Origin of the sequence: Polaribacter sp. 20A6 (assembly GCF_011378915.1) — a bacterium.
Classification (GTDB): Bacteria; Bacteroidota; Bacteroidia; order Flavobacteriales; family Flavobacteriaceae; genus Polaribacter; species Polaribacter sejongensis.
The window spans coordinates 1-115,343 of record NZ_WTPZ01000005.1 but is presented as its reverse complement, the minus strand read 5'-3'; the positions used below and the strand labels follow the sequence as shown (position 1 = coordinate 115,343).

Genomic DNA, 115,343 nt, shown 5'->3' with positions numbered 1-115,343 from the left:
TTTTAGGTGGATTTTTAATTGTTGCTTATGAAATTTGTCTTGCATTATCGATTGGTTATTCCCAAAATTCAAAACAAGCAATTGAAATTGGAATGGTAAACTATTTATGGCCAAGTTTTACAATGGTTGCAACAGTAGTTTTTCATACAAAAAAGGCTAATTGGTTAATCATTCCTGGAATCTTATGTTCTATGGTTGGAATAATGTGGGTTTTGGGTGGTGATGAAGGAATAGATATTTCTCAAATGATTTTAAATATCAAAAGTAATCCATTGAGTTATACTTTAGCATTTGTAGGTGTAATTCTCTGGTCAGCTTATTGTGTTGTAACGATAAAATTAGCAAAAGGAATAAATGGTATTACTTTATTCTTTATGCTTGTTGCAATTGTGCTTTGGGTAAAATTCTTTTTGTTTGGAAATCAAATTTCTAATTTTAATTTCAACTTAGAATCAATAATTTATTTGATTTTGGCAGCTATTTGTATGGGATTTGGTTATGCTGCTTGGAATGTTGGTATTATGAAAGGAAATGTTACAATTTTGACTGGAGCTTCTTATTTTATTCCTGTTTTTTCTTCAGCAGTTTCTTCTATGATATTGTCAACACCTTTAGGTTTATCATTTTGGCAAGGTGCAATACTTGTTTGTGTAGGTTCTATTTTGTGTTGGTTATCTACTAAGAATCTTAAACTTAAAAATAGAAATTAAATCTTAGACATTACTCGGTTTGGTATTTCTGCTAACGTTGTTGTTTAAGCTTTGTTACGTTGTTTAAGCAGTGAATTTAGTAAATAAAGTACGAACGGCGAAATTCCGAAGGAATTTCCCAAGTGAGCTAAAACCAGCAATAAAGTTTATACGGTGTTGGCAAATCGTTACTTTCCATATATTTATTTTTCATTCATTATTCTACTGAATTTTGGATATGAATTTAAATATTCAATTAAAATACTATCTCCAATTTTCATTTTTTCATTTCTCGAATCTTCTCTATATATTTTTCCTTCAACAGTGAATTCGTAAGAGTATGAGAATTTTTTTGAAACAGGACTGTTCCCCCAATAATTTTCTTCATTAACGATAATTGCTTTAGTTATTTCAGAATTATTATTTAAAAGATAATTCTTTAAGTTTCCTCTCAAAATTATTCCAAATAAAAAGTACAATACAATTCCTGAAAACAGAAAAAGTGCCCATCTTTCAGTTATGTATTTGAGAATATTCCTGTTTTTTTTTCTTCTTTTTTTTTACAAATATTACTTTTTCAGTTTTACGTTCAAAACTAATTTTCTCAATTCTTTTTCTTATTCCCTTTGTAAATAACAAATAATCCAAATAAACCTAAAATTGAACCAAAAAAGAAATCATTGTCAGTTTTATATTCATCTAAAAATATAAATCTATCATTATCTTCATTACTTAATAATTCAGTTTCATTTTTTCCAGAGATTTCATTACAGTATAATCCTTTAGTTCTTTTTACGAATGTTTTACCTTTAAATTCAAATTTTAAAAAGTAATTATTATTTCCAGAATCAGAACAGTCAATAACTTTTATCAATACAGTTTTATTCCTTTCTGTTATTTTTTTGTCAAGATATCCGTTTCTTAAAACTATTAAACTAATCAGAATCATAAATACTCCTCCAATTATTAAACTATAATTAGTAAGAAATTTCAATAATTTGTCTTTCAATCTTTTCAGTTTTTAATGTTTGCCAACTTGTTTATATATTTATCTTAATTCCTCATATCATCCTTTATTAGGATAATATGCTCAATTATTTAAGTCTTTTGTTTGAAATTCTTTCATAGCAAATGAGGGAAGAATTTTTCAGGATAAAAGTACAATTTATATGAGGTTTATAGAGATTAATTTATTAACAGTAATTTGTTAATTATCAACCTTAAAAAGGCCTCAGTTTTGTCATTTCGATTTTAAGAGAAATCGCATAAGAGTGAAAGCATGAACCTGAGCAACTTTATGAGATTTCTCCCTTTGATCGAAATGACAAGCAGTGCGTGAGGTATTGCATAAAATGTAAAATAAACTTACTAATTTGTTATCCGATTTTAAGAGAAATCGCACAACAGTGAAAACATAAACCAGAGCAATTTAATGAGATTTCTCCCTCTGGTCGAAAAGACAAGCAGAGTGGTACTTATCAATCTAAAAAAAAAACTCAGTTTTGATATTTCGATTTTAAGAGAAATCGCATAACAGTGACACCATAAACCAAAGTAACTTTATGAGATTTCTCCCTTTGTTCGAAAAGATAAGCAGAATGGTAATCATCAATCTAAAAACACCTCAGTTTTGTCATTTCGATTTTAAGAGAAATCCCATAACAGTGACACCATAAACCAAAGCAACTTTATGAGATTTCTCACTTTGGTCGAAAAGACAAGCAGAGTGGTAATTATCAACCATAATAACACTCTAAATTTATCATCCGACTTTAGGAGGAGACTACAAAACAACATAACTGTCATAAAATAGTCTTAATTTCAAACAAAAACTGACAAAGTTGCGGTTGCAATAATACACAGCTTTTTTTATTTATAAAAAAACAGAAAGCTTGTCGATTGCTACTATAAGAGAGATAGCGCTTTATTTTTTATTTTTAAATGTCGGGAATTAAAAAAAATGGCATTAAAATGTCGGGTTTTGGCTTGGTTATGGCAGCGAATGGTTTGTAAGTTTAAATTAAAATAGTTTTTGTGTAAGAATTATGCAACGGCTGTTTTTTCAAATTAATTATAGTATGAGTCAAGTAAAAGCGAATAACACAGTAAAAGTACATTATACAGGTAAATTATCTGATGGACAAGTTTTTGATACGTCTGAAGGAAAAGAGCCAATAGAATTTGTTTTAGGACAAGGACAGTTAATTCCTGGTTTTGAGCAAGGTTTAATTGACATGAAAGTGAATGAAAAGAAAACCATTACTATCGCTAAAGAAGAAGCGTATGGTGAGGTAAACGATCAATTGATTCAAGAAATTGATAGATCTAATCTTCCACAAGATATGGAGCCAAAAGTTGGTATGGGGTTGGTTTCTAAGTCTCCAGAAGGACAAGAAATGAATTTAATGATTGTAGAGGTAAAAGAAGCAAGCGTTGTTATTGATGGGAATCATCCTTTAGCAGGTAGAGATCTTGTTTTTGATCTTGAAGTAGTAGAAATTAAAGATACTGAAATTACAGCATAACGTAATTTTTTTCAATATTTTAAAACAGCCTTTGTTCATTGAACAAAGGCTGTTTTTGTATCTAAAAGGAATATTCTTTTAAAATTTAAAATTTAAAATTAAAATTAAAAAACCCCAGACGAATCTGAGGTTTAATAAAAAATTGAATGTTGTTTCTTATTTAAAAGAAGCCCATTGGTTTTTTGTCATAAGAGATTAACATGTTTTTTACCACACGATAATGATCTAATGCCATTTTGTGATTTTCACGTCCGAAACCAGATTCTTTAACTCCTCCAAAAGGAGCGTGAGCAGGGTAGGTGTTGTATTGGTTTACCCAAACTCTACCTGCTTGTATAGCACGTGGTACTTGGTATAATTCGTGTGCATCTCTAGACCAAACACCAGCACCTAATCCGTAAGGAGTGTCGTTTGCAATAGCAATAGCTTCTTCTGTAGTTTTAAAGGTTGTTAAGGCTACAACAGGTCCAAAAATTTCTTCTTGGAACACTCTCATTTTGTTATCCCCTTTTAATACAGTTGGTTGTACGTAGTAACCTTCGGCCAATTCACCATCATAGTTACCAGCTTCACCACCTGCTAAAACAGCAGCACCTTCTTCAATACCAATTTTAATATAGTTTAGTATTTTTTCGTATTGTGCTTTAGATACCTGAGAACCAATCATGGTTTCTGGATCTAATGGGTTTCCTGGTTTTACTAATTTTAAACGTTCTTGCATTTTTTCTACAAAACGATCTGCAATATCTTCGTGTACTAAAATACGAGACGGAGATGTACAAATTTCACCTTGGTTTAAAGCGAACATTAAAGCACCTTCTATAGCTTTGCTAAAAAACTCATCGTCTTGAGCTGCTACAGATGGAAAGAAAATATTTGGAGATTTACCACCTAATTCCATAGTTACAGGAATAATGTTTTCTGCTGCATTGTGTAAAACTTTACGACCTGTTTCTGTAGATCCTGTAAAAGATAATTTTGCAATACGATTTGAGGTTGCTAAAGCTGCACCTGCTTCATTACCAAAACCAGTCACAATATTTAAGACACCTGCTGGTAAAATATCTCCAATTAATTCCATTAATGCGATAACACTTGTTGGAGTTTGTTCTGCTGGTTTAACAACCGCTGTACAACCTGCGGCTAAAGCCGGCGCAATTTTCCAAGCTAACATTAACATCGGAAAGTTCCAAGGGATAATTTCCCCAACAACACCAACAGCTTCGTGTAAAACGATACTTACGGTGTCTTTATCGTGTTCTGATATACTTCCTTCATCTGCACGAATTACACCTGCAAAATAACGGAAATGATCTATACAGTAAGGAATATCTGCTGCACGAGATTCACGAATTGGTTTACCGTTATCAATGGTTTCTAAAGTGGCTAAATACTCTAAGTTATCTTCCATAACCTGAGCAATTTTTAATAACGCATTACTACGTTCTGTTGCAGAAGAGTTGCTCCATGCTGGGAAAGCTTCGTGAGCAGCATCTAAAGCAAGATCGATATCTTCTTGTGTAGAACGTGCTGCTTGTGTAAATACTTTTCCGTCTACTGGAGATCTGTTTTCGAAATATTGACCTTTAACTGGTGCTACGAATTTACCGCCAATAAAGTTTCCGTACTTTTCTTTAAATACAGGTTTTGTTACATTTGCCATAATTATATATTTTAATTTATGTTTCATTATTTCTTACAAAATATCTTGTTTGTAAGTATGGTGCAAATGTATGTTGGTATCTAAAGGTTTTATTTATTGATTTGGTTCAGTAGCTTATGAAAAAGGTTCAATCTTGTGTTCTTGCTGAAGTAAATAAGTTGATATTTAGATAACGAACTGTTAGTTAGTTCCTTAGAGTTTGTTTGATTAATTAGAAACATCCGTTGGACTTATTCCGAACTTGTTTTTAAAAGCTATACTAAAGTTAGACAGGTTGTTATAGCCAATATCTAGGTAAATATCAGATGGAGTTAAGGTACCTTCTTGTAAGAGTGTTTTTGCTTTTTGAAGACGTTTGTCTTGAAACCATTTTCCTGGAGGTTCGTTATAAGCGGCTGTAAAATGACGTTTAAAAGTTGATAAACTCATGTTACACAAAAAAGCAATTTCTTCTATTTTTAAATTAGAATTTACATTGCTTTCTATGTTTTTTTTAAATGGAGATATTTCTTTAGAGATTAAAGAATGTAAATAATACTCGAATTTAGTATCATATTTGTCTAATAAATAAAGCATGATTTCATCAAACTTTAAAGAAAGTAGGGCAGTGCTATAGCTGTTTTTGGCAAATGTTTTAGAAGATAAAGAGCTGATAAAGGAAGCTATGTAATCGTCGTTTTCTATTACAAAATAAGCAGATTCTTCTTTGTATGGTTTTACGTTGTTGGTGTATTTGCTTAAAAAATCAGTCAGTTTTTTTTCAGAAAAAAAGAAAAGTTTACAGTAATAAATAGCTTCTGTGTCTAGTAATTCTGTCCAAAGCCAATTTCCTTTTTTTAATAATAAAGACTGTTCTTTGTTTACAGCAATAGCAGTATCTGCAAAATGCACTTGTTTTTTACCAACTTGTAAAAAACTAAACATATTCATCCCTAAATTCACCTTGCTTTTTACGACATCACTAGTCATTTTAAAATCATAAACAAATAAATCTAAACTCTCTTTAGTGTTATCTATGTATATCTCTGGGATGTTTTCAATTGCCATTCAGTCTTGTTTTTTGTGGGTGAAAGATTGTAAAATTAGTATTTTTAAACAAAAAAAAGGGCATAGAAAAATACTTTTGATTATTTTCTAATCAAAAGGAACCTTTAGTTTTCTAAATAAATGATATTTAATCCATTACAAACTTAAATCCTGCGGTAATTATACTAGAGCTAAACGAAGTGTCTCTATCATACTGATAAAACTTTAAATCGATACTTTTTAAACCAAAATTACGAATGTGTGCTTTTGCAAAAATATCGGTGTAAGAAACTCCAAACCCAAATTGATTGGCAGTAAATTTAGAGAGATCATAGTCAGACGTATAATATTCATCTGTAGAAAGTGCCGTTTGACTAGGTTTAAAATAATCTGCAGCCGTTTGGTTGTAATAGCGGTATGACGGATATAAGGTAAATTTATCTGTAATTTTTACAGGTATTTCTATGCTTGCCGTGTTAGAAGAAATTCCCCAATCATCAGAATAATAACGGTAAAAAGTCCTAAGCGTAACAATTTCATTTAAATACCAATTTAAACGACCACCAACAGCTACTTTAAATCTAGAATCTGGCAAACGTTCTATATCATCAGCAAGCTGAAAATTCTCTACAAAAGAATCTGCTACATCACTAAAATAAACTCTTTGAAAAGGGGTGGATAGCAAACCATCTTGTTTTACAAAATCTAAAGCCAAAGAACCTTGTACATTTTTATGCAGTATTTGAGAAAATCCAAAACCTACGGAATACGAGTTTCTAGCGGTACCATCTAAAGGAACAAAAGAAGGCGTGTAATTAGCATTACCAGTAATGGTAGCCTTGTCTAAATTGAAATCATCTTTATCTTCACCGTCTTCTCCGTCTTCTATATTTGCACTTCTTAATTCTATGGGATACAATAATTTCCAAGAATCGATATATACATTACCATGCACGCTTACTTCTGTATTTTTCTGATTGAAAAGTTTTGTATAGCTTCCGCCAACACCTACAGAGAAATAATCATATTCTGAAGAAATAGCTAGTTTGGTAGACCAAATGTCATTTCTATCGTCTGAACTATGTGTATAACTACCCGTTAAATTAAACCAAAGATCACTGTTAGAAGCACCAGAAGAAGCCTGAAAAGGATCTGCGTTATCACCATCAAAAGGATTAATATTACTAGATGATGCAGATGTATATGCAGAAATTCCGGCATCAATAGTTAGTATATCGTCATCGTTTAAAGGCATAGAAACCACAAAAGTTCCGGTTACATCGGTTAACGATTCCGAGCCAATACCACCACTTACAGCAGCGTTATCACCATCTTGAGAGTAGTAACTTGTTAAAAAATCTACTTCGGTAGTTTCTAGCACCCGTTTTTTATAGACTTTGGGTGCATCTTGTTTTGTTTGTGCATTTACTTTTACAAAAGCAAATACACATATAAATAGCATTATATTTTTCAATTGATTTGAGAATAATTTATTATTAAAATCCGCTTTTCAGCGGGATAACTTTTACTTTATTTCTATAAAAGGTTTGCTTTAATTACAGCCACAACCTCCGCCAGTTTTTCCTCCATTGGCACCAACAGCAGCTTCTCTGTATGCTTGTGCTGTGGCAACATTACGGTCTGCTTTTTTATCAGAAAGCACCATATCTGGGTCGTTTATATTTACTTTCTCGTATTCTTTAAGCACCACGCAACTACTAAAACTAATTGTTATCAATGCAGCGCATATACATTTTTTAATCATAATTTATCTATTTCTATATTCTTTGATGTTGTAATTTTTCCGGTATCATCAATAATGATGCATTCTATTTTGGGTAATTGATTAATTCTATCTAAACCTACCTGTTTCCCCATTACAAAAACAGAGGTTGACAGCGCATCTGCCAATTCTGCTTTAGGCGCAAAAACGGTAACACTTATAATTCCGGTAGAAGGATATCCTGTTCTTGGATCTATAATATGTGTGTATCGTTTGCCATTAAAATTTACGTATTTTTCATAATTTCCAGAAGTAACCACTGCGCTATTATTAAGAGGGAATACAGCAAATACTTTATTCTTATTCATAGGGTTTGTAATAGCTACTTTCCAATCTGTTCCATTAGGTTGTTTTCCCCAAGTATTCATATCGCCAGAGGCGTTGATAATACCAGAAGTTGCACCTTTAGAAATAAGGAGCGCTTTTGCTTTATCTGCCGCATATCCTTTACCAATGGCACCAAAACCAATTTTCATTCCTTTCAGTTTTAAAAAAACCGTGCTATTTACTTTATCTAAAACAATGTTTTGAATTCCGACTTTTGTTACAGAAGCTTTTATTGTTTCTTCTGAAGGCATTTTTTTCATGCTGCCATCGAATTTCCATATTTTATCCATAGAGGCGTAGCTAATATCAAAAGCACCATCGGTAAGTTTAGATATTCGGATAGCTCTTTCAATCAAATTAAAAAGTTCAGGAGCTACTTTTACAGGTTTTATCCCTGCATTTTTATTGATTTTGAAAGTTTGTGAATGCGCATCCCAAGAAGAAATAAGTTTTTCAATTCTTGTAATTTCGGCAACCGCCAAATCAATGTATGCATCTCCCTGAATTTCATTGTTGGCTACAACCGTAATTTCAAAACGACTTCCCATTAATTTGAGTACTCGTTTATAAGGTGTTTGTGCAGCACATACGATAGATAATAGTACTAAAAAGGAGGTAAGTAGTGTTTTCACTTTAGTTGGTAAAAGAGTTCAATTCCTTGATATAATCTTCTGGTGTAATTTTTTGATAACCTGTTTCTCCAAGGACTTTGCCTTTGGAATTGAGCACAACCACAAAAGGAAAAATTCCGTTTTTGTTATAAGTCTCTGCTAATTTAGCATTTGCAGCAGTCTGAGCGTCTGATAAGGCATTTTTCTTTCGCTTCGGAAAATCTGCTTGAAGCATTACATAGTTGTCTTTTGCATATTGTTTAAAAGCAGGGGTGCTCCAAATTTGGTGATCTAATTTAATACAAGGTGCACACCAATCTGAACCTTGAAAAACCAATATGATCGGTTTACTTTCTTTTGTAGCAATTTCTTTAGCTACTGTAAAATCTGTTTGCCATTCTTGTGCAATTGTGGTACTTATGCTTATAAGAAAAAAGGCTACAAGGGCTATGTGTTTTTTCATGTTGTTATTTCTTTATTTACTTTGGTATATTGTCAACAATTAGTAGACAACCTTACAACGAATGAATCGTATTTTTTGTTGTATAAAAGGTGTGTTTATTCTATTAAATGTAAAGGGTTTTCTTTTTTTCTTAGGATTGTTTAAAAGAAAAGCCCCTTCAGGTTTCTGAAACCTGAAAGGGCTAAATAAATAGATATAATGCTATTAGAATGGTGTTTTAATTATTTTTTAAACAGCTCTTTTTGTAAGCCATTATTAAATTTAATATCCGTCCAGTTTACTAGTATCCAAGGAGCATCTGTAATTTCTGCATCCCAATTAGACGCTTTGTATTTACGTTGTGTAGGGATTAAAATACCTTCTATATTTTCATATTTCAGTTGCATTAAAAGAGGATCTGATTTTGCAAAATCCATTACAGTAAATAGAAACTGATCTATCATTTTAGTTTCTTTATTGATGTATACTTGGTAAATATCTTTTGGTTTGTTATTACTACCATCAAAGGTAATTTTAACAACATCATAAACTGTTCCTTCAATTGTTTGCTCGTTTATATATTGATATTGTACACTAGGATCTAATAATTTTTGAATCATACAGAACCAGTAAAAATTAGTAGGTCTGTTAAACGCAACTTTTTTTAATGCTGCCGGATCTGTTATGATTTCTCCATTGTTTTTTAACCAATATTCGGTTCCGTCATAGCCTTGTTCTACTTTACCTTTTAAGTCTGTTAACGTTCTTTCATGCTTTGTGTAAGCTCCGTAAGATAGTTCTCCATCAAAAATATATTTTTCTGTAGAAATATCTGTTTTTCCATCTGGAGTTTGGTAAGAGTAGGTGTAGACCACATCTTTTTTAGCTGCAAGTGTTTGGTAATTCCCCGTTTTTTGTACGGTGTTATAGACCAATTCGTGTCCTTTGTTTTTAAAGGTAATTGGAGTTTCTTTTTCTGTACTTATTTCCGTTTTTACTTCGGAATTTGTTTTTTTATTTCCACAAGAAAAGAATAAGAAACTAAAGGCAATTAAGATGATTTTGGTTGTGTGCATAAATGTTTTATTTGGTTATTGATAAACCTCAAAATTAATAAAATACGATTGTAAACGGTACTACAGTTTTGTTAAGCTTTTGAAAATAAATAGCTTTTCACAGATAAAAAAAAATAAGACTTTTGGTCTTATTTTAATTTGCTTAATGCATCTAATATATCAGACGATTCTGCTCTTTCTCTATAATCGGCATCTAAAAATGCATACTGAATTACGCCGTTGGTATCAATAACGTAAGTAGCTGCTAAAGGCAACTCGTTATTTTTATCTCCATTTACATCACTTAAGCCAAAACCTGCTTCATAAATTTCGGCAACTTCATCAGTTAGTTTAAAAACAACACCATATTCTTTACCGATGGTATTACCAACATCACTTAAAACATTAAATTCTAAATTGTTTTTTTCGGATGTGCTTAAAGAATTATCTGGCAACTCAGGAGTTAAAGCCATAAGTGTTGCACCTGCTTGTTGAAATTCTGGTAATTTTTCTTGTAAATAATGTAACGTGATATTACAATACGGACACCAGCCACCTCTGTACCATGTTAAAACTACCGGTCCGTTTTTTAATTCATCGTATAAAGATACAGATTCGTCTAAAGCATTTTTTAAGTTAAAATCAGGAGCTTTATCTCCTACATTTAAAGCTTTTTCAAGTATGCCAGAATCTGCGACACTTGTAATTCCGTCTGCATAAATTTTATTCTTTTCTTTGGTGAATTTAGCTGCACCTTCTTTACGTTTTGCTGCTAATAATGCATCTAATTCTCCTTTATTATTTTTTAATTCCATTGGTATATTTTTAAAAATTATTTTGACTAATTAATTATACTTAATTGCATCGATTAATTTATTCATATAGAAGCAATATATCTTGTTGAGTCTTTCTACTCTGCGCAAGACAAGCTTCAGTCGAAACCTATTCTAGTAATTAAATAGTTCTCGACTGTGCTCGAACTGATAATAGTTCATTTTATAAACTATTCTTGCTCTTTCATTAATTCTGTAAGTACTTGTTTAAAAGTGTCTACAGGTTGTGCACCTGTTACCGCACTTTTTCTATTAAAAACAATAGTTGGTACAGAATTAACGCCTAAATTTTTCCAATAATCTTGCTTGGCTCTTACTTCGCTTCTTGCAGATTCAATATCTAATTTAGCAAGTCCTTCTTCTGCGTTTAAACCAACTTCTAATAAAGCTTGTTTTAAAACATCTCTTTTAGAAACGTCTTTGCGCTCACCAAAAAAGGATGCTGTTAAACGCATTTTTAATTCGGTTTGCTTGTTAAAAACCTTAGCATATTCTAATAAAACATGTGCATCAAAGGTATTTACCATGCGCATTTCATCAAAATAATCGAATTTAAAACCTAATTCTGCACCAGCTTCTGTCATCATTTGCTTCGATTCGTTTTGCTGCTCGGTGGTAGAACCATATTTTTCTGTAATATGTTCGTTTACATTCTGACCTTCAGCAGGCATATTTGGGTTCAACTCAAAAGGTTGCCATTCGATGTCTACTTTATCTTGAATACCAAGTTCTATAATTGCTTTTTCTAAACGTTTATATCCGATAGTACACCACGGACAAACAACATCAGAAACGATGTCTATTTTTAATTTTTGTGTCATTTTATGTTTTTTTTAGGCTCATTTAAATTCAATATTTAAAGCTATAATTACTTGTTTGACTTTTACTTAAAGGACAAAAATAGTTACTATTTACTTATAATATCAGTATTTAAAAAAGCATGTTCTTTTTTCTGGTCTTCAATATTATTATCTATTGACAACATATTAAAAATCATTGAATTTACTATTCTACTTTTATTTAGATCGGGTTTCACAATTTTTGCTTTATGAAATACACCTAAGGTTTCTCTATTTTGTTTTGGATTGCTATTATTAATTAAAACAATCTTATAAGTATGTTTATCAAATGATGCTAGCTTGGTAATATAGGGTGTAAGTATAGCTTCATCTTCTTTAAATACGGGCGTAAAATTTTTAAGATACGCTTCAGAATCCTCCTTATGGTCATTTAGATACTTATAATAATCGGCTATATACAATTCACTTTTTATTGCACTTGGTTCGTAACCTAACATTAGAAAAGATTGATTTTCTGCATTATCTAGATGAAAAGGAGTGCTAACTTGTTGATCGAAACGAACCAACCAATGATAACTTAATTCTTTATTGAATCTCCTTAATGTAAAGGCAGATAATTCATTTTTTAACGCAATCATAATAGCCCTAAGTTCAGATGAAGTTCTATTTTCTCCAAAGTCAAGGTACATAAAACCAGGTGAATTTGTATTTGTTCTAAATACACTTTCTACGCAATGTTCTGCGATCTTTTTTATGTTGACTTCTTTTATCTTCATGTTACCTTAAATCCCTTTTTACTGATAAGTTACTAGAATATCTGCTACTTTTTTTAAGTCGTTTTCTATAATTTCTGTTTTTGGTGCTAACGGAAATATTTGTTGACCAGGTCTTGCTACAAAAGCAGCTCTTAAACCGGCACTCAATGCTCCATATACGTCCCAACCATGTGCTGCAATTAACATGCATTCTTCTGGATGTACACCTATTTTTGATGCTCCCCAAAGGTAAGTCTCTCTAAAAGGTTTAAATTTACCAGTTTCTTCAACACTTAATTGTTCATCAAAAAAATCGGTTAACCCTGCATTTTCAAATTGATTTTTTAAACCTTCGGTGGATGAATTTGTGAACGCAACTAATTTGTAACCCGCTTGTTTTAATTGGAGCAATGCTTCTTTTACTTCTGGGTGAGGAGGTAGGTTTTGCATTGCATTTCCAATTACCTCTCTCGCATTTTCTTCTGATATAGTAATACCATTATTAGCAGCCACCATTTGCAAAGCTGCAGCACCAATGTGTCCAAAAGGTTTATAATCTCCGCTTGCGGATGTTACTAATGAATACTGTAACATTGTTGTAAACCATAAGGGAAGTAATTCGTCTTTTCCACCCAAAGCGTCACCTACCTGTTTTTTCATTTTGGTAAGATCTAATAGAGTTTCGTTTACATCAAAAAAAAGTACTTTCGGTTTTATGTTACGGTTATTTTTCATCTTTATAAATTTATCAATTCACTAATTTGAAGCTCTCCTTGTACGTTGCTATAATTTTTTATGTCGTCTGCAAATACTTTTGCATGCGGACCAAATGATTCTTGAAAAGAAGCAACATCCTCAAATAATAAATGTGCAATTGCTATATAAGGAGCCGGTTCTCCTGGAATTCTACTTCCTATTCCTAAGTCTAGTTCCATTCCTTTTAAAGCATTACCAACTAATTTAGATACCATTGGCAAATGACTATTCTTATAATAATCTACATCAAACTGTACATCTTTAGAGTTTGGATACATTACAGATACTTTTATCATAATTTTATTTTAAATATAGTTATTAATACCGAATAAACCTTCCGAATGATTCGGAAGGTTTATATATAGTACTCAATTTATCTTTTTACAATTATGCTTTGTCTTTGCTCCAAGCAAAAGATTTAAAAGCATCATCTACTGGTGTATTTGCAATGTGATTTGTATAGTTACTAATTACTTTTTGAGAAAGACCTAAAATAATTTCTAAGACTTGTTGCTCACCGTAACCAGCTGCATAAAATGTATCTAAATCAGCTTGTGTAGCATTACCACGGTTTCTAACAATAGTTAATGCCATTGTACGTAAAGCTTCTAATTTAGGGTTTGCTAAAGGAGTTTCGTTACGTAAAGCTTCTGTAATTGTATCGTCTACTTTCATCATTTTTGCAATCCCTGTATGAGCAGGAACACAGTAATGACATGCATGCTCTACGTTAATTGCTTGCCAAACTACCGTTAATTCTTCTTCATTAAAAGAAGTATTTGTAAATAATTCATGTAATGTTTGGTAAGCATCTAAAAGCTGTGGAGAGCTAGCTAAAACACCGTGCAATCCAGGAATCATTCCGTACGCTTTTTGAGATTTTTCTAACAATGCTTTACTTGCTTCTGGTGCTGTTTCTATGTTGTGAATTTTTAATGTTGTCATAATTTCTATTTTTAATTTATTATTATTTATGTTAAATTTAACTAAACTATCGTTTAGTTATTGGTTAAAAAAAATGTTTATATATTTATAAAGGTCATTTCTATGTAATCTTCAATTTCTTTTTTACTATTTACTCTTGCTGCTGCTGCTAAACCATGTTTTGCCAACAGTAAAAAATTGGCTTGTTTTTCTATGGTTTTTAAATCTTTTGATCCGTCCAATTTAAGCTTCTCTATAATTAACTCTTTTAAGTTATTCATAAAAGCAGTCATTTCTGCTTTAATCAATGCATCTTCAGATTCTGAAAATTCATTATAGGTATTTGTTACCAAACATCCCTTTATGTTGTCGTCTTTAAAGTTAGAACTTACAGAGTCGTAGAAAAATTGTTTAATGTCATCAACTCCGTTGGAAGCATTTTTGAATTTATCTAAAACCACATTTACCTGTCCTTTATAGCATTTTAAGCTTTCTAGAAAAAGACCGTGTTTATTACCAAAACTAGAATAGATAGAAAACTTGTTAATGCCCATCTCTTTCTCTAGCATTTGCATAGAAGTGGTTTGATAGCCATTGCGCCAAAAAAGTTTCATCGCTTTTTCAACTACTACATCTTCGTTATATTCTTTTTTTCTTGCCATTATATTCTAACTACGATGCAAAACTAAACAATCGGTTAGTAATAAAAAAACATTTTAATGTTTTCTTTTAAATTTTATGATGGTTTTAACAAATTAAAAATAGGGAAGTCAATAAAATAAGGAGATGAGGGGGTGTTTTAAAAGGTTTGTGTTATAATTAAATATTGTTACGAAAATAATTTACGAGTTGTTTTTCGTAAATAGTTTATTCTAAATACTGAAAATCATGCAATTATATGTATGTTTGCGAAAACAATTAACTAGCAGTTATGAAATATATTAATTTAAAATACTTAAAAAAGAGGGTTTATTCTTTATTTAATAACGTTTTGGTGTGTGTTGGTCAATCTGATGCATTCCTTTTTCGGGTAAATAAAATAATTTTATTGTCTGTTTTTATTTTAATTATGTTTTCGACAACATTTAACGTAGGGGCACAAACAATTTTTGAAAAAGGAAATCATAAGTTTAAAACTTCTGGTTATTTACGGACAGGTGTTGGGCGAAGTGAAAGCGGAGAAACGCAGGCGCATTTTCAGATGCCAGGTGCTCAAAATAAATATAGTTTGGGAAATCAGGCCGATACTTATGGGGAGTTAGAGTTTGACTATTCGTATTATTTTGATGAAGAGAAATCGAAATCTTTAGATGTTATTTGGATGAGTTCTATTTATGAAGATTTTGGAACGGATACTCAAATGAGTTTTAATAAAACGGAACAATTATATGTGCGTGCAAATAATTTTTTGGGAAACGGAGAAGTTATTTGGGCAGGTAAACGATTTTATGATCGTAGAGCGGAACATATGTTAGACAGACAATGGGTAAATCCAGGACAAAGAGGTTGGGGATTTGGTATGGAAAAACTAATTCAGAAAGGAACTGATGAAGATATTAAATTCGGTATTTGGGCTTTTCAAGAGAAAGGTAAGGATGTTTCTTTTGTAAATGGTGTAGAAGATCACTTAAGAGCGTATACGGCAGATGTGCGTTATGTGCATTTACCAATTAGTGAAACGCTTAAAATGAATGTCTCTTTAAATTATAGTTATCGAGCAGAAAATGAAATCATGGAATATGATGCTAAACACGGTTTTGCAGTTATTTCTTGGTTAGACTATGAAAAGAAATATATTACCAATACAACAGCACTTATATTTAGACAAGGGGCTTCAATACCAATACACCACTGGTCTGGAATGTCTGAAAAAGAAAATCCAGGAAATGATAACATCGTTTTAAATGAAATTGCAAGTTCTTACTTTTTAGAAATCAACAATAACTTTTTATATGATGATAAAGAAACTTTTGCTGTAAATGGTATTCTGTCTGCTGTAATGAGAGATTACGGAACAAAGCCTTATGAATACAGTAGTGCTAATCCTACTAATAAAGCCTATTTGCAAGGGAGAGATAAAAAGCTGTATTGGTTAACTGCAGGAGCAAGAGGAATGTATTATATGAGCGATCATTTTAAATTACACTTAGAATTGACGCATGAGTATGTAAAAAACGAACAATTAAATGTTTCTGGTAATCTTGATAAAATAACGTTTACGCCAGAGCTTTCGTTAGAAAAAGGTTTTTACGCGCGCCCAGTATTGCGTCCGTTTGTTACCTACGCTTTTTGGAGCGATGATTTAAAAGGGCTGATTGGTAATACGCCTAACGGAGCTCCTTTTGGGAATAATACTTCCGGATTTACCTATGGATTACAATTTGAAATCTGGTGGTAAATCAACTTAAAAAATAGAATAAACAACAATTAACTTAAAATTTATAATCATGAAAAATACATTTTCAATAATGGCAGCAGCATTATTAATTCTTTTTGGCGCGACAACGATGTCTGCAGCAGATAAAAAAATAATCGTAAAATCTCCTGATGGCAAAACGCAGGCGGAAGTAAGTATAGGTAAATCTATCTATTATACTATTTCACAAGACGGAGTGCAGGTATTAGAGCCTTCTCATCTTTCTATGACCTTGTCTGATGGAACTATCTGGGGACTAGGTTCTAAAATAAAAAATATTAAAACAGCGAAAGTGAATGATGTAATTAATGCCCATTTTTACAAATCTAAAACGGTAAAAGATGAATACAATACTGTAACTATAACGTTTAATGATCATTGGAGTTTAGAGTTTAGAGCTTATAATGATGGTGTTGCGTATCGTTTTGCTTCAACAAAAAAAGGAAGTTATGAAGTGGTGAGTGAGCAGGCACAATATAAGTTTGCGCACGATGTAGAAACTACAGTACCGTATGTGTATTCTCCGGGAACTATGGAACATCAACTTTTTCAATCTTTTGAAAATCAATACACACGTTCTAAAATTTCTGATTTAGATAAAAATAGGTTAATGTTTTTGCCTTTAAGTATCGAATCTAAAAATCAAAAACGTATTACCATTACAGAAAGTGATTTAAGAAATTATCCAGGAATGTACTTAACCACAAGTATTGGTAAAAATACAATGAATGCTTTTTTTGCGCCTTTAAGAGATGATGTAGAAGAACACGCAGGGTATAATAATCTGCAGGTAATTGTAAAAAGTAGACATCCTTTTATTGCGAAAGTAAATGCACCACGTAGTTTTCCTTGGAGAGCGGCAATTGTAACAAGAAACGATGTTGAGTTGGCGAATACAACGATGTCTTACAAATTAGCTGCTAAAAATGTTATTGGTGATACAAGTTGGATTAAACCAGGAAAAGTTGCTTGGGATTGGTGGAATAACTGGAATTTAGAAGGTGTAGATTTTAAAGCGGGTATAGATAATAGAACGTATAAATATTATATCGATTTTGCTTCAAAAAATGGCATTGAATATGTAATTTTAGATGAAGGTTGGTCGGTTAATAAAGTATACGATTTAATGCAGGTTGTTCCTGAAATTGATATCAAAGAACTAGTTGAATATGGAAAAGAACGTAATGTAGATATTATTCTTTGGGCTGGTTATTATGCTTTTGACAAAGATATGGAAGAGGTTTGTAAGCATTATAGTGAAATGGGCGTAAAAGGTTTTAAGGTCGATTTTATGAATGGTGATGATCAAGAATTGGTGTATTTTAACGAGCGTTCTGCGCAAATGTGTGCAAAATATAAATTAATTGTAGATCTTCATGGAACTTATAAACCAGCAGGTTTACAACGTACCTATCCAAATATTTTAAATTTTGAAGGAGTGCATGGTTTAGAGCAAATGAAATGGCAACCAAAAGAATGTGATCAAGTTACCTATGATGTTACGTTTCCGTTTATCAGAATGATTTCTGGACCTGTAGATTATACGCAAGGTGCTATGAATAATGCAGTAAAGGCTTTAAATACTATTACCAATGAAGTAGAAACTCAATATGCTCCTAACTTCTCAAAACCAATGAGTCAAGGTACACGTACGCATCAATTTGCAGAGTATGTAATATTCTTTTCTCCTTTAAACATGCTTTGTGATACCCCAACGAATTATGAAAAAAATCCGGTTAGTACAGAATTTATTGCCTCTATTCCAACTACGTGGGATGAAACCATTACTGTTGATGGAAAAATAGGAGAGTACATTATTACGGCTCGTAGAAAAGGAAATGACTGGTATATTGGTGGTTTAAATAACTGGGATGCTCGTGAAATAACGATCAATGTAAAAGAAATTACAGGGAAGTCAGGAAACGCTACTGTGTTTAAAGATGGACCGAATGCAGATATGAATGGAGTTGATTTTGTGAAAAAAATAGAAAATATAAAAGATACGTTTACAGTACGTATGGCTCCAGGAGGAGGTTTTGTAGTGAAGATTTAATAAGTTTAATTTTTTTAATCCCCCGATAGTTGTAAAATCTATACTTGTTGTAATTTCATACAGGTATAGATTTTTCTATGAATAAGATATTGTAATTTTTAAACAATTATATTTGTTGTAATTAAGGTTTGATTATGAATAAAAAGGTAACATTTAAGGAAGTTGCAGAATTAGCAGGGGTTTCTACACAAACAGTCTCTAGAGTTACTAACGGAGGAAAAGGAGTGAATTTAGAAACCTTAAAAAAAGTTCAGGAAGCAATTGATCAATTAGGGTATGTGCCAAATAAAGGAGCGCAACTTTTGGTGCGTAAAAAAGCTAAAATTTTCGGTATTATAACACTAGAAATGACCATGGAAGGTGCTTCTAGTATTGTAAATGGAATTCGCTTAGAAAGTGAAAAGGCAGGCTATGCGGTATCTATTGCTGTTTCAAATTCTGAAGAGAAAAACTTAGAAAAAGCCATACGAGAGTTAAAATCTCAACAAGTAGACGTTGTGTTTGTAAATTTGCCTGTACAAAAAGAGTTGGCTGAAAATTTAGTAGCAAAACATGAGCATTTACCTTTTTTGTTTATTGATGTTTCTCCTGAAGCAAACGTGAGTCAGGTTGCTGCAGATCATTACAAAGGCGCTGCGTTAATTGCGGAGTTAATGTTGAAGCATGGTAGAAAAAGGTTTGCACTTTTAAATGGACCCGCTCATTCGCATGCAGCAAATTTAAGAAAACAAGCTTGGTTAGATATTTTACAAGCCTCAGAGGCAGAAATTGTAACTTTAGAAACAGGAGATTGGAGTGCTAAAAGTGGGTATGATGAAGCCACAAAAGTACTCTTGCAGCCTCAAGAAATAGATACTTTATTAGTAGGGAATGATCAAATGGCATTGGGAGCTTTAAGGGCTTGTGCAGAGCAAAAATATGCCGTACCAGCGCAAATAGCGGTAACGGGTTTTGATGATACTATAAATAGTGCGTATTACAATCCGCCATTAACCACCGTTCATCAAAATTTTTTAGAAATAGGTAAGGAGGCTGTAAAGCAAATATTGATACAGTTAAAAAATGAAAGTAATATTTCTAAAATGGTAATTCCTGTTCAGCTAATAGAAAGGCAGAGTACGATGCGTGTAAAAGAAAATTTAAATTCTGTAAAAGAAATTAAAGATTTACTTCAAAAAATACAAACACTTTTACCGAATAGTTAATATCTGGCTTTCTATTTTAAAATCTTATGCGTTTAAAATAATTCTAACTTCTCTAAATGGTAGCTATCGGTTCAGGTATCTTAGATTCTAAACTATCAAAATCATATAAGTTTTTATCTAAAAGGTGAGAAGGGAATACGTTTTGTAAAGCATTCATCATGATCGCATTTCTATTTGGGAATTCAGTTTCCCAGTCAGAAATCATTTGTTTTACATTTTGTCGTTGTAAGTTTTCTTGAGAACCACATAAATTACAAGGAATGATAGGGAAGTCCATAAAGTCTGAATACGTTTCAATATCACTTTCTTTACAAAAAGCCAAAGGTCTTAAAACAACTAAATCACCTGCATCATTTTTAAATTTAGGAGGCATGGTTTCCATTTTTCCTGCAAAAAAGAAGTTTAAGAAAAAGGTTTCTAGAATATCATTTCTATGATGTCCTAAAGCCAATTTGTTACAACCTAAATCCTTGGCCGCTTCGTATAAAGTTCCTCTACGCAAACGTGAACATAAACTACAGGTAGTTTTACCTTCAGGTGTTTTATCCATTACAATCTTATAGGTGTTTTTCTCTATAATTTTATAATCAACCTTTAAGTTGCTTAAATAAGTAGGCAATACTTCTTCTGGAAAACCTGGTTGTTTTTGGTCTAAATTTACGGCAACAATATCAAAAGAAATAGGTGCTACTTTCTGGAAATATAGTAGCATATTTAGCATAGCGTAACTATCTTTTCCGCCAGAAAGGCAAACCATAATTTTATCTCCTTCCGCAATCATTGTATATTGTTGTATTGCTTCTGCAACAGCGCGCTGTAGTTTTTTTGTAACCTGTTTTATGTTTTCCATGGCTGCAAAAATAAGTGTTTGTTATGGAAGTTTAAAAAGGTATTTTAAATTATAAAAAATATAAATTTTAAACAAATATTATTAATTTGATAAAAATTATAGTTTGATCTAATTTTTAGGATAAATATTAGTGTAATTAAAAATAAAATTTTGATATTTGCATAGAAATAAACAAGACATGACTTTTATTCAAAACCATCATCATCATTTTTACAATTGCAGTCAAGCGATTTAAAAGTGTATTGAATAAAATCAAGATATTTATAAACCCGTTTGAGCGAATCAAACGGGTTTTTTTAATTTTAAACCGTATTTGCTCAGGCATCAAACAAAACAAAAATGAGTAATTTAAGAATTGCAGTACAGAAATCAGGAAGATTAAATGAAGATTCTATGGGTATCTTAAAAGATATCGGAATCTCAATAGACAACGGAAAAGATCAGTTAAAAGCATCCGCAAGAAATTTTCCTGTAGAGGTTTTTTATCTTAGAAATGGAGATATTCCTCAGTATTTAAGAGATGGAGTTGTAGATGCTGCTATTATTGGCGAGAATGTTTTAATAGAAAAAGGAAACGATTTAGACTTTATAGAGCGTTTAGGTTTTTCTAAATGTAAAGTTTCTATTGCGGTGCCAAAAGAGTCTGAAGCAAATTCATTAAAAGATTTAGACGGCAAAAGAATTGCTACATCATATCCAGAAACCGTAAGAAAATATTTAAAAGAGTATAATATAGAAGCACAGTTACACATTATTAATGGTTCTGTAGAAATTGCACCAAATATTGGATTAGCAGACGGAATTTGTGATATTGTTTCTAGTGGAAGTACATTATTTAAAAACGGATTAAAAGAGATTGAAGTTCTTTTAAAATCTGAAGCAGTTTTAGCTGTTTCGCCATTAATTTCAGACGAAAGAATGGCTATTTTAGAGAAAATTCAATTCAGAATTCAGTCTGTTTTAAAAGGAAGAGATTCTAAATACGTGTTGTTAAATGCACCTAACGAGAAATTAGATGACATCTTAAATTTATTACCAGGTATGAGAAGTCCTACTGTTTTGCCATTGGCGCAAAAAGGGTGGAGTTCTGTGCACACGGTAATTAGCAAGAATGAATTTTGGGAAATTATAGAAGAGTTAAAAGCAAATGGAGCAGAAGGTATTTTAGTGTGTCCTATTGAAAAAATGGTGCTTTAATATTTTTATTTGGGCGTTTTAACGGGCTTTTCGCACTCGCTTTTTTTCTAAAAAAGAAAAAAGAGCTCAAACAAATGCTACAATCCCTAACGCAAATTACAAGTTTGCTAACATCCTGCAAGGTTTAAATAACTTTGTAAGTATAAATTAAAAAGTAAAATACCTACAAGGTTTTAGAAACCATGCAGGAGAAATTTAAAACATGAATACAATTATAAACCCATCCAGAAAAGAGTGGTCTCAAATTTTAGAGAGACCCACAAAAACGGTTGATGATATAGAAGGAGTTGTAAATGAGGTTTTTGCTGATGTCAAAGAAAACGGAGATGCAGCTGTAAAGAAATACACCGCAAAATTTGATGGTGTTTCTTTAGAAAATACAATTGTTTCGCTAGATGAAATAGAAGAAGCAATTTCATTAGTTTCTAATGAATTAAAAGACGCTATTATTCTTGCAAAAGAGAATATTACCAAATTTCATACTGCTCAAAAAACCGATAAAGTTTTTGTAGAAACGGCAAACGGAGTTTCTTGTTGGCAAGAAAAAAGACCAATTACTAAAGTTGGTTTGTATATTCCTGGCGGAACAGCACCTTTGTTTTCTACGGTTTTAATGTTGGCAATTCCTGCACAAATTGCAGGTTGTAAAGAAATTGTATTGTGTTCTCCTCCAAATAAGGAAGGTAAAATTCATCCGGCTATTTTGTATGCTGCAAATTTATGCGGAGTTACAAAAATTATAAAAGTTGGCGGAATTCAAGCTATTGCAGGATATACGTTTGGAACAGAAACTATTCCGCAAGTTTATAAAATATTTGGCCCAGGAAATCAGTATGTAACGGTTGCAAAGCAATTGTCTACAAAACATGGTGTTGCCATAGATATGCCTGCAGGTCCAAGTGAATTATTGGTAGCTGCAGACGATTCTGCAAACGCAAGTTATGTGGCTTCAGATTTGTTAAGTCAAGCTGAACATGGTGCTGATAGTCAAGTTATTTTGGTATCAACATCCAAAGAAATGATTGCTGAGGTTGCCAAAGAAATTGAAATTCAGTTAGCAAAACTAACGAGAGCAGAAATTGCTCAGAAAGCGATCAATAATTCGAAATCTATTTTTGTAGAAAATGATGAAATCGCTTTAGAGTTGATTAATGAATATGGTCCAGAACACTTTATTGTTTGTACAAATAATAATGATTTTTATGTAGATAATATAGAAAACGCAGGTTCTGTTTTTATTGGTAATTATACGCCAGAAAGTGCAGGAGACTATGCTTCAGGTACTAATCATACATTACCAACAAACGGATTTTCTAAATCGTATTCCGGAGTAAATTTAGATAGTTTTACTAAAAGTATTACGTTTCAACAAATTTCTAAAGAAGGAATACAAACTATTGGAAAATCAATAGAATTAATGGCAGCAGCAGAAGGCTTAGATGCACATAAAAATGCAGTTTCTATTCGTTTAAAAGATTTAAAATAAGATAAACCTCACAGGTTTTTAAAACCTGTGAGGTTTGGAAAATAACAGCAATGAAAACAGACTTTAACATCCATAACTTAGTTAGAGAAAACATAAAATCTCTAAAACCATATTCTTCTGCAAGAGATGAATATAAAGATGCCAATACTACAGAAATGATTTTCTTAGATGCTAATGAAAATCCTTTTGAAAACGGTGTTAATAGGTATCCAGACCCACAACAAAACGGTGTAAAAGATTTACTTGCTCAGATTAAAGGAGTCAGTAAAGAAAATATTCTTTTAGGAAATGGAAGTGATGAAGTTTTAGATTTAATTTATAGAGCTTTTTGCGAACCTAATAAAGACAATGTAATTTCATTGCCACCTACATACGGAATGTATGATGTGTTGGCAAACATTAATGCCATCGAAAATAGAGAGGTATTGTTAAGTGCAGATGATTTTCAGCCACAAGTCAGCCAGATTTTAAAAGCAGCAGATGCCAATAGTAAAATTTTGTTTTTATGTTCTCCAAACAACCCAACAGGAATTAGTTTTACAGCAGAATCGGTTAGAGAATTGCTTACAAAATTTAAAGGATTAGTTGTTATTGATGAAGCGTATATCGATTTTTCTGAACAAAAAAGTTGGTTAGAAAGATTGTCGCAATTTCCTAATTTAATCATTACACAAACTTTATCTAAAGCATTTGGTTTAGCGGGAATTCGCTTAGGAGTTTGTTATGCATCCAAAGAAATTATTAAAATTTTAAATAATATAAAGCCACCTTATAACGTAAATGAATTAACGCAGCAAAGAGCTATTTTAAGATTGGAGAAAATCGATGAAGTAGAGAACGAAATTTCTCAATTAATTAGCGAGAGAAAGCGTCTTAAAAAGGAGTTAGAGTGTTGTGTTAGTTATATAGAAAAAGTGTATCCTTCGGATGGTAATTTTTTATTGTTAAAGGTAGACGATGCTACAAAACGTTACAATCAGTTAATTGAATATGGTGTGGTTATTAGAAACAGAACTACACAACCTTTGTGCGAAAATTGTTTGCGAATTAGTGTGGGTATTTGTGAAGAAAATCAAAGGTTATTAAGAGCTTTAAAGGCAATACAGTAATATTAAAATAAACAAACTTACAAGGTTTTTGAAATCTTAGAGGAAAATATATAAGATGAGTAAAAAAGTATTATTTATAGACAGAGACGGGACTTTAGTATTAGAACCGCCTGTAGATTATCAATTAGATAGTCTAGAAAAGTTAGAGTATTATCCGAAGGTGTTTCGTTACATGGCTAGAATTGCCGAGGAACTAGATTTTGAATTGGTGATGGTAACCAATCAAGATGGATTAGGTACAGATTCTTTTCCGGAAGATACTTTTTGGCCAGCACAAAACAAAGTAATATCAGCATTTGAAAAGGAAGGTGTTGTTTTCTCTGAGGTTTGTATCGATAAAACATTTCCGCATGAAAATGCCGAAACTCGTAAACCAAGAACAGGTTTGTTAACCAAGTATTTTTCTGAGGAATATGATTTGGCAAATTCTTTTGTTTTAGGAGATAGAATTACAGACATGGAATTGGCTAAGAATTTAGGCGCAAAAGGAATCTTTTTGTCTGAAGACCCAGAATTAGGTGCAGATGAAATTGAGACTTCTAAGCAAGAAATTTTAGATTGTATTGCTTTAACATCTACCGATTGGAAAACTATTTATGAGTTTTTAAAATTAGAAGATAGAGTTTCTGAAATCACAAGAAATACCAACGAAACGAAGATTTATATCAAATTAAATTTAGACGGTTCTGGTAAAAATGATATTTCTACAGGAGTTAAGTTTTTCGACCACATGTTAGATCAAATTGGTCGTCATGGAGCAATGGATTTAACGGTAAAAGTAGATGGAGATTTAGAGGTTGATGAACATCACACCATAGAGGATACCATGATTGCTTTGGGAGAATTATTCAATAAAGCATTAGGAAATAAATTGGGTATTGAGCGCTATGGATTTTGTTTGCCAATGGACGATTGTTTGGCACAAGCAGCGGTAGATTTTGGCGGAAGACCTTGGTTGGTTTGGGAAGCTGATTTTAAACGTGAAATGATTGGTGATATGCCAACAGAAATGTTTTTACATTTGTTTAAATCGTTTACAGATGGCGCAAGATGTAATTTAAATATTAAGGCAGAAGGCGCAAATGAGCATCATAAAATTGAAGGGATTTTTAAAGCGTTTGCTAAAGCGATGAAAATGGCGGTTAAAAGAGATGCAAACAAAATGTTTTTACCATCAACAAAAGGAGTTTTATAATGAAATTAGTAATTATAGATTACGGAGCAGGAAACATAAAAAGTATTCAGTTTGCGTTTAAGAGATTAGGAATTGATGCTGTTTTATCAAATAATATTGATGAAATAAAAGCGGCAGATAAAGTGATTTTCCCTGGTGTTGGAGAAGCAAGTTCAGCAATGAAAATGTTGCAAGAAAGCGGATTAGATAAAGTGATTCCTACTTTAAAACAACCTGTTTTAGGAATTTGTTTAGGAATGCAATTAATGTGTAATTCATCTGAAGAAGGAAATACAAAAGGATTAGGGATTTTTGATGTAGCGATAAAGAAGTTTTCGAAAGCTGTAAAAGTTCCGCAAATGGGCTGGAATATTATTTATAATTTAAAATCTGATTTATTTATAGGAATTAAAGAAAAAGAATTCATGTATTTGGTGCATAGTTTTTACGCAGAAAATTGTGATGAAGCCATTGCAACTACAGATTATGAATTTGAATACGCATCTGCTTTACAAAAAAATAATTTTTACGGAACACAATTTCATCCAGAAAAAAGTGGTTTAGCAGGAGAGCAAATATTGAAGAATTTCTTGAAGTTATAGAATAGACCCTTCAGGTTTTTAAAACCTGAAGGGTCTGATCAAAAAAAAGTAAAAGAAGGAGAGTAGTTATAAGTTCTTCCTAAATTTATAAATAATAACGAATGTCATTCCGAATGTTAATGAAATCAAAATATATTTTGATTGAAATTAGATAGCGAAGCTAATGGTGAGGAATCTCATGATAAGATTTCTCAATCGCCTAAAAAGGCTCATTTCGAAATGACAATAATTAATAAAAAGACTATTTTGAGAATAATACCAGCAATAGATATTATAGACGGAAAATGTGTTCGTTTAACAAAAGGAGATTATAACACAAAGAAAATTTATAATGAAAACCCATTAGAGGTTGCCAAAGAGTTTGAAGCTGCAGGAATCGAGTATTTACACGTGGTAGATTTAGATGGCGCAAAAGCAAGTCAGATTATCAATCATAAAGTATTAGAGCAGATTGCTTCTAAAACCAATTTGAAAATCGATTTTGGTGGTGGTTTAAAATCTGATAAAGATTTAGAAATAGCTTTTAATTCTGGAGCAAATCAAATAACAGGAGGAAGTATTGCTGTAAAAAATAGCGAGATTTTTGAAAGTTGGATTGAAAAATATGGTTCAGAAAAAATTATTTTAGGAGCTGATTTTTATCCTGATGCAACAGGAGGAAAGATTGCAACCAATGGTTGGCAGGAAGAAAGTAGTTTAGAATTGATTCCTTTTATTGCTGATTATCAAAAAAAAGGAATTCAGTATATTATTTGTACCGATATTTCTAAAGACGGCATGTTGCAGGGACCAAGTTTTGATATTTACAATCAAATTTTATCCGAAGTTAAAAACGTGAAACTAATTGCTTCTGGAGGAATTTCTGCTTTTGATGAATTACCAAAATTAGCAGAAAATGGTTGCGAAGGTGTAATTATTGGAAAAGCGATTTATGAGAATAAAATCAGCTTAAAACAGTTGGAAGAATTTATAATTAAAAAATAAAATGGTTCTCGATACAATTTCGATAAAAATCGAAATCACTCGAACTGATATTATGGATAAAATGTAGAAAAAATATCCATGATTATATTAATAGTAACAAATTAGTTCCTTCCCTTTGGGAAGGTTAGGATGGGCTTATGTTAACAAAAAGAATAATACCTTGTTTAGATATTAAAAACGGAAGAACTGTAAAAGGTGTCAATTTCGTAAATTTAATAGATGCAGGAGATCCTGTAGTTTTAGCTAAACAATATGCAGATTTAGGTGCAGACGAATTGGTTTTTTTAGATATTTCTGCAACGTTAGAAGGAAGAAAAACCATGATAGAAATGGTGCATCAAGTGGCGGAACAAGTAAATATTCCGTTTACAGTTGGTGGCGGAATTTCTTCTGTAGAAAATGTAAATGAGTTGTTAAAATGGGGAGCAGATAAAGTTTCTATCAATTCATCGGCAGTAAAAAGACCGGATTTGGTCAACGAATTGGCAGAGAAATTCGGAAGTCAGTGTGTAGTTGTTGCAATCGATGCTAAACAAATTGATGGAGAATGGTTTGTGCATTTAGCTGGAGGAACGATTCCTACAGAGATCAAACTTTTTGATTGGGCAAAAGAAGTAGAAGAGCGTGGAGCAGGAGAAATTTTGTTTACTTCTATGAATCATGATGGCACAAAAGGAGGTTTTGCAAATGAAGCTTTGGCACATTTATCAGAAATATTAAACATTCCTATTATTGCTTCTGGAGGAGCAGGGACAATTCAGCATTTTGCTGATACGTTTAAAAAAGGGAAAGCAGATGCCGCATTAGCTGCGAGTGTTTTTCATTTTGGAGAAATTCCTATTTTGGAGTTGAAAGAGGAGTTGAAAAAACAAAATATACCGGTAAGGTTATAAAAAAATTACAATGTCATTCTGAAGAATAATGAGAAATATTTTAAAATAAAGATTTCTCAATCACTTAAAAAAAGCTCATTTCGAAATGACAAAAAACAATAATTATGAATATAGATTTCAATAAAAACAACGACGGATTAGTACCCGCAATCATTCAAGATGCAACCACAAAAAACGTTTTGATGTTGGGGTATATGAATGAAGAAGCTTTTGCTAAAACACAAGAAACTAAATTAGTTACTTTCTTTTCTAGAACTAAAAATAGACTTTGGACAAAAGGTGAAGAAAGTGGAAATGTATTGAATTTGGTTGATATAAAACTAGATTGTGATAATGATACATTATTAGTTTCTGTAAATCCGAATGGACCAACCTGCCATAAGGGAACAAGTACTTGTTGGGGAGAAGAAAACAAACCAAACTATGGTTTCTTTTCTACTTTAGAAGACGTAATTACAGAAAGAGTTGCTAACAAAGACACTAAAAAATCTTATGTAGCAAGCTTGTTTTCTAAAGGAATTAACAAAGTTGCTCAGAAAGTAGGAGAGGAAGCAGTAGAAACTGTTATTGAGGCAATGGATAATAACGACGAGTTGTTTTTATATGAATCGGCAGATTTAATGTTCCATTATTTAATGTTGTTACAAGCAAAAGGATTCACTTTAAAAGACATTGAAGAGGAATTAAAAGGAAGACATAAATAATACTTTTTGAAAGGTTTACGGTACAGATGTAAAAACTAAAGCTTTTCCATAATAAGGATAATCTCCTGCTGTAAAAACCATTCTAGTTTCACTAAGTTCTTCTAAACCAAGAATAGTAAGTTCAGTTCTAAAATTTTCATTAAGACTTTCTCCTTTAGAAATATTGATGAAAATTTTACCTGAATCTTCATAGAAACTATACGTTAATCGACCTTCTTGTTCTGTTGGATTATCGTAGTAACAAGAAATATTACCAAGTGTTACTTGAGCTTCATTTTTATCGTAGAAAAAAGTATATTCATCATCGGTATAACATTCGTTAAGTTCGCTAAGTACATCATTTTCATAGGTTTTGTAAAAAGCCTCAACTTTCCATGTTTTAGAGCTATTTCCATGGATTTTTTGTAAATCATCTATTGTATATCTAACGTCAATATCTTTGTCGTCTTTACTACAGTTGTATAAAAATAAAGAGGAAATAATTAATAGGAAGATATAGACGTGTTTCATGATATACATTTTTAATTAAAAGGAATTATAAATTTAACAAGTATTGTGCCAAAAAGGATGTTTTTTTCGGGATTAATAGTGGTTTCATAATTATTTATTTATTATCAAATCTAAAGTGACCAAATACATATCTTGTTTGGTCATTTTTGCTTTTAACCAAGCAAAGAAACTCATCATAAAAATATCTTCTTTTTTGGTGTCTAACCAGTTAAATGAAGTTTGTACTTTTTCTTTAAAGGCTATTGTAGTGGCTACTTCTGGGTTTTTATAATAGATTTCTACTAATTTTAAATAGGTAATTACCTTTTCTTGATTCATGTCTAAAAGTTTAGAGAAATAGTTTCTTTTAAAGCTTTTTAACCTTGAATCTACCAAATCAATATTTCCTAAATCTATTTGTAATAAAATTTCAATTAGGTTTTTTTTGATGGTCCAAATAATTCCTGCTTTTTCGATATACCATTTGTCCGTATGGTAAAATTTAGATACTATTTTTTGAGCTTTTTCTAAGGATTTATGCTGGTAATAAAAAACAATTAAAGAAAGTGAGAAGTCTAATTGTGAAACAATAGTTGTATTTTTTTTATCGATATAAGGCGCTAATAAAGAAATAGCTTTTACTTGTTTATTTGTGTAGTTTAAGTTAAGAGCGTGTAATAAATCATATTTCTGAATAAAGTCATTATAATATTTTTTATTTTCTGCATTCATGTAAAAGAGCATCAATTTTAAATAGTGTTCGGATTCTTCAAATTTCTTGTTTCTAAAAAGTACGTTCGCAATTAAATACAAAACCTCTAAGTGATAATTAAGTTGTTTGTCCTTTGATGTATGATTTTGAATAATTTGATATGTTTCGATAATGAATTCTTCAATATTATAATAATCAAATTTTTGAGCAGATGATATGCTTGTTATCTGAATAATTTGATATAATGATTTAAAGGATAAAGAATCATTAATTGCAATGTCTTGTTCTTTTAAAACAAGATCTATCAATTTTTCAATATCAATATTAGATTTGTTTTGACGATAATTAGCCAATGAAGTTCTAATTTTAGCGTACGCAATATTTAGTTGGTCTTCTAAAATAAGTTTATTTTGATTCTCTTTAAAATCGGCGATTAACTTCTCTAGGTTTATGTCTGGGTTTAAATGTGCATATTGAATTTTCGTATGATATACTTCATTTAAAATTGCAAATAATTGGTATTCATTTGCCGTTACGATGGTTTTGTCTAAAATTTGATACCCAACTTTTAGTTGTCCCTTTTTAAGAAAGTACCTAGCAGATAGAATGTTTTTTATCAAAAGAATATCGATTGAATTTTCTTCTTTCATACTTGTGTTTGCTGTAAAAACTATAAGAGATTGAAACAAACGTTTTCTAAGTGCATGTAAAGCTACTTTATTTTGTTTGCCGTATAATTTTTCAGAAATTTCTGTAGATGATAAATTGTCTTCTAGCAAAAGGTTTACTAATTGACAGTTTTTAGCATCTTTCCTTTTGTTTTTTTTGTCAAGGTAAGAAAGAAAATCTTGTTGTTGTTCTCTAGTAAAAGTGTTTAATACTTCTTTTAAATTTATCATTATATCGTCAGTAAATAGATTGTAAATATAATAAATTTATTAAATTTTATATGTTTTGTTAAAATTATATCGTCAGTAATTGTTGTAAATTGAATTCTTATAACTTTAAAAGGGTTGCAAATTTGTATCATAATTATTAAACTAAATATTATGAATTATCAAACAACATCTTCAATTAATGAAGAAACTAAAAAAGAAAGTAAAAAGAAAAAAGTAAATAATGAGTTAAATTCAAAACCAACTTCTGCTTATGTTGGTGCTTCTTGGGGAGCTTTAATAATTGGTCTAGTTTCTTACTGTATCGGTTTGTGGAATGCCTCGATTGAATTAAATGAAAAAGGATTTTATTTTGTTATTCTTTTAATGGGTATTTACGCTGTAATTTCCCTACAAAAAGCGGTGAGAGATAAAGCAGAAGAGATAAAAGTTAGTGAAATGTACTACGGAATTAGTTGGGTAGTGGTTCTTGCTGCGATACTGTTATTAATCATAGGACTGAGGAATGCAGATTTTCTTTTAAGTGAAAAAGGATTTTATGGAATTTCATTCTTATTAAGTTTATTTGGTGCCATTTCTGTACAAAAAAATACAAGAGATATCGATTATATTAACAATAAAACAGAAGAAGAGAAGAGTTAGTTTAGTAATGGTTTTAGATAACCAAAACCTCACAAGTAAATACTTGTGAGGTTTAAAATTTTATACGAGGTTAATTTTAATGCAAAATAGGTTAAGCAGTAATTTTATTTATAGCCTTTCTATATTTATCTTTGGTTGATAAATTACTTGTTTTGAAAAAATCAAAAATATTAATTGTTTTAGCCTTTTTTACAATATACATTGTATGGGGTTCCACTTATTTATTTAATAAAATCGCGGTAACGGCGTTACCTCCATTTTTTATGGCTTCGTTACGTTTTTCAGGGGCTGGGATTTTAATAATGATCATTTCTAAAATCTTGAAATTAGATCTTAGAATTACAAGAAAACAACTAATTAACTGCTGTATCTCTGGCTTTTTTTTCTTAGTGTATGGTAACGGTGTTTTTGTATGGGCACTTGTATATTTAGATAGTGGTTTTGCTGCTTTGTTAGCCTCTACGCAGCCATTATTTGTTTTAATATTATTACGACTGATAGATAGAAAACCAATGCAGAAACAATCTATAATTGGTGTTTCTTTGGGGATTCTGGGAATGTATTTGTTGGTGAGTCAACAATCTATTACTGCATCAGAAGGTAGTTTACTAGGTATTTTTATGATTTTAACCTGTGTGTTAAGTTGGAGTTATGGTGGAGTTTTCGTGTCTAAAGCAGATTTGCCTAAAAACTTCTTTATTACTACAGGGTATCAGACGTTGTTTGCTGGTTTGTTTCTAATTATAATGAGTTTTTCTTTTGGTGAAACCATGACTTCTCCTTTAGACTGGTCTCAAGAAGTGAAGTATTCTATGGGTATGTTGGTTGTTTTTGGAAGTATTATTGCTTTTACAGCCTTTAATTATTTGCTAAAATTAGTGTCTCCAGATAAAGTTGCTACTTCTGCTTATGTAAATCCTATTATAGCAATGCTTTTAGGATGGTACTTTTTAGATGAAGTACTTACGAGTCAATCTATTCTTGCGTCTATGGTTTTATTAACAGGTGTCTATTTTATTACCTCTAGAAAAAGGATTGCAAAGGTAGATGCAGAAGAAGTTATAAAACCTTAGATACGTGAAAAACGAAAATTCATTTTCTTTTATAAATCCTAAAAAATGGCCTTTTTTTTACGGATATGTAGTCTTAGTTTTTGGCAGTATTGGTGTTTTGTTCAGTATTCCTGGTCAGACTGTTGGAGTTTCTGTTTTTACAGATCCTGTAAAAGATGCCTTGGGTTTAACTCGAAATCAATTTAGTAATGCATACTTAATTGGTACCTTGTTAAGTGCTTTTTTTGTTACAAAAGCCGGAAAGTTATTTGATAAATTCGGAGCAAGATATGTTGCTTTTTTTGCAGCATTCTTTTTAGCAGTCTCGTTAATTATTTTTTCTTTTGCGGAAGGAATTAGTGATGTTCTTAAACTTTTTTTAAATACAAAATCTTGGTTTATTCCTTTTGTATTGTTGTGTGTTTTGTTTTTTCTTGTTCGTTTTTGTGGTCAAGGTGTACTCACAATGGCTTCTAGAAATATGGTAATGATGTGGTTTGATAAAAACCGAGGTAAGGTAAATTCTATTAGTAGTATTACCGTTTCATTAGGTTTTTCTAGCTCACCAATTTTATTTAATTATTTAATTGATGAAAAAGGTTGGGAGGTAAGTTGGCAGATATTAGCAGTCTGTTTGTTTATTTTTAGTTTTTTAATTCTTCAATTTTACAGAAACAAGCCAGAAGATTTTGGCTTAATTCCGGATGGTTTTCTTTCTAAAAAGAAAACTAAAAAAAAGAACGTAGAAATTATAGAGGTTAATTTTACGTTAGAGGAAGCAAAAAAAACACGTGCCTTTTGGATGTTTGGTTTGGCATTAGCTTTTAATAGCTTTTTTACAACAGGCTTTACCTTTCATGTAATTTCAATTTTTAATACACAAGGCTATGATAAAACAGAAGCAATTGCTGTTTTTCTGCCAATTTCTATGATTGCTATTTCTGTATCTACAGTAGCAAACATCTTAAGTGATTATATAGCGCATAAAATATATTTATTCATTATGCTTTTTAGTGGAATTATAGCTTCTATAGGACTTTTAGTTTTAGATGATACTATGGGAATTTATTTATTGATAATTGGTTTAGGAACCTACAGCGGACTTTTTGCAGTGGTAAATGCAGTTACTTGGCCACGTTACTTTGGAAGAGAGTATTTAGGCGCTATTACCGGAAAAGTAATGAGTTTTTTGGTTATTGCAAGTGCTTTAGCGCCAAGTTTATTTAGTTATTGTTTTACGAGTTTAGGGAGTTATCGCTATGTAAGTTATGTTTTAATTCCTTTTTTAGTTTTTTTATTTATAGGTTCTTTGAGTTTAAAGAAACCAGATAAAATAACAGATAAATAAAGATTAGTTTTGGAAGTAAAAAAAGCCATAAAATACATGTTGATAAGCACTTTAGCTTTTGCCTGCATGAATTCTACTGTTAAATATTTAAAAGGTATTCCTACTTTTGAAATCGTTTTTTTTAGGTCTTTAGGATCACTTTTTTTTACGGTTGGTTTTTTATTAAAAAATAAAATACCAATGATTGGTAAAAATAATAAATTACTAATTTTAAGAGCGATAGCAGGAACAACTTCAATGAGTCTTTTTTTTATGTCTATAAAGTATTTATCTATTGGTACTGCGGTTTCTATAAGGTATATTGCTCCGATTTTTTCCGCTATTTTTGCGGTATTTTTATTAAAGGAGAAAATTAAACCTTTACAATGGGGCTTTTTTGTAATTTCACTTGTAGGTGTTTTTGTGTTAAAAGGATTTGATCATCAAATAAATACAACGGGTTTAATCTTGGTTTTACTAGCTTCTGTACTTAGCGGCTTAGTTTATGTAATTATTAATAAAATTGGTAAGAGTGAACACCCTCTTGTAGTAGTAAATTATTTTATGATGTTTGCTACTGTTTTAGGAGGTGTACTTTCTATAAATAACTGGACAACTCCTAAAGGAATTGAATGGCTATTTTTATTACTTTTAGGTATTTTGGGTTATGTAGGGCAGGTTTTTATGACCAAAGCTTTTCAGACCGCTTCGACAAATATAGTGGCACCAATTAAATATTTTGAGGTTATTTATACAGCTACTTTTGGCGTTTTCTTATTCGGAGAAATTTATACTTTTTACAGTTTTTTAGGAATTGCATTAATTATTGGTGGTTTAATTTTAAATATTTGGTACAAATCTAAATTAGATAATTCATAGAAAGACTCTAAAAAATTAATACTCGTTTTTAAATAGTTCTTTATATATTTCACATAAATAAAAATCATTGCAAACAATTACAATTCTATATATCATTTTAGCCCTGTTACTGAGTCTTTCGGTAGCGTATTTTCAGTACTTTTTTAAAGAAAAAAATAAGGCTAAAATCAATGTTATATTATTTGTTTTAAGAACAATGAGTCTTTTTTTGTTGCTTTTATTGCTGATAAACCCAACAATTAGAAAAACGGAACTCGAAAATACAAAGCCTGTTTTAGCTGTGTTAGTAGATAACTCCAAATCCATTCCGTTTTTTAAAGAAACGAAGAACATAACAACATTTTTATCAGAAATTAAAAACGATAAAAGTATTAAGGAGAAATTTGATATTAATAGCTTTAGTTTCGGAAGTGATGTAAAGCCATTAGACTCACTTTCTTTTAAAGAGAATGAAACCAATGTGTCTAAAGCAATAACGGCTGCAAATGATTTGTATAAGGATAAAATTGCGCCGATAATCCTACTATCAGACGGAAACCAAACGATTGGCAATGATTATGAATTTATCAATTCTAAGCAAAAAATATATCCCATTGTTTTCGGTGATACGATTCAGTATCAAGATTTAAAAATAAGTCAGTTAAATGTAAATAAGTACAGCTACATAAAAAATAAATTCCCAGTAGAAGTATTCTTGAATTATGAAGGAAAGGAAAATGTGTCTTCTCAGTTTTCGATTTATAAAGATGGAAAAACTGTTTTCACTAAAAACATACAGTTCTCAGAAACGAATAATGTTCAAACAATTTCAATAAATATAACATCAAGCAAAGAAGGACTTCAATATTACACAGCATCAATTAATAAGATAGAAGGAGAGAAAAATACAAAGAATAATAGTAAAAGTTTCTCTGTAGAAGTAATCGATGAACAAACAAAAGTATTGATTTTAAGTTCTGTTTTACATCCGGATTTAGGTGTTTTAAAAAAATCAATAGAAAGTAATAAACAACGTTCTGTAGCTATTTTTTTAATTGATAAATTTAAACTCAATACCAATGATTATCAGTTAGTTATTTTTAATCAACCGAACAATAAGTTTAATAGGGTTTTAAATGAGGTTAAATCGAATAATAGCAACTGTTTTTTAATCTCTGGAATAAATACAGATTGGAATTTTATCAACAAACAACAATTAGGATTCAAGAAAAACACACTGAATCAAACAGAAAATTATGGAGCCATTTTTAGTGATTCTTTTTTAACTTTTTCTCAAAAAGATATTGGTTTTAATCAATTTCCGCCGCTTAAAGATCAATTTGGAGAAGTTGTCATTACTAAAGAACATCAAATATTATTGTATCAAAATATAAATGGATTAGAAACCAAGCAACCGTTGCTGGTAACCTTAGAAGAGAACAATCAAAAATCAGGTGTTTTATTTGGAGAAGGTTTGTGGAAGTGGAGAGCGGCTAGTTTTTTAAACTCAAATTCCTTTCAAGATTTTGATGCCTTTATCGGAAATTTAGTTCAGTATTTAGCGTCCAATAAAAAGAGAAATCGCTTAGAAGTTAATGCGGAAAGTTTGTATCCTGCCAATGCTACCATTCAAATATCAGCATTTTATACAGACAAAAATTACCTGTTTGATTCAAGAGCTTCCTTAGAGATCACTGTTACGAATTCAGTAACAAAAGAAGTTGTGAAAAACCCTTTTTCGTTAATAAACAACGCTTATCAAACGGAAATAGAAAACCTTACGGCTGGAGATTATGATTATAAGGTTTCGGTAAATGGACAAAATATACATAGGTACGGTAAGTTTAAAGTTACTGAGTATCAGATAGAAGAGCAGTTTACCAATGCAAATTCAGAAAAGTTGCAAAAATTGGCAAATAAAACGGATGGAAAGCTGTATTTTAAAACTGAAATAGAGCAATTAAAGAAAGTTCTTTTAGAAGATAAATCATTTTATACAACTCAAAAATCAATTAGTAAAGACCAAAACTTAATAGACTGGAAATGGGTTTTGTTTGTTGTTACAGGCTTGTTATCAATAGAATGGTTTATTAGAAAATATTACGGAAAAATTTAAATTTAAAAATTAATATGAGATTTCACACAAGAAAGTGGGTTAAACCCGAAGATTTAAACCCAAATGGAACCTTATTTGGAGGTAGATTATTACAATTTATTGATGAAGAAGTAGCTATTTACGCAATTATTCAACTAGAGCACACAAGAACAGTTACAAAATACATGTCTGAAATAGATTTTGTAAGTTCTGCAAAACAAGGAGATATTATTGAAATAGGGATTGATGTTTTAAAATTTGGAAATTCCTCTATAACTTTAACATGTAGTGTTAGAAATAAGTTAACAAGAAAAACCATTATTGTGGTAGATAAAATTGTTATGGTTTGTCTCGATGAAGATGGGCACCCTAAAAAGCATGGAAAAACAGAAATTGAATATGTAAAAAATCGATTAGAAGATTAAATTTAAGGTTCATTTTTATATCTAAAATTATGTTAAATATTAACGCTTTTTAACCAATATATAGATTATATATATTGTGTTTCACAAAGTTAAATTGTAAATTTGTAATTAATCAAAATTTATAAGTATGGCGAATAATCAAGTAGATATAAAGTTTCCTAAGGGAGGTGTTTTTTTTATCATTTTAGCGGTAGTAGTAATCATTTTATTTTCTAAATCTACAGTGACTATTGGGCCTGGAGAAGGTGGTGTTGTTTTTGAGGCATTGGGAGATGGTATTAACACAGAAAAAACATATGGAGAAGGTTTTCAGATTGTAGCTCCTTGGAATCGTATGATTGTAAGAAAAGTGCGTCAGCAAGCTATTTCTACAGAAATGAATGTGCTTTCTGTTAATGGATTAGAAGTAAAGGTAAATGGTACAATTTGGTATGAACCTGAGTTTTCTAATTTAGGAATGTTGATAAAGACTAAAGGTGAAGATTATGAGCGTGAATTGTTAGATCCTGCTATTAATGCAGCTGCAAGAAGTGTTGTTGGTCGTTATACTCCAGAGCAGTTATATTCTAGTAAAAGAGATGTAATTGAGCAAGAAATTTTAGATGAAATTCAAATTGTTCTAAAAGAGCAATTTTTAATGGTAAAGAGAGTTTTGGTAGAAGATGTTAAATTACCAACTACTATTAGAACTGCCATTGAAACGAAGTTAAAACAAGAGCAAGAGTCTTTAGAATATGAATTTAGATTAGCAAAAGCATTAAAAGAAGCAGAAAGACAAAAAATTGATGCAGAAGGTAAAGCGGTTGCAAATAAGATTTTAAGTGCTTCTTTAACTGATAAAATTTTACAAGAAAAAGGAATCGGTGCTACTTTAGAGTTGGCTAAATCACCTAATAGTAAAGTAATTGTTATTGGTTCTGGTAAAGATGGTTTACCTATTATTTTAGGAAATCAGTAAAAAGATAATTTCTGCTAACGCGGGATGTGAAAATTAATAAGAGAAATCATTCTCAATGAAAATCCAGCGCTAGCTGGATTTTTTTTTGTGCTTATTTTTAGAAACTTAAAGTACTTTTTAACTTGTAACGTTACTGTCTTTTTTGTGTCTTATAAGTGTAGGTAATTTATTTAAGCTATTGTAAGTTTTTAAATTTAGATACGTTAGTTTGAATTGATTTAGACTTAGAACTTGTTTAAGGCTTTCCTTACTATCAAAAATAACTCAAAATAACATTATGGTTTTTGAGATTAAATATTATATAAAAGAATTCAAAATAGGATAAAGGAGATTTAAAAGGTATTGGTGAAGAGATAAAAAGTTTAGATATAAAATACAGTATGACTGTATTTTTAGTTGGTTAATAGTTAGTTTTAATAGTTGATTAGAGTCGGAAGCAATATTGTTTTCGACTCTTTTCAGTTTTAGGTGATTTTTTAAGAATGAAGTATTAGTTGTCAATAAGTTTGTAGAAATAAAAAACCTTGAGGATGAAGCCTCAAGGTTATAATAATATTGTTATTTCTATATTAGAATATATATAGAATTAATTTTTTACGGGAATTTTATCAAGTTCTATTTTACCGTTCTTAATTGCTTTGTAATTTTCATAACAATCCAATACAGCTTCAATCATTTGTAAATCAGATGCCTTTTTAATAAAGTATTCAGAGTAGTTACAGTCTGTAAGTAATTCTGTAAGTTCTTGTCTGTCCATTTGCAAATACTCCATCATTACCTCTCTGTCAAACTTACCAGCTAACATTTTACGTAAATCATCCTCTTTTTTAAGCTTCTGTAATTTTTTTAATTGTTTCGGTTTACTTCCAAAGAGATTGTATAAATAATCTACAGGTTGAAATAATGCCGCAATTGGTGATGAGAAGTCTTTTCCTTTAGGCTTACCAACCTCATAGGTCTGTGGTAGTCCGTTTATTTTTATTCTTGTAAATCGATCTTTTGGCACTTGTTTTACATCAATTTCTAAAACACCAATTAATTGAGTAGATTTTATAACAACTTCTCTAATTTCTTCTGGTTTTTCATACAAAGCAATTAGTAATTCGTTTCCTTTTAATAAATCGTTTGTAATTTTTAATTTTATAGATTCATATCCTAAATAAGAAACCAAAATCGTATCGTTTGCTCTTGTAGGGATTTCAAAGAAACCTCTATCGTTTGTAATTGTACCTTGTACAGTGTTTAGGTTTAATATATGAGAAGCACTTAAAGCTTTTTTACTTACGGCATGAATAATTTGTCCTTTTAGTGTTTTAACACGAATGGTATCGTTCTGTGAGAGTGTGCTTAAAGACGCGAATAAGCACAAAATGTATAATAGTCTTTGCATATTGCAATAATATGAATAATTGCTTTTAGAAAGGTTAATTTTTTGTGAAACCCGATGATTTATTTGTAAAAACGGATGAAATATAAAAGTGAAATGTTTTTTAGTAGAAAAACAACTCTTTAACTTCATTTAGAACTTACATAATTTGTAGATATCTAAAAGTTAAAGATGTTCATTATCTTAATTATGAGACGAAAAAAAAGCTCTTTTCATAGAAAAGAGCTTGTAAGTTAAAAGGAACTATATTTATCTATAACGTCTTTTTAAATTCCAAAGCGTTGAATTTGTGTTGCTTAAATTTTTTGTTGGTTCACCAACTTTACTTTTTACTTTCTGATTACTTGTTTTCATAAATTACTTAATTTGCGGGTGCAAAATTACGCAGTTTAAAATGTTATAAAAACAACAGGTTTAATGAGTTTGTATAGTATGTTAACTTTAGGTTAAGTAATTGTTTGTTTTATGGTAACGTACTGTTGTTTAGTGAAATAAAATTATGTTTTATCGTTTTGAATCCCTTTATAGATTCATTAATTCTGTGTACAATTTTTGAACAGGTAACCCCACAACATTAAAATAGCTGCCTTCTAAATTATCAATAGCTATAAAACCAATCCATTCTTGTATACCATAAGCTCCGGCTTTGTCATAAGGTTTGTAATTTTTGATGTAATAATTTATTTCATCGTCAGATAGCTCTTTAAAAGAAACTACGGTAATATCATTTATAATCTTTTGAAAAGATGAACTCTTAATACTTATAGAGGTAATTACTTCGTGTTTTTTACCAGATAATGCTCTTAACATGGCAAAAGCATCTGCTTCGTCCTTTGGTTTTCCTAATGCTATACCTTCTAACCAAACAATGGTGTCTGAAGTAATTAATATATCTTTTTCTGATAAATTTGAAAAAGCTTTCGATTTTAAATCGGCTAAAAAATCTGTAATGGCTGTTCCTTTTAATTCAGGAGGATAAATTTCTTCTACTTCTTTTAATTCAATTGTAAAATCGATATCTAAATCTTTAAAAAACTGTTGTCTTCTTGGAGACTTAGAGGCTAATATTACGTTGTATTCTTTTAGTTTTTCTCTTAACATATATTTGTGTTGTTCATTCTGCGGAAGCAGGAATCTATTTTTTATTTCAATTTGAATAATACCATTGATAAAATTCCGAAAAGCATTATTACTTTCATTAAATTACTTAGAAAACTAAATTCCTTTTTGCTTTCAGAAATCCATAATTTGTACATAAAATAGAGTAGTGGAAGTAGGATAAATAAAATTCCATAGGTTAAAAGTACGTAGTCATTTATTAAAGATTGTAAAACAATTAAAAGAAATACTAGTAAAATTGCATTAAAGAAAAAAGCGACTTTAGAAGCTCTTTTTCTTCCAAATAAAATAGGCAACGTTTTTGCTTTTATTTTTAAATCGCCATTAATGTCTTCTATATCTTTAATAATTTCTCTGATAATATTGGTAAGTACAGAAAAAATAATATAAGTAATCATTATAAAAAGTAACCGGAAACTTGTTGCAGTGTTGCTTATTACTTCTAATAAATTACTGTTATGTGCTTTGGGTTCGTTGAATAATATGGTTATAAAGAGTACTAAGCCTAAAAGAACTGACACTAATAAGTTACCTATAAAAAGTGTTTTTTTTAGGTATTTAGAATATAAAAAAAGTGCTAAAATGGTTCCTATAAAAAAGAAACTATACAAACTGTTTCCGGTAGTAAAAGATATATATATGCCTAAAAATAAACCTAAAATACTACTAGAATAGTAAAGAATCCAAGCTTTCTTTTTAGAAATAGATTTTTCTATAATTACTTTTAAAGGCTTGTTTATTTTGTCCGTTTCTATATCAAAAATATCATTAATAATATATCCACCAGCAGTGATGCATAAAATGCTAAAAGAAAATATTATAAATTGATAATGAGTTAGAGTAATACCTAAATAAGTGGTATGTATTAAGGTGTAATTTTTAAAACTAAGATCGCTAAAAAATATAGAATCTATCAACGCATATTTGGTTAAAACCATTGTTAATAAAACCATTAAAAGGTTTTTGTAACGAATAAGTCTTAAAAAATCCATTATCCGTTAAAGCTCTTTTTAATACGTGCCAAATCACGTTTATTGTCTCTGTCTTTAATAACTTCTCGTTTGTCGTGTGTTTGTTTTCCTTTTGCCAATGCAATTTCTAGTTTTGCAAAGCCCTTATCATTAATAAACAAACGTAAAGGAACAATCGTATTTCCTTTTGCCTCAACGTCTTTTCTTAAAGAACGTAATTCGCGTTTGTGCATTAATAATCTACGCTCACTTTTTGGTTTGTGGTTAAAGTGATGTCCAAACATGTATTCTTGAATGTACATATTAACAATAAACAGTTCTCCGCCATCATTAAATTCACAAAAACTTTCTGTAATTCTAGCCTGACTTAAGCGAATAGATTTTATTTCTGTTCCGGTTAACTGAATTCCAGCAACGTATTTGTCTAGAATTTCAAATTCGAAACGTGCTTTTTTGTTCTTTATGTTTATCTTTTTCTGAACAGCCATAGACTGATTTTAATTTTAATAATTTTAACAAAGATACATTTTTACTTCGGTCAAAGAAATGTAATTTTGAAATCTATTATCCACCCAATAAAACAACAACCCATGAAATATTTACCAATTCTTTTTTTAGCTTTTTTAATTTCTTGTAAACCTTCTGAAAACAAGTTGACTGCACAGCAAGTTATAGATAAAGCTATTGTTTCTTCGGGGTCAGATAAAGTGGGGAATTCAGAAATTAATTTTGAATTTAGAGACAAAAAATATATTGCTAATAGAAAACCTAATGGAAGTTTTAAGCTTACAAGAAAGCAGAAAGATGATAAAGTAGGGTTTGTTTCTGATGTTTTAAGTAATGACGGATTCAAAAGATTAGTGAATGGAATTCCGTATCAAGTAAACGATTCGATAGCTAACATTTTATCGAATTCAGTAAATTCTGTGCACTATTTTTCTGTTTTACCCTTCGGATTAAATGACAAAGCAGTGATAAAAAAGTTATTGCCATCAACTACGGTAAAAGAGGAAGAGTATTATAAAGTGCAAGTTACTTTCTCTGAAGATGGAGGAGGAGAAGATTTTGATGATGTTTTTATTTATTGGATTGGTAAACAAGATTTTTTAGTTGATTACTTGGCATATTCTTACCATACAAATGGTGGAGGAAAACGTTTTAGAGCTATAAACAAAGAAGTCTTAAAAAACGGAATTCGTTTTGTGAATTATGATAATTATAAGCCTTTAAACAAAGAAATTTCTTTAACAGATATTGATAAAGCTTTTGAGAAAAATGAGCTTAAAAAATTGTCGGAAATAAATTTAGAAAATATCGAAGTACAGCTTTTAAAGTAAGAGAAGTAGTTTTTTTTTGAAGCAATTTCGTTTTTGGAGCTTATCTTGATCGAAGTATAAATACATTCGCTTTTTTTATTCAGAAAAAGAGCTCAAACAATTGCTGCAATCAGGATTAAAATTTTTATTAGCTAATAGCTTTTAATCATTAATTCCGCTACTTTAAAAAGGAAATACCAAGAGATAAATCTTTTACACATAACTTTAGTTAGCTAAAAAATAAGTGGAAAAATTTAAAAACATATTATTAATAATTCTGTTAGTTTTAGTAGGGTTTCCTTTACTAATACTATCAATTCCATTTCTAATATTTATTTTTATCTTTAAATATTTTCAAAAGAAAAAGTTTGAGAAAAAGTATTTGAAATTTCTAAAAGAAAACGAAGGAAAGAACTTTTTCTGCTATAATAACAGAAAAAAATCAAAAGAGTATTTAGAAGAAAATATCCTTACAAATCTAAATAAAGAGGTTGTTATTGTGTATTTAAACGGCAGAGATATTGAATCGGAATACAATAAAGAGTTTATTTCTGAAGCTTTATATGGATTAAAACATTACACTAAATTTCCTCATTTAATGAAAATTAGAAACGGACAATTAATTGATAAATCAATAAATAACCCGTTTTTTGGAATTCTTAAAATGAACAAACCTAAAGCTGAATTGTTAGGTGAAATCAATCATTTTTTTCAATAAAAAGAAATAATATCAAATTGATTTTTATTAACCTTTATTGTTCTTTTAAAACTGAATTTACAGCTATTTTTAAAATACCTTTTTCTTTACTATTGTCATAGCAAAGCAGAATAGTATTATTTATAATTTCGAAATAATTAAAATCCGTGCTATTTAGTAGTTCATCTGTTTTAGGGTTAATCACTTTAACATCTTCTGTTTCTTCATATAGCGTATTGTAAATAAATAAGCCATTTTCGCTTAAAAACAATATGTTATTTTTATTTAAAAAGTCATAATAACTTGTAAACTGATACTTTTCTGAATCTAAATCTAAATTTTTTATTGATTTTATAGGTGATTCTGATATAACATTCAAATTAAATTCGTCTACTTCTATATATTTATTTTCATCTAAATAAACAATAGGAAACACAAAGTCTTTGCCTACTATTTCAGCTTCTAATTTATTGTCTTTAAGTTTTAGTAAAACATTCCAAAAACCATCCTGACCTTGTCCTATCCATAATATTAAATTATTTTCATAAGCAGGATACAAATGGATAGAAGCATCAAAGTAATCTTCATCTTCAATTTTTAAGGAAGTTATTTTACTAAAATCTAAAATGTTATATAATGAAACCTCTATATAATCATCATTAACCATTGAGGCTAACCATAAATATTCATTTTGAATATAAATTTTAGCATTTTTGACAATAATTGTGTCTACTACATTTTTATTATAATCAATTATTTGAACAAGTTCTTCAGTTGAATATAAGATTTGTTTTTTTTCTGGAATAAAATCGATGTCTATAAAATTATCTATAGAAATATCTAAAACTTGATCTAAATCTTCATTAATAATATTGAATTCTGAACTTGAATTGTAAGTCAGAAATTGAGCATCTCTTTCTTTAATTCTATTAATTCGATGTTTTAAATTGCAATTTTTATCTACAGAGATTTCCATTTCTTAAAAATATAATTGATTACAAAGATTCAAATTTTAGGTTTAATTTATTCTACAGTTTCTACAACACTTGTTTTTTCATCACCAGAAATAGTAACAATATATAAGTTAGCGTTATTGTTGTCGTCTATATCTTTATACTTTTCTACGGCTAAAATTTTATTTACAAAAGCAGGAGTTGTATTGCTATGTCCAACCACTAAAACAGTTTTTCCTTTTGTTTCTTGCTGAAAAATGGAGTCGTACATTTTACTAGGATTGTACTTTATAATTTCTAAACTTTTACTTTCTGCAGTTGGTGTTGCGGTTTGTATCGTTCTGTTGTAGTTTGTTGAATAAATAGCATCAAACGGTACGTTTTTAAAACGATTAGCCCATTTTATAGCTCTTTCTTGTCCAACTTTATTCAAATCAGGATTCTTGTTTGTTTTATCTGTTCTGTCTTTTTCTGCATGACGAATTAAATAATACGTAGTTGTTTCATCGGAAGAACAAGCAGTTATAAAAGTAAAAGCGAAAACAAAAAGCAGTAAAAATTTCTTCATTATATTTGGTTTAGAGAACAAATGTAATCAAAAAGAAAAAGCGATGTTTTTTCAAACACCGCTTTTTCCAAACGAACTAAAATTGTTCATAAATCTGAACTTGTTTCAGATTCATGTTTATAGATGCTGAAATAAATTCAGCATGACAAAAACTATACACTTTCTACAAAATCAGACTGATTTCTAAAAACCAATTTATCATCAAAAGCGTCAATTAAAATAATACTATCTGTAGTGATTTTTCCTGATAAAATTTCTTTAGAAAGCTGATTTAATACTTCTTTCTGAATCACTCTTTTTACAGGTCTTGCACCAAATTCAGGCTGATATCCTTTTTCAGCCAAATACGTAATTGCTTCATCGGTAGCATCTAAAGTAATTTCTTGTTTACCAATCATTTTCTTTAAATGTTCTATTTGTAATTTTACAATTTCAAATATATTTTCCTTATTTAAAGGCGTAAACATAATTACATCATCAATTCTGTTTAAAAACTCTGGTCTTACAGATTGTTTTAACAACGCTAAAACTTCAATTTTAGCCAACTCAGTTGCAGCGTCTAAATCTGCTTTTGGGTTGCTAAATTTATCCTGAATTATATGACTTCCAATGTTAGAGGTCATAATAATTATAGTGTTTTTAAAATCAGCAACTCGACCTTTGTTGTCGGTTAACCTTCCTTCATCTAATACTTGTAATAAGATATTAAAAGTATCTGGATGCGCTTTTTCAATTTCATCTAAAAGCACCACAGAATAAGGTCTTCTTCTAACAGCTTCTGTTAATTGACCACCTTCATCATAACCAACATATCCCGGAGGCGCTCCAACCAATCTACTTACAGAATGTTTCTCTTGATATTCACTCATGTCAATACGTGTCATGGCGTTTTCATCATCAAATAAATACTCTGCCAAGGCTTTTGCTAACTCGGTTTTACCAACTCCAGTGGTTCCTAAAAACAAGAAACTACCAATAGGTTTATTCGGGTTTTGCAAACCGGCTCTAGAGCGTCTAACGGCATCTGAAACGGCAACGATTGCCTCTTCTTGTCCAACGACTCTTTTATGCAATTGCCCCTCTAAACGTAATAGTTTCTCACGCTCAGACTGAATCATTTTTGTCACCGGAACACCAGTCCATTTAGCAACCACTTCTGCAATATCATCATAAGTAACTTCTTCTTTTATCAAAGACTTTTCAGATTGATTTTCTGCTAAAACTTTTTGAAAACCTTCTAAATCTTCTTGGGCTTTTTTAATTTTCCCATATCTAATTTCGGCAACTTTACCATAATCTCCATCACGTTCTGCTTTTTCAGCTTCCATCTTTAAATCTTCTATGGCAGCTTTTGCATTTTGGATATTATCAACTACATCTTTTTCAGATTTCCATTTCGCGTTCATTTCATTTCGCTCCTCTTTTAGATTCGCTAAATCAGAACGTAAAGATTTTAACTTGTTCTCATCTTTTTCACGTTTTATGGCTTCAATTTCAATTTCTAATTGCATCACCTTTCTGTCTAAAACATCTAGTTCTTCTGGTTTAGAATTGATTTCCATGCGTAGTTTAGCCATCGCTTCATCCATTAAATCAATCGCTTTATCCGGTAAAAAACGATTGGTAATGTAACGTTGAGATAATTCTACAGCACCAATAATTGCCTCATCTTTAATTCGGACTTTATGGTGTGTTTCATACTTATCTTTAATTCCTCTTAAAATAGAAATGGCACTTTCTGTATCAGGTTCATTTACCTGTACTTTCTGAAAACGTCTTTCTAAAGCTTTGTCTTTTTCAAAGTATTTCTGATATTCATCCAACGTAGTTGCACCAATTGCACGCAACTCGCCACGGGCTAAAGCGGGTTTTAAAATATTTGCAGCATCCATAGCTCCTTGTCCGCCACCAGCACCTACTAATGTGTGAATTTCATCAATAAAAAGTACAATATCTCCATCGGCACTTGTTACCTCTTTAATAACGGATTTTAAACGCTCTTCAAACTCTCCTTTATATTTTGCGCCTGCAATTAGTGCGCCCATATCTAAAGAGAAAATTAGTTTTCCTTTTAGATTTTCTGGTACATCACCATCTACAATTCTGTGTGCTAAACCTTCTGCAATAGCAGTTTTACCTGTTCCTGGTTCTCCAACTAAAATTGGATTATTTTTAGTTCTACGAGATAAAATCTGTAGCAATCTACGGATTTCTTCATCTCTACCAATTACAGGATCTAGCTTGCCGTCTTGTGCTAATTGATTTAAGTTTTTAGCAAATTTATTTAAAGAATTATAAGTTTCTTCTTGACTTTGAGAAGTTACTCTTTCTCCTTTTCTTAATTCGTCTATTGCTGCCTGTAAATCTTTTTCTGTAACACCTTGGTCTTTTAAAACCTGTGCAATATTACTTTTAGATTTAAAAATAGCTAGAATTAAATGCTCTATAGAAACGTAATCATCGTTCATTTTTTTAGCAATTACAGAAGCTTCTGTAAGTGTTTTGCTAGCCTCTCTAGAAATCATTAATTCTGCACCAGAAACTTTAGGTAAACTCTCTAATTGTTTGTCTAAAATTTGTTCTACAATATTTATATTGATGTTCAACTTTTTCAAAAGAAATGGTAAAACATTTTCATCAACTTGTGTTAAAGCTTTAAAAATATGCTCATTTTCTATTTGATTATGACCAAAACCTTGCGCAATCTGTTGCGCCATTTGTATGGTCTCTTGCGATTTTGTTGTATAATTGTTAAAGTTCATATTTTGTTTTTTTTATTTTTCTTTTGATAAGTAATAAGCAATTTTAATACCATATGGATAATGTATGTAAGATAAGTCATTTTGTCTTGTGAGTGATTGTTTTTGCTGACTTTTTGACAAATGAAAGTTTCTTATATTTACATCGACAAACCAATAAAAAATAGATAATGAGTATATTTAATAAGATTTTTGGAGCAAAAGGAGATGATACATCAAAAGTAGAAAAAGTGTCATACTTAAATTGGATTCCTTTAACTTCTATGGAAGAATTAGAGAAAATTAAAGAAATTTCTAAAACGGAAGCTGTTTTAATTTTTAAACATTCTACAAGATGTGGAATTAGCAGCATGGTAATTAAGCAATTTGAAAAGCTTTTTACAGAAGAACATCAAAAATTAAAGGTTTATTATTTAGATTTATTAAATTATAGAGATATTTCTGATGAAGTTGGGTTTACTTTTCAAGTAATGCATCAATCTCCACAATTAATTGTAGTTAAAAATGGAGTTTCTGTAGAGAATGCTTCTCATTATGAGATCACAAATACAAATTTATCGAGATTTATATAGGATAAACTTGCATAAACCCTTATTTAAGTCTTATTTTTGTAGCCTAAATTTATATTCCTTTGGCAGAGATAGACACTTCAGTAAAGAAAGTAGGTAAAGAATTATACGGATATCAACAAGATGCACTTCAAGAGATTTTTAGGAGGTTTAAAGATGCACCTAAAGATTACCATTTATTGTACCAATTGCCTACTGGTGGTGGTAAAACTGTTATTTTTTCTGAAATAGTTAGACGTTATTTAGAAACTTTTAAAAAGAAAGTTTTAGTATTAACGCACAGAATTGAGTTGAGTAAGCAAACTTCTAAAATGCTAAAAGAATTTGGAGTTTCTAATAAAATTATCAATTCTACAGCGGTTTTAGATGACCAAGATGACTTTAGTTGTTTTGTTGCTATGGTTGAGACCTTAAAAAATAGGTTGAATGATGGTAAACTAGATATTTCTGATATTGGTTTGGTGATTGTAGATGAGGCGCATTACAATTCTTTTACAAAAATCTTTAAATTTTTTGATGAATCTTTTATACTTGGTGTAACAGCAACTCCTTTGAGTTCTAACATTAAGTTGCCGATGTATGAGAATTATCAAGAATTATTTGTGGGTGAAACCATTCAGCATTTAATAGATCATGAATATTTAGCAAGCGCAAACTTATATTCTTATAATGTTGGTTTAACTTCTTTGGAAGTAGGAGCAAATGGAGATTATACGGTAAAATCTTCTGAAGATTTATATACCAATTCAGACATGCTTTCTAAATTGGTTTCTGCATACGAAGAAACTGCAAAAGGAAAGAAAACCTTGATATTTAATAATGGTATTAACACGTCTATACAAGTGTTTCATGCATTTAAAAAAGCAGGGTACCCAATTGCACATTTAGACAATACAAATACAAGAGCAGAGCGTGAACTTATTTTAAAGTGGTTTAAGAAAACTCCGGGAGCAATTATTACTTCTGTAAGTATTTTAACAACTGGTTTTGATGAGCCAACCATTGAAGCTATTATATTAAATAGAGCAACAAAATCGTTGACTTTATACTACCAAATGATTGGTCGTGGTTCTAGGGTTTTAAACAATAAAAGTACTTTTGATGTTATCGATTTAGGTAACAACTTTCATAGATTTGGTCCTTGGGGAGCAGATTTAGATTGGGAAAAAATGTTTAGAGCGCCAGACTATTATTTAAATGCAATTCTTTCTGATGAAGATATAGAAAGTACTTTTAGATATGAGTTAACTGCAGATGTAAAAAAAGAATTTGAAAAATCTACCGATACTTATTTCGACATGAAAAAAGTATATATAGATACTATTAGACAAGGAGAATCTTCTAAAAGGGTTTTAGAAAAGTCTATTGTACACCATGCAAAAATGTGTATTGAAAACAGTGAAGACGTTTTTGATGCCTTAATTTTAGCAAAATTATTAGGTGAAGAAATTGATGATAGAATTAATAGATATGCAAAGTGTATCTCTAAAAGTACACACAATTTTGTAACCTGGTTAAAAGATGATTATAGAAAGAAATTAAACGCTTATTTAAGAACTAATTTCGATGAAGATTTTGAAGAAATTCATGGTCATCCACCAATAGAAGAATAAAAAACAAATTATAAAATTTGATATATTGAAGTTGTTTCAAGATCTCAAATGAAGTAATGATAAAATCTGAGGAAATTCAGATTGACAAAAAACTCTGAATTTTCAGAGTTTTTTTGTTTTAATATATTTCCTTTAATTTGCTAAAAAAAAGCTTCTTTTTGAAATTTTTAGATTCTTATTTTGGTGAAATCTCTTAGCTTATTCTGAATAAGTGTTCGTAACCTCTTTATTTACTATTATTTACAAGTAAAATTAATAACCAAAAAAAATATCATTTTTTTTTGGATTTTGTTATTTGTATTCAAAAAAAATATACATTTGCTTAACTTATTTAAGTAAAATGTTTAGTTTTTCTTATTTCGGAAATAACGCTCAATCGGAGTATGATAGTTATTTAGCATTTTGGAAATGCAACGAAAAAATTAAGGTATCTCCATTTTCAATTCTTCCAGAATTGCAGCTTTTTTCAAAGCTGCATGTTGTTTACTTGCAAATATTACAGTGATAACATCCTTTTTATTAGGGTTATAATTTCTATTCTAAAACATGCTGTTTTAGTTCAGACAGGCTTATCATACAATTAATTTAAAAAATAAAGTGAACACAAAATACATAGATTTAATCGAGCAAACATTCGATTTTCCTCAAGAAGAATTCAAAACAGAAAATAATAAATTGTTTTGGCACGGAATTAATTTAATGGAATTAATAGAGCAGTATGGTTCTCCATTAAAATTTACTTATTTGCCAAAAATTTCAGAAAACATCAACAAAGCAAAAGGATGGTTTCAAAATAGTATTGAAAAACATAACTATAAAGGAAAATATTTTTATAGCTACTGTACAAAAAGCTCTCATTTTAAACATGTTTTACATGAAGCTTTAAAAAATGATATCCATATAGAAACATCTTCTGCTTTTGATATAGATATTGTAAATAATCTTAAAAAAGAAGGAAAAATAAAAGACAACACGTTTGTTATTTGTAACGGATTTAAACGTGACCAATACATAAAAAATATTGGTGGTTTAATTAACTCTGGTCATAAGAACGTAATTCCTATTATTGATAATTACGAAGAAATTAATCTATTATTAGATGAAACAGATAAACAGATAAATGTTGGTATTAGAATAGCATCGGAAGAAGAACCAAAATTTGAGTTTTATACTTCTAGATTAGGTATTGGTTATAAAAATATTGTTGCTTTTTACGAACGTGAAATCGCTACAAATACGCAAGTAGATTTAAAAATGTTACATTTTTTTATCAACACAGGTATTAAAGACAATGCATATTATTGGAACGAATTGATGAAATGTTTAAATGTTTACATCAACCTAAAAAAAATATGCCCTACGTTAGATTGTTTAAATATTGGTGGTGGTTTTCCTATTAAAAACTCATTGGCTTTTGATTATGATTATGAGTATATGATTGATGAAATTATCAATCAAATAAATGAAGTTTGTAAAGATGCAGGAGTAGATGTGCCACATATTTTTACTGAATTCGGAAGCTTTACAGTAGGAGAATCAGGAGCAGCTATTTATGAGATATTGTATCAGAAAAAACAAAATGATAGAGAACGATGGAACATGATAAACTCTTCATTTATAACAACTTTACCTGATGCTTGGGCAATAAATAAGCGCTTTATTATGTTACCAATTAATAAATGGAATAGACAATATGAACGTGTTTTATTAGGTGGTTTAACTTGTGATAGTGATGATTATTACAACTCTGAACAACATATAAACGGAATTTATTTGCCTGTTTATGAGAAAGATAATCCGCTATATATTGGTTTTTTTAATACTGGAGCTTATCAAGAATCTATTGGAGGTTTTGGAGGTTTACAGCATTGCTTAATTCCGCATCCAAAACATTTAATTTTAGATAGAGATGAAGACGGAAATTTAACTTCTAGAGTATTTAAAGAACAGCAAAAAAGTAGCGAATTACTTTCTATTTTAGGGTATGGAGAAGTAATTGAAAATAAAAACAAACCAGAACAACTAACAAAACAAGAAGTGTTTTAAAACACTAATAACAAAATGAAAACAAATAAAACATATGCAGGAATTCCACAAGAATTTGGAAACCTATCAACTTCAAAAATAGTAATTATTCCTGTTCATTATGACGGAACAAGTACTTGGCAAAAAGGAGCAGACAAAGGTCCACAAGCTTTTTTAGAAGCGTCTGAAAACATGGAGTTGTATGACATAGAAACAGATTCTGAAGTGTATAAAGAAGGTGTTTATTTGGCAGATGCTATTACAGAAAATAGTTCACCAGAAGCAATGGTAGATGCTGTACATCAAGTTACAAAAAAGTACATTAACAGAAATAAATTTGTAACTGCTTTTGGTGGAGAGCATTCAGTTTCTATAGGAACCATTAGAGCATTTAATGAGTGTTTTAATAGTTTAACAGTTTTGCATATAGATGCGCATGCAGATTTAAGAAAAGAATATGATGGTTCTAAATGCAACCACGCTTGTGCGGTTTATGAAGCAAACCAAAACACTAATTTGGTACAAGTAGGAATTAGAAGTATGGATATTTCTGAAAAAAGAAATATGAATTTAGACAAAGTTTTCTTTGCGCATGATATGGCGGTAAATGAAGATTGGGTAGAAGATGTAATAGATCAATTAACAGAAAACGTTTTTATTACGTTTGATTTAGATGCTTTAGATCCTTCGATTATGCCATCTACAGGAACTCCAGAACCTGGTGGATTGTTTTATTATGAAACGTTAGAGTTCTTAAAACAAGTTTTCGCTCAAAAGAATGTAGTAGGTTTTGACATGGTAGAATTATGTCCGAATGAAAATGAGAAATCATCAGATTTTTTAGCTGCAAAATTATTCTACAAGATGTTAAGCTATAAGTTTGCTTCTAATGATGATAATTATGATAAAGGAGATGAGAATGCTAAAGCAAATCCGTTTAGCAAATTATCTAAGTTTAAAGATGATGAAAACGAAGATTTTTAGTCTTATAAAATGATTAAAAATATAGAAAATATTGAGCTTCACTATTTAACTTTAACTGATTATAAGCAGTTTAAAGAAGCAATGATTCAGGCATATTCAAGTATGCCAGGATCTTATTGGAGTGAAACTCAAATTAAATCTTTAATAGATAAATTTCCAGAAGGTCAGGTTGTAATAAAGATAAATGGAGATTTGGCAGGTTGTGCGCTTTCTCTTAGATTAGATTATGATAGTTTTGATGATCAGCATACATATGAAGATATTACCGGAAATTATACTTTTGATACGCATGATGAAGATGGAGATGTTTTATACGGAATAGATGTTTTTATAAAAAAGGAATACAGAGGGTTGCGTTTAGGTAGAAGACTGTATGATTATAGAAAAGAACTTGCGGAAAAACTAAACTTAAGAGGAATTGCTTTTGGAGGAAGAATTCCAAATTATCATAAATACTCAGCAACTTTATCGCCTAAAGAATACATCGCGAAAGTAAAACGTAAAGAAATTCATGATCCGGTTTTAAACTTTCAAATTTCGAATGATTTTCATCCTTCAAAAATTTTAAAAGGATATTTAGAAGGAGATGTAAATTCTGGAGAGTTTGCAGTTTTGTTAGAATGGGATAATATTTATTACGAGAAAAAGTCTAAAAAAGCAGCTACAAAGAAAAAGGTGGTACGTTTAGGGTTGATTCAGTGGCAAATGCGTTTGTATAAAGATTTGGAAGAATTAATGCAACAAGCAGAATACTTTGTAGATGCAGTTGCAGCTTACAGATCGGATTTTGCGTTGTTTCCAGAATTTTTTAATGCGCCTTTAATGGCGGATAATAACCATTTACCAGAGTCGGAAGCTATTAGAGAATTGGCGAAGTATACACCAAAAATTGTTCAGAAATTTTCTGAATTAGCAATTTCATACAACATCAATATAATTACCGGTAGTATGCCAGAAATTAAGGATGGGTTGTTGTATAATGTTGGGTATATCTGTAAAAGAGACGGTTCTAAAGAACGTTATGAAAAGCTACACGTTACACCAGATGAAGCAAAAGTTTGGGGAATGCAAGGTGGTAGTGAATTAAGAACTTTTGATACCGATTGTGGTAAAATTGGGGTTTTAATTTGTTATGATTCTGAGTTTCCAGAATTAAGCAGAATTTTGGCAGAAGAAGGCATGGATATTTTGTTTATCCCGTTTTTAACGGATACTCAAAATGGATATTCTAGAGTACGTCATTGTGCACAAGCTAGAGCTATAGAAAATGAATGTTATGTAGCTATTGCTGGTAGTGTTGGTAATTTACCGAAAGTAAATAACATGGATATTCAGTATGCGCAATCTATGGTTTTTACACCTTGTGATTTTTCTTTTCCTGCAAATGGAATAAAAGCAGAAGCAACTACAAATACAGAAATGATTTTAATTGCTGATGTAGATTTAGATTTGCTAAAAGATTTGAACCAGTTTGGTAGTGTACGTAATTTAAAAGATAGAAGAACAGATATATTTGAAGTTAGAAAACTTTCAAAAAAATAATTAAAAATAAAGTATTACGAGAAGTTGATGTTTAATTATCAATTATATTGATAAGCATCTCGATACAAAATTTCTAAAAAAAAATTTCACTCGATGTGACAGTGAGAAAATCGTATGAATAATAGGTGCTGTCAGTTCGAGTGATTCTGCTTTTTTTGCGGAATTGTATCGAGAACATTTAAACTTAATTTTCGTAATAATCAAAAACAATAAAATGAGCAAACCAATTACAAATTTTATAGAAAAATACTTTTTACATTTTAATGCAGCTGCTTTAGTAGATGCTGCAAAAGGGTACGAAGCACAATTAAACAAAGGATCTAAAATGTTAGTTTCTTTAGCAGGAGCAATGAGTACTGCAGAATTAGGGAAGATTTTTGCAGAAATGATTCGCAAAGATAAAGTTCAAATCATTTCTTGTACAGGTGCAAACTTAGAAGAAGATGTTATGAATTTAGTAGCACATTCTCACTACAAACGTGTGCCTAATTACAGAGATTTAACTCCGCAGGACGAGTGGGATTTATTAGAAAAAGGTTTAAACAGAGTTACTGATACTTGTATTCCTGAAGAAGAAGCTTTTAGAAGAATTCAAGAACATATTGTAAAAATATGGAAAGACGCAGAAGCTAATGGAGAGCGCTTTTTACCACATGAATACATGTATAAATTATTGTTATCTGGTGTTTTAGAGCAATACTATGAGATAGACATTAAAGACTCTTGGATGTACGCAGCAGCAGAAAAAAACTTACCTATTATTTGTCCGGGTTGGGAAGATTCTACAATGGGTAACATTTTTGCTTCTTATGTGTTAAAAGGAGAATTGAAAGCAAGTACCGTAAAATCCGGAATTGAATACATGACTTTCCTTGCAGATTGGTATACAAATAATTCGGAAAACGGAATTGGTTTCTTCCAAATAGGAGGAGGGATTGCAGGAGATTTTCCAATCTGTGTTGTGCCAATGTTGTATCAAGATATGGAAAAACCAGAAACACCATTTTGGAGTTATTTCTGCCAGATTTCAGATTCTACAACCAGTTATGGTTCGTATTCTGGAGCTGTACCAAACGAAAAAATTACTTGGGGTAAATTAGATATTGATACGCCTAAGTTTATCATAGAAAGTGATGCAACTATTGTTGCACCTTTAATTTTTGCTTATTTATTAGAAATGTAAATAAAATTGTCATTCCGAAATGAGCTTTTTAGCGATTGAGGAATCTTAAAATGAGATTTCTCTTCGTTCATTCTTCTCTCATTCGAAATGACAAATAAAACATCAATATTATGAAAAGAGTAATCGTAGAATACGCAAAATTAACTACAGATATATTAGACATGTTGGTAGAAAAATATCCTGACGGATATGATTATGAAGATATTATTTCTTTTAAAAATGCAAAAGGAGAAACCATAAAAGCTGTAGAAGTGAAAACAGAAGACACTGTTTATCTAGTGAAAATTAGTTCTAAGTTAGAACAAACTATGGAAGATTACGCAGAAGATGAAGATTCTTTTGACGAGGATGAAGAAATAGATGTAGATGATTTAGAAGACGAAGTATAAAGAGTAAAAAAAAATAGCTTGGAGATTTTCCAAGCTATTTTTTTTAAAATTAATTCTTTTTTAGTTCATTGCAGGGTCAGATCTTTTAACACCAGCATTTGTATGCACATTACCAACTTCTGTAATTACTACACCTTCTGGACCCGCCATTTGCCAATGCGCAGATTCTACTTCTTCTAATTTAGCAAAATCACCTTCATTTGCTTCAATAATATGATTTGCAGTAACTTTTCCATCCCAGTGAAACTGAGGAACAACAACCTGAGGAAAATCTGCTCTATTGTCTAGACCAACTCCAGCTACATAACTTTTTCCGTGTCTTACAACCCAGCCTTCCATTTTTGCAGGGTTTCCATCAGCAGCAAAGTGCATGTGTTCTCCTAACATTTGACCTGGGAGTAAAAAGATGTCCATAAGCATGTATTTGTCTACTTCATTGTTTACAAACATTATAGAAGCCAAACCTAATTCGGCATATTTTCCTTTGTTATAATCGGTAAGCCAAATTCTTTCACGTAAACCTTCAAAAACTGGGTAATCGTGATAAGCTAACATTTCCATTAATGCATCTTTTGCTTTTTCTTCTAAGAATTTTCCATCAGCGTCATAAAACTGTTCATTGGTGAATTTTAATTCTTTTTTGGCAACTTGCTTTAGTTCTGTAGTTTCATTTTCTTCCGTATTTGCTTTTTTTTTCTACTTTGTCAAAACAACTTGCAAATAAAATTGAAATTAATAAAGCTATTAATAATGATTGTTTTTTCATGAATTTGGTTTTTAATTTAATACATAAAATTTATGTACAGTTTTTTCAAATTTAAGATTTTTGCTAATTATTATATGTTAAGAAAAGCACTTTAACATAAATTATAGAAAGTAATATTTAAATTTTATAAATTATAAAAGGGTGTTTTACCCTAAATTATAAAGATTAATATTTTTGTTTTATAAATTGAAAGTGGATAAATTATCTTGAATAGTAATTATCTTCTTTTTTTAAATAATAAGTAGATCTGTAGATTCAATTCATTTTTTTGTAAAATACCTGTTTTTTGATGTCGTTATTCCTAAAAATGTAAAATTATTCTTATAAAATTACTTAAAACTTAATATCTAGTTTTATTATTTATGCGGAAGAATAGAACTTAATAAAAAAGAAGATTTTTTTTGTTAATTAAATTTGTTCAGGAATCAAAATGGTATAAATTAGCAGCGTATAAATATAAATAATTTATCTACTGTTTATCAAATCCATTTTATATTGGTATCAATAAACAATAGTAAATTTCTCCCTAAATTATTTATTATATGTCATTTTTATTTTTTTAAGTACTAGCATCGTCGTCATTTTTTTTTGTTTTAAATTTCTATAATTTACTACTCGAAATGTGATTTTCGATGGCGAAGCCGTAAAATAGATACAAATACCTTCCCCTAATTTTTACTGTTGAATATACTCCTTTCTCAGGAAGTTTTTCACGTACACAAATTTCCCCTTAAAATATTAATAACCATTACTGTTGTAGTTAATATAAACACATATTAATTGGAGATAAGAAAAACGTTACAGTATGAATACAATCAGAAAAAGAAAAGAAGAGTTACAATGGTTTGCCGTTTATACAAGACCTAAGGCTGAACAAAAAGTAAAGGAAAGACTATCTACTGCTGGGTTTGATACATTTTTGCCAATGCAAACTGTAGTTAAACAATGGAGTGATCGTAAAAAGAAAACACAAGTTCCTTTTATTAATTCTTATGTCTTTGTAAAGTCAACCCAGAAAAATTTAGCTCAAATTTATCCAACAGCAGGTGTACTAACTATTTTAAAATATTTAGGAAATTATGCTGTAGTTAAAAATTATGAAATTGAAAATTTAAGAATTTTGTCTACAAATAGTTATTCACTAACCACTGTTTATCAGAGACCAACAGGTTTCGCTAAAGGAACAAAAATAACTGTTTCTGAAGGAGCCTTTAAAGGTTTGTATGGTAATTATTTATCTAATTCAGGGAAAGACAAAGTGATTATTGAAATGGAAGCCTTAGGGAGTTATGTTGAAGTAACATTGCCTATAAATAGTCTGCAAAAAGTATGATGCTTTTTAATTTAAAAGACTGTTTCAAAAAAAAACATATTTATTAATTTATAAAAACAGATAGCTATGAGCGTAATTAAAAAAGTTTTAAGAGTTGCATTAGTAGCAACAGTAGGTATGGTATTAATTGCTGTTGTGAATCTTATAATGTTTCCGTAAAAACCAACTATTTTATTAAAGGAATTCTAGATTTTTCTAACTGATACTGATTATTTCAGATATTAACGATACATCGTTAAAATAACTTTTAAGCCAATAGGCATTTGTGAAAAAGGATTTTAATGGGGTATAAGTAGGTTTTGTTGTCTACAATTATTTATATGTTAGAAAGTGAAGGAGTTTTTTTTAATAATCTAGTTTTAAGAGAGTGTAATTCTATTAATAATATTGAGGTAGAGTCTTCAATACAGTGAAGAAGTTAATATTCTGAAAATAGGATATAAAGTTAAATGACAAGTTTAAAGAAAAAAAGTTTAACAGGTCTTGTTTGGGACTTTGTTGGTAAGTTAGGATTGCAGGGAGTTGGTTTTTTTGTTTCCATAATTTTAGCTAGAATTCTATTACCAGAAGATTTTGGTTTATTGGCCATCATTACAGTTTTTATAAATTTAGCAAATGTATTTTTAGATTTTGGCTTTAGTACGGCTTTGGTACAGAGAAATACTGTAACTAAAGAACATTATGCTTCTGTTTTTTTTATGAATGTAATTATGGGTGTCTTTTTAGGAGGACTTGTTTTTTTTAGTGCTCCATTAGTAGCTAGTTTTTATGAGAAAGAAGTATTAACAAATCTTATTAGAGTAATGTCTTTTAGTTTTGTAATAAATTCATTTGGCAATGTAACCAGAGCTCATTTACGAAGGATCATGAATTTTAAAATAATATCTGTTGCTAATATTATATCAGCATTTATTAGTGGTTTTATAGCTGTATTTATGGCATATAGTGGTTATGGAGTATGGAGTTTGGTTGTACAAATATTGGTTTCAGAAATACTTAACAATATTTTAATTTTTGTTCTAAGTAAGTTTCGTTTTAAACTAGTTTTTAGTCTGAAGGCAGTAAAAGAATTGTGGGGATTTGGATCGAAAATTTTTTTAACAGGAGTTTTAGACACTATTTTTATAAATTTAGATTCGCTAATAATTGGAAAAATATTAAATCCAGCCACTTTAGGATATTACTATAGATCAAAATCTTTAGAAAATTTTTCATTTAGATATACAGCTTCTACATTATCAAATATTTTATTACCTAGTTTAAGTACTATTAATAACGAACCAATTGTATATAAAAATACAGTTTTAAAACTTTTTAAGATAATTTCATTTGTGTCTTTTCTTGCTTGCGGGGTATTTTTAGTTGGAGCACATGAAATTATATTATTGTTATTTTCTGATAAATGGGAACCTTCGGTACGTATATTTCAAATAATTATATTTGGTGCGTTTGCTCCACAAATTTTTAATTTATTTTATAATATATTATTAAGTAAAGGATTGTCTGGATTGTATTTAAAAATTAATGTTTTTAGCAAGGTATTGTTTTTTACAAATTTTATTTTTTTGTTTTACGCAGACTTAAATAGTTATTTAATAGGCTTTATCTGTGCGCAGATTATTGTTTTTTTTACAGGGTTAATAGTGGTCTCCAAAAAATTAAATTTTAAAAATGAATTGTTTTACATCTCAATTAAAAATATGGTTATCTATCTAGTTTCAATATTTATAATTTTTACATTAAAACAATATGTTTACTTACAAATCTTACATATTGACCTTTTAATATCTTCAATTACTTTTTTAATTGTGTTTTTGACTTTCTATTTTATGTTCATGAAAAAAGATTTAATTTTAATGGTCAAAGAAATTAAAGAAGTGTTAAACATAAAAAATGGTTAAAAATAAAACCATCTTAAAGCACTATCTTCAAGAAGATGCTAAAGCTAATGATATAATTTCTATTACTATTTACGAACTGTTCTTAACAATTTTTACACCTAATTTATTATGGTCATTTATTAAATATTTAAGGCATTATGAGTATTATTTGAATGCAAATAAAAAAGACATAGTATCTAGATTAAAGCGAAAATATTATCTAGTTAAATATAAAAAATTAGGGTATAAATTAGGTTTTTCAATACCACCAAACGTTTTTGGACCAGGGCTTAGAATACCACATTACGGAACAATCGTTGTTCACCCTTTTGCAAAAGTAGGAGCTAATTGTGTATTACAAGCTGGTGTTAATATAGGAATTAACAACAATGGTGTTCCAATTATTGGGAGTAATGTTTACATAGGTCCTGGTGCTAAATTAATGGGTAATATAACAATTGGTAATGATGTTGCCATTGGAGCAAATACTGTGGTTACAAAATCTTTTCCTGAATCTAATATAACTATTGTAGGTGTTCCTGCAAAAATAATAAAGTATACAAAGGCAGATGAAAGATGAAAAACCTTTAAAGATTTTAATAATATCATCAGCTAATTTTTTCTCTAATTATGGTGGAGGTCAGGTTTATGTGAAGAACATCGTAAACCAAATGATTGCGGAAGATATAGATGTTAGTATTGCAACACCAGGAATTTCTCGATCAAAGTTATCTCACTATAAAGAAAAACCTGTTTACACATTTACTAATAAAATGTTAGAGGGAGATTTATTAGAATTGAGAAATTTTATAAAAGAGATTAAGCCAACAATAGTACATCTTCATGGTTTTAAGGCTCCTTTTTCTTTGGCCTGTAAATCATTAGGTATACCATGTATAGTTACAGCGCATCATGGAGGTTTAGTTTGTCCGGCAGGAGCATTGTTAAACTCTAAAGATAAAATTTGTACGGTAGCAACATCAGGGAGCAACTGTTTACCTTGTGTATTAAGAAATGTAAAAGGAGGAACGTTAACTTTACCATTACAAAAGATTATTCCATTTAAATTACGGTTGGAAATTGGTAAAGTATTTAATAAAATTCCTTTTATTTATTATGTTACACCCATAGTTACTACTACAGTTTCTATAGAGAATAAAAAAAGGGAATGGAAAAATATTTATAATAGTGCAAGTTTATTAATAGCTCCATCAACAGCTATTAAAAACGCAATGTTACGCAATGGAGCACCAGTAAATAAAATAAAAGTTATTCCTCATGGAATACCTTCTATTAATGTAAATAAAATTACTGAGGTAAAGAAATATATAGAAGTATCAAAAGAAAAGAAACCCGTAAAGTTTTTTTATGTAGGAAGAATTTGTAGAGAGAAAGGTGTACATGTTATGTTGGAAGCTTTTAATAATTTAACCTTACCTGCAGAAATTCATGTTATAGGAGGTACAGGTAATCATTTGGAAGAAGTTTATTCTAAACAGTTGAAAAAAAAATATAAAAACAAAAACATTATTTGGCACGGTAAAGTACTTCCAGAAGAAGTAAATGAAAAAATAAAAATGTTTGATGTTATGATACATCCTGCTTTCTTTTTAGAAGTATTTGGACTCACCATTGCAGAATCTTTACTAATGGGTAAACCTGTAATAGCTACAAGATGTGGTGGAGCGGAAATGCAAATTATAAATAATGAAAATGGTTTATTAGTAGCACCTAATAATGTTAATGCATTAAAAAAAGCAATAATAGAGATAATAGAATCGCCAAATTTATTACTTCAGTTAAAAGAAAAAACCACTTTAAATGTAAACTTAATAGATAATCATGTACAAGATCTGATTACAGTTTATAAAGGTTTTGTGTAAACAACATACGAGAGCATTTATTACATCGACTTTTAAAATTAGATTATTTCTTAAGTATTATTTGTTTAAGGTTTATAGGTAATTATGAAAAAAATATTATTTGACATTAATTCTGTTGTACCTTATTTATTAACGGGTAAAACGACAGGAGTTGGAAGAACAACTTTAGAGTTAATTGATTCGTTTTCTAAGTTGGAAGAAAGTTTACCTTTTGAGATTACTTTGTATTCTCAAAACATGAAAGGCATTGGCGCAAAAGATTTTATTGATGATTTTAAGACAAAGCATTTATACCTACCACATCGAGAAGTTGTCAATAAAATAATTGAAAAATTACCAATAAAAGAAAGTTTTTCTAAATACGATTTAATGCATGTTCCTCATAATTATGCTCGTATTTATAAACCTGAAAAAGCCATTATAACTTTACATGATGCCTTATTTATGAAAATACAAGAAAAAGCTTTTAATCATAATCAAATGGTAAAAGATGTACCGCCTTTAATGCAGCAATGTAAAGGGATTATAACTTGTTCTGAAGCTTCTAAAAAAGATATTGTTGAAACGATGCAAATAGCCCCATCTAAAATTGATGTTGTTTATTGGGGCGTAAAACACGAAGTATTTTATAAATTACCAAAAGAGGATTTACTACAAAAAAGAATTAATGAAGTAGTTGGAATAGATGCTCCATACTTTTTAAGCGTGTCGTGTAATGCAGAACGTAAAAATACACAAAAGTTAGTTGAAGCATATATTCAGTTATCTAAACAGTCTCCTGTTAATGATTTAGTGCTTCTTTGGCAGAATCCACCTTTATTTGTTTTAGAAATGATAGAAAAATCTAAATGCAAAGAGAGAATTCATTTTATATCGAACATTACAGATAACGAATTATCTATCATGTATAACGGAGCAACAGCGTTGGTATTTCCATCTTCTTATGAAGGTTTTGGATTGCCTATTTTAGAAGCCATGGCTTGTGGTTGTCCTGTTATAACATGTAGCAATAGCTCTCTAAAAGAAGTAGGTGGTAATGCTGCGTTATATTTAAAATCATCAGAATCCGAAGATATTTGTGATGCACTCGAACAATTTGAAAATAAGTCTTTTGACTTAGAGGTAATAAAAAAGAAAGGACTGGTACAAGCATCCAAATTTATTTGGAGAGATACAGCTTTAAAATATATTGCTATTTATAATAAACATTTAGAGCTTAATTAATAAAATGAAAATTGTATACATTATTAATTCTTTAGAAAATTCTGGAGGCATGGAACGCGTTTTAACTTCTAAAGTTAATTGGCTTGCATCTCAAAGAGAATTTGATGTAACTATTATTTCTAGAACTGATAATAAAAACGGTTGTTTTTTTGATCTAGACCAAAATATAACTATCGAAAATTTAAATTTAAAACAATCTAATCATAAAATTTTAAATCTAATTTTTAATACAGATAGAAAAAAGTTTAAAAAGGAGTTAACAAAAAAGTTATTCGAATTAAAACCAGACATTACCATAAGTATGTTTGGAGATGAATATCAGTTTTTACATACGATTAAGGATGGTAGTAAAAAAATTATCGAATTTCATTTCTCTAAAAACTATCTAAGTCATTTAATGGCTAATATACCTAATCTATCATTTAGAAGACTTAGAAAGCTATATGCTTCTTATCTTCAGTACAAGCAACAAAGAGTTGTTTTAAGGTATGATAAGTTTGTGTTATTAACAGAAAAGGATCAATTACTGTGGAATAATCCTGCAAATAGTTCTGTAATTTCAAATCCATTATCTTTTAATTCGAAAGAAAAATCGACTGGTGAACAAAAAGAAATTATAGCCATTGGTAGATTTATAGCGCAAAAAGGATTTGACTTATTAATTAAAAGTTTTAGTTTAATAGCAAAAAATAACCCTGATTGGAAAGTAATAATTTATGGTGAAGGTCAAGATCAAGATTATTTATTGCAACTTATAAAAAGTTATAATTTACAAGATGTAATTTTATTAAAACCACCAACAAAAAATATAAAAGAAGCACTACTAAATAGTTCTATACTCGCTTTTCCATCAAGATATGAAGGCTTTGGGTTAGTGTTAACAGAGGCAATGGAATGTGGGGTGCCTTGTGTAGCTTTTAATTGCGAATGTGGTCCTTCAGAAATTATAACGGATGAAAAAGATGGTTATTTAATTGAAGGTTTTAACGTAGAAAATTTCTCAAAATCTTTAGAAAAATTAATGATAAATAAAGAATTAAGGTTGCTAATGGGAAAAACAGCATCACAAAATGTGAAACGTTTTCATATAGATGAAATTATGTCTAAATGGACTAAATTATTTAATGATACAATATGAATATTCTAATAAAAAGATACATCCATTTTATAAAGCAATTACAACTTTATATAAAACGATTAGAAAATGTTGTTTTTAATCAGAAAAGAATGTTTTTATATCTTCAATTATAAATGGCTATAGGATTAAGTTTATTGGCTTTTTTAATAGTAATCATTTATGGTTTTGAATATGCCTTTTTAGGTAAAACCTATTTGGTAAGTACTACTTGGAATAAGAGAGTTAAATTTAAAGTAAACACGCAACAACGTTTTATTTTATTTTTATTAGCAACAGCAATTGTACAAGCAGGTAATTTTTCTGCTTTGTTGTTATTAATTTGGATGGGTTTTTTATTGGGATTACTATTTAAGTATGGTATTCAAATGTTTTCATCACCAATGCTTAAAATTTACGCCTTGTATTTGTGTTGGTTGATCTTTTCGTTGGTTTTAACAACTGAAAAAGGATATGGTTTTCGTGTATTTTTAAAATTTTTATTTCCTTTTTTAGTCATATTGGTTGTTACTTCTATAAAAATTACAGATGTATTTTTTATAAAAGCCTTAAAAATAAGTTTTTTAGCAGGTGTTTTTATAAATGGATGTATTGTATTGATGAAAATTATTCCCATCTATTCTATTTATAATCCTATTTTATGGTGGCCGCCTGCTGTAATAGATGTAAATCCTTTTTTTATAGGTACCGGAATATTATTGTACAAGTTTTCAAAAAAGAAATATGTATTACTAGCCATACTTCTTTTTATTAGTATTCCAATAGTAGAGAGTGTTAGAACTGGTTTAATAGGTATTGGGGTCTTTTTTTTAGCAGTATCTTTTTTTAAGTATAAGTTAAAAGCGCTTCCTGTATTTGTATTGATAATTGCCAGTTTTGTAGCGTCTGTTTTATTTGTACCTACAGTAAGAGATAAAATGTTTCGGACTTCTTTTAATAGTGCAGAAGAAGTTCTTAATATGAGTGGTAAAATATCACCAGATACTATTGATAGTAATGGGCGTTTTGCAATGTGGGAATGGAGTTTAAAAGTTTTCTATAAAGGAAATGAATTAATGGGTGCAGGTCTAGGGCAAATGCAAGCTCGTTTTTATTCTGGAAACCATCCCTTTGGAGTAATAAGAATAGCTCATAACGATTACCTTCAAATACTTTGTGATACCGGCCAAATAGGATTCATTTTATACTTGCTCATAATAATAAGTTTTGTTTGGCAAGCATTTAGAATTTATAACAATAAAAAAAATAATGTTTCTGCAAGATATGCTGCATTTATTGCTGGTACTTCTCTATGTGGTATTATGGCAACAGCGTTTACAGACAATGTTGTAAACTACTCTTTAATTACCTTAAGTTATCCTTATATATTTTTTGGTTTTGCTTTGGTAATGAAATCTAAAAGAAAGTAATTTTAGTATGAAAATAAGTGTTGTTATTCCGCTTTACAATAAGAAAGATAGTATTGTTAACACTATTAAAACAGTCTTAAATCAAACTGTTTTACCAGATGAAATAGTTATTGTTAATGATGGTTCTACAGATGGTTCAGATAAAATTGTATCTACATTAGAGCATCCATTAGTAAGGTTGATATACCAAAATAATTCGGGTGTTTCGGCTGCTCGTAATACGGGAATTGCTGAAGCAAAAAATGAGTGGGTTGCCTTTTTAGATGCAGATGATATATGGAACGTAAATTACCTAAAAGAAATTAAGGCGTTGGCAAAAGAGTATCCGAATAGCAATGTATTGGCAACCGCTTATTTAATGGAAGATTATAAAGGAAAACAGACTCCGATAAAATTAAATAAAATTCCATTTAAGGGTGATACAGGAATCTTAACTAATTATTTTGAAGTAGCTACCTATTCACATCCGCCACTTTGGTCTTCTGCTATTGTTATCAAAAAGGAAGCGTTACAAGAAATTAATGGTTTTCCATTGGGAATTAAATCTGGAGAGGATTTATTAACATGGGCTAAGTTGGCAATTAAAAATGAGATAGCTTATAATTTAAAAGCCTTGGCTGTTTTTGTACAAGATAGTGCACATACCTATGACAATAAACCGAATAGAATTCCAGAAAAAGTAGATATAGTAGGTCAGCAATTATATGATTTATATAAAAAAAATAAGGAGGTAACTTGTTTAAAAGAATACATTTCTTCTTGGAAAAAAATGAGAGCTTCCATTTATTTAAGATTAGGCTTAAGATATAAATCAATTAAAGAATCTTTAGAAGCGATATACTATAACCCGTCTAATAAATTGGTTTACGCTTACTTAGTTCTAACAATAGTTCCGAATTCAGTTTTAAACAAGATTTTAAAGAAGAATCAAAAATAAAATTTTAATGAAAGCATTAATTTTTCATCCTGCTTTAGCACCTTACAGAGTCGATTTTTTTAATTCTTTAAATGAGTATTATTCAGCTTCATTTTATTTTAGTTTAAAAAATGTTAGTGATCAAAAATTTAATCAAGAGAACTTAAAATCTCTTTGTAATTTTAAGTGCAATTATGTTTCTAATGGCTTCGAAATTTTGGGAAGATCAATTAGAACGGGTGTTTTTTCAATTATAAAAAAAGAAAATCCAGATATTATTTTTTGTGCAGAATATAGTCAAATTACATTATTAACATTTCTGTATTGTAAAATTAAGAATCCTAAAATAAAAATATACACTTTAAGTGATGATAGCATTAAAAACTCTGAAGACAGAAAAGGCTTGAGGTTGTTTTTTAGAAATTTTATCTCTAAGAATATTAATGGAGTTGTATTTACGAGTAAAGAGGTTTCTAATTGGTATAAAACAAATGTTAGTAATAAAAGTAATACACTTGATTTCCCTGTTATTCATTCAGAAAAATCTCTACTAAAAAAATATTCAAATGCTATAAACCAAGCGAATGTAAATATTGGCAATTATAATTTAAAGAATAAAAAAGTATTGCTTTATGTTGGGCGATTGGTGGATGTTAAAAATTTATTTTTTCTGATAAAATGTTTTTCCAATGTTAAAGGAAAAGATAAAAAACTGGTACTTGTTGGAGAAGGAGTGTTGAAAGAAAAATTAATTGAGTTTACACAGAAATTAGGCATTTTAGAAGACGTTTTATTTATAGGTAGAAAAGAAGGTGTAGAATTATACAACTGGTATCTTTTTTCTCAATTATTTGTTTTACCAAGTACCTATGAGCCTTTTGGAGCAGTTGTTAATGAAGCTTTAGTTGGTGGTTGTCGTGTTTTATGTTCAGATCTAGCAGGTGCATCTTCATTGATAAATAAGAAGAATGGGGTGTTGTTTAACCCTAATGAAGAAAATGATTTATCAACGAAGTTAAAACAAGCTTTTGATGAAGTAAAACCATTAGGCAAAAGTATTACAGAGTTAAGAGAAAGTGCAATGCCTTTTACTTTTGATCAAAAAATGCAAGACTTATTAAAAAACATATAATAGTCTCTATAGTTATATGAAAAAGATAAACCTATAAATAAATTATGCTATTTAATTCTTGGCAGTATGTATTCTTTTTTTTAGTTGTTTTAGTTATTTACTTTTCACTAAAACATAAATGGCGCATACATTTTCTATTAATTGCTTCCTATATTTTTTACTCGGTTTGGAGTTGGAAATTTGCGTTGCTAATGTTTGGAGTAAGTGTTTTAAATTTTTTTTGCGGAAAAAAAATATTTTATGCTGCTACTAAAAAAGGAAAACAGAAATGGTTTGCAACTGCACTGATGTTTTCATTATTGCCTCTATTTTATTTTAAATATGCCAATTTCTTTATTGATTCATTTTCTAATTTAGCCTCTTTTTTTGATGTTCATGCTAATAAATATACTTTAAATGTTATACTACCAGTAGGAATTTCATTTTTCACTTTTCAGGCATTAAGTTACTCTATAGATATTTATAGAAATAGAGTAGGTGTAGAAACTAGCTTAGTTAGGTTTACAACCTATGTTGCTTTTTTTCCTCAATTGGTTGCAGGACCTATAGAGCGTTCCACTAATTTATTACAGCAATTTTATGAGGAACATGAATTTGATATTAAAAGATTTGTAGAAGGTGCTAAATTGTTTATTTGGGGTTTATTTAAAAAAATAGTTATTGCAGATAGATTATCTGTCTACTCAGATTCGGTTTTTAACAATCCTGAAGCACATTCGAGTCCAACATTAATCGTAGCAACTGTATTTTTTACTTTTCAGATTTATTGTGATTTCAGTGGGTATTCAGACATGGCTATTGGTAGTGCAAGAATGTTAGGGTTTCGTTTAATGCAGAATTTTAATTTACCCTATTTATCGATTTCTATAGGAGAATTTTGGAAACGTTGGCACATTTCTTTATCTACTTGGTTTAGTGATTACGTGTATATTCCTTTAGGAGGAAATCGTGTTTCAATCAGTCGTTGGGTATTTAATATTTTAGTGGTGTTTTTACTTAGCGGGCTTTGGCATGGTGCTAATTGGACATTTGTTATTTGGGGAGCATTACATGCCTTTTATTATTTTATAGAATTTATAGGTAAAAAAACACTAGTATTAATAGGGGCTGAAGATGTAATGAAAAAAGGATACTATAAATTTTTTAAAATTATTATAGTATTTATTTTGGTCTGTTTTGCTTGGATATTTTTTAGAGCAAATTCGGTTTCTGATGCTTTTTTAATTATTACAAAAATAGTTAGTTTTTCGGGACAATTATGGACAGGAGGATCCTCTGTAACAACACTACTCTCTGTATTGTTAATCTTATTTTTAATAGGTGTGCAAATTTTGCAATTCAATAACAAGGTGTCCATTTACTTTTCAAAAACGCAATTGCCAAGTTATGTAGAGTGGTTGTCTTATGCCTTCTTGTTAATTACAATTGCTTTATTTGGAATGTCTTCGAATGCTTTCATTTATTTTCAATTTTAAATTATGATTAAAAAGGAGATTAAGAACAAGCTTTTAAAGGACTACTTAAAAAAAGGATTCCTATTTCTGTTATTACTTATAGTTTTAGATAATGGAGTTAATTACTTTCTATTAAATGGTTTGTATAGATATTATGGTTTATATAATGATAATGAAATAGCGCTTGTTGGTCACTCTCATCTAATGCTAGGTATTGACAAGGTACAGATGGAGAAAAAGTTAGATGTAAAGGTTTCTAAATATACAAGAGAAGGTGTAAACATTGTTGAAAGAGATTTAATGATAGATCAATTATTAAAAAGCAATCAGCAATTAAAATTAGTCGTATACGCTGTAGATGCTTGGATGTTTACAGGAGAGGGGTTAAGTGAAAATTCTTACAAACAGTTTTATCCATTTATGGGTGAAAAGACAATTAATAATTATGTTTTTGAAAATGCAGCTTTTGGAGATTTTTGGCAACATCAAATTATAAAATCATCTAGATATAACGAAGGTTTAGTAAGTGGTAGTTTTAGAGGTTATTTAAAAAGTTGGGACAATCTAAAAGTAGGAGTTCTAGATACTGTTGCTTTGAATTCTGATATTAAAAAAGGTGATTTTAGAAAGATAGTTTCTACAAAAGAGAATAGAAAAATATTTGAGAATACGTTAAAAAAAATTACTCAAAAAAACATAAACATCATATTGTTGTACGTTCCAACATCCTCAATATACAACAACGCTGAAATTGGAAAATTTAATTCTGAAATCACTTATTTCAAAGGTATTGAATCTAAGTTTAGCAATATAAAGTTTTTAGATTATAACGAATTATATAGTACTAATGCGAGTTTGTTTTATGATAGAATACACTTAAATCCTGAAGGGCAAAAACTAGTTACTGGTAGTTTTATTGAATATTTAAAAAAATAGTACGCTTCCAATTAATACAATAGTACTTCTTGTAGGTGAAATAAGAAGTACAAATTTAGTTCTATGACATTATTGATAAAAGTATGTTGATTTCTCAAATAATAAAAGCAGCAAAACAGAATTCTAATTTTAAAGGAAAAATTGTAGTCTGCAATTATGTCTTTATGCGATATTTTAGAATTAGAATGAATAATATTTTTACTAAAATTTTATTCTCTCCTGTTATTATTTTATACAAGTTTATAACAGATTTTTTATTGAAATGTGAAATTCCTGCGTCAACAGTAATAGGAGAAGGATTGGTTATTCATCATGCTACAGGTTTGGTTTTAAATAACAAGGTTGTAGTTGGAAAAAATGTAACCTTAAAACACAATACAACAATTGGTAATAAAGAGTCTTTAGAAGGAGAAGATTTAGGATCTCCTGTAATTGGTAATAACGTTTTAATAGGGCCTCATTCTATAATTATTGGTCCAATAATTATTGGAGACAATGCCATTATAGGCGCAGGATCTGTAGTAGTTAAAGATGTACTTCCTTACACTGTAGTAGCAGGTAACCCAGCCAAAGTAATACATATCTTAAATAAAAAATAATGACTAAAAAGATATTGTTTCTTTTGCATTTACCACCTCCTGTACATGGTTCTTCTATGGTAGGGCAGTTTATAAAGGATAGTGGTATTATCAATAATAGTTTTAAAACTGATTACATTGATTTAGGAACATCAAAAACGATTGATGAAATAGGGAAAAATCCATTAGGCAAAGTTTTAAGGTATTTGTCTATTGTTTTTCAGACGTTGAAACAACTGTTAGTTAACAAGCCCGATTTAATCTATTTAGCCATGACGGCAAAGGGTTTTGGCTTTTATAAAGATGCTGTTATTGTACTTCTTGTAAAGTGTTTCAAACTTCCAATAGTGTTACATTTTCATAACAAAGGAGTACATACGAGACAAGAAAAAAGATTTGATAATTTTTTATATCAAAAGGTGTTCAAAAACACAAAAGTGATTCTACTTTCAAAGCACTTGTATTTTGATATTAAGAGATATGTTGATGAAGACGATGTTTACTATTGCCCAAACGGTATACCTCCTATAGACCAAGATTTGGTTAGTAAACATCAAAAAAATGAAACACCTAAATTATTATTTCTATCAAATTTAATAGAGTCTAAAGGTGTTATTATTCTTTTAAAAGCACTACAAATTCTAAATAAAAAAGGAATTGATTTTACGTGCAATTTTGTTGGTGGGGAAGGAGATGTTACAAAAGAAATATTTACTGAGAAGTTAAAAGAATTGCAATTAGTAAATCAAGTTTTTTATTTAGGTAAAAAGTACAATAGTGATAAAATAGCAATATTTAATACTTCAGACATTTTTGTATTGCCCACGTTTTATCATAATGAATGTTTTCCATTAGTTTTATTAGAAGCCTCTCAGTTTGGTTTACCAATGGTTACAACTTTTGAAGGTGCAATACCAGAAATTGTACAAGATGGTGTAAATGGTTTTTTAGTAGAACAACAAAATGTAGTTGACTTAGCAAGTAAGTTAGAGATATTAATTAATGATTTTCCTCTTAGAAATCGTTTGGGGATAGCTGCCAAAGAGAAATATGAAGAATCTTATACATTGAAAATTTTTGAAAAAAATATGTTTAATATTTTAAATTCTATCTAAAATAAAATTAAGAGATGATTAAATTAAAAGATGTTATAGAAAAGGTTTATGCTAACGATTTAAGCGAATTGTCACTTTTTAAAACAAAACAAATAATCAATACTATAAACCCACATTCTTATTGTGAGGCTAAAAAAGATCCATTTTTTAGTCAAGCTTTAAATGAAAGTAATGTATTACTACCAGATGGAACCGGAATTGTTTTGGCAACAAAAGTACTTAACGGGAAAGTAATTAAAAAAATTGCAGGTGCAGATGTACATCAATTTCTATTAGAAGAAGCAGCATTAAAAAAACTAAATGTTTTTTATTTAGGAGCCTCTGAAAATACTTTAAGTTTAATAAATACAAGGATAAAAAAAGAGTTTCCATCCATCACTGTAAATAGTTATTCACCACCGTATAAACCGGAATTTTCTAAAGAGGATAATGTTAAAATGATAGCCGCAGTTAATAAATGTAAACCAGATATTTTATTTGTGGGCATGACGGCTCCTAAGCAAGAAAAATGGGTACATACAAACAGTGTCTTTTTAGATGTTAAAGTGATTACTTGTATTGGTGCTGTGTTTGATTTTTATGCAGGTACCGTAAAGAGATCTAGTCCGTTTTGGATTAAATTAGGATTAGAATGGTTGCCTAGATTGTTAAGAGAACCTAAACGTTTATGGAAACGGAACTTTGTGTCTACCCCCCTTTTTTTATGGGATTTGCTAAAAGCAAAAAATTATAAATAAAACCTACTAAAAATGCTACAACAACTTTTGTCTAACTTAACGGTGGTAAGCATATTAGCTGTCATCAATTCACTTTTATTAGTTTATTATATAATACCTAAAATTAGTTGGGTAATTATAACACGTAATTTAAATGAAAAACCCAATGAGCGTAGTTCTCATAAAGGAGCAACACCTACAATGGCAGGAGTTGCCTTTTTTATAACCTTAATTTTAACGCTATTTTTTATTCAACATTTCGATACAGAGAATATTGGTTTAAATTTAATAGCAAGTACTACATTAATATTTATGGTAGGTGCTAAAGATGATTTAGTAGTTTCTTCTCCAAAAGCCAAGTTATTTATGGAGGCATTAGCTGTATTATTTCTGTTTTTTCATAATGCTTTAGAAGGAAATAATTTATATGGTTTTTTAGGGATTTATGAAATACCATTATGGCTCGTATATATTGCTAGTACTTTATTGGTCTTAACAATTATAAATGCCTATAATTTAATTGATGGTATAGATGGTTTGGCGTCTATTATTGCCATTATAATTTTTAGTGTATTTAGCTTAATATTTTATGCTATTAGTTTGTTTTTCTATTACTTAATCTGTTTAAGTTTTATAGGGATGTTATTGGCCTATTTATTTTTTAATTTTTCCACCAAGAAAAAAATCTTTATGGGAGATACAGGCTCTTTGTTAATAGGTTTTTGTATTGCTTTTTTGTCTTTAAGATTTATGGCGATAGATATTAGTATGTATAGTCATTTTACATTTAAACCAGAAAATGGCTTTTTTGTTTTAATGGCTATTTTATGTATTCCTTTGTTCGATTTGTTAAGAGTAATTGGAGTTCGTTTACTGCAAAAGAAAAGTCCGTTTTATCCAGACAGAAACCATTCTCACCATGTTTTAATAGATTTTGGTATGTCTCACTTTAAGGCAACTATGTTATTAGGTCTTATTAATTACCTGTTTGTAATCTTTATCATAAAATTAGGAACTTACTTAAATAGTTTTCAAATGTTAGGGGTGTTTGTACTGGCTTTCGGATTGTTTTTATTGCTTTTTTATAGACTAAAAAGTAGTATTAATACAGAACGTTTAAAAATTAAAGAAGAAGAAAAAATATAATAACTGTAAAAAAGAATTTTATCAATAATTAAATATCTATAAAAAAAATGAAGTATCTATATGTAACATCTGTATTGCTTTTATTTTTAGTCACATCATGTGTTTCTAAAAAAAAGATTGTGTATTTCGGAGATAAAAAAAAGGTGATAGTAAATAGTAGATTACAACAATATGAACCTACTATTCAAAAAGATGATTTATTAAATATTAATGTATCTGCAGCAAATGCAGAAGCAGTTTTACCTTTTAATCTTTATGAAACTCCAATTTTAGATAATTCAATTGGAAGTGCAAAACCATTACCTTATTTAGTAAATGCTAGTGGAGAAATTAAATTTCCGGTATTAGGTGTTTTAAAAGTAACAGGGATGACAACTAACGAATTAAGTGAGTTTTTACATACAAAATTATCTGAATATATATCTAATCCTATTATAAATATTAGCACCATCAATTTTAAAGTAACTGTTTTGGGTGAGGTTAATAAACCTGGTACATATCAAATTCAAAATCAACGAATCACCATTGTAGAGGCTTTAGGTTTAGCTGGCGATTTAACAATTAATGGAAATAGAGATATTACATTAATAAGAGAGCGAGATGGAGAACGTGTTTTTATACCCATAGATATTACCAATAAAGCCCTGTTTAATTCTCCATATTACTACTTGTCACAAAACGATCTTATTTATGTAGAACCGAATAAAAGTAAGATTAATTCTTCTGGTATAGGGGCAAATACGAGTGTTATATTTACTTCAATTGCCACGTTTATATCAATTATTGCCATTTTAATACAATAACTATTTTTTAAATTATGCAACAAGAGAACCCTTTAAATTATATTTTTCAGGAAGAAGAACCTATAAATATAAGAGAACAGTTAGAAAAATATTTATTTCATTGGAAATGGTTTGTTTTTACTGTAATAGTAGCATTAGGAATAGCATATGCGTATTCTTATTATACACCAAGCCAATATAGAGTAGCAACAACAATTTTAATTGATGACGATAGTAATGGTGGCTTATCTAGTGAGCTTTCTGCCTTTGAAGATTTAGGTTTAATAGGAGGAGGAAAAAAATCGATAGACAATGAAATAGGTATTTTAAAATCGTACACGCTTATGGAGCGTGTTGTAAAAGAATTAGGAGTCTATACTACATTTTACAAAGAAGATAGAGGGCGTATTACAGAATTGTATGATACAGAAGTACCTTTTAAAATCACTTTTTTTTCTAAAGAAAAAGTATATGATTTAAATACTACATTTAAAATTCATGTACTATCTGCATCTAAATTTGAGCTTATTTCAGAAGATGAAAGTGTTAAGAAACATGTGTTTGGCGAGAGTGTAAGTACCGTATTTGGTAAGATAACGATAACACCTACAAAAACAGAAATTAAGAATATAAATGAAACCATAACGGTTAGAATATCTGCATTAAAAAATGTTGTTGAAGGTTTAAGAGGAGCGCTTCAAGTAGGTTTAATGTTTGAAAAATCTAGCTTATTAGAACTTAGTTTAATATCCCAAAATAAAGAAAAATCAACCGCTATTTTAGATGGATTAGTAAGACAGTATAATGAAGATGCTGTTGCTGGTAAAAATTTAATAGGTAACAATACTCGTACTTTTATTGATGAGAGGTTGGCTGTTATAGAAAAAGACTTATCTGCTGTAGATAAAGGTGTAGAAGATTTTAAGTCTAATAACAGATTGACAGGTATTCCTGCAGAAGCAGCTATAGTATTAGAAAATAATGCAGAATTAGAAAAGAAAATTGTAGATTTAAATACGCAGATTAGATTAACTGATTATGTAATGTCTTATATCACTGAAAATAAAGAAAATTTAATTCCTGCTAATTTAGGTTTAAATGATGGTAATTTAGACGGTAACAGTATTCAGTACAATGAGTTAATTCTAGAACGTAATAGAATTTTAAAGGGATCTAGTCTTAAAAACCCAGTAATTGTTAATTTAAACTCTCAAATCGCTCAGTTACGAGGTAGTATTTATCAAAGTTTGGTAAACTTAAAATCATCTTTAAGTATTTCTTTAATTGATGCCGAAAAAGCAGAAAGTAAAGTAGGCTATAGAATGTCTTCTGTACCTAAACAAGACAGAGAGTTTAGAGATATTGAAAGACAACAACAGATTATAGAAACATTATATCTGTACTTATTACAAAAGAGAGAAGAAAATGCAATTTCACTTGCAGTTACAGTACCTAATGCAAAAGTAATTGATACCGCAAGAGGTAGTGATAGCCCAATAAACGCTAAAGGGAAAGTGGTGTATTTGATTGCTATTTCGTTAGGTTTAGCAATACCATTTGCAATTATTTATGTGTTATTTTTATTAGATAATAAGGTACACAACACCAAAGAAGTAGAATCTATTGTAAAAGCACCTTTAATGGGAGAAATTCCAAAAACAAAGGATACTAGTAAAGTAATTCAGAAAGATGATAGAAGTGGTTTGTCTGAATCTTTTAGGATGATTCGTACAAACTTAGATTTTATGCTTTCTGGAGCTGGAATTAAAGAAGGTGGAAAAACTATTTTTATAACTTCTACATTACCGAGTGAAGGAAAAACTTTTATTTCTGTAAATTTATCTGCAGTATTGGCTTTATCAAACAAGAAAGTATTATTAATTGGTGCAGATATTAGAAAACCTCGTTTAGAAGAATATTTAGGTATAAAATTAGGAAAAGGAATTACCCATTATTTAACAGATAATTCGTTAAAAGTTCCTGATGTAATAGAACATGTAGAGGCACTTAATATTGATGTATTGCACTCTGGTGTAATAGCACCAAACCCTTCGGAATTATTAAGTAACGGACGTTTTGAAGATCTTTTAGCGTATGGAAAGGAACATTACGATTTTGTAATTGTTGATACTGCTCCGGTAAAATTAGTAACAGATACCATGTTATTAGGTAGAGGTGCAGATTTATTTATTTATACAATTAGAGCCAATTATTTAGACAAACGTTTGTTAGAAATACCTGCAAAATTATATAAAGATAAACGTTTACCTAATATGACCGTTTTATTGAATGATGTAGATGTAGAGGCAGAGTATGGTTATGGTTATAGTTACGGATATGGTTATGGAGAAGCTGAGGTTAAGAAGTCTTGGTGGAAAAGAGGATAAAAGGACTTTCTGAAAAATATAATTCATTTCTTAGAGGATTAGCCAATATTAAATTGGTTGTCTAGAATTGAATATTTTGTGGTTTAAAATAAAAAATAGCTTGGAGGTTCTCCAAGCTATTTTTTTGTTTTTTTAATAATGTTTAGCACCTGAGAAGAAGCGCTATCGTTTCTAATTATAACTTAGCTAAATATAAATATTTTTCTTTTCGGTTAAATGGTTAATTTTATATTTACTGGACTTTGTAAACATAATTAACTTTGGAGTTAACACAAGAGCCCTATGTTTTTATATACATTATTAGCAGTTGTTTTATTCTTCTAGTTATTATTTTTTTATTAGGTTTTTCTTTCAAATATAATTTTGTTTATAATGGTGTTTTTATATTTTATAGAATTTTAAAAAATAATCCTTTCATAAAAAATGAAAGGATTATACTAGTAATTGTTTCAATATAATAATATACTCCTATGAATTTAAATAGACTATTTCATGTAAACCATCTGTATGATATGTTTTGGTGATACCACTTCTAGTTACAATTAATTCTTCTTTTGCAAGATATCTATAAGCATCTTCTCCTTTATCTATTTTAGATTTTTCTATCATTACAATCTTATCCAATTTGATATTTGCTATAAAACTAAAATCATCTTTTGATCCTTTTAATGTAAAGTCTTTAGCAAAGGTATATCCCATTGTTTCTTCTGTCATAGTCGCATTAATAACAGCCTCTATTTTACTTGTGTCATTTGGGTTATCAAATGGATCAGTAGGTGCCATTATCAAGTGCTCTTCATCCGTAACTAATGCCAAAGGATTAACAATTTTACCATCTAAACCTATCATAATTGAATAATCAATTGAGATGTCTGGAGTATGAATTTTTCCCCAATACCAATTTTTAAACGCACCTGCTAATCTTTTCTCTCCCCAGTTATGGTCATGATATCCAATACCCTTAACTTTAATAGCTTTTCCACCTTTGTATAATTCTCCTTCTATTGGTCCAGATGGTACAGCTACTGTCCAGTGCATTGGAACCGGATATCCTTCTGTTGTAAATGGATGATTCTTTTTCTTTAATTTTAATTTAGCACCGTATCCATCAATCATAGTGTAAAACTCGTAGTAATCTCCACAATCTTTACAATATTCTTCACCAAGTGTAACATCACACTTTTCATAACTAATAGACACATCTTCCTCTTTGTATAATCTTATTTTACTAACCTCTGGTTGTCCGTGTGGATATATATTTAATCTAACAGACGGTTGTCTTGGGTTTAGTCTAGTGTCATTAAGAGAATACATTACTACAAAATGATCTCCATTGTCAAAATGTGCATCAAAGTACCACCAATCAAAATGTTCTTCTTTGTTTGTTACAGGGAAAACAATATGAGTTGCATCTGCTTTTGTGTAATTAATATCTTTTTTTTCCATAATATTTAGCTTTTAATAGGTTCTTAATAATTTCATCTTTTAATACATTAATTTTTAGATTTGCTGCCTTAAGTTATTGAATAGAGGAAAAGCTCTATATTTTTATACATTGTGGGCAGTACGTTATTTATATTTACCCAAAGGGGCTCAAAATACATTAATTCCCAAACCGTTTTGTTACTGGTGTGCTTTTCCTGTAAATCTAAAGTATGTCGGATCAATACTTGTAAACATTTTTACAAGTTTGAATTTAAATCTATTACCAACTGATGCCGCAATTAAATATTCTTCAACAATAGTTTTTTTCTTAAAAAAGTGAATATTCGTATCTGTATTCACTTTTAGTATCATCATAAACAAAAATTAAATAGTCACTAAGTTTTGCTAAATTTTGACTGAATAAAATGGTAGTGTTGTAATTATGAAGCTAATTTTATTTTTCATGCCAATTTGAAACAAATTAAATTTATAGTTCTTGTATACCGCAAAAATAAATATAACTGATTCGAATTTTATGAAACTAATTTCATGTTTTAACTAGTACGTTTTATTTTACTTAGCCATTGGGGAGTAACACCTATAAATTCAGCGATGTACTTAGAAGGAACATTTTTAGTAATTGGGTTGTGTTCTTCAAGAAGATAATTGTATAATTTATCTTTTGGGAGACCTATTAATTTCGACTTTATTTGATTTATAAAAATAAGAGCACCTATAATATGCGTGTTACAGAATTCGTCAAAAATTTTATGTTTCGCACTTAACTTTTCTAATGCACTGCTATGAAATCCAATTACTTCAGAGTTTTTGAATGCTTTTATTTGCGTATCAGAAGACTCTTTAGAAAAATAACTTTCTGGTTGTGTCATAAATGGATGATAATTATCAATGTGGAACGCTGTTGTTCTAAATTTTGACTTATGATCATCAAAATACTGACTTACAAACCCACCCTTAATTACTATATAAATATATTTACTATGCTCTCCAACATTAAGAATGTTTTCGTTTTTTTTGATTTCAATTTTCTTACCATTCGAAATTATCTCTTGAATTAAATTTTCTGATAAACCGTATTGAATGGCATAATTTATAAGATTTTCCATTTTTTTTTAATTATTGCCTCTATTATATTATAATGACATTTCAACACCAACTATCACAAACGAGCTAAGTACGTTTCAGTACTTAAATAATCAATAGTTAAAACACCCAATATTCGTTACAATATCTTGTGTAACCTTTTAAAATTATTAACTATAAAATCGGCATTTTTTAAAGATTGATCTTCTGCCATTGGGTTTCTGTAACCGAATACAAAAATACCTGCATCATTAGCTGCTTTAACACCATTATCTGAATCTTCTATAACCACACAATTTTCTTTAGGCGTATTTCCTAAAATAGCTGCTTTGTTAAAGATTTCTGGGTTTGGTTTCGATTCTGTTAAATCTGCTCCACTAATTTTTGCCGTAAAATATGGATTTAAATCAAATCGATTAAAAACTCTGTCAATATTAACCATCGCAGAAGAAGAAGCTAAAATTAAAGTCAAACCTTTTTTATGACAATGTTTTATCAATTCTTCTACACCTTTTACCAAATGTAATGTTGGGGCGTTTTCAAAGAAATTGACATAGCGTTTTCTTTTATTTAAAACCAATTCTTCTGGGTCTAAATCTAAGTTAAAATGTGCTACTAATTTCTGAAAAGCATTAATGGTAGAAGAACCTGTTAAGGTTTTGTATAAATCGTCAGAAACTTTAACTCCAATAGAAGCAAAGGTTTCGTAATACGCTTTTTTATGAATTTCTTCTGAATCTATAATTACGCCGTCCATGTCAAAAATGACACATTTTATTTCTTTAGGTACGTTCATGTTTCTATTAAGAGTTTGATATTATTAAATAAGTATATAAGGTTAAAAAAAATATATTTAGTAAGAATGCAATAAATACTTGAAATTTTTTAGGCTCCTTAATGCTTTTTATAGCTTTTAATAATCCTATAATCGATAAAATTAGAATTACAAAAGCCAGAATTCCTACTAAATTTGAAATAATATAAGAATTGTCATCATTCATATATACAGACAAAATAGCAATAGCTATTGTAAATACAAAAGAAAATAATGAATATTTAATTGATAAAAACGCGTTCATTTTAATCTAAAAATTTCGCGTTTAATTCAGGTGTCGGAATCATGCACGTTTCTTTTTTACCAAACCATTTGTAACGGTTTTTAGCAATATAATCGTAAACATAATTTCTAAATCCTTCCGGTAAGAATAAAAATATTTGACTTAGACTCCAGATTCCTCCAAAGTCATTCATTATTTTTAAAGCTGCTGTAGATTTTATTTCATAAGAAACACCAGGTTCATACAAAACAATAGAATCAATTTTAGAAATGTCAATTCCTAACTGATTGATAATTTCTTTCCCTTTATCAGACTGTAAGGCTGTAAATAAAAAGATGTTTTTAGTATCGTATTTAATTACTTTTAAGACAGAATGGTTACATAAATTACAAAAACCATCAAATAAAATAACCTTTTTGTTTTTTGGTAAATCAATCATTTTAGCATTTCAATATTAAAGAAAACAAAGATACTTTATCTTTTTTCGAAACAGATAAAAATTGATAATGGTTTCTAAAGTAGTTTTGTTTTAAAGAAAATACAGGTATCTTTAAATGTTTTAAAAAAAAGTTAATTTTCTTGTAACATTTTTTTTAATGAGACGTCTTATGTTAGTATTCGAGTAAATAACGCTTTATTTATGTAAAGATTTTTACTTTAAATATTTTAGCTTAAAATTAACCAACCAATGATTAGAATAGAAAAACTACACAAATCTTACCCGATAGGTAAAGATTCTCTACATGTTTTAAAAGGTATCGATTTACATATAAAAGAAGGCGAATTTGTTTCTATTATGGGATCTTCTGGTTCTGGTAAATCTACTTTATTAAACATTGTTGGTTTATTAGATGAACATGATGAAGGTGATTATTACCTAAACGGACAATTAATAAAGAACTTAAATGAGAAAAAAGCAGCAATTCTTAGAAACAAATTTTTAGGATTTATTTTTCAATCTTTTAATCTAATCTCATACAAAACAGCTTTAGAAAATGTTGCATTGCCTTTGTATTATAAAGGAATAGCAAGAAAAGAACGTTTAGAAAAAGCCTTAGAATACTTAGAAAAAGTAGGTTTAAAGGATTGGGCAAATCATTTACCAAACGAACTTTCTGGAGGTCAAAAACAACGTGTTGCCATTGCAAGAGCTTTGGTTACAAAACCAAAAGTTGTTTTAGCAGATGAGCCAACAGGAGCATTAGATTCTACAACTACAGATTCTGTAATGGATTTGTTAAGGGATATTAATAATGAAGGAATGACGGTGTTTGTTATTACGCACGAGGAGGAAGTTGCAGAGCAAACCAAAAGAATTGTACGTTTAAAAGACGGTCTTATTATTAGTGATGAATATACAAATGTATCTAAAACAGTTTAATTATGTTTGATTTAGATCGTTGGAGAGAAATATTTCAAAGCATTAGTAAAAACAAGTTGCGTTCTGCGTTGTCTGGCTTTACGGTTGCGTTTGCTATTTTACTTTTTACGTTACTTTTTGGTATTGGTAACGGACTTCAAAATACCTTTAAAAATGAATTTGCAAAAGATGCTATGAACTCCATTTATATTTGGAGTAATAACACCACAATCGCTTATAAAGGAAACCAAATAGGCAGAAGAATTCAGTTTAAAAATGATGATTTTACCTATATCAAAGAAAATTTTGGAGATAAAATTCAAACCATAAGTCCAAGAATTCAGAGATCTGAGAATGTTGTTTATAAAGATGAAAAAGACAACTACGCCGTTAGAGGTGTATATCCAGAATATTATGTGTTGGAATCTGCAGAAGTAACAGAAGGTCGTTTTTTAAATTATAGAGATATACAAGAAAGAGGGAAAGTTGTTGTAATTGGTAGAATGGTAGAAAAAGATTTGTTTGGTCAATTAAGTGCTTTTGGAAAACAAATAAATATAGGAGGAATTATGTATAAAGTTATCGGTATTTTCTCTGATCCTGGAGGGGATAGTGATGAAAGATATATTTACACTCCATTTTCTACAATGCAAAGAATGTATGGTAATAATGATTATGTAGATGAATTTGGAATTACCTATAATCCGGATTTAAGTATAGATGAAGCCATCGCATTTAGTAGTGAATTACACCGAGAATTAAAGAAAAGACACAATGTTTCGCCTAATGACCAAAGAGGAATTGGTTTAGACAATTACGCGACAAATAATAAAGAAGTATCTGGGATGATGTTTGGCTTAAGCATTTTAATTCTAGTAATTGGTTTTGGAACCTTAATAGCTGGAGTTGTAGGTATTAGTAATATTATGGTGTACATCGTTAAAGAAAGAACCAAAGAATTAGGAATTAGAAAAGCAGTTGGTGCAACACCACGTATGATTGTTGCCATGATAATGCAAGAAGCTGTTTTTATTACTGCAATATCTGGTTATGCAGGTTTACTACTCGGAATAGGTATTTTAGAAATAGCTGGACCAAGTTTAGAAAAATACTTTATTTTAAACCCAAGTGTTTCTCAACCTGTAGTTATTGGAGCAACCTTAACACTCGTTTGTGCAGGTTTAATTGCAGGATATTTACCAGCCAAAAAAGCAGCAAAAATTAAACCCGTAGTAGCACTAAATTCAGATTAATTATGAGATTTTTATTTGAAAAAGATACTTGGCAAGAAATTTACGGTAGTATTCGAAAGAATAAAACTAGAACTGCAATCACCATTTTTGGGGCATTTTGGGGAATTCTATTATTGGTAGGTTTATTAGGCGCAGCCAAAGGAATAGAAAATAGTTTTAATAGTATGTTTGGTAATTTTGCTACTAACAGTGTTTTTATGTCTGGGAGTAGAACTTCAATGCCTTTTAAAGGTTTTCAAGAAGGACGCCAGATTAGTTTAAGATTAAGTGATGTAGATAAAATTCGTTCAGAAATAGAAGGTATTCAGTTTGTAGTGCCAAGAAATGCAACTGGCGGACAAGTGGTTCATGGTTTAAAGACTGGTAATTTTACCATTTTTGGAGATTTTCCTTTAATTGATGAGGTTCAAAAAAAGAACTTGATAGAAGGTAGATTTATCAACCAAAGTGACATGGATGAAAATAAAAAGGTTTGTGTTATTAGTGAAGGTGTTTATAAAGAGCTGTTTGATAGAAATGAAGAGGCTATAGGTGTTTACATAAAAGTAAGTGGTATCAATTATAAAGTTGTTGGTGTTTATGAAACGAGTCAGTTTGAAGGAAAAAACAACATTCACATACCTTTTAGTACCTTTAAGTTAGTGTATAACAAAGGCGATAAATTTGAATGGATGGTTGTAACCGGAAAAGAAGAGTTTGATATTGTTCAATTAGAATCTGATGTGAAATTATTATTAAAAAATTTACATAAAATTCATCCTGATGATAACAGAGCGTTTAGAGGTTTTAATTTAGGCGAACGTATAAAACAGGTTACAGGCTTTTTAACAGGAATGCAATTTTTAACATGGTTTGTTGGTATTGCAACCTTAATTGCAGGTGTTTTTGCAATTGGTAACATTTTGTTGATTACCGTTAAAGAAAGAACAAAAGAAATAGGAATTAGAAGAGCTTTAGGTGCAACGCCAAATAAAGTAAGACAACAAATTATATTAGAATCGTTATTTTTAACGCTGTTAGCAGGTTCTTTAGGAATTATTGCTGGTGGATTAGTTTTAATGTTATTAGATAATTTTGTAGAATTTCTTGTAAATCCTACAGTAGATATTCCTATTGTTTTAATAGCATATGCAGTATTAGTATTTTTAGGAACATTAATAGGGTTTATACCTGCGTATATGGCAACAATAGTGAAACCAATAGACGCATTAAGAGAAGAATAAAAAAAAATCAACTAACAAGAATAAATAGAAGATAAATGAAAAAAGTAATCATTTTTGGAGGAATAGCTGTTGCATTAATAGCAGTACTAATTTGGTTTGGTAAAAAGAACAGTGCATCACCGATAGAATACAAAACAGAAAAAGCTTTTAAAGCAACAATCGTTAAAAAAAGTGTTGCTACTGGTAAAGTTACTCCGTTAGAAGAAGTAGAGATCAAACCACAAATAGCAGGTATTATAGATAAAATTGTGGTTGAAGAAGGCGCAATTGTAAAAGCAGGAGATTTGTTAGCAACAGTAAGAGTTGTACCAAACGAACAATCTTTAACAAGTGCAAAAGGACGTATTAATTCTGTTCAAATTCAATTGAATAATACAAAAGTACAATACGACAGAAATAAAAAATTATTTGATAAAGGAGTTATTTCTCGTCAAGAATTTGAATCTCTAGAACTTTCATATAATCAAGCAAAAAACGATTTACGTAACGCTCAAAATGATTATCAGATTATTAAAAAAGGTTCTGCAGGTTCTTCTGGAGCAAATACAAATATTAGAGCAACAACTTCTGGGATGGTGGTAGAAATTCCTGTTAAAAAAGGATATCAAGTTGTAGAAACAAATGGATTTAGTGCAGGTACTACAATTGCTACGATTGCAGACATGACTAAAATGATTTTTGAAGGAAAAGTTGATGAATCTGAAGTTGGTAAATTGGTAAAAGGAACAGAAATAGAAATTTCTTTAGGAGCTATCGAAAACAAGAAATTTCCAGCAGTTTTAAATTTTATTGCACCAAAAGGAACAGAAGAAGCAGGAGCAGTTCAATTTAAAATTAAGGCAGATGTATCTTTAGATGATGAGCATTTTATTAGAGCAGGTTACAGCGCAAATGCAGAGATTGTTTTAGAGAGAAAAGACAGTGTTTTATCTATTAAAGAATCTTTATTACAGTTTGATAGAAAAACGGAATTGCCTTATGTAGAAATTAAAAATACAGAAGGTACATTTGATAAAAAAGATGTAAAATTAGGAACTTCAGACGGTGTAAATGTTGAAGTTTTAGAAGGTGTTACCAAAGATGATGATATTAAAATTTGGAATCAAACTTCTAAAGAAGATGATAAAGACAATAATTAAGAATTTTTAAAATTCTATTTAAAAAAGGGACTCAATTTTGAGTCCTTTTTTTTGTTTCTAGTAATAAAAAGCATATTGAGTTTGAATTGGATAGTAATTGTGTTTCTTTGAAACTTTAATTTATCGTTTTTATATTGCTAACATCAATGGACTCTTTAATTGAACCATCATTATTACAAAATATAATCATTCCTTGTTCCCAATCATTAAATATAGGTTTAAGAGTTTTATATTTATCTTCTGTTAAATTATTTAAAATAAGCTTAATCATAGATTTGTAAACAATTATTCTATTGATTATTGTTTTTTTGTCATCTTGAGTAAATGCAAAAACAGGATTATGTTCACTTTTAACACAATCTCCAATACAACAAAAGTGTATAATTTCACAATCCAAAAAATCTTGACTTCCTTTTAGCTTCATAGAATTATTTATTTCTTCCATATAGCCTTTCGGAAATACGGTTGATTTTTTTAATCCATCATAAGAGTTATCCCATAGCCTTTTAATTATTCTAAATTTACTAAACCTTGATATCTCATGGTTATTTAAGAAGAATGCTGGTAATAAATGTTCTGCAAAAATTATATTTTGAATTTCTTTTGGAAATTCATATTTACATACATAGTCAAACACTAATGCTTCAATAAAATAATTATAAAATTCTTTTGTTTTTAAAGGAGTTTCTATAAATATTTGAGATATCTCTTTTGCTTTTAGAGAGGTATATTTTTTTTGATGCTTTACTTTTTTTAATAATTCTGTTGGTTGGATTGAATTTAAGTCATAAAAATATTTTTTAGCTTCATCATTAATAAATCTAATGGCTTCGTTATATTTATTAGGCTTCTTTAAATCTGATGGAAGTATTATTTTTTTATATGGTATTGTTATACCTAAAGCTTCCATTATTGTAAATGGAGTAAGAGAGTAATTAATGTTTTCCGAAGGGATATTTTTTATTACCCTATGATTTTTAATGTCAGAATTAAAGTTTTCAAATACTATTTCATTTCCAGATTTTACAATTTCTCTATAAATATTATTATCTAATAGAAAGCTATATTTCATAATTATAAAGATAGCAACAAAAACATAATCATTAAGTTTTAAAAATAAATAAATTATTTTTTTATCTTCAAGCAACCTTTTTAAGACTTCTGTAGTCTATATATTTGTAAGGCAGTTAAAAACGAAACGAGAGGCTTGAAAATTATAAAATTACATAACAAACAAAAATCGCTCATTAAAAAAGCGATAGACAACAATAGGGAAGCGCAACAACAATTGTTCGAGCAGCATTCGCCTAAAATGTTGGGGGTTTGTAGACAATATGTAAAAGACTTACATCATGCGGAAGATTTATTATTACAAGGTTTTCTAAAGGTTTTTACAAACTTACACAAGTTTAAACACGAAGGTAGTTTTGAAGGTTGGATTCGCAGAATTATGGTGAATACTTGTATTTCTTATCTCCGTAAAAAGAATTTAATTGATTTGTCTGACGAAGATTATGTTTTTAATGATGCAGCAACAGAAAGTTTAGAAAACACATCTGTAGAAGATATTCAGAAATTGATAGATCAATTGCCAGAAGGTTATAAAATGGTGTTTAATTTATATGCGATAGAAGGATATAAACATTCAGAAATTGCAGAGAAATTAAATGTTTCAGAAAGTACCTCTAAATCGCAATTATTTAAAGCACGTAAATTATTGCAACAGAATTATTACAAAATGAATACAGTGAGCAATGGAGACAAATAATATAGATAAAAATATAAAAGGTAAGTTAGATAATAGAACGATAAATCCATCGGCTTCTGCTTGGGAACGTTTGTCTGCACAATTAGATGAGCAACCAAAGCAAAAGAAAAAAGGATGGATATTCTATATGGGAGCTGCTGCTAGTGTTTTATTGTTAGTAAGTGTCGGTTTTCTGTTTTTAAATAAAAATGAAGACATTAAGCCTGTAGAAATTATTGTTGAAAACCCAATTGATACAATTACAATTGATGCAAAAATAGATCAATTTATAAATGAAATTCCTGCAGAAGAAGCAATTGTTAAGATTGATGAAGTAGAAGAGAAGCAAGTAGAAGTTTCTAATAAAAATGTCATTCCGACAAAGGAGGAATTAAAAAAATCCATCAATAATTCTATAGTTGCAAACAACAAAAAAAATGTAATTCCGACAACGGAGGAAGTTATCGAAACAGTGGTAGCTGTATCTGAGGATCATCCGACGAAGGAGAAAACAATAAATAAAGAAATCTTAAAACAAGACCCAAATAGTAGCATAAAAATTAATAGTGATGATTTGTTATTCGCGGTAACACATTCGTCAACCGAAGTAAAGGAGTATTATGCAAAACTAAATTTAACAAGGGAAGATGTTTTAAGTACGATTAAAAATGAGCTTAAAAACTCTAATATTAAAGTGAGTCCAGAAGCTATTTTGGCTGAAGTAGAACGCACGATTGGAGAAGAAAATTTTCAGAATAATTTCTTACAATCTTTAAAGAAAAGAGTAACAGATATTGCAACTGCCATTGCAAGTAGAAACGATTAAATTAAATCACTTTCTGTGGTAGTATAATTAAAAGACGTTTTAATTGAAACTAGTTAGCGAAAGGATTTTATCAAACAAAAACAATTTTTTAAAACATACAAGATGAAAAGAATACTACTAATATTAGTGTTGTTAAGTACAACTATTGCCGTGTCTCAAGAAACAACTTTTGAGAAAGAAGTAAATAAAATATCTAAAAGAATAGAGCAAATTACAACAACTCAAAAAGATTCATTAAGAATAAAAGTGGTTGCTATTGATGAAAGGCTAGAGAAAGGAGAAATTACAAAACCGATTTCAAATACCTTAAAGAAAGAGGTTGCTTCTTATCATGCCAGAAGGATTGAAAAATTAGTAGGAGAACAAGAGCGTTTGTTGCAATTATTGGTGCAAGATAAAACCAATGGTAGAATAGCGAGTTCAGGTGAAGAAAGTGAGTTTGATTATGACGATAATACGTTTACTGTTGGAAAGAAAACATTTTCATTTAGCTTAAATAATGATGATAAAAGTGAAAGAATAGAAAAGAGAAAAAGAAAAACGAATAGAAGAACTACCTCTCAGTTTGTGTTTTCTATGGGAGTAAATAATGTTTTAAATGACCATGAACTATCTTCTTTAAATGATTCTGATTACAAGTTCTGGCAATCTCATTTTTATGAGCTAGGTTGGACGTGGAAAACAAGGTTTACTAAAGAACCTTCTAAATTGTACTTTAAATACGGACTTTCTTTTCTTTGGAATAATTTACGATTAGATAATAATAGTATTCATGTAAAAGATGGTGATATAACAGAAGTTCAAGTTTTTGATAACAAATTATCAGAAAGTAGATTGCGCCATGTGCAAATGAATTTTCCGATGCATGTAGAATGGGATTTTTCTAAAAATAAAACGGATAAAGATGGTTTTGTAAAAGATAGAACAAACAGGTCTGTCCGTTTAGGTCTTGGAGGCTTTGTTGGTTTTAAATTAGGAACAAGACAATATTTAGAATACAAAGATGAAAACAATGTTGAAGTTGAAGAAGTGCAATTCAATAATTTTAATATGAATACTATTAATTATGGATTAAGTGCTTATGTAGGTTATAGATCTACTAGTTTTTATGTAAAATATGATTTGAACCCATTGTTTAAAAATACCGAAACTAGAAACATTTCTATGGGAATTCGTTTAGATTTGGATTAAATCGTTAAAGATAATATTGCTGATGTCAATTTTTTGTGATTTTTATTGAGTATTTGATAATTTTAATGAATAGAATTTTGGTATAAATCATTTTAAAATAACAAAAAATAGGACATCAGTAAAAATAACAAATTTGATTTTTTTTGTTAAAATACAAACAAAAAGACTGTAAATTTACTTGCTTAAAACATCTAAATTAAGCAATAATGAAAGTTGGAATTCCTAAAGAAATTAAGAATAACGAAAGTAGAGTTGGTATGACACCTGCAGGTGTTTTTGAGTTGACTAAAAAAAATCATACTGTGTACGTACAGTCAACAGCAGGAGAAGGAAGTGGTTTCTTTGATGCCGATTACATTAAGGTAGGAGCAACTATTTTACCTACCATAGAAGAAGTTTACAGCCAGAGTGAAATGATTGTAAAGGTTAAAGAACCAATTGCTTCGGAATATTCTTTAATTAAAGAAAATCAAATTGTTTTTACGTATTTTCATTTTGCATCATGCGAACCTTTAACAAAGGCAATGATAGAAAGTAAATCTATTTGTATTGCTTATGAAACGGTAGAAGATAGTGAAGGAACTTTACCTTTATTAACACCAATGTCTGAAGTTGCAGGAAGAATGGCAATTCAGCAAGGTGCTAAGTATTTAGAAAAACCAATTAAAGGACGTGGTATTTTATTAGGTGGTGTACCAGGTGTTGCGCCAGGAAAAGTCTTAATTTTAGGAGCAGGAGTTGTTGGAGTACAAGCAGCAAAAATGGCAGCAGGTTTAGGTGCTCATGTAACTATTATGGATATTAATATGAAACGTTTACGTTATGTAAATGATGTATTACCAAACCATGTTACAACAGCTTTTTCTAGTGAATATAGTATTAGACAATTGATTAAAACGCACGATTTAATTATTGGAGGTGTTTTAGTAAAAGGAGGAAAGGCTCCAAAATTAATTACTAGAGACATGCTTAAAGACATGCGACCAGGAACAGTTATAGTTGATGTTGCTGTAGATCAGGGTGGATGTTTTGAAACGACAAAAGCAACAACACACGAAGATCCTACTTATATTATAGATGATGTTGTACATTATTGTGTCGCAAATATGCCAGGAGCTGTACCTTACACTTCTACAATTGCATTAACAAATGTAACATTGCCATATATTTTAAATATAGCAAACAAAGGATGGGAAGAAGCGTGTGCTACAGATGCATCTTTAGACAAAGGATTAAATATTATAAAAGGAAAAATTGTTTATAAAGAAATTAGCGAGGCTTTTCATTTAGAAGCTTTTGAAGTCTAATTTTAACTAGAATATTTTTGATAAACCTCTGGTGTTGTTTTGTGTTTCAACCTAGAGGTTTTATCAACCTTTTTTTGAATTACACTTTTATTAATAAAAAATTAATTTTTTAGAAATATATCTAAGAATTTTACTTTTGATGTAAAGAAATAGAAGTATCTACATTTTTTTACCTAGAATTTTCTACTTTTACTTAAAGTTGATAAGAATAACTGTTATATATAACGCTAGTTATAAAAAAGTTATTATATTTGCAGCCTTAAAAATAAACAATAAATATTTAATTTATGAATCATTACGAAACTGTTTTCATTTTGAATCCCGTTTTATCTGATACTCAGATAAAGGAGACAGTACAAAAATTCGAAGATTATTTAGTTTCCAAAGGAGCTGAAATGATCTCAAAAGAGAATTGGGGCTTAAAGAAATTAGCGTATCCAATCCAAAAGAAAAAAAGTGGTTTTTACCATTTATTTGAGTTTAAAATTGCAGGAGAAGAAATCTCTGCATATGAGTTAGAATTTAGAAGAGATGATAGCGTTATGCGTTACCTTTCTGTTAGATTAGACAAACATGCAGCTGCTTGGGCAAAAATTAGAACTGAACGTGTTAAATCTACAAAAAAATAAGAAATGGCATCAATAGAACAACAAGCAAAAGGCGGTAAATCTGCTGACGTTAGATATTTAACGCCGTTAGATATAGACACTAAAAAAGAAGCTAAATACTGTAGATTTAAGAAAAAAGATATCAAGTATATCGATTTTAAAGATGCAGACTTCTTAATGTATTTAGTAAACGAACAAGGTAAAATTTTACCAAGACGTTTAACAGGAACTTCATTAAAATATCAACGTAAAGTTGCGCAAGCAATTAAAAGAGCGCGTCATTTAGCGTTAATGCCTTACGTTGGAGATATGTTAAAATAATAAAGAGGTAGAACATGGAATTGATATTAAGACAAGACGTAGAAAATTTAGGATTCAAAGATGATATCGTAGACGTGAAAAACGGTTATGGTAGAAACTTCTTAATCCCTACAAGACAAGCAGTTTTAGCTACTTCATCTGCAAAGAAAGTTTTAGCAGAGAATTTAAAACAACGTGCTTACAAAGAAGCTAAATTAATTGAAGACGCTAATGTTATAGCTGAAGCAGTTAAAGGATATGAAATTAAAATTGCATCTAAAGTTGGTTCAGGAGACAAATTATTTGGTTCTGTAAACAACATCGATTTAGCTGCAGCACTTGCAAAAGCAGGAACAGACTTAGATAAGAAATTTATCAAAGTTGTTGGTGGTTCTGTAAAAAGATTAGGTAAATATGAAGCTTCTGTAAGATTACACAGAGCAGTAGTTGCTGAAATAACTTTTGAAGTTATTGCTGAATAAATAACAATTGTTAAATAATTGTTAAGAACTAAAAGTCTACTTTAACGAGTAGACTTTTTTTTTGCTTTATTTTTGGTTATATAAACTTAAATCCAAAAACATGAAGCAAAAATTATTTTTTTTATGTTCATTTATTTTAATGTTTAGTTTCGTTGCAAATGCACAAACAACAACATCAAAAATTAACGGAACTATTACGGACAATTCTGGAGAACCATTATTTGGAGCAACTATTGTTGCTTTGCATACTCCTACAGGTACCGTATCTGGTACAACAGCACAAGATAATGGTAGATACGCGCTATCTAACCTAAGAATTGGAGGGCCGTATACGATTACAATTAGTTACCTAGGTTTTAAATCTAATAAGATAACAAATATCTTTTTAACCTTAGGTAAAACCTCAAATATTGATGTTGTTTTATCTGAAGACAGTAATACTTTAGAAGAAGTTGTTATCAGCTCTGGTAAAAATGCTGTTTTTAATAATGATAGAACAGGAGCACAGACCAGTATTAGAACTAAAGATTTAAAGGTATTACCAACGATATCTAGATCGGCATCTGATTTTACACGTTTAGACCCTTCTGCTTCAGGTGGATCTTTTGGAGGGAGAAACGACCAATTTAATAACTTTACATTAGATGGTTCTATATTTAACAACCCATTTGGTTTAGATGCAGCAACACCAGGTGGACAAACAGCTTCTCAACCAGTATCTTTAGATGCTATAGAGCAAATTTCTGTTTCTACTGCACCTTATGATGTTACTTTATCTGGTTTTACAGGTGCTTCTGTAAATGCAGTAACCAAAAGTGGAACAAACACCGTAACAGGAACCGCATACGGATATTACAGAAATCAAGATTTTACAGGAGGTAAAATTAAAGGAGAAAGTATTTTTGTTCCTAAATTATCACAATCTCAAGTAGGAGTAAGTATAGGTGCACCGATTATAAAAGATAAATTATTTGTTTTTATAAATTTTGAAAAAGACAATAGATCAGATTTAGGTCAGTCTTGGTTACCAAACACAGGTTCCGGAGCTATTAATGAATCTAGAGTTTTAAAATCAGATTTAGATGAAGTTCAAAGTGCATTAGCAGGTATTGGTTACAGTACTGGTGCTTATGAAGGTTTTACGCATGATTCTAACAGTACAAAAGGGTTGTTTAAGTTAGATTGGAATATCACCAAAGATAATCGTCTATCATTTGTTTATAATTTTTTAAATGCCTCTAGAGATTTACCAGCGCATCCAACAGCACTAGGTTTTAGAGGTCCAAGTTCTCAAATGCTACAATTCGAAAATTCTGGATATCAAATTAATAATAATTTGAATTCATTTTTATTAGAATTAAATTCTACTGTTACAGATAATATAACAAACAAGTTTCAAGCAGGATATACACATTTCGATGATTTTAGAAGCCCTAAATCGGCACCTATGCCAGCATTTAGAATTCAAGATGGTAACGGAGGGAATTATATAATTTCAGGTCATGAACCTTTTTCAATTAACAATACATTAGATCAAAAAGTTTTTCAAATTACAAATAACTTAAATATCAGTAATGGAGATCATAACTATACAATTGGTTTTTCTTTTGAAAAATTTGAATTTGAGAATTCCTTTAATTTAGGAGCATACGGTTTTGGAGATGCAAGAGGTTATGTTGGTGCATTTGGTGGAGATTTTGCTAATATGGATGCCTTTAGAACAGGAGTTTCTAATGGTCTTTTAGCTGATGCTATGGCTGCTGCACAAAGTACATTTACTACTAATAACGCCAATGATTCTTGGGCATTAGCAGAAACAAATGTTGGTCAGTTTGCTTTTTACGTACAAGATGATTGGAATATAAACGATAATTTTAAATTATCATATGGTGTTCGTTTTGATAAACCTTTATTTTTCAATTCTGCAGATAAAGCGCAAGACGTAATAGATAAAAGTTTTTACTTACCTAATAATCCATATACAGACCCTGCTACAGGAGAAACAGTATTATTTGATTCTACTAAAATGCCAAATAACAACTTCTTAGTTTCACCAAGAATTGGTTTTAACTGGGATGTAAATGGAGATAGCTCATTTCAATTACGTGGTGGTTCTGGTTTATTTACAGGTCGTTTTCCTTTTGTTTGGTTAGGTAACCAAATAGCAAATCCTAATGTGTATTTTTACCAAGTTGTAGATCCTGATTTTAAATTCCCACAAGTTTGGAGAACAAGTTTGGGAGCAGATGTAAAATTAAAAGATGGTACTATTTTAACTACAGATCTTTCATACACAAAAGATATAAACGGAGCACATGTGCAAAATTGGGGTTTAAAAACACCTACAGGAACTTTGGCAGGTGGTATAGATAATAGATTAGTGTATACAGATACAGACAGAAGCCCAAATTGGGGAGGACCAAATGATAAATCAAATGCTTATGTATTTACCAATTCTGATAAAGGAAGAACTTTAAATGCATCCTTAAAAGCACAGAAAAATTTTGATAATGGATTGTATTTAATGGCAGCTTATAATTACTTAAATTCTAAAGATGTAAACTCTATTGAAGCAGAAATAACAGGAGATGCTTTCGATTTTAATCCAGTTTTATCTAATGCAAATGATGCAACATTAGCGCATTCTAAATATGGAGATACACATCGTTTTATTGCGGTAGCTTCTAAATCTTGGAATTATGGAACAAATGATAAATGGACAACCACAATTTCTTCTTTCTATGAATTGGCAAAAGGAGGTCGTTTTAACTACACATACGCAGGTGATATTAATAATGATGGGTCTAACTTAAATGATTTAATTTACATACCAACAGATAGCCAAATAGACGCAATGACATTTAAAGCACCAGTAAATACTGGAGACTTATCTATTCAAGATCAAAAAGATGGCTTAAGAAATTATATCAATCAAGATGATTATTTAAGTGATAGACAGGGAGAATATGCAGAACGTTATGGTGCATTATCACCTTGGAGAGGAAAAGTGGATGTAAAATTTATTCAGAATTTAAAATTAGGAAACAATAATTCTTTAGAGTTTACTATAGATATTTTAAACTTTGGTAATTTATTAAACTCAAACTGGGGCTTAGTGCAACAACCTGATGCAGTACAATTATTAGGTGTTACTGTAGATAATACAGGTTTACCAACCTATAGTTTTAATTCAGACTTAAAAGAAACTTTTGTATATAATTCTACGTTACTTTCTAGATGGCAAGCACAAGTTGGTTTAAGATATTCTTTCTAAATCAATAAAGAATTCAGATATTTGAACCGCCCATAATTGGGCGGTTTTTTTTTACCATAAATTATGAAATATAGACAACTTACCAAAGAACAATTCGAAAGCTTACACGAAGACTTTGCTCGTTTTTTAGCAACCCAAAGTATAGACGTTAAAGAATGGAATAAAATAAAAGAAGAAACACCACAAGTTGCAGAAGAGGAGATGAATGTTTTTTCTGATGTTGTTTGGGATAATGTGCTAACAAAAACAAACTATGTAGAACATTTTTCTAAAACCTCTGTAAACCTGTTTAAGTGTGATGCAGAAGAAATACATAGAATTGCTATTAAAGTTACTTGGGATATTAATTTACTAGAACAAAAAGGATTTGAGTGGTTAATGCAAAATCCTATGGATAATTCTGTTGAGATTTTTAAAGGCACAAAACCTTATAATAAAGAGGACAGAAATAGTGAAATTTTCGATTTAATAGAAAAAGGTAGCTCTATTTCTAAAGGAGAAATTTTTGAGTTTTTTAGTCAAATAACGTCTTAGTTTTATAGAAGCTATTTCCTATTTGGAATTTATCTTGTGCGTAGTAGAAAGACAGTATCTTTTTCGTACCTTAAAAAGTATGTTGTTTCAATCAAGGCTAAGTTTAATTGCATATTAACTGATTTAACTAAAAAAGGAATCTCAAATTTATTTTGAGATTCCTTTTTTTTATTTGACAAGTTTTGCTTTTTAAACAAATATTATTCTTCTTGTAAAGCCTTACGAGCTTGTTTTATTGTTAGAGTACTTCCATCATGGCTCCAACCTGGTGCGGCAAATGCATACATAAATTTATGATACCAGTTTTTAGATTTTTTCATATCATTCCAAATATCTTTATATTCATGTGTTAGAATAACAAACGGATTATAAGAATTTGGTGGGTGCGTAACTCCATATTTGATGTCAATATTTTCGTCGAATTCTTTAAAAGTACCAAACATTCTATCAAAAGCGTTTAAAAATCCACCATGATTTTTATCCATATACTCAAAGTTTTGAGCATGATGCACTTGGTGCATAGTATGTGTATTCAATATTTTATCTAAGAAACCTAATTTACCAATGTAAACGGTATGTAATTGAAATTGCCATAAAGCTTCAATACCTAAACAAACGACTAACATTTCTGGTGGAAAACCAATAGCAACAATCCAAACGTAAAAGAAAGGTTTGTAAAGAATGGTAAACCATCCGTTTCTAACGGCGGTTCCTAAATTAAAATTATCCGAAGAATGGTGTACAATATGTGCCGCCCATAAAAAACGAACATTATGATTTTGTCTGTGAAACCAGTAATAGCTAAAATCGTCTAATACCTGACAAATAAGCCAAATATACCAAGCATAACCAAAAGATTCATACCCCATAATATTTGTACGAACTCCATCAACTAAAGGATTGAATATTTCATAGACAAAACTAAAAAGTACAATTGCTGCGATTGTTTTTGTTAAAGGAGCTAGAATAGCAGAACCAATACCCATGGTAAGGCTAGCTGCTAAATCTTTCCATTTATAAATTTTCTTCTTTTCTTCTTTTTTATTGTGCTTACTGTATGTTAATTCGACTAAAATAAGTGCTAAGAAACATGGTACACCATATACTAGTGGGTTTGTAAAATCCATTTACTTTTTTAAAATTTTTGATAAAACTAAGGTAAAATATGGAAACAGCTATAGCTTTTAACATTAGTTATTGTTAAAAATATAATAAAAAGTTTAAAAAGGAAAATATTAATTTTTAATCTGTAAAATTTCATAAAAAAAAATGTAATTATAAACTGGTTTTGTATTTCATTAACATTAATATATGTACAAGTCATTGAAATATTCGTAAATTTGGTGGTTATAAAATCCTTATTATTAAAAATAATCGAAAGATGAATTATAAACATTTACTAAAAGTAATTAAAGATAACACTAGTCGATTTACAACTAAAGAAGCTGTTTTTTATAAAGATGAAGCTTCACAAAATTGGAAAGGTATTTCTTGGGATTCTTTTTATTTTCAAATTCAACAAGTTTCTAAAGCTTTAATCAATTTCGGAATTAAAGAACAAGACAATATTGGTGTTTTTGCTCAAAATATGACAGAGTGGATTATGGCAGATTTAGGGATTATGGGAGTAAGAGCCGTAACCATTCCTATTTACGCAACGAACTCTCAAAAGGAAGTAGAATACGTTGTAAACGATGCAGAAATTAGTGTGTTGTTTGTTGGTGATCAAGAAGAATTTGATAAAGTAGAATTAATATCTGAAAATAATAAATATCTAAAATTAATAGTAGCCTTAACTAGTACTGTAGATTTAAGAGGTCATAAAAACGCGGTTTATTTTACTGATTTTATAAATGCAGAATTTCCAAAAAGCATTGAAACTGAATTAGAAAAGCGTCATTCAGATTCTAAATTAGATGATTTAGCAAGTATTATTTACACTTCTGGTACAACAGGAGAACCAAAAGGTGTAATGTTAGATCATAATAATTTTGCATCCTCATTAAAAGCACATGAAGCAGAGTTAGATGTAGATGAAAATGATGTTTCTTTAAGTTTTTTACCACTAAGTCATATTTATGAACGTAGTTGGGTGTTTTTCTGTCTACAACAAGGAATTCAGGTGTATTTTAATCAAGATCCTAAAAAAATAGCAGATGTTTTAAAAGAAGTAAAGCCAACATTAATGTGCACGGTTCCTAGAATCTTTGAGAAAATTTTTGCGGCTATTCAAGAAAAAAGAAAAGAAGCTTCACCAACTAAAATGAAATTAGCAAGTTGGGCATTAGGAGTAGGGAACAAATACCACAATACCTATCGCCGTTTTGATAAAAAAGTACCCTTAATGTTAAAGCTAAAGCACAAAATAGCAGATAAATTGGTGCTTAGTAAATTACGTGATGTCTTTGGTGGAAATATAAAATTTATGCCTTGTGGAGGTGCACCTTTAGTACCAGATATGGTTTCGTTTTTTCATTCTTTTGCATTAAATATAAAATGTGGATATGGTTTAACGGAAACAACAGCTACAGTTACATTATTCGGAAATCAGTTTTTTGAATTTAATTCTGCAGGTAAACCAATTTCTGGAACCGAAATTAAAATTGGCGCTAATGATGAAGTTTTAGTAAAAGGTCCTGGTGTTATGAAAGGATATTATAAAAAAGCTGAAGCTACTGCTGAAGTTTTTGATAATGGTTGGTTTAAAACCGGTGATGCAGGAAAAATTGACGAATTAGGAAATTTGGTAATTACTGATAGAATTAAAGATTTAATGAAAACTTCTGGAGGTAAATATATTGCACCTCAAAAACTTGAAATGGCTTTAGTAAGTGATTCTTTTATTGAGCAAATTGCTGTGATAGGAGATCAACAAAAGTATGTTACAGCTTTGGCTGTACCTAGTTTTGAGAATATTAAAAAATATGCAGAAGAGCATAAAATTAGTTTTAAAGATATTGAAGATTTGATTGCTAACAATCAAATTAAAACGATGTTAGAAAAACGTTTTGAAGAACTGCAAAAAGAGTTTTCTAAGTTTGAGAAAATTAAGAAATTCACCTTATTACCAAAAGAATTTAGTATTGAAGCTGGAGAAATTACGGCTACTTTAAAACTAAAACGTAAAGTAATTTATAAAAAATACAAAGCACTTATTGATAAAATGTATGCTGAGTAAATAGTGTTTTTATTTACTGTTTGTGTAAAAGGCATGTGAGATTTCTCAATCGCTTAAAAAAGCTCATTTCGAAATGACAGTTGAGTGTTTATTTTAATTACGATATAAAACATACAGTTTGTCATTCTGAAGTATTAAGAATTCATAATATATTAAGCTGAATATGAGATTTCTGAATCGCTTAAAAAATGCTCATTTCGAAATGACAAATCGTTAAAATCTTAAGCACTTATAATTTTTATCACCAAATCTTTAGTCAATGGTTTTCCATTGGCTATTTTTTTGATGTTTTCAAAGGTGAAGACGAAATCACATCCATTTTTATAATTAGAACAACCATAGGCTGTTTTTCCTTTTAAGATAGTTCCTTGTTTACATTTTGGGCAAGTAATTTTATCCGAACTCTTTTCGACAGAGTTAGAAGAGACTACTTTTTGTTTAGGTTCTAATTTCAATTTAAAATCATCATCAAATCTAATTAAACCTTCAACTGAACCTGCATCTGTTTTAAAACCTTTTAAATTGGTAGTACAACCTTTATCAACCAATCTTATTAATTGATTTTCTGAAACCTTTTTTCCGTAAATTTCAAACGGAATTTTTAAATCGCAATTGTTTTTATATTCAGAACACCCAAAGGCAGAAGAACCTTTTAAGAGTTGTCCTTTTTTACATTTCGGGCAAGTTTTTCCTGCCACTTGTTTTTTTGTTGATTTTTTAGTTTTTGATTTAGAAGAACTCTCAACTGCATTCGAACTGACAGTAACGTTAGAAGTAATTCGTTTTTTAGTAGTGTTAGAACGGACCTCATAGACCAATTGATCTACCATTTTTTTCATGTTATTAATGAAAGTTCCTGCATTGAATTCTCCTCGTTCAATTTCTTTTAAACGTTTTTCCCAACGTCCTGTTAACTCCGCAGATTTTAATAGTTCGTTGTCAATAATATTAATTAAATCAATTCCTGTTTGTGTTGGTAAAACTAGTTTTTTCTTACGTTCAATATATTTTCTTCGGAATAAAGTCTCTATAATACTTGCTCTTGTAGAAGGTCTTCCAATTCCGTTTTCTTTCATTAATTCACGTAAATTTTCATCATCTACTTGCTTACCCGCAGTTTCCATGGCGCGTAATAAACTTGCTTCTGTAAAATTTCTTGGTGGTTTTGTTTCCTTTTCTAAAAACGAAGGTTCATGTGGACCTTTTTCACCTTTTACAAATGAAGGCAAGGTCATTTGCTCGTTTAATTCTTTCTTAATTCTGCTTTCTTCTGTTTCAAAAGCTACACGCCAACCTTTGGTTAAAATTTCTTTTCCGGTTGTTTTAAAAGGGACTTCCGCTGCTTTACCGATTACTGAAGTGTTAGAAACATCAGAATCTGGATAAAAAACACCAATAAATCTACGGGTAATAATATCGTACACCTGTTGTTGGTTATATTGTAAATTCCCCTGAATTCCGGTAGGAATAATCGCGTGGTGATCTGTTACTTTTTTATCATCAAAAACACGTTTCGATTTCTTTATTTTACTACCTAAAAGAGGTTGTGTTAATTCGCTATAATTGGTTAATTTAGATAAAATTCCGCCAATTTTAGGATATACATCATTTGGTAAAAAAGTAGTATCAACTCTTGGATAGGTCACCACTTTCATCTCATACAGTTTCTGAACCATTTTTAAAGTTTCATCCGCAGAAAATCCAAATTTATTATTACAATATACTTGTAATCCTGTTAAATCAAAAAGTTTAGGAGCGTATTCTTTTCCTTTCTTTTTGGTTACAGAAACAATTTCAAAATCAGATTCCTTAACTTTATTGGCTAAAACTTCTCCATCTTCTTGTTTTAAAAATCGACCGTCTTCGTAATTAAAAAGTGTATTTCTATAGGTTGTTTGTAATTCCCAATACGGTTGCGGTTTAAAATTTTCAATTTCAAAATAACGATTTACCAACATGGCTAGGGTAGGAGTTTGCACTCTACCCACCGATAATACTTGTTTAAAACCACCAAACTTTACAGTGTATAAACGAGTTGCATTTAAACCTAAAAGCCAATCTCCGATTGCTCTAGAATATCCTGCGTAATATAAATTGTCGTATTTTTCTGCTGGTTTTAAGTTTTTAAAACCTTCTTTAATAGCTTCCTCTGTAAGAGAAGAAATCCATAATCGCTGTACTTCTCCTTTGTAACCACATTGATTAATTACCCAACGCTGAATCAATTCACCTTCTGTTCCAGCATCCCCACAATTAATGACAACATCTGCTTTTTCAAATAAAGATTTTACAATATTGAATTGCTTTTTAATACCTGCATCGCCCGTAACTTTGGTATCAAAACGTTCAGGTAACATTGGTAAATTATTCAAATCCCAACTTTTCCAATGCGGTTTATAGTCTTTAGGTTCTAAAAGTGTACATAAATGACCGAATGTATAGGTTACAGCATAACCATTTCCTTCGTAGTAACCATCACGTTTTGTGTTGGCTCCCAGTATACTAGCTATTTCTCTTGCTACAGATGGTTTTTCGGCAATACAGACTTTCATTGATTATTTTTGTGAGCTCGAAATTAAGGAATTATTACAAATTTAATGACAATCTTTTGTGATTGTTAATAAAAATAAGACCCTTCAGGTTTTTAAAACCTGAAGGGTCTGAAATTAGTAATTGTTTATGGAATATTAATTTTTTTATTTTCTAAAAGTTAATATATATATTACTTCAATTTTGAAAGTTCTTTTTTAACATCCTCCCAAGTTGTTTTTTTCTTTTTGTTAGATTCATTAACTTCTTGTTGTATCTCATCCTTTTGAGAATCTGTTAAGTCATCCCAAAGATCATTTTTTTCTATTTTATTGCTCATTTTATAAAGATAAGGAATTATTATTTTACTTCACCAAAGCCAATTGAATTCGTTTTCTAACTACATCTACCTCTATTACTTTTGCAATAATTTGTTGTTGAAGATTTACAATTGCACTTACATCTTTTACAAAAGTATCTGACAAATTAGAAACATGAATTAAGCCACTTTCTTTGATTCCAACGTCTACAAAACATCCAAAATTGGTAATGTTATTTACAATTCCGGGTAATAATTGTCCGACTCTTAAGTCGGCAATCGTTTTAATGTTTTTATCAAAAGAAAATACTTTTGCTTTGGCTCTTGGGTCTAAACCTGGTTTTTCTAATTCTTTAATAATATCTTCTAGAGTAGGTAGGCCAATAGTTTCTGTAATATAGTTTTTTAGGTTTATTTTTTGAATCAATTCTTTGTTACCAATAAATTCAGAAACTTTTATGTTATTATCTTTGGCCATTTTATCAACCAAAACATAACTTTCTGGATGCACGCCGGAATCATCTAACGGATTTTTTCCTTTTTTAATTCGTAAAAAACCAGCAGCTTGTTCGTATGCTTTTCCGCCTAAACGAGGTACTTTTTTAATGGTATTTCTAGAGGTAAAAGAACCATTTTCATTTCTATAATTCACAATGTTTTCTGCCAATTTTGGTCCAATTCCAGAAACATAACTCAACAAAGATTCACTTGCCGTATTAATGTTTACACCAATGGTATTTACACAACTTTCTACGGTAGTATCAAGAGATTTTTTTAGTTTTGTTTGATCTACATCATGCTGATATTGGCCAACTCCAATCGATTTTGCATCAATTTTTACCAATTCTGCTAAAGGATCTTGTAAACGTCTTCCGATGGAAACAGAACCACGAACGGTAACATCATAATTTGGAAATTCATCTCTTGCAATTTTAGAAGCCGAATAAATAGACGCACCAGCTTCACTCACTACAAATACATCAACCGGGTGTTTAAACTCAATTTTTTTAACCAATTGCTCGGTTTCTCTTGATGCAGTACCGTTACCAATAGCAATGGCTTCAATTTTATGCGCTTCTGCTAAAGAGCTTATTTTTTTGATAGCTTCTATGGTTTGATTTTGTGGTGCATGCGGAAAAATAGTTTCGTTATGTTCTAAATCTCCTTGCTCATTTAGACAGGCAATTTTACAACCAGATCTAAAACCAGGATCGATTGCTAAGATTCTTTTTTCACCCAAAGGAGCACCTAAAAGCAATTGTTTTAAGTTTTTAGAAAATACGGTTATAGCATCTTCATCTGCTTTTTCTTTTGCTAATGATAATCTTTCGTTAGATAAAGATGGATACAATAAGCGTTTATAAGCATCTTTTATAGCGAGTTCTATTTGTGGAGTGCATTCGTTTTGCGTACGAATAATTCGTTCTTCCATTTTTTGAAGGGCTCTTTCTGTATCAATTTCTATTTTAACACGGATAAATCCTTCATTTTCGGCTCTTAAAATTGCTAAAAATCGATGAGATGGAATTCTGCTTAAAGATTCGCTCCAATCAAAGTAATCTTTAAATTTTTGAGCTTTTTCATCTTCAGACTTTGTTTTTATTACTTTAGATGTAATTGTAGCATAACGTTCTAATTCTCGTCTAATATTATTTCTGATATCTGTGCGCTCATTAATCCATTCTGCAATAATGAATCGTGCACCTTCTAATGCATCATCAATAGTTACAACTTCCTTGGACGTGTATTTAGAAGCGGTATGTTCTAAGTCGTTTACACGCTGACTCATCATCATTTTTGCCAGTGGTTCTAAGCCTTGTAAACGAGCAGTTTCTGCTTTGGTTTTTCGCTTTTTCTTAAAAGGTAAATACAAATCTTCTAAAGCAATTAAATCTTTAGAAGTAGTTACTTTTTGTGTTAATTCTGCTGATAAAACATTTTGTTCTTCTAAGGTTTTTAAAATTGCTTTTTTACGCTTTTCTAAGGCTTCAAAAGTTTCTTTAAACTTGACAATATCACCAATTTGAACTTCATCTAAATTACCTGTCCTTTCCTTTCTATACCTACTGATAAAAGGAATTGTAGCATCTTCATTTAACAATGAAATAGTGTTTTCTACAGATTTAGAAGAAAGTTGTGTTTGTTGAATTATATATGAAAGTAACTGCATTTTTTATATGAATTTGATCAGAAAAAAGAACCTCATAAAGTCGAATTTATGAGGTTGTAAATATAGTAGATTTTTGTATTCTTGAGCACAGTAGAAAGGTTAAAATAGTTCTCGAATGTACTCGAACGGATAAAGGTTTTATTTTAAGAAATCACTTTCTCAAAAGCCAATCTTTTTGCATTGTAGCTTGTGTAAATAATTCCGCAATAAGTATAACCCAATTTCTTTATTAAAGATTGCATTCCGAGGTTGTCTTCATGCGTATCAATCTTTAAACTTTCTATTTTTTGATCTTTTAATTGTTGATGAAATTCATTGAAAAGAAATGTTGCCAGACCTAATTTTCTAAACTTTTTTTTAATTGCCATTCTATGGATTACTCCGTACACTTTATCTTCATCTACCAACCAATTTCCGTCTATAACTTCTTTGTAAGTTGGTTCTTTTTTGAATGTAAACATAGAGGTTGCCATAACAATATTGTCATCATTTACAACAACATAACTTTCATTATTTTTGATGTCATTTTCTACTTGCTCAGCATTCGGATATCCGTTTTGCCATTGATCAATATGTAAGGATGCTAAGAGTTCTTTGGCATCATCTATAATTGTCATTATTGCAGGAATATCTTGTAAAGTGGAACGTTTTAATTGCATTTAAAGAGGTTTTAAAAGAAATGTAAATTTAAGTAAAACCGAAAATAAAGTTTACTCTTTTTTATTATTTATTAATCTGACTTAAGTTTTTTTAATGGCATTATTTGTAGACCTATGTTCTTCTAGTTTTTTCTATATGGATTATAGAGTAACTTATACTACTTAAGAATTATGTTTTATTCGCGTTTGTCAATTTCAATTGCCTTTTTATAAAAACTCTCAAATTGAACTTTGTCATATTTTACTCGCATTGCAGCTAAAACATCGTATAAACCTAAACTGCACCACTCCCAAAGCATGGTGTCGAAGTTGTATTTATACATTTGTTTGCCAACTTCGTCACGAATTTTTTGGATTTCTATTTTATCAATTCCAACTCCGTTTAAGTTCTTTTCAATTCTTTTTTCCTCTTCAGTTGTCAATTCAGTATCAAGATAAGGTTCTAGAATCCAATCCCAATTCCAGCTATGTTTTTTAATTTTTATGTTATTAGTTTTCGCAAAACTTAGAAGTGCTGATTTTTGTTCTGATGTTATAAAAACAATATCGTTATCGGTATAAATTCTACAAACTCCAAACTCTGTACTTATAAAATTGATTTCGTTAGCACTTATTAATTTGTTAGGATAAGCAATTGAAGGTTGAAAAGGATATTCGGAAATAGAAATTTTATGTTCTCTAATTTCTGATTTTCCAATTCCGCATAAAAAGTTATTCATTTCATAATCAGTTGCATTAAAAAAGGCTCCACTTTTTTTTCCTTTAAAAATTTTTTTAATGAAATTCATGGTTTTTGTTATGTTATGAGGAGTGTAGTTATATCTTGAATTTGCGATTTTTAGTAAACTAATAGTAGGAGTGGAGATTCAACTTTTTTAATCAAACACTAATTTTAATATTTAGTATTCTAGGTAAGTATTTTTGTGTTTTAAATCTCGTTTACATCTTTCAACATACTTATATCAAAAAATAAAACACCTTTTTTATAGATGTCTAAAAAAGGTGTTTTATTAATTTTGAATACTATTTGTATTTATATCATTTTAAAATCTAACAACAATTCTCCGTTTACAGAACATTGTAATTGATCTCCTTTAAAAATTTCTCCTTTTCCTAGGGCAGGAGTTCCTGTAAAAATTAAATCTCCTGGCTGTAACGTCATGTATTTAGAAATAAACACAATAATATCAGCAAAATCATGAATCATATACGCTGTATTACTTTTTTGCTTCTCTTCTCCGTTTATTTTTAAATCGAAATCAATATCACCTAAATTATAATCAGAAACCGGTTTAAAACTAGAAATAGGAGCAGCACCATCAAAACCTTTCGCAAAATCCCAAGGATGTTTAGTTTCTCTAGCGTCTTTTAAAATATCTGTAGCGGTATAATCAATACCAACAGCAATTTCAGAAATGTAAGAATTTGCAGTTTCTTTAGAAATGTTTTTTCCTTCTTTACCTATTTTAACAACCAATTCTACTTCGTAAATTAACTCGTTTGTAATGCTACTTGGGTACTCCACATCACAATTAACAGCTAAACTACTTTCTGGCTTAGAAAAGATAAACTTTTTTGCATTCTTTTTTTCTGAAATGTCTTTTAAGTCAGTAATGTAATTACTTCCAATTCCTAATATTTTCATTTTAAACTTGTTTTAATTGTATAAGGTAAATTTAATAAAAAAATCCACCAAAAAATATATTTTCTGATGGATTTATAACTTGTTTAAAAGCTTTTCTTAAGCTTCTACTTTTTCTGTTTTAGAAAAATCTACTACAACTTGGTTGTGTAAAATATCTTGAATTGTTTGTCTTTTTCTAATAAGGTAATCTTTTCCTTTATGCACCATAACTTCTGCAGGAATGTAGCGAGAGTTGTAGTTAGACGCCATTGAAAAACAATATGCACCTGCGTTGTGGAAACATAAAACATCTTCTTCTGAAATCTCTGCAATTCTTCTATTTGATGCAAATGTATCCGTTTCACAAATATAACCTACTACCGAATAATAACGATCTCTTCCTTTTGGGTTAGAAATGTTGGTAATATGGTGGTAAGAATCGTACATCATTGGTCTTACTAAGTGATTGAAACCAGAATCTACATGTGCAAAAACCGTAGAAGTTGTCTGTTTAACAACATTTACTTTCGCTAAAAAAGAACCTGCTTCTGAAACTAAGAATTTACCAGGTTCAAACATTAAAGTAATGTCTTTACCATAATCTGCACAAAATTCATTGAATCTTTCTGATAATTGCAAGCCTAATTGCTCTATATCTGTAGAAATATCTCCTTCTTTATAAGGAACTTTAAATCCACTTCCAAAATCGATAAAATCGATGTTTTCGAATTGTTTAGCTACATCAAATAAAATATCAGAGGCACGTAAAAAAGTATCGATATCTAAAATATCAGAACCAGTATGCATGTGAATTCCGTTGATATTCATCCCAGTATTTTCTACCACACGTTTTATATGAGGTACTTGGTGAATAGAAATTCCGAATTTAGAATCGATATGACCCACAGAAATTTTAGAATTTCCACCTGCCATAATATGTGGGTTGATACGCACACAAACAGGAATATCTGGATGTTTTTGTCCGAATTGCTCTAAAATAGAAAGGTTATCAATATTAATTTGAACACCCAATTTAGCAACTTGTTCAATTTCAGATAAAGAAACACCATTTGGCGTGTAAATAATATCGTGAGGCTCAATTCCTGTTGTTAAACACAGTTGTACTTCTTGAAAAGAAACAGTATCTAAACCAGAACCTAAGTCTTTAAAGAACTTTAATATATTAATATTAGAAAGTGCTTTTACAGCATAATTTAACTTTAAACTTTTAACACTACTAAAAGCATTTGTTAGTCTGTTGTATTGAGATTCTATTTTATCTGTATCGTAAACATATAACGGACTTCCGTATGTATTTGCTAACTTAATTAATTGTGCGTTTTTCACTTTGTTTTATTTTATATCAGACGTCAAAAGTAATAAAATTGTTCAGTAAATAATGACTTGTTTAAAAATATAACATATTGTTTTTTTTTGTGATTTTTATGCGGAATTTGTATTTTTGACTTACAGTTAAATTTGATGATTTTTACCTTAATTTTTTTAGATTTTATTTTTTATAAGTTGATGAGATTTAGAGAAAAAAAGCGTTAAAATCATGTTGATAACTAATTGTCTGAACCCTTTTATTTTAGCTTGTTTAATGCTATTTTAGCAAGGCTTCAAACCTAACAATAGTAACATATTTCATGAGTCAAGAAACAAAATATACCGAAGATAATATCAGGTCTTTAGACTGGAAAGAGCATATAAGAATGCGTCCCGGAATGTACATTGGTAAATTGGGCGATGGGTCTTCTGCAGACGATGGAATTTACATTCTTGTAAAAGAAGTTTTAGACAACTCTATAGATGAGTATGTTATGGGCGCCGGAAAAACCATTGAAATCTCTATTCATGGAAGCAAAGTTATTGTTAGAGATTACGGACGTGGAATTCCTTTAGGGAAAGTAGTTGACGTAGTTTCTAAGATGAATACTGGTGGTAAATACGACTCTAAAGCGTTTAAAAAATCGGTAGGTTTAAATGGAGTTGGTACAAAGGCTGTAAATGCACTTTCATCATTTTTTAGGGTAGAATCTTCTCGTGAAGGAAAATCTGCTTCGGCAGAATTTAGCCAAGGAAATTTAGAAAATGAAGAGTTTTTAGAAGAATCATCAAGAAGAAAGGGAACCAAAGTTTCTTTTATACCGGATGAAGAAATTTTTAAGAAATACAAGTTTAGGAATGAGTATGTAGCAAAAATGTTAAAATATTATGTGTATTTAAACCCCGGTTTAACCATAATTTTTAACGGCGAAAAATTTATTTCAGAAAACGGACTGAAAGATTTATTGGAAGATAATAACAATGTAGAAGATATGTTGTATCCAATAATTCACTTAAAAGGTGATGATATAGAAGTTGCCATTACGCATAGTAAAACGCAATATTCAGAAGAATATCATTCTTTTGTAAATGGGCAACATACCACACAAGGAGGAACGCATCAATCTGCATTTAGAGAAGCAATTGTAAAAACAATTAGAGAATTTTACGGAAAAGCTTTTGAAGCTTCGGATATTCGTAAATCTATTATTTCTGCAGTTGCCATAAAGGTAATGGAACCTGTTTTTGAGAGTCAGACAAAAACAAAATTAGGTTCTACAGATATGGGAGGCGATTTACCAACTGTAAGAACCTACATAAATGATTTCTTAAAAACAAAATTAGATAATTACCTGCATAGAAATACAGATGTTGCAGATGCGTTACACAGAAAAATTGTTCAGGCAGAAAAAGAAAGAAAAGAACTTTCAGGAATTAGAAAGCTAGCAAAAGACAGAGCTAAGAAATCTAGTTTACACAATAAAAAATTACGTGATTGCAGAGTTCATTTAGGTGATACAAAAAAAGAGGCCTATCTAGAATCGACACTTTTTATTACTGAGGGAGATTCTGCATCTGGTTCTATTACTAAATCTAGAAATGTAAATACACAAGCAGTTTTTAGTTTAAAAGGAAAGCCTTTAAACTCTTACGGATTAAGTAAGAAAATTGTGTACGAAAATGAAGAGTTTAACCTTTTACAAGCCGCTTTAAATATAGAAGATGGTTTAGAAGATTTACGTTATAATAATATTGTAATTGCAACGGATGCCGATGTAGATGGTATGCATATTCGTTTGTTATTGATTACATTTTTCTTGCAATTTTTCCCTGAATTGATAAAAGAAGGGCATTTGTATATTTTAGAAACTCCGTTGTTTAGAGTACGTAATAAAAAGGAAACTTTTTATTGTTATTCTGATGAAGAAAAAAGAGATGCTATTGCAAAGTTGAGAGGAAAACCAGAAATAACTCGATTTAAAGGTTTAGGTGAGATTTCGCCAAACGAATTTGTTCATTTTATAGGAAATGATATTCGTTTAGATCCTGTAATGTTAGACAAAGAAATGTCTATTGAGCAAATGCTAGAGTTTTATATGGGGAAAAATACTCCAGATAGACAGAAGTTTATTATTGAGAATTTAAAGGTTGAATTGGATACTATAGAGGATGAAGAGAGTCTATCTTAAATCTTTTCCGAAGGAAAGGACTTTGATTAGTTTAGGATGCTGGAAATAAATGAAACCATAATGAATAAAGAAATATCAGAAGTAAGAAGAGTTTATACCAATACCGACATTCAAAGAAAAATTTCGGATGTTTTACGTAATTTTAATGAGAATGAATTAGATGAATTTTGCAATAAAGAATATAGTAAAGAACTTTTTAATTTAAGTTTTAGTTTACTTGTTAAGTATCATAAAAAGGATTCAATAGATAGCAAGAACGAATTAATTAAAAGAAATGGATTAAATCGTTGGACATATAAGTATAACATTGAATCTAAAATTACATTTATGCTATCTCAACACAATGGTATAAACGTCATGATGAATTTGTTCAAAGATGGCTTAATAAAAACAATTAATTAGAGGAGCCAAATTGGCTCTTCCAAATAAATAAAGACCTCAAAGGTTTTTAAAACCTTTGAGGTCTGAAGAAGTTATTAAAACAAACTTTTTTTAAAGTTTAGATAATAAAAAGAAAATGAATAATCACGATAAAAATATAGAATTGGTGTTTATGTCATTGCGAGTAACGAAGTAATTTTATGTGTAAAATAAAGATTGCTACAGAAAGTGAAAAATTTTCTTCGCAACGACAAGAAGAAAGAACCAAAATTGTTTTTAAAAAAGATTAAGATTAAAAAATATAGTTGGCAAGTACGCTGCGTTAGGGATTGAAGCGACATCCTTTTTGCTTTTTTTGCAAAAAGATACAGCGAAAAGCCCGTTAAAACGCTAAAAAAATAAAATAAGTAAACTCTTAAACGAATAAACGTTTTTTTAAATGAGTGAAGAAATTAACGAGAACGAACACGAAGAAGAATTAACGAATCCTGAAAATCAATCTGATTCTCTAGAAAACTCTGCAGAAGCAGTAGAAACCATAACTAAAGTTACAGGAATGTACAAGGAGTGGTTTTTAGATTATGCTAGTTATGTAATTTTAGAAAGAGCGGTTCCGTCATTAGAAGACGGGTTAAAACCTGTGCAGCGTAGAATTATGCATTCTATGAAAGATTTAGATGATGGACGTTACAATAAAGTAGCGAATATTGTTGGTCACACCATGCAATATCACCCACATGGTGATGCTTCTATTGCTGATGCTATGGTGCAAATTGGTCAGAAAGAATTGCTGATTGATATGCAAGGAAACTGGGGAAATATCTTAACAGGAGATAGAGCTGCCGCTTCTCGTTATATTGAAGCGCGTTTGTCTAAATTTGCCTTGGATGTTGTTTTTAATCCAAAAACTACAGCTTGGAAAATGTCTTATGACGGACGAAGAAAAGAGCCGATAGATTTACCAGTAAAATTTCCGTTATTGTTAGCGCAAGGAGCAGAGGGAATTGCGGTTGGTTTGTCTACTAAAATATTACCACATAACTTTATTGAATTAATAGACGCTTCTATAAAGTACTTAAAAGGGAGAAGTTTTAAAATTGTTCCTGATTTTTTAACAGGGGGAATTGCAGATTTCACTCATTATAATGATGGTAAACGTGGAGGAAAAGTTAGGGTTCGTGCTAAAATACACCAACTTGATAAAAAGACGTTGGTAATTACTGAAATTCCGTTTTCTACGACCACCACCACTTTAATTGATAGTATTTTAAAAGCCAATGATAAAGGGAAGATTAAGATAAAGAAAATTGAAGATAATACAGCAGCGGAAGTAGAAATTTTGGTGCATTTACCACCAAATGTATCGCCAGATAAGTCGATTGACGCATTGTATGCTTTTACAAGTTGCGAAACATCTATATCGCCTTTAGCATGTACTATAGAAAATAATACACCTGTTTTTGTAGGTGTTTCTGAAATGTTAAAGCATTCTACAGATTTAACAGTAGAGTTGCTTAAAAAAGAATTAGAAATTCAGTTAAACGAACTTGAGGAGCAATGGCATTTTTCTTCTTTAGAACGTATTTTTATTGAGAACAGAATCTACCGAGACATAGAGGAAGAAGAAACTTGGGATGGTGTAATTGAGGCGATAGACAGGGGGTTAAAACCGCATATTAAACATTTAAAACGTGCGATTACTGTAGATGATATTACACGTTTAACAGAAATTAGAATTAAGAAAATATCTAAGTTTGATATTGACAAAGCACGTCAGTTTATAGAAGGTTTAGAAGAGAAAATTGCTGTAGTTAAGAATCATTTAGCAAATTTAATAGAGTTTGCAATAAACTACTTTAAACGTTTAAAAGAGACTTACGGAAAAGATAAAGAGCGTAAAACAGAAATTAGAATTTTTGATGATATTGTGGCTTCTAAAGTGGCAATGAATAATGCAAAACTCTATGTAAATAGAGAAGAAGGTTTTATTGGAACTTCTCTTAAAAGGGATGAGTTTGTAACCGATTGTTCTGATATTGATGATGTTATTGTCTTTAGAAAAGATGGGGGAATGATGGTGTCTAAAGTAGGTTCTAAAACTTTTGTGGGTAAAGATATTATTCATGTTGCTATCTTTAAAAAGAAAGACAGAAGAACGGTTTATAATTTTATGTATAGAGATGGTGCTAGAGGAGCATCTTATATGAAGCGTTTTAATGTTACCTCTGTTACTAGGGATAAAGAGTACGATTTAACTAATGGAAATAAAGCATCTATTGTACATTACTTTAGTGCAAACCCAAATGGAGAAGCAGAAGTTGTAACGGTTAATTTACGTGCAGCTGGTAGTGTTAAAAAATTAAAATGGGATATAGATTTTGCCGATTTAGCTGTAAAAGGTAGAGCGGTAAGAGGTAATAGAATTACAAAGTATGCTATTAAATCTGTAGATTTTAAATCTGAAGGTGTTTCTACATTAAAACCTCGTAAAATTTGGTTTGATGATACTGTGCAGCGTTTAAATGTTGATGAAAGAGGAGAGTTGTTAGGGGAATTTAGAGCAGAAGATAAGTTATTAATTATTACACAAAGTGGAAAAGCAAAAGCGGTAAAACCAAATTTAGCGATGCATTTTGAAGATGATATGATTGTCTTAGAAAAATGGAAACCTAACAAGCCAATTTCTGCAATATATTTTGATGGTGAAAAAGAGCGTTATTACGTAAAACGTTTCTTAATTGAAACAACTGAAAAAGAAGAAGAATTTATTTCTGATCATGTAAAAAGTCAATTAGAAATTGTTGCGACGGATTATAGACCAATTGCTGAAGTTCAATTTTCTAAAAGAAGTTTAGAAAATGAAGAAGTCAATTTTGAAGAATTTATAGCTGTAAAAGGAATAAAAGCGCAAGGAAACCAGTTAACAACCGATAAAATTAAACAAGTTAGTTTATTAGCATCTTTACCTTTTGAAGAACCAGAAGAAGAAGTATCTAATGATATAGAGGTTGTTGATGAGGAAGTTGTTGAAGATGAATTGCCTATTGATATTCCGGTACCGGAAACTAAAAAACCAATTTTAGAAGAACTGTCTGCTGAAGAGAAAGCAAAAATTGCATTGCAAAAATCGATAGCAAGAAAAAAAGCAGAGCAGAAAAAAATAGATGATGAAAATCAGACTAAGTTGTTTTAAGTTCTTTTGGTTTTAATATGTAAAGTTGAATAAAGTTATTATAATTAGCTTAAATTATAAGGGTGAAAAAAATAGGTTTAATTGGAGGTATCACACCAGAATCTACCATTTTATATTATAGAATTTTAAATGAATTGAATGCTAGCAATTTAGGGAAACCTCATTCTGCAAAGGTAATTATCAATTCTTTAGATTTTGGCCAAATATCTAAACTTCAAAAAGAAGGAAGATGGGATTTGTTAGATCAATTAATGGCAGATGCTGGAAAAAGTTTAGAAAAATCTGGAGCAACTTGTATTTTAATTTGTGCAAATACGATGCATTTATGTATAGATGCTGTTAATAAAGTAGTCAATATTCCTGTTCTTCATATTGCAGAAGTAACATCGAAAAATATTATTGAAAAGAAAATTAAAAAGGTTGCTTTACTCGGAACAAAATATACTATGGAAAAAGATTTTTTTATAGATGTTTTAACTTCGTTTGGTATAGAGGCAATGATTCCTAATGCTAAAGAAAGAGAAGTAATTCATAATGTAATTTATGAAGAACTTTCTGTTGGTAACATAAATCCAGTTTCAAAAGAAAGGTATTTAAAGATTGTTAAGAGGTTAATTAAAGGTGGGGCGGAAGGTATTGTTTTAGGATGTACAGAGATTCCATTATTAATTTGTCAAGAGGATATTTCTGTACCTGTTTTTGATACAACAACAATTCATGCAACTACTGCTTTTAATCTTTCAACTAGAAACCAACAACAGCAGCAACAACAGCAACAATAAATTTATTTTTTTAGAACAAGTAAAATTTTAGAACGATATACGCAACGTTAAATGAGATATAAATTAATAATCTTATTTTTATTTTATCATATTGTAAGTTTTTCACAAGATGAAATTTATTTTTATAAAGATGTAGATAATACTCTTACTCTAAAAAACGTTAAGGAGAAAGAGTTTGTTTTGCTTAAAGATCAAATAAATGAAGGTTATACAAACGCTACATATTGGTTTAAAATACCGGCTTACCAAACAAAAACAAAATATATTTTTAGGTTTTCTTACGACAGGTATAATGAAGCAACTGTGTATCAAGGTTTTTATCATATAGATAAACTACCAAATCAAAGATATTTAACGTATTCTTTTTTTAGAGATTACGATGTGTTTATTAAAATTAAGCCAAAGCTTCATTCAACTTTTCCAATTGAATTTAATACAGAAGAAGTCTCTTTGTTAAATCAAAAACACCAACTCATATTTAATTGTTTTTATTACGGCATTACTTTTCTTATTATTCTCTATAATTTCTTTTATTATATATTATTTAAAGATGCTGCATTTCTATATTATTCTTTGTTTTCAGGTTTTATGTGTTTCGGTATTTATACAATGGACGGAATGCTCAATTTTTATAACCTTAGTGAAGGGCTTAAAGACTTTATAATGGTTTTAAACTATATCTTAATGGTATATTTTTCTTCCAAATTTGTGAATAGTTATTTATCTTTAGATTGTTATTATCCAAAACTAAAAAAATATAGTTATATAATTGGTGCTCTTATCGTTGTAATGGGTACTCTATATTTAAGTCTAAAAAATTATTATTTTTTACTGACCTTAAGTGTATTGGTTTTTTCATTAATTTTCACATATTGGATTGCTTCCATTTTATTGTTTAATAAAAATATTGAGTTAGTCATTTAGTTTCCGTATCTTATAGCTTTAAAACATTGATATATGGATAATTTTGAAGGTC

General features: G+C 29.9%; 106 protein-coding genes (1 of these 106 running past the window's edge). 65 read left to right on the top strand and 41 right to left on the bottom strand.

The features are described 5' to 3' along the window. Nucleotides 1-710 carry the 3' portion of an aromatic amino acid DMT transporter YddG gene (gene yddG, locus GQS57_RS12985; protein WP_165733287.1) on the top strand. 199 nt of this gene lie to the left of the window's left edge, so 710 of the gene's 909 nt are visible here — the last part of the coding sequence; its start codon lies beyond the left edge, outside the window; the stop codon is at nt 708-710. A gap of 182 nt (nt 711-892) precedes the next feature. Here the strand turns inward: yddG and GQS57_RS12980 are convergent, their stop codons facing one another. Next, a complete protein-coding gene (locus GQS57_RS12980; protein ID WP_165733286.1) occupies nt 893-1,144 on the bottom strand; it encodes a hypothetical protein in 252 nt (83 codons plus the stop codon). A gap of 149 nt (nt 1,145-1,293) precedes the next feature. Further along, entirely contained in the window at nt 1,294-1,698 is a 405-nt protein-coding gene (locus GQS57_RS12975) for a hypothetical protein (protein WP_165733285.1), read from the bottom strand. Nucleotides 1,699-2,767: 1,069 nt separating this feature from the next. Between GQS57_RS12975 and GQS57_RS12970 the strand changes: the two genes are divergently transcribed. Continuing rightward, complete coding sequence (locus tag GQS57_RS12970) at nt 2,768-3,214, top strand: peptidylprolyl isomerase (protein ID WP_165733284.1); 447 nt, start codon at nt 2,768-2,770, stop codon at nt 3,212-3,214. Between the two features lie 160 nt (nt 3,215-3,374). Here GQS57_RS12970 and GQS57_RS12965 read toward each other — a convergent pair whose 3' ends face one another. From GQS57_RS12965 to GQS57_RS12900, 14 genes are all read right to left on the bottom strand, one after another. After that, nucleotides 3,375-4,877, bottom strand: a complete 1,503-nt coding sequence (locus GQS57_RS12965) for an aldehyde dehydrogenase family protein (RefSeq protein ID WP_165733283.1) — start codon at nt 4,875-4,877, stop codon at nt 3,375-3,377. 207 nt (nt 4,878-5,084) lie between these two features. Beyond that, complete coding sequence (locus tag GQS57_RS12960) at nt 5,085-5,924, bottom strand: AraC family transcriptional regulator (RefSeq protein ID WP_165733282.1); 840 nt, start codon at nt 5,922-5,924, stop codon at nt 5,085-5,087. Between the two features lie 127 nt (nt 5,925-6,051). Further along, nucleotides 6,052-7,365 carry a DUF3570 domain-containing protein gene (locus tag GQS57_RS12955; protein WP_165733281.1) on the bottom strand — a complete coding sequence of 438 codons (1,314 nt, stop codon included), beginning with the start codon at nt 7,363-7,365 and terminating at the stop codon, nt 6,052-6,054. Nucleotides 7,366-7,455: 90 nt separating this feature from the next. Then, a complete protein-coding gene (locus GQS57_RS12950; protein ID WP_165733280.1) occupies nt 7,456-7,668 on the bottom strand; it encodes a DUF4266 domain-containing protein in 213 nt (70 codons plus the stop codon). Continuing rightward, nucleotides 7,665-8,645 carry an FAD:protein FMN transferase gene (locus GQS57_RS12945; RefSeq protein WP_368855188.1) on the bottom strand — a complete coding sequence of 327 codons (981 nt, stop codon included), beginning with the start codon at nt 8,643-8,645 and terminating at the stop codon, nt 7,665-7,667. The genes GQS57_RS12950 and GQS57_RS12945 overlap by 4 nt, the downstream gene beginning before the upstream one ends. A gap of 1 nt (nt 8,646) precedes the next feature. After that, nucleotides 8,647-9,087, bottom strand: coding sequence for a thioredoxin family protein (locus GQS57_RS12940; RefSeq protein WP_165733279.1), 441 nt, complete (start codon nt 9,085-9,087; stop codon nt 8,647-8,649). Between the two features lie 221 nt (nt 9,088-9,308). Further along, the gene (locus tag GQS57_RS12935) at nt 9,309-10,142 is read right to left on the bottom strand and encodes a DUF6503 family protein (RefSeq protein ID WP_165733278.1); all 834 of its coding nucleotides are present in this window, start codon (nt 10,140-10,142) and stop codon (nt 9,309-9,311) included. A 128-nt stretch (nt 10,143-10,270) separates the two neighbouring features. Beyond that, nucleotides 10,271-10,936 carry a peroxiredoxin-like family protein gene (locus GQS57_RS12930; RefSeq protein ID WP_165733277.1) on the bottom strand — a complete coding sequence of 222 codons (666 nt, stop codon included), beginning with the start codon at nt 10,934-10,936 and terminating at the stop codon, nt 10,271-10,273. Nucleotides 10,937-11,124: 188 nt separating this feature from the next. Further along, nucleotides 11,125-11,775, bottom strand: coding sequence for a DsbA family protein (locus GQS57_RS12925; protein WP_165733276.1), 651 nt, complete (start codon nt 11,773-11,775; stop codon nt 11,125-11,127). 86 nt (nt 11,776-11,861) lie between these two features. Next, a complete protein-coding gene (locus GQS57_RS12920) occupies nt 11,862-12,530 on the bottom strand; it encodes a hypothetical protein (protein ID WP_165733275.1) in 669 nt (222 codons plus the stop codon). An 18-nt stretch (nt 12,531-12,548) separates the two neighbouring features. Further along, a complete protein-coding gene (locus GQS57_RS12915; protein WP_165733274.1) occupies nt 12,549-13,244 on the bottom strand; it encodes a haloacid dehalogenase type II in 696 nt (231 codons plus the stop codon). Nucleotides 13,245-13,246: 2 nt separating this feature from the next. Next, a complete protein-coding gene (locus GQS57_RS12910) occupies nt 13,247-13,561 on the bottom strand; it encodes an EthD family reductase (RefSeq protein ID WP_165733273.1) in 315 nt (104 codons plus the stop codon). 91 nt (nt 13,562-13,652) lie between these two features. Then, entirely contained in the window at nt 13,653-14,210 is a 558-nt protein-coding gene (locus GQS57_RS12905) for a carboxymuconolactone decarboxylase family protein (protein WP_165733272.1), read from the bottom strand. Nucleotides 14,211-14,287: 77 nt separating this feature from the next. Beyond that, nucleotides 14,288-14,851, bottom strand: coding sequence for a TetR/AcrR family transcriptional regulator (locus GQS57_RS12900; protein ID WP_165733271.1), 564 nt, complete (start codon nt 14,849-14,851; stop codon nt 14,288-14,290). 269 nt (nt 14,852-15,120) lie between these two features. Here GQS57_RS12900 and GQS57_RS12895 point away from each other — a divergent pair, with 269 nt between their 5' ends. From GQS57_RS12895 to GQS57_RS12885, 3 genes are all read left to right on the top strand, one after another. After that, entirely contained in the window at nt 15,121-16,587 is a 1,467-nt protein-coding gene (locus tag GQS57_RS12895) for a carbohydrate porin (RefSeq protein ID WP_165733270.1), read from the top strand. Between the two features lie 49 nt (nt 16,588-16,636). Further along, a complete protein-coding gene (locus GQS57_RS12890) occupies nt 16,637-18,658 on the top strand; it encodes a glycoside hydrolase family 97 protein (RefSeq protein WP_165733269.1) in 2,022 nt (673 codons plus the stop codon). A 134-nt stretch (nt 18,659-18,792) separates the two neighbouring features. Beyond that, nucleotides 18,793-19,863 carry a LacI family DNA-binding transcriptional regulator gene (locus GQS57_RS12885; protein WP_165733268.1) on the top strand — a complete coding sequence of 357 codons (1,071 nt, stop codon included), beginning with the start codon at nt 18,793-18,795 and terminating at the stop codon, nt 19,861-19,863. 52 nt (nt 19,864-19,915) lie between these two features. Here the strand turns inward: GQS57_RS12885 and ttcA are convergent, their stop codons facing one another. Beyond that, nucleotides 19,916-20,713 (bottom strand): tRNA 2-thiocytidine(32) synthetase TtcA, encoded by a 798-nt coding sequence (ttcA, locus tag GQS57_RS12880; protein ID WP_165733267.1) that lies wholly within the window; start codon nt 20,711-20,713, stop codon nt 19,916-19,918. Between the two features lie 339 nt (nt 20,714-21,052). Between ttcA and hisG the strand changes: the two genes are divergently transcribed. The 8 genes from hisG to hisIE all read left to right on the top strand — a co-directional run bounded on the left by hisG (nt 21,053) and on the right by hisIE (nt 28,862). After that, nucleotides 21,053-21,910: an ATP phosphoribosyltransferase gene (hisG, locus tag GQS57_RS12875; protein ID WP_165733266.1), complete on the top strand. Its 858-nt coding sequence runs from the start codon at nt 21,053-21,055 to the stop codon at nt 21,908-21,910. Nucleotides 21,911-22,112: 202 nt separating this feature from the next. Continuing rightward, nucleotides 22,113-23,396 carry a histidinol dehydrogenase gene (gene hisD, locus GQS57_RS12870; protein WP_165733265.1) on the top strand — a complete coding sequence of 428 codons (1,284 nt, stop codon included), beginning with the start codon at nt 22,113-22,115 and terminating at the stop codon, nt 23,394-23,396. 50 nt (nt 23,397-23,446) lie between these two features. Further along, a complete protein-coding gene (gene hisC / locus GQS57_RS12865) occupies nt 23,447-24,505 on the top strand; it encodes a histidinol-phosphate transaminase (protein WP_165733264.1) in 1,059 nt (352 codons plus the stop codon). 55 nt (nt 24,506-24,560) lie between these two features. Next, nucleotides 24,561-25,700, top strand: coding sequence for a bifunctional histidinol-phosphatase/imidazoleglycerol-phosphate dehydratase HisB (gene hisB / locus GQS57_RS12860; RefSeq protein WP_165733263.1), 1,140 nt, complete (start codon nt 24,561-24,563; stop codon nt 25,698-25,700). Further along, nucleotides 25,700-26,281, top strand: coding sequence for an imidazole glycerol phosphate synthase subunit HisH (gene hisH / locus GQS57_RS12855; protein ID WP_165733262.1), 582 nt, complete (start codon nt 25,700-25,702; stop codon nt 26,279-26,281). Before hisB ends, hisH begins: the two co-directional genes overlap by 1 nt. 246 nt (nt 26,282-26,527) lie before the next feature. Beyond that, nucleotides 26,528-27,265 (top strand): 1-(5-phosphoribosyl)-5-[(5-phosphoribosylamino)methylideneamino]imidazole-4-carboxamide isomerase, encoded by a 738-nt coding sequence (gene hisA / locus GQS57_RS12850; RefSeq protein WP_165733506.1) that lies wholly within the window; start codon nt 26,528-26,530, stop codon nt 27,263-27,265. Between the two features lie 137 nt (nt 27,266-27,402). Then, nucleotides 27,403-28,158 (top strand): imidazole glycerol phosphate synthase subunit HisF, encoded by a 756-nt coding sequence (gene hisF, locus GQS57_RS12845; protein WP_165733261.1) that lies wholly within the window; start codon nt 27,403-27,405, stop codon nt 28,156-28,158. 104 nt (nt 28,159-28,262) lie between these two features. Continuing rightward, on the top strand, nt 28,263-28,862 hold the full coding sequence (hisIE, locus tag GQS57_RS12840) for a bifunctional phosphoribosyl-AMP cyclohydrolase/phosphoribosyl-ATP diphosphatase HisIE (RefSeq protein ID WP_165733260.1): 600 nt from the start codon (nt 28,263-28,265) through the stop codon (nt 28,860-28,862). A gap of 15 nt (nt 28,863-28,877) precedes the next feature. On the opposite strand, the gene GQS57_RS12835 is transcribed toward hisIE, so the two are convergent. Next, complete coding sequence (locus GQS57_RS12835; protein WP_165733259.1) at nt 28,878-29,372, bottom strand: hypothetical protein; 495 nt, start codon at nt 29,370-29,372, stop codon at nt 28,878-28,880. A gap of 90 nt (nt 29,373-29,462) precedes the next feature. After that, nucleotides 29,463-30,962, bottom strand: a complete 1,500-nt coding sequence (locus GQS57_RS12830) for a hypothetical protein (protein ID WP_165733258.1) — start codon at nt 30,960-30,962, stop codon at nt 29,463-29,465. A 150-nt stretch (nt 30,963-31,112) separates the two neighbouring features. On the opposite strand from GQS57_RS12830, the gene yiaA reads away from it, so the two are divergent. The 7 genes from yiaA to GQS57_RS12795 all read left to right on the top strand — a co-directional run bounded on the left by yiaA (nt 31,113) and on the right by GQS57_RS12795 (nt 38,316). Next, complete coding sequence (yiaA, locus tag GQS57_RS12825; RefSeq protein ID WP_165733257.1) at nt 31,113-31,601, top strand: inner membrane protein YiaA; 489 nt, start codon at nt 31,113-31,115, stop codon at nt 31,599-31,601. A 152-nt stretch (nt 31,602-31,753) separates the two neighbouring features. Beyond that, on the top strand, nt 31,754-32,674 hold the full coding sequence (locus GQS57_RS12820; RefSeq protein WP_165733256.1) for an EamA family transporter: 921 nt from the start codon (nt 31,754-31,756) through the stop codon (nt 32,672-32,674). A gap of 4 nt (nt 32,675-32,678) precedes the next feature. Next, entirely contained in the window at nt 32,679-34,001 is a 1,323-nt protein-coding gene (locus GQS57_RS12815) for an MFS transporter (RefSeq protein ID WP_165733255.1), read from the top strand. Between the two features lie 9 nt (nt 34,002-34,010). Then, on the top strand, nt 34,011-34,859 hold the full coding sequence (locus tag GQS57_RS12810; RefSeq protein WP_240915479.1) for a DMT family transporter: 849 nt from the start codon (nt 34,011-34,013) through the stop codon (nt 34,857-34,859). Nucleotides 34,860-35,055: 196 nt separating this feature from the next. Beyond that, nucleotides 35,056-36,954: a VWA domain-containing protein gene (locus GQS57_RS12805; protein ID WP_165733254.1), complete on the top strand. Its 1,899-nt coding sequence runs from the start codon at nt 35,056-35,058 to the stop codon at nt 36,952-36,954. A gap of 14 nt (nt 36,955-36,968) precedes the next feature. Then, nucleotides 36,969-37,358 (top strand): hotdog domain-containing protein, encoded by a 390-nt coding sequence (locus GQS57_RS12800; protein WP_165733253.1) that lies wholly within the window; start codon nt 36,969-36,971, stop codon nt 37,356-37,358. A 127-nt stretch (nt 37,359-37,485) separates the two neighbouring features. Continuing rightward, entirely contained in the window at nt 37,486-38,316 is an 831-nt protein-coding gene (locus tag GQS57_RS12795) for a prohibitin family protein (RefSeq protein ID WP_165733252.1), read from the top strand. Nucleotides 38,317-38,902: 586 nt separating this feature from the next. Here the strand turns inward: GQS57_RS12795 and GQS57_RS12790 are convergent. The 4 genes from GQS57_RS12790 to smpB form a co-directional block, all read right to left on the bottom strand. Next, on the bottom strand, nt 38,903-39,706 hold the full coding sequence (locus GQS57_RS12790) for a carboxypeptidase-like regulatory domain-containing protein (protein WP_165733251.1): 804 nt from the start codon (nt 39,704-39,706) through the stop codon (nt 38,903-38,905). A 519-nt stretch (nt 39,707-40,225) separates the two neighbouring features. Beyond that, nucleotides 40,226-40,804, bottom strand: a complete 579-nt coding sequence (locus tag GQS57_RS12785) for a Maf family nucleotide pyrophosphatase (protein ID WP_165733250.1) — start codon at nt 40,802-40,804, stop codon at nt 40,226-40,228. A 41-nt stretch (nt 40,805-40,845) separates the two neighbouring features. Further along, a complete protein-coding gene (locus GQS57_RS12780; RefSeq protein WP_165733249.1) occupies nt 40,846-41,775 on the bottom strand; it encodes a geranylgeranylglycerol-phosphate geranylgeranyltransferase in 930 nt (309 codons plus the stop codon). Nucleotides 41,776-41,813: 38 nt separating this feature from the next. Then, the gene (gene smpB / locus GQS57_RS12775; RefSeq protein WP_165733248.1) at nt 41,814-42,281 is read right to left on the bottom strand and encodes an SsrA-binding protein SmpB; all 468 of its coding nucleotides are present in this window, start codon (nt 42,279-42,281) and stop codon (nt 41,814-41,816) included. A gap of 102 nt (nt 42,282-42,383) precedes the next feature. On the opposite strand from smpB, the gene GQS57_RS12770 reads away from it, so the two are divergent. Continuing rightward, nucleotides 42,384-43,130: a DUF6503 family protein gene (locus GQS57_RS12770; protein WP_165733247.1), complete on the top strand. Its 747-nt coding sequence runs from the start codon at nt 42,384-42,386 to the stop codon at nt 43,128-43,130. A gap of 361 nt (nt 43,131-43,491) precedes the next feature. Further along, nucleotides 43,492-43,827 carry a hypothetical protein gene (locus tag GQS57_RS12765; RefSeq protein ID WP_165733246.1) on the top strand — a complete coding sequence of 112 codons (336 nt, stop codon included), beginning with the start codon at nt 43,492-43,494 and terminating at the stop codon, nt 43,825-43,827. A 34-nt stretch (nt 43,828-43,861) separates the two neighbouring features. On the opposite strand, the gene GQS57_RS12760 is transcribed toward GQS57_RS12765, so the two are convergent. From GQS57_RS12760 to clpB, 3 genes are all read right to left on the bottom strand, one after another. Further along, a complete protein-coding gene (locus GQS57_RS12760; RefSeq protein WP_165733245.1) occupies nt 43,862-44,782 on the bottom strand; it encodes a hypothetical protein in 921 nt (306 codons plus the stop codon). A gap of 47 nt (nt 44,783-44,829) precedes the next feature. Beyond that, complete coding sequence (locus GQS57_RS12755; protein ID WP_165733244.1) at nt 44,830-45,327, bottom strand: histidine phosphatase family protein; 498 nt, start codon at nt 45,325-45,327, stop codon at nt 44,830-44,832. A 152-nt stretch (nt 45,328-45,479) separates the two neighbouring features. Continuing rightward, the gene (clpB, locus tag GQS57_RS12750) at nt 45,480-48,089 is read right to left on the bottom strand and encodes an ATP-dependent chaperone ClpB (protein WP_165733243.1); all 2,610 of its coding nucleotides are present in this window, start codon (nt 48,087-48,089) and stop codon (nt 45,480-45,482) included. Nucleotides 48,090-48,256: 167 nt separating this feature from the next. On the opposite strand from clpB, the gene ytxJ reads away from it, so the two are divergent. The 7 genes from ytxJ to GQS57_RS12715 all read left to right on the top strand — a co-directional run bounded on the left by ytxJ (nt 48,257) and on the right by GQS57_RS12715 (nt 56,391). Next, nucleotides 48,257-48,658, top strand: a complete 402-nt coding sequence (gene ytxJ / locus GQS57_RS12745) for a bacillithiol system redox-active protein YtxJ (RefSeq protein ID WP_165733242.1) — start codon at nt 48,257-48,259, stop codon at nt 48,656-48,658. A 59-nt stretch (nt 48,659-48,717) separates the two neighbouring features. Continuing rightward, entirely contained in the window at nt 48,718-50,268 is a 1,551-nt protein-coding gene (locus tag GQS57_RS12740; protein WP_165733241.1) for a DEAD/DEAH box helicase, read from the top strand. Nucleotides 50,269-50,865: 597 nt separating this feature from the next. Then, a complete protein-coding gene (locus GQS57_RS12735) occupies nt 50,866-52,314 on the top strand; it encodes an arginine decarboxylase (protein ID WP_165733240.1) in 1,449 nt (482 codons plus the stop codon). A 15-nt stretch (nt 52,315-52,329) separates the two neighbouring features. Beyond that, nucleotides 52,330-53,277: an agmatinase gene (speB, locus tag GQS57_RS12730; RefSeq protein ID WP_165733239.1), complete on the top strand. Its 948-nt coding sequence runs from the start codon at nt 52,330-52,332 to the stop codon at nt 53,275-53,277. Nucleotides 53,278-53,286: 9 nt separating this feature from the next. Then, complete coding sequence (locus tag GQS57_RS12725) at nt 53,287-54,819, top strand: bifunctional GNAT family N-acetyltransferase/carbon-nitrogen hydrolase family protein (protein ID WP_165733238.1); 1,533 nt, start codon at nt 53,287-53,289, stop codon at nt 54,817-54,819. Between the two features lie 214 nt (nt 54,820-55,033). Next, complete coding sequence (locus tag GQS57_RS12720) at nt 55,034-56,002, top strand: deoxyhypusine synthase family protein (protein WP_165733237.1); 969 nt, start codon at nt 55,034-55,036, stop codon at nt 56,000-56,002. A gap of 110 nt (nt 56,003-56,112) precedes the next feature. After that, the gene (locus tag GQS57_RS12715) at nt 56,113-56,391 is read left to right on the top strand and encodes a hypothetical protein (RefSeq protein WP_165733236.1); all 279 of its coding nucleotides are present in this window, start codon (nt 56,113-56,115) and stop codon (nt 56,389-56,391) included. 60 nt (nt 56,392-56,451) lie between these two features. Here the strand turns inward: GQS57_RS12715 and GQS57_RS12710 are convergent, their stop codons facing one another. Beyond that, entirely contained in the window at nt 56,452-56,952 is a 501-nt protein-coding gene (locus tag GQS57_RS12710; RefSeq protein WP_165733235.1) for a hypothetical protein, read from the bottom strand. A gap of 1,010 nt (nt 56,953-57,962) precedes the next feature. Between GQS57_RS12710 and GQS57_RS12705 the strand changes: the two genes are divergently transcribed. The 17 genes from GQS57_RS12705 to GQS57_RS12625 all read left to right on the top strand — a co-directional run bounded on the left by GQS57_RS12705 (nt 57,963) and on the right by GQS57_RS12625 (nt 77,183). Beyond that, a complete protein-coding gene (locus GQS57_RS12705) occupies nt 57,963-58,490 on the top strand; it encodes a UpxY family transcription antiterminator (protein ID WP_165733234.1) in 528 nt (175 codons plus the stop codon). A 449-nt stretch (nt 58,491-58,939) separates the two neighbouring features. Further along, complete coding sequence (locus GQS57_RS12700) at nt 58,940-60,391, top strand: lipopolysaccharide biosynthesis protein (protein WP_165733233.1); 1,452 nt, start codon at nt 58,940-58,942, stop codon at nt 60,389-60,391. Further along, a complete protein-coding gene (locus GQS57_RS12695) occupies nt 60,384-60,950 on the top strand; it encodes a serine O-acetyltransferase (RefSeq protein WP_165733232.1) in 567 nt (188 codons plus the stop codon). Before GQS57_RS12700 ends, GQS57_RS12695 begins: the two co-directional genes overlap by 8 nt. Further along, nucleotides 60,940-62,253, top strand: coding sequence for a glycosyltransferase family 4 protein (locus GQS57_RS12690; protein ID WP_165733231.1), 1,314 nt, complete (start codon nt 60,940-60,942; stop codon nt 62,251-62,253). The genes GQS57_RS12695 and GQS57_RS12690 overlap by 11 nt, the downstream gene beginning before the upstream one ends. A gap of 84 nt (nt 62,254-62,337) precedes the next feature. After that, a complete protein-coding gene (locus tag GQS57_RS12685; RefSeq protein ID WP_165733230.1) occupies nt 62,338-63,477 on the top strand; it encodes a glycosyltransferase family 1 protein in 1,140 nt (379 codons plus the stop codon). 4 nt (nt 63,478-63,481) lie between these two features. Further along, the gene (locus GQS57_RS12680; RefSeq protein ID WP_165733229.1) at nt 63,482-64,615 is read left to right on the top strand and encodes a glycosyltransferase family 4 protein; all 1,134 of its coding nucleotides are present in this window, start codon (nt 63,482-63,484) and stop codon (nt 64,613-64,615) included. A 113-nt stretch (nt 64,616-64,728) separates the two neighbouring features. Then, nucleotides 64,729-66,021 (top strand): O-antigen ligase, encoded by a 1,293-nt coding sequence (locus tag GQS57_RS12675; RefSeq protein ID WP_165733228.1) that lies wholly within the window; start codon nt 64,729-64,731, stop codon nt 66,019-66,021. Between the two features lie 7 nt (nt 66,022-66,028). Continuing rightward, complete coding sequence (locus tag GQS57_RS12670; RefSeq protein ID WP_165733227.1) at nt 66,029-66,958, top strand: glycosyltransferase family 2 protein; 930 nt, start codon at nt 66,029-66,031, stop codon at nt 66,956-66,958. Nucleotides 66,959-66,965: 7 nt separating this feature from the next. Next, nucleotides 66,966-68,069 (top strand): glycosyltransferase, encoded by a 1,104-nt coding sequence (locus tag GQS57_RS12665; RefSeq protein WP_165733226.1) that lies wholly within the window; start codon nt 66,966-66,968, stop codon nt 68,067-68,069. 44 nt (nt 68,070-68,113) lie between these two features. Next, entirely contained in the window at nt 68,114-69,544 is a 1,431-nt protein-coding gene (locus tag GQS57_RS12660) for an MBOAT family protein (protein ID WP_165733225.1), read from the top strand. 3 nt (nt 69,545-69,547) lie between these two features. Further along, nucleotides 69,548-70,459, top strand: coding sequence for a hypothetical protein (locus GQS57_RS12655; protein WP_165733224.1), 912 nt, complete (start codon nt 69,548-69,550; stop codon nt 70,457-70,459). Nucleotides 70,460-70,542: 83 nt separating this feature from the next. Next, nucleotides 70,543-71,058, top strand: a complete 516-nt coding sequence (locus tag GQS57_RS12650) for a serine O-acetyltransferase (protein WP_165733223.1) — start codon at nt 70,543-70,545, stop codon at nt 71,056-71,058. Beyond that, nucleotides 71,058-72,152, top strand: coding sequence for a glycosyltransferase family 4 protein (locus GQS57_RS12645; RefSeq protein ID WP_165733222.1), 1,095 nt, complete (start codon nt 71,058-71,060; stop codon nt 72,150-72,152). The genes GQS57_RS12650 and GQS57_RS12645 overlap by 1 nt, the downstream gene beginning before the upstream one ends. Before the next feature lie 14 nt (nt 72,153-72,166). Beyond that, complete coding sequence (locus GQS57_RS12640; RefSeq protein WP_165733221.1) at nt 72,167-72,889, top strand: WecB/TagA/CpsF family glycosyltransferase; 723 nt, start codon at nt 72,167-72,169, stop codon at nt 72,887-72,889. A gap of 12 nt (nt 72,890-72,901) precedes the next feature. Beyond that, the gene (locus tag GQS57_RS12635; RefSeq protein WP_165733220.1) at nt 72,902-74,014 is read left to right on the top strand and encodes an MraY family glycosyltransferase; all 1,113 of its coding nucleotides are present in this window, start codon (nt 72,902-72,904) and stop codon (nt 74,012-74,014) included. Between the two features lie 47 nt (nt 74,015-74,061). Then, on the top strand, nt 74,062-74,817 hold the full coding sequence (locus tag GQS57_RS12630; RefSeq protein ID WP_165733219.1) for a polysaccharide biosynthesis/export family protein: 756 nt from the start codon (nt 74,062-74,064) through the stop codon (nt 74,815-74,817). A gap of 14 nt (nt 74,818-74,831) precedes the next feature. Then, nucleotides 74,832-77,183, top strand: a complete 2,352-nt coding sequence (locus GQS57_RS12625) for a polysaccharide biosynthesis tyrosine autokinase (protein ID WP_165733218.1) — start codon at nt 74,832-74,834, stop codon at nt 77,181-77,183. A 468-nt stretch (nt 77,184-77,651) separates the two neighbouring features. Here GQS57_RS12625 and GQS57_RS12620 read toward each other — a convergent pair whose 3' ends face one another. From GQS57_RS12620 to GQS57_RS12600, 5 genes are all read right to left on the bottom strand, one after another. Further along, nucleotides 77,652-78,629, bottom strand: coding sequence for a hypothetical protein (locus GQS57_RS12620; protein WP_165733217.1), 978 nt, complete (start codon nt 78,627-78,629; stop codon nt 77,652-77,654). Between the two features lie 177 nt (nt 78,630-78,806). Then, nucleotides 78,807-78,983 carry a hypothetical protein gene (locus tag GQS57_RS12615; protein ID WP_165733216.1) on the bottom strand — a complete coding sequence of 59 codons (177 nt, stop codon included), beginning with the start codon at nt 78,981-78,983 and terminating at the stop codon, nt 78,807-78,809. Nucleotides 78,984-79,162: 179 nt separating this feature from the next. Continuing rightward, nucleotides 79,163-79,735, bottom strand: a complete 573-nt coding sequence (locus GQS57_RS12610) for a Crp/Fnr family transcriptional regulator (protein ID WP_165733215.1) — start codon at nt 79,733-79,735, stop codon at nt 79,163-79,165. Nucleotides 79,736-79,851: 116 nt separating this feature from the next. Then, nucleotides 79,852-80,508: an HAD family phosphatase gene (locus GQS57_RS12605; protein ID WP_165733214.1), complete on the bottom strand. Its 657-nt coding sequence runs from the start codon at nt 80,506-80,508 to the stop codon at nt 79,852-79,854. Nucleotides 80,509-80,792: 284 nt separating this feature from the next. Further along, nucleotides 80,793-81,209 carry a DCC1-like thiol-disulfide oxidoreductase family protein gene (locus GQS57_RS12600; protein ID WP_165733213.1) on the bottom strand — a complete coding sequence of 139 codons (417 nt, stop codon included), beginning with the start codon at nt 81,207-81,209 and terminating at the stop codon, nt 80,793-80,795. A 249-nt stretch (nt 81,210-81,458) separates the two neighbouring features. On the opposite strand from GQS57_RS12600, the gene GQS57_RS12595 reads away from it, so the two are divergent. Genes GQS57_RS12595 through GQS57_RS12580 form a run of 4 tightly spaced genes read left to right on the top strand, consistent with a single transcriptional unit; the run spans nt 81,459 to nt 85,745 of the window. Further along, entirely contained in the window at nt 81,459-82,151 is a 693-nt protein-coding gene (locus tag GQS57_RS12595) for an ABC transporter ATP-binding protein (protein WP_165733212.1), read from the top strand. 2 nt (nt 82,152-82,153) lie between these two features. Continuing rightward, nucleotides 82,154-83,383 carry an ABC transporter permease gene (locus GQS57_RS12590; RefSeq protein WP_165733211.1) on the top strand — a complete coding sequence of 410 codons (1,230 nt, stop codon included), beginning with the start codon at nt 82,154-82,156 and terminating at the stop codon, nt 83,381-83,383. Nucleotides 83,384-83,385: 2 nt separating this feature from the next. Next, complete coding sequence (locus tag GQS57_RS12585; protein WP_165733210.1) at nt 83,386-84,606, top strand: ABC transporter permease; 1,221 nt, start codon at nt 83,386-83,388, stop codon at nt 84,604-84,606. Nucleotides 84,607-84,641: 35 nt separating this feature from the next. Next, nucleotides 84,642-85,745, top strand: coding sequence for an efflux RND transporter periplasmic adaptor subunit (locus GQS57_RS12580; RefSeq protein ID WP_165733209.1), 1,104 nt, complete (start codon nt 84,642-84,644; stop codon nt 85,743-85,745). 115 nt (nt 85,746-85,860) lie between these two features. On the opposite strand, the gene GQS57_RS12575 is transcribed toward GQS57_RS12580, so the two are convergent. After that, complete coding sequence (locus GQS57_RS12575) at nt 85,861-86,892, bottom strand: hypothetical protein (protein ID WP_165733208.1); 1,032 nt, start codon at nt 86,890-86,892, stop codon at nt 85,861-85,863. 60 nt (nt 86,893-86,952) lie between these two features. On the opposite strand from GQS57_RS12575, the gene GQS57_RS12570 reads away from it, so the two are divergent. The 9 genes from GQS57_RS12570 to GQS57_RS12530 all read left to right on the top strand — a co-directional run bounded on the left by GQS57_RS12570 (nt 86,953) and on the right by GQS57_RS12530 (nt 96,014). After that, on the top strand, nt 86,953-87,513 hold the full coding sequence (locus tag GQS57_RS12570; RefSeq protein WP_165733207.1) for an RNA polymerase sigma factor: 561 nt from the start codon (nt 86,953-86,955) through the stop codon (nt 87,511-87,513). After that, nucleotides 87,500-88,318, top strand: a complete 819-nt coding sequence (locus tag GQS57_RS12565; protein WP_165733206.1) for a hypothetical protein — start codon at nt 87,500-87,502, stop codon at nt 88,316-88,318. Before GQS57_RS12570 ends, GQS57_RS12565 begins: the two co-directional genes overlap by 14 nt. A gap of 102 nt (nt 88,319-88,420) precedes the next feature. Then, on the top strand, nt 88,421-89,509 hold the full coding sequence (locus GQS57_RS12560) for a hypothetical protein (RefSeq protein WP_165733205.1): 1,089 nt from the start codon (nt 88,421-88,423) through the stop codon (nt 89,507-89,509). A gap of 206 nt (nt 89,510-89,715) precedes the next feature. Beyond that, nucleotides 89,716-90,816 carry an alanine dehydrogenase gene (gene ald / locus GQS57_RS12555; protein ID WP_165733204.1) on the top strand — a complete coding sequence of 367 codons (1,101 nt, stop codon included), beginning with the start codon at nt 89,716-89,718 and terminating at the stop codon, nt 90,814-90,816. 287 nt (nt 90,817-91,103) lie between these two features. After that, on the top strand, nt 91,104-91,445 hold the full coding sequence (gene rpsF / locus GQS57_RS12550; protein ID WP_165733203.1) for a 30S ribosomal protein S6: 342 nt from the start codon (nt 91,104-91,106) through the stop codon (nt 91,443-91,445). 3 nt (nt 91,446-91,448) lie between these two features. Further along, nucleotides 91,449-91,745 (top strand): 30S ribosomal protein S18, encoded by a 297-nt coding sequence (gene rpsR, locus GQS57_RS12545; RefSeq protein WP_068452452.1) that lies wholly within the window; start codon nt 91,449-91,451, stop codon nt 91,743-91,745. A gap of 14 nt (nt 91,746-91,759) precedes the next feature. Further along, a complete protein-coding gene (gene rplI / locus GQS57_RS12540) occupies nt 91,760-92,206 on the top strand; it encodes a 50S ribosomal protein L9 (protein ID WP_165733202.1) in 447 nt (148 codons plus the stop codon). 100 nt (nt 92,207-92,306) lie between these two features. Further along, the gene (locus tag GQS57_RS12535) at nt 92,307-95,480 is read left to right on the top strand and encodes a carboxypeptidase regulatory-like domain-containing protein (RefSeq protein ID WP_165733201.1); all 3,174 of its coding nucleotides are present in this window, start codon (nt 92,307-92,309) and stop codon (nt 95,478-95,480) included. A gap of 63 nt (nt 95,481-95,543) precedes the next feature. Continuing rightward, on the top strand, nt 95,544-96,014 hold the full coding sequence (locus GQS57_RS12530) for a DUF6495 family protein (protein ID WP_165733200.1): 471 nt from the start codon (nt 95,544-95,546) through the stop codon (nt 96,012-96,014). Between the two features lie 200 nt (nt 96,015-96,214). Here GQS57_RS12530 and GQS57_RS12525 read toward each other — a convergent pair whose 3' ends face one another. Next, complete coding sequence (locus GQS57_RS12525) at nt 96,215-97,141, bottom strand: sterol desaturase family protein (RefSeq protein ID WP_165733199.1); 927 nt, start codon at nt 97,139-97,141, stop codon at nt 96,215-96,217. Nucleotides 97,142-97,395: 254 nt separating this feature from the next. Here GQS57_RS12525 and GQS57_RS12520 point away from each other — a divergent pair, with 254 nt between their 5' ends. Then, nucleotides 97,396-99,192, top strand: a complete 1,797-nt coding sequence (locus tag GQS57_RS12520; protein ID WP_165733198.1) for a long-chain fatty acid--CoA ligase — start codon at nt 97,396-97,398, stop codon at nt 99,190-99,192. A gap of 221 nt (nt 99,193-99,413) precedes the next feature. On the opposite strand, the gene GQS57_RS12515 is transcribed toward GQS57_RS12520, so the two are convergent. From GQS57_RS12515 to lysA, 7 genes are all read right to left on the bottom strand, one after another. Continuing rightward, complete coding sequence (locus GQS57_RS12515) at nt 99,414-101,744, bottom strand: type IA DNA topoisomerase (RefSeq protein WP_165733197.1); 2,331 nt, start codon at nt 101,742-101,744, stop codon at nt 99,414-99,416. 170 nt (nt 101,745-101,914) lie between these two features. Continuing rightward, nucleotides 101,915-102,061: a hypothetical protein gene (locus GQS57_RS12510; protein WP_165733196.1), complete on the bottom strand. Its 147-nt coding sequence runs from the start codon at nt 102,059-102,061 to the stop codon at nt 101,915-101,917. Nucleotides 102,062-102,086: 25 nt separating this feature from the next. Beyond that, the gene (locus GQS57_RS12505; protein WP_165733195.1) at nt 102,087-104,210 is read right to left on the bottom strand and encodes a Tex family protein; all 2,124 of its coding nucleotides are present in this window, start codon (nt 104,208-104,210) and stop codon (nt 102,087-102,089) included. Between the two features lie 143 nt (nt 104,211-104,353). Then, nucleotides 104,354-104,869, bottom strand: coding sequence for a GNAT family N-acetyltransferase (locus GQS57_RS12500; protein ID WP_165733194.1), 516 nt, complete (start codon nt 104,867-104,869; stop codon nt 104,354-104,356). Nucleotides 104,870-105,045: 176 nt separating this feature from the next. Beyond that, nucleotides 105,046-105,657 carry a hypothetical protein gene (locus GQS57_RS12495; protein ID WP_165733193.1) on the bottom strand — a complete coding sequence of 204 codons (612 nt, stop codon included), beginning with the start codon at nt 105,655-105,657 and terminating at the stop codon, nt 105,046-105,048. Between the two features lie 245 nt (nt 105,658-105,902). Then, a complete protein-coding gene (locus GQS57_RS12490; protein WP_165733192.1) occupies nt 105,903-106,514 on the bottom strand; it encodes a fumarylacetoacetate hydrolase family protein in 612 nt (203 codons plus the stop codon). A 96-nt stretch (nt 106,515-106,610) separates the two neighbouring features. Further along, nucleotides 106,611-107,840, bottom strand: coding sequence for a diaminopimelate decarboxylase (gene lysA, locus GQS57_RS12485; protein WP_165733191.1), 1,230 nt, complete (start codon nt 107,838-107,840; stop codon nt 106,611-106,613). 302 nt (nt 107,841-108,142) lie between these two features. Here lysA and GQS57_RS12480 point away from each other — a divergent pair, with 302 nt between their 5' ends. The 5 genes from GQS57_RS12480 to GQS57_RS12460 all read left to right on the top strand — a co-directional run bounded on the left by GQS57_RS12480 (nt 108,143) and on the right by GQS57_RS12460 (nt 115,291). Continuing rightward, entirely contained in the window at nt 108,143-110,011 is a 1,869-nt protein-coding gene (locus GQS57_RS12480) for a DNA topoisomerase IV subunit B (protein WP_165733190.1), read from the top strand. Between the two features lie 60 nt (nt 110,012-110,071). Then, nucleotides 110,072-110,413 carry a hypothetical protein gene (locus tag GQS57_RS12475; RefSeq protein ID WP_165733189.1) on the top strand — a complete coding sequence of 114 codons (342 nt, stop codon included), beginning with the start codon at nt 110,072-110,074 and terminating at the stop codon, nt 110,411-110,413. Nucleotides 110,414-110,831: 418 nt separating this feature from the next. Beyond that, on the top strand, nt 110,832-113,585 hold the full coding sequence (locus GQS57_RS12470) for a DNA gyrase/topoisomerase IV subunit A (RefSeq protein WP_165733188.1): 2,754 nt from the start codon (nt 110,832-110,834) through the stop codon (nt 113,583-113,585). A 62-nt stretch (nt 113,586-113,647) separates the two neighbouring features. Continuing rightward, complete coding sequence (locus GQS57_RS12465; RefSeq protein WP_165733187.1) at nt 113,648-114,367, top strand: aspartate/glutamate racemase family protein; 720 nt, start codon at nt 113,648-113,650, stop codon at nt 114,365-114,367. Nucleotides 114,368-114,418: 51 nt separating this feature from the next. Beyond that, nucleotides 114,419-115,291 carry a 7TM diverse intracellular signaling domain-containing protein gene (locus tag GQS57_RS12460; RefSeq protein WP_165733186.1) on the top strand — a complete coding sequence of 291 codons (873 nt, stop codon included), beginning with the start codon at nt 114,419-114,421 and terminating at the stop codon, nt 115,289-115,291. The last annotated feature ends 52 nt before the right edge of the window (nt 115,292-115,343 follow it).

What these genes read in the sequence shown, in the direction of transcription:
- GQS57_RS12970 (WP_165733284.1), top strand. Translation starts at nt 2,768, where the DNA reads ATGAGTCAAGTAAAAGCGAATAACACAGTAAAAGTACATTATACAGGT.
- GQS57_RS12965 (WP_165733283.1), bottom strand. Translation starts at nt 4,877, where the DNA reads ATGGCAAATGTAACAAAACCTGTATTTAAAGAAAAGTACGGAAACTTT.
- GQS57_RS12960 (WP_165733282.1), bottom strand. Translation starts at nt 5,924, where the DNA reads ATGGCAATTGAAAACATCCCAGAGATATACATAGATAACACTAAAGAG.
- GQS57_RS12955 (WP_165733281.1), bottom strand. Translation starts at nt 7,365, where the DNA reads ATGCTATTTATATGTGTATTTGCTTTTGTAAAAGTAAATGCACAAACA.
- GQS57_RS12950 (WP_165733280.1), bottom strand. Translation starts at nt 7,668, where the DNA reads ATGATTAAAAAATGTATATGCGCTGCATTGATAACAATTAGTTTTAGT.
- GQS57_RS12940 (WP_165733279.1), bottom strand. Translation starts at nt 9,087, where the DNA reads ATGAAAAAACACATAGCCCTTGTAGCCTTTTTTCTTATAAGCATAAGT.
- GQS57_RS12935 (WP_165733278.1), bottom strand. Translation starts at nt 10,142, where the DNA reads ATGCACACAACCAAAATCATCTTAATTGCCTTTAGTTTCTTATTCTTT.
- GQS57_RS12930 (WP_165733277.1), bottom strand. Translation starts at nt 10,936, where the DNA reads ATGGAATTAAAAAATAATAAAGGAGAATTAGATGCATTATTAGCAGCA.
- GQS57_RS12925 (WP_165733276.1), bottom strand. Translation starts at nt 11,775, where the DNA reads ATGACACAAAAATTAAAAATAGACATCGTTTCTGATGTTGTTTGTCCG.
- GQS57_RS12920 (WP_165733275.1), bottom strand. Translation starts at nt 12,530, where the DNA reads ATGAAGATAAAAGAAGTCAACATAAAAAAGATCGCAGAACATTGCGTA.
- GQS57_RS12915 (WP_165733274.1), bottom strand. Translation starts at nt 13,244, where the DNA reads ATGAAAAATAACCGTAACATAAAACCGAAAGTACTTTTTTTTGATGTA.
- GQS57_RS12910 (WP_165733273.1), bottom strand. Translation starts at nt 13,561, where the DNA reads ATGATAAAAGTATCTGTAATGTATCCAAACTCTAAAGATGTACAGTTT.
- GQS57_RS12905 (WP_165733272.1), bottom strand. Translation starts at nt 14,210, where the DNA reads ATGACAACATTAAAAATTCACAACATAGAAACAGCACCAGAAGCAAGT.
- GQS57_RS12900 (WP_165733271.1), bottom strand. Translation starts at nt 14,851, where the DNA reads ATGGCAAGAAAAAAAGAATATAACGAAGATGTAGTAGTTGAAAAAGCG.
- GQS57_RS12895 (WP_165733270.1), top strand. Translation starts at nt 15,121, where the DNA reads ATGAAATATATTAATTTAAAATACTTAAAAAAGAGGGTTTATTCTTTA.
- GQS57_RS12890 (WP_165733269.1), top strand. Translation starts at nt 16,637, where the DNA reads ATGAAAAATACATTTTCAATAATGGCAGCAGCATTATTAATTCTTTTT.
- GQS57_RS12885 (WP_165733268.1), top strand. Translation starts at nt 18,793, where the DNA reads ATGAATAAAAAGGTAACATTTAAGGAAGTTGCAGAATTAGCAGGGGTT.
- ttcA (WP_165733267.1), bottom strand. Translation starts at nt 20,713, where the DNA reads ATGGAAAACATAAAACAGGTTACAAAAAAACTACAGCGCGCTGTTGCA.
- hisG (WP_165733266.1), top strand. Translation starts at nt 21,053, where the DNA reads ATGAGTAATTTAAGAATTGCAGTACAGAAATCAGGAAGATTAAATGAA.
- hisD (WP_165733265.1), top strand. Translation starts at nt 22,113, where the DNA reads ATGAATACAATTATAAACCCATCCAGAAAAGAGTGGTCTCAAATTTTA.
- hisC (WP_165733264.1), top strand. Translation starts at nt 23,447, where the DNA reads ATGAAAACAGACTTTAACATCCATAACTTAGTTAGAGAAAACATAAAA.
- hisB (WP_165733263.1), top strand. Translation starts at nt 24,561, where the DNA reads ATGAGTAAAAAAGTATTATTTATAGACAGAGACGGGACTTTAGTATTA.
- hisH (WP_165733262.1), top strand. Translation starts at nt 25,700, where the DNA reads ATGAAATTAGTAATTATAGATTACGGAGCAGGAAACATAAAAAGTATT.
- hisF (WP_165733261.1), top strand. Translation starts at nt 27,403, where the DNA reads ATGTTAACAAAAAGAATAATACCTTGTTTAGATATTAAAAACGGAAGA.
- hisIE (WP_165733260.1), top strand. Translation starts at nt 28,263, where the DNA reads ATGAATATAGATTTCAATAAAAACAACGACGGATTAGTACCCGCAATC.
- GQS57_RS12835 (WP_165733259.1), bottom strand. Translation starts at nt 29,372, where the DNA reads ATGAAACACGTCTATATCTTCCTATTAATTATTTCCTCTTTATTTTTA.
- GQS57_RS12830 (WP_165733258.1), bottom strand. Translation starts at nt 30,962, where the DNA reads ATGATAAATTTAAAAGAAGTATTAAACACTTTTACTAGAGAACAACAA.
- yiaA (WP_165733257.1), top strand. Translation starts at nt 31,113, where the DNA reads ATGAATTATCAAACAACATCTTCAATTAATGAAGAAACTAAAAAAGAA.
- GQS57_RS12805 (WP_165733254.1), top strand. Translation starts at nt 35,056, where the DNA reads ATGAGTCTTTTTTTGTTGCTTTTATTGCTGATAAACCCAACAATTAGA.
- GQS57_RS12800 (WP_165733253.1), top strand. Translation starts at nt 36,969, where the DNA reads ATGAGATTTCACACAAGAAAGTGGGTTAAACCCGAAGATTTAAACCCA.
- GQS57_RS12795 (WP_165733252.1), top strand. Translation starts at nt 37,486, where the DNA reads ATGGCGAATAATCAAGTAGATATAAAGTTTCCTAAGGGAGGTGTTTTT.
- GQS57_RS12790 (WP_165733251.1), bottom strand. Translation starts at nt 39,706, where the DNA reads ATGCAAAGACTATTATACATTTTGTGCTTATTCGCGTCTTTAAGCACA.
- GQS57_RS12785 (WP_165733250.1), bottom strand. Translation starts at nt 40,804, where the DNA reads ATGTTAAGAGAAAAACTAAAAGAATACAACGTAATATTAGCCTCTAAG.
- GQS57_RS12780 (WP_165733249.1), bottom strand. Translation starts at nt 41,775, where the DNA reads ATGGTTTTATTAACAATGGTTTTAACCAAATATGCGTTGATAGATTCT.
- smpB (WP_165733248.1), bottom strand. Translation starts at nt 42,281, where the DNA reads ATGGCTGTTCAGAAAAAGATAAACATAAAGAACAAAAAAGCACGTTTC.
- GQS57_RS12770 (WP_165733247.1), top strand. Translation starts at nt 42,384, where the DNA reads ATGAAATATTTACCAATTCTTTTTTTAGCTTTTTTAATTTCTTGTAAA.
- GQS57_RS12760 (WP_165733245.1), bottom strand. Translation starts at nt 44,782, where the DNA reads ATGGAAATCTCTGTAGATAAAAATTGCAATTTAAAACATCGAATTAAT.
- GQS57_RS12755 (WP_165733244.1), bottom strand. Translation starts at nt 45,327, where the DNA reads ATGAAGAAATTTTTACTGCTTTTTGTTTTCGCTTTTACTTTTATAACT.
- clpB (WP_165733243.1), bottom strand. Translation starts at nt 48,089, where the DNA reads ATGAACTTTAACAATTATACAACAAAATCGCAAGAGACCATACAAATG.
- ytxJ (WP_165733242.1), top strand. Translation starts at nt 48,257, where the DNA reads ATGAGTATATTTAATAAGATTTTTGGAGCAAAAGGAGATGATACATCA.
- speB (WP_165733239.1), top strand. Translation starts at nt 52,330, where the DNA reads ATGAAAACAAATAAAACATATGCAGGAATTCCACAAGAATTTGGAAAC.
- GQS57_RS12725 (WP_165733238.1), top strand. Translation starts at nt 53,287, where the DNA reads ATGATTAAAAATATAGAAAATATTGAGCTTCACTATTTAACTTTAACT.
- GQS57_RS12720 (WP_165733237.1), top strand. Translation starts at nt 55,034, where the DNA reads ATGAGCAAACCAATTACAAATTTTATAGAAAAATACTTTTTACATTTT.
- GQS57_RS12715 (WP_165733236.1), top strand. Translation starts at nt 56,113, where the DNA reads ATGAAAAGAGTAATCGTAGAATACGCAAAATTAACTACAGATATATTA.
- GQS57_RS12710 (WP_165733235.1), bottom strand. Translation starts at nt 56,952, where the DNA reads ATGGAAATGTTAGCTTATCACGATTACCCAGTTTTTGAAGGTTTACGT.
- GQS57_RS12705 (WP_165733234.1), top strand. Translation starts at nt 57,963, where the DNA reads ATGAATACAATCAGAAAAAGAAAAGAAGAGTTACAATGGTTTGCCGTT.
- GQS57_RS12700 (WP_165733233.1), top strand. Translation starts at nt 58,940, where the DNA reads ATGACAAGTTTAAAGAAAAAAAGTTTAACAGGTCTTGTTTGGGACTTT.
- GQS57_RS12695 (WP_165733232.1), top strand. Translation starts at nt 60,384, where the DNA reads ATGGTTAAAAATAAAACCATCTTAAAGCACTATCTTCAAGAAGATGCT.
- GQS57_RS12690 (WP_165733231.1), top strand. Translation starts at nt 60,940, where the DNA reads ATGAAAGATGAAAAACCTTTAAAGATTTTAATAATATCATCAGCTAAT.
- GQS57_RS12685 (WP_165733230.1), top strand. Translation starts at nt 62,338, where the DNA reads ATGAAAAAAATATTATTTGACATTAATTCTGTTGTACCTTATTTATTA.
- GQS57_RS12680 (WP_165733229.1), top strand. Translation starts at nt 63,482, where the DNA reads ATGAAAATTGTATACATTATTAATTCTTTAGAAAATTCTGGAGGCATG.
- GQS57_RS12675 (WP_165733228.1), top strand. Translation starts at nt 64,729, where the DNA reads ATGGCTATAGGATTAAGTTTATTGGCTTTTTTAATAGTAATCATTTAT.
- GQS57_RS12670 (WP_165733227.1), top strand. Translation starts at nt 66,029, where the DNA reads ATGAAAATAAGTGTTGTTATTCCGCTTTACAATAAGAAAGATAGTATT.
- GQS57_RS12665 (WP_165733226.1), top strand. Translation starts at nt 66,966, where the DNA reads ATGAAAGCATTAATTTTTCATCCTGCTTTAGCACCTTACAGAGTCGAT.
- GQS57_RS12660 (WP_165733225.1), top strand. Translation starts at nt 68,114, where the DNA reads ATGCTATTTAATTCTTGGCAGTATGTATTCTTTTTTTTAGTTGTTTTA.
- GQS57_RS12655 (WP_165733224.1), top strand. Translation starts at nt 69,548, where the DNA reads ATGATTAAAAAGGAGATTAAGAACAAGCTTTTAAAGGACTACTTAAAA.
- GQS57_RS12650 (WP_165733223.1), top strand. Translation starts at nt 70,543, where the DNA reads ATGTTGATTTCTCAAATAATAAAAGCAGCAAAACAGAATTCTAATTTT.
- GQS57_RS12645 (WP_165733222.1), top strand. Translation starts at nt 71,058, where the DNA reads ATGACTAAAAAGATATTGTTTCTTTTGCATTTACCACCTCCTGTACAT.
- GQS57_RS12640 (WP_165733221.1), top strand. Translation starts at nt 72,167, where the DNA reads ATGATTAAATTAAAAGATGTTATAGAAAAGGTTTATGCTAACGATTTA.
- GQS57_RS12635 (WP_165733220.1), top strand. Translation starts at nt 72,902, where the DNA reads ATGCTACAACAACTTTTGTCTAACTTAACGGTGGTAAGCATATTAGCT.
- GQS57_RS12630 (WP_165733219.1), top strand. Translation starts at nt 74,062, where the DNA reads ATGAAGTATCTATATGTAACATCTGTATTGCTTTTATTTTTAGTCACA.
- GQS57_RS12625 (WP_165733218.1), top strand. Translation starts at nt 74,832, where the DNA reads ATGCAACAAGAGAACCCTTTAAATTATATTTTTCAGGAAGAAGAACCT.
- GQS57_RS12620 (WP_165733217.1), bottom strand. Translation starts at nt 78,629, where the DNA reads ATGGAAAAAAAAGATATTAATTACACAAAAGCAGATGCAACTCATATT.
- GQS57_RS12615 (WP_165733216.1), bottom strand. Translation starts at nt 78,983, where the DNA reads ATGATGATACTAAAAGTGAATACAGATACGAATATTCACTTTTTTAAG.
- GQS57_RS12610 (WP_165733215.1), bottom strand. Translation starts at nt 79,735, where the DNA reads ATGGAAAATCTTATAAATTATGCCATTCAATACGGTTTATCAGAAAAT.
- GQS57_RS12605 (WP_165733214.1), bottom strand. Translation starts at nt 80,508, where the DNA reads ATGAACGTACCTAAAGAAATAAAATGTGTCATTTTTGACATGGACGGC.
- GQS57_RS12600 (WP_165733213.1), bottom strand. Translation starts at nt 81,209, where the DNA reads ATGATTGATTTACCAAAAAACAAAAAGGTTATTTTATTTGATGGTTTT.
- GQS57_RS12595 (WP_165733212.1), top strand. Translation starts at nt 81,459, where the DNA reads ATGATTAGAATAGAAAAACTACACAAATCTTACCCGATAGGTAAAGAT.
- GQS57_RS12590 (WP_165733211.1), top strand. Translation starts at nt 82,154, where the DNA reads ATGTTTGATTTAGATCGTTGGAGAGAAATATTTCAAAGCATTAGTAAA.
- GQS57_RS12585 (WP_165733210.1), top strand. Translation starts at nt 83,386, where the DNA reads ATGAGATTTTTATTTGAAAAAGATACTTGGCAAGAAATTTACGGTAGT.
- GQS57_RS12580 (WP_165733209.1), top strand. Translation starts at nt 84,642, where the DNA reads ATGAAAAAAGTAATCATTTTTGGAGGAATAGCTGTTGCATTAATAGCA.
- GQS57_RS12565 (WP_165733206.1), top strand. Translation starts at nt 87,500, where the DNA reads ATGGAGACAAATAATATAGATAAAAATATAAAAGGTAAGTTAGATAAT.
- GQS57_RS12560 (WP_165733205.1), top strand. Translation starts at nt 88,421, where the DNA reads ATGAAAAGAATACTACTAATATTAGTGTTGTTAAGTACAACTATTGCC.
- ald (WP_165733204.1), top strand. Translation starts at nt 89,716, where the DNA reads ATGAAAGTTGGAATTCCTAAAGAAATTAAGAATAACGAAAGTAGAGTT.
- rpsF (WP_165733203.1), top strand. Translation starts at nt 91,104, where the DNA reads ATGAATCATTACGAAACTGTTTTCATTTTGAATCCCGTTTTATCTGAT.
- rpsR (WP_068452452.1), top strand. Translation starts at nt 91,449, where the DNA reads ATGGCATCAATAGAACAACAAGCAAAAGGCGGTAAATCTGCTGACGTT.
- rplI (WP_165733202.1), top strand. Translation starts at nt 91,760, where the DNA reads ATGGAATTGATATTAAGACAAGACGTAGAAAATTTAGGATTCAAAGAT.
- GQS57_RS12535 (WP_165733201.1), top strand. Translation starts at nt 92,307, where the DNA reads ATGAAGCAAAAATTATTTTTTTTATGTTCATTTATTTTAATGTTTAGT.
- GQS57_RS12530 (WP_165733200.1), top strand. Translation starts at nt 95,544, where the DNA reads ATGAAATATAGACAACTTACCAAAGAACAATTCGAAAGCTTACACGAA.
- GQS57_RS12525 (WP_165733199.1), bottom strand. Translation starts at nt 97,141, where the DNA reads ATGGATTTTACAAACCCACTAGTATATGGTGTACCATGTTTCTTAGCA.
- GQS57_RS12520 (WP_165733198.1), top strand. Translation starts at nt 97,396, where the DNA reads ATGAATTATAAACATTTACTAAAAGTAATTAAAGATAACACTAGTCGA.
- GQS57_RS12515 (WP_165733197.1), bottom strand. Translation starts at nt 101,744, where the DNA reads ATGAAAGTCTGTATTGCCGAAAAACCATCTGTAGCAAGAGAAATAGCT.
- GQS57_RS12510 (WP_165733196.1), bottom strand. Translation starts at nt 102,061, where the DNA reads ATGAGCAATAAAATAGAAAAAAATGATCTTTGGGATGACTTAACAGAT.
- GQS57_RS12505 (WP_165733195.1), bottom strand. Translation starts at nt 104,210, where the DNA reads ATGCAGTTACTTTCATATATAATTCAACAAACACAACTTTCTTCTAAA.
- GQS57_RS12500 (WP_165733194.1), bottom strand. Translation starts at nt 104,869, where the DNA reads ATGCAATTAAAACGTTCCACTTTACAAGATATTCCTGCAATAATGACA.
- GQS57_RS12495 (WP_165733193.1), bottom strand. Translation starts at nt 105,657, where the DNA reads ATGAATTTCATTAAAAAAATTTTTAAAGGAAAAAAAAGTGGAGCCTTT.
- GQS57_RS12490 (WP_165733192.1), bottom strand. Translation starts at nt 106,514, where the DNA reads ATGAAAATATTAGGAATTGGAAGTAATTACATTACTGACTTAAAAGAC.
- GQS57_RS12480 (WP_165733190.1), top strand. Translation starts at nt 108,143, where the DNA reads ATGAGTCAAGAAACAAAATATACCGAAGATAATATCAGGTCTTTAGAC.
- GQS57_RS12475 (WP_165733189.1), top strand. Translation starts at nt 110,072, where the DNA reads ATGAATAAAGAAATATCAGAAGTAAGAAGAGTTTATACCAATACCGAC.
- GQS57_RS12470 (WP_165733188.1), top strand. Translation starts at nt 110,832, where the DNA reads ATGAGTGAAGAAATTAACGAGAACGAACACGAAGAAGAATTAACGAAT.
- GQS57_RS12460 (WP_165733186.1), top strand. Translation starts at nt 114,419, where the DNA reads ATGAGATATAAATTAATAATCTTATTTTTATTTTATCATATTGTAAGT.